This window comes from Kribbella yunnanensis, from assembly GCF_039529655.1.
Lineage (GTDB): Bacteria > Actinomycetota > Actinomycetes > Propionibacteriales > Kribbellaceae > Kribbella > Kribbella yunnanensis.
This window is the reverse complement of the sequence record NZ_BAAANF010000020.1, coordinates 1-114,232: the sequence shown is the minus strand read 5'-3', so window position 1 is coordinate 114,232 and position 114,232 is coordinate 1. Positions and strand designations below refer to the sequence as shown.

Sequence of the window (114,232 nt, the reverse complement as noted above, 5' to 3'; positions counted from 1 at the left end):
GCTGCTGCCGCGGTTCGTGCAGGTAGCCGAGGGCCGGTTCGTTCCGCTGGAGGACGTGATCGCGACCCACCTGGGCCAGCTGTTCCCGGGCATGGAGGTCACTCAGCACCACACCTTCCGGGTGACGCGTAACGAGGACCTCGAGGTCGAGGAGGACGACGCGGAGAACCTGCTGGCCGCGCTCGAGAAGGAGCTGCTGCGCCGCCGGTTCGGTCCGCCGGTCCGGCTCGAGGTCGAGGAGTCGATCGACCCGCAGGTGAAGGCGCTGCTGTTGTCCGAGCTGGGTGTCACCGAGGCCGAGGTGTTCGAGCTGCCCGGCCCGCTGGACCTGCGTGGCCTGTTCACGATCGCCGGTCTGGACCGCGCCGAGCTGAAGTATCCGGCGTTCGTTCCGTCCACCCACCCGCATCTGGCGGAGGTTGAGACCTCCAACCCGGCGGACATGTTCTACGCGCTCAAGCAGCGCGACGTACTGGTCCACCACCCGTACGACTCCTTCTCGACCAGCGTGCAGCGCTTCATCGAGCAGGCGGCCGCCGACCCGCACGTGCTGGCGATCAAGCAGACGCTGTACCGCACCTCCGGTGACTCGCCCATCGTCGACGCCCTGATCGACGCGGCCGAGGCCGGCAAGCAGGTGCTGGTGCTGGTGGAGATCCAGGCCAGGTTCGACGAGCAGGCGAACATCAAGTGGGCCCGACAGCTCGAGCACGCCGGCTGCCACGTCGTGTACGGCGTGATCGGCCTGAAGACGCACTCCAAACTCTCCATGGTGGTCCGGGACGAGCCGGACGGCCTGCGCCGCTATGTCCACATCGGCACCGGCAACTACCACCCCAAGACCGCCCGGCTGTATGAGGACCTCGGCCTGCTGACCAGCGACAAGGTGGTCACCGAGGACGTGGCCCACCTGTTCAACCACCTCTCCGGTTTCGCCCGCAACGCGGGCTACCGCCGGATCCTGGTGGCGCCGCAATCAGTACGGCGTGGTCTGATCGAGCGCATCAACCGCGAGGTCCAGCACCACCTGGCCGGTCGTCCGGCCCGAGTGCGGATCAAGGTCAACAGCCTGGTCGACGAGGCCCTGTGTGACGCGCTCTACCGAGCCTCGCAGGCCGGCGTACCGGTCGAGCTGTGGATCCGTGGCATCTGCACCATCCGGCCGGGGATCGAGGGCCTGTCGGAGAACATCCGCGTCCGCAGCATCCTGGGCCGGTTCCTCGAGCACAGCCGGGTGTTCTGGTTCGAGAACGGCGATGAGCCCGAGGCGTGGATCGGATCGGCAGACCTGATGCACCGCAACCTGGACCGCCGGGTCGAGGTGCTCGTACAGCTCAAGGAGCCCGACCACATCGGTGAGGTCCGGGAGATGTTCGACATGGCTCTCGACGACGAGACCCAGTCCTGGTGGTTGCAGCCGGACAACACCTGGGAAGCCAGACTGACCCGACCAGATGGTGAGCCACTGCGTGACCTGCAGGAAAAGCTGATCGCCACGCGTGGCCGCCGCAGAACTGCCGACCCGATTACTTAGGCTTCCACTATGAGCAACCCGGCGACGGTTATCGCCGCGGGTGGTGTCGTCTGGCGTGAGCGCCGCGGCATCCGTGAGGTGCTGCTCGTGCACCGCCCTCGGTACGACGACTGGTCCCTGCCGAAGGGCAAGCTGTCCCAGCACGAGCACGTCCTGCTCGCGGCACGACGCGAGATCGAGGAAGAGACCGGCGTACAGGTAGTGCTCGGTGCGCCACTCGGTGTGCAGCGCTATCTGGTTCGCAAGAACGGCGGTACGGCGCAGAAACTGGTGCACTACTGGTCTGCCGTCGCCACCGGAGGCGGTGACTTCCAGCCGAACGACGAGGTCGACGAGATCGAGTGGCTTCCGGTGGACAAGGCCCGGTCGCGGCTCAGCTACCCGCGTGACGTGGACATCCTGGACGCCCTGAATCGTGTGGCGTCCGTCGACGCGACTCTGATCCTGGTGCGGCACGCGGAGGCGGTGAAACGCAAGGACTGGGACAGCAAGGACACACTCCGCCCGCTCAACCCGACCGGTACGGCGGTGGCCGAGCGACTGAGCGACGTACTGGCTGCTCTCGGTGCGAACCGGCTCATCAGCAGCGACGCCGAGCGCTGCACCGCCACAGTGCTGCCGTACGCCGATTCGATCGACCGGCACGTGCACCTCTGGCCAGAAATCTCAGAGCGCGGGTACGACGCCGATCCGGACCGCCTGCGCGGTTCGGGCGACCGGGCGTGGAAGTCGGACCGCGTGACCGTGGTGTGCTCGCACCGGCCGGTACTGCCCGCACTGCAACGCGAACTCGGCCTCAAGGTCGGGAAGTTCTCCCCCGGCGCCTTCCTGGTCGCACACCGTCTGGCCGACGGCCGGCTCGTGTACGAACGGTTCAGCGCACCGTAGAGACACGGCTCGGTGTCGATCCTGGCACACCCGCAGGGGCTTCCGGGTGACACTGGGAGTGGCGGGTATGTTCCTACCGAGGAACCGGCGCCCCACCGGGTGCCGGTCTGAGGAGAGGTCGCACCATGACGATGATGCGAGAACTGACACTGATCGGGATCCGGATGGAATCGCCCAACCGGGCACCGGTGATGATGCTGCGCGAGACCGAGGGCTACCGCTACCTGCCGATCTCGATCGGCTCGGTCGAAGCGACCGCCATCGCCTACGAGGAACAGGGCCTGCGCCCGTCCCGTCCGCTCACCCACGACCTGATGCGCGACCTGATCGAGGCCTGGGGCGTGCGGCTGGAGGCAGTCGAGATCGTCGAACTGCGAGATGCGGTGTTCTACGCGGAGTTACTGCTCGACAACGGAGCGCGAGTGTCAGCGCGACCGAGCGATTCGGTCGCGCTCGCCGTACGACTGAACACCCCGATCCGTTGTACAGAAGAGGTTCTCCGCGAGGCGGGCGTGGCCACGCCCGAGGAGGAACAGGCCGAGTTGGAGCGGTTCCGCCAGTTCCTGGACGGCGTCGCGCCGGAGGACTTCTCCAGCTGAGTGAGCTTTTGCACGTTGGTGCAAAAGTTTTCCGGTCTGCACCGTTGACCTGTTAGGGTCCGAGCCACGCGCTGGCGGCAGGGGTGATCGCCAGGCGAATCTCCCCTGGGGTTACACACATGCGTAAATTTGCCCTTGCGGCGACGGCTGTCGCTGCCCTCTCCGTCGGTCTCCAGACGCCCGCCTTCGCCGCGGCCCCGGACGCACCGACCGACCTGACCGTCGACTGGCAGGCGGGCAAGGTCCACCTGACCTGGAAGGACAACGGCGAGGCCAACTACATCCTCGCCGAGTACGACGGCGGCACGCCCGGCACCGTCCTCCAGACCACCGCCGCCGAAGGAAACGACGTGACGCTGTCGGTTCCGCTGCGGCAGGCGGAGCGTGTGCGGCTGCTCGTCCGGTCCGAGAACGCCGACGGCGTCAGCGCGGATGCGGCGACGCCCGCGTTCGACACCCTGCGTCCCTCCGCTCCGGGTCTGAAGGACGCCAACCTGGCAACGAACCTGACGACCAACCTGAGCTGGGTGCCGGGCTCGATCATCTCGGACAACACGCCGAACGACCCGCTGGACCTCCCGGGTAACGGAACCGTCCAGGCGACCGTCACCGGCCCCGGCGGCACCAAGAGCTACCCCTTCGCCGCTGACGCGACCTCCGGCTCGGTGCCCGCACAGGCCCGGCCCGCAGCGATCAAGCTGAGCCAGGTCAACGAGTGGGGCACGAGCCCGCAGGACGTCAAGACCGTCAAGCTGGGCACGCTCGGCGCCTCGACCACCGTCCCGGCCTCGGCGCTGTTCTCGAACCGGCTCGCGATCAAGAGCACCCTGGACCTGTTCACCAGCGCCGGCCGCGAGGAGCGGGCCAGCGGGATCCCCGTCCAGCTGCAGGCGCGCGCCAAGACCACGGACGCCTGGAAGACCTACGGCCGCTACAGCGGTAACACCACCGCGGCCTTCGACACCGGCATCGCCTCGCTGGGCAACCGTCAGTACCGGCTCTGGGTCCCGGCCCGCAAGGTCGTCAGCGGCAACATCATCGCGCTGACCCCGGCCGCCTCGACCGGCGCGAAGTCCTCGAAGACCTACGTCAAGTTCGGCCCCGGCGGCTTCAACCCGTCGACGGTCCGGGTCGGCGGTCGCTCGACCCTGTCGGTGAAGATCCTGCCGGCCGTGACCGTCAAGGCCCGTCCGCAGGGCTGGGACGGCCGCCACTGGATCGACCTCGGCATCGACGTACCGATCACCAAGGGTTCGTACGTCGAGCGCGGTGACATCGAGACCGAGCGCTACACGCTGCGGCTGCGCTTCGTCGTACCGACCGTCGTCGTCAACGGCCTGACCGTCCTGGCGAACACGAGCCCGGCGTACAACCTCACCGTCAAGTAGTAGTCAGTCACCGCATGTTCACCGCCACGGCAGCTCCTGCCGTGGCGGTGAGTGCGTTTTCGAAAGGTTCCCCCATGCGTAAGTTTGCCCTCGCGGCGACCGCGGTCGCCGCTCTCTCCGTCGGTCTCCAGACCCCCGCGTTCGCGGCGGCACCGGACGCCCCGACCGAGCTCACCGTCGGCTGGGCCGACAAGTCGGTCCACCTGACCTGGAAGGACAACGGCGAGGCCAACACGGTCCACCTCGAGGACCTGGACACCAACCAGTCGCGGCTCGTCGCCGAGGTGTTGTCGACCAGCGCGAACGACGTCGTACTGCCGCCCACCTTCGGCCAGAACGCCCGGGTCCGGCTGGTCGTCAAGGCCGTTGCCGGTAGCGAGGTCAGCACGGGGACCGCGACGCCGGAGTTCGACACCCAGACGCCGGGTCAGCCGGTGCTGCAGGATGCGAACCTAGCCACGAACCTGACCACCACGCTCAAGTACTCGCAGGCCGCCGTGGTCGACAAGAACCCGGGCGACCCGCTCGACCTGCCGGCCACGGACAAGGCCCTCACCGCGTTCGTCGACCTCCCCGGCACCGCCACGAACAGCTACCCCCTCGACCCGGGCGCGACGTCGGCCACCATCCCGGCCCAGGCTCGGCCGGCATCGATCCAGCTGATCGCCGCCAACGAGTGGGGCTCGTTCCGGGCCACCAAGAGCGTTCGGCTCGGCACTCTCGGCGCCGGCATCTCGGTGCCCGCATCAGCGGTGTACACCAGCCGGCTCGCGATCAAGAGCACGATCGACCTGTTCACCAGCGAAGGCCGCGAAGAGCGGGCCAGCGGGATCCCGGTCGAGCTGCAGGCCCGCGCCGGGACCACCGACGCCTGGAAGACCTACGGCAAGTACGCCGGTAACACCACGACCGCCTTCGACACCGGCATCGCGTCGCTCGGCAACCGTCAGTACCGGCTCTGGGTCCCGGCCCGCAAGATCGTCAGCACCAACGTCATCGCGCTGACCCCGGCCACCTCGACCTCCGCCAAGTCCTCCAAGACGCTGATCAAGTTCATCTCCGCCGGCTTCACCCCCGCCGTCGCCCGCCGCGGCGCCAACGTGGACCTGTCCGCGCGGATCTCCCCCGCCTCGACCGTCAAGGCCCGCCTGCAGTTCTGGGACGGCCAGCGCTGGTTCGACGCCGGCCCCCTGCAGTTCACCAAGGGCTATGCCCTCCAGCACGGCGGCGCCGGCGACGAGCCCGGCTCAGCCCGCTTCCGCATCACCGTGCCCGCGGTCGTAGTCAACGGCCTGACCGTCAGCGCCACCACAAGCTCCGCCTTCACACTGACCGTTCGCTAAGTACAGCTCCACAAATCCCCGCTCCGGCCCGACGGGTCGGCAGCGGGGATTTTGCTGACCACCCCCTGAGGAATCCTTCATGCGCAAACTCGCCGCTGTCGCGGCCTCCGCCGTACTGCTGACCGTCGGCCTGCAGGCGCCTGCCTGGGCAGCCGATCCGGCCACCGACTTCGAGCTCTCCTGGCTCAACGCCAAGCTCCACCTGACCTGGAAGGACAACGGCGAGCAGAACATCGTCCTCGCCGAGTACGACGGCCAGCAGGAGCCCGTTCTCTTCGCCAACCTCGCCGCCGGCGAACCGAACGACATCCAGGGCTTCTCCAACCTGCAGCCGGCGGACAAGGTCCGGTTCATCCTCCGCACGGTGGCCGCCGACGGTTCCAGCGTGGACACACTTTCGCCTTGGTTCGACACGCGCGGCCCGGCCGCACCGGCTCTCCAGGACGCCAACCTGCTCACGAACCTGAGCACCACGCTCAAGTGGACCCAGGGCGCCGTCGAGGACAAGACCCCGGGCGACCCCCTCGACGTACCAGGCAATGGCACCGTCAAGGCTGTCGTCGACCTCCCTGGCACCGCCACGAAGAGCTACCCCTTCGCCGCCGGTACGACGACCGGCACGATCCCCGCGCAGGCCCGCCCCGCGGCGATCAAGCTGATCGCGGTCAACGAGTGGACCGAGACCGCCGACACCAAGACCGTCCGCCTCGGCACCCTCGGCGCCGGGATCACAGTTCCCGCATCGGCGGCGTACGGGAACCGTCTTGGTATCAAGAGCACCCTCGACCTGTTCACCAGCGAGGGCCGCGAAGAGCGCGCCAGCAGCATCAAGGTCGAACTCCAGGCCCGCACCAAAACCACCGACGCCTGGAAGACCTACGGCCGCTACACCGGCAACACCACCACCGCCTTCGACACCGGCATCGCCTCCCTCGGCAACCGCCAGTACCGGCTCTGGGTCCCGGCCCGCAAGGTTGTCAGCGGCAACGTCATCGCCCTGACCCCGGCGTCTTCGACCTCGGCCAAGTCCTCCAAGACCCTGGTCAAGTTCCTCAGCAAGGGTTTCACTCCCGCCCACCCGGCCCGCCACGCCAACGTCGACGTCTGGGCCAAGATCCAGCCCGCCGCAACGGTCCGCGGCACCCTCCAGGTCCTGCTCAACAACAAGTGGAGCAACGTCTTCCCGGTCCAGTTCCGCAACGGCTCCATGCTCACCCACGCCAACGTAGGCAACGACCGCGGCCACTTCCTCTACCGCATTGCCCTCCCCGCCACCACCATCAACGGCCTCCCCCTCAGCCCCACCACCAGCTCCGCCTTCCCCATCACCATCGGCTAATTGCACGAACCTGCAACCGATTCGACTTGCCTCACCCGCCAGTCCGTGCGCTACTTTTTCCTGCACGCACTGGCGGCAGGGGTGACCACCAGGCGTACTCACCTGGGGATCCCATGCAAAAACTCGCAGCAACGACAGCTGCCGCCGTACTCCTGACTGCCGGTCTGTCGACCCCGGCTCAGGCTGCCGACCCGCCGGCACCACCCACCGACGTACAAGTCTCATGGGCCGGCGACAAGGTTCGTGTCACCTGGGAGGACACCGGCCAGGCGAACATGGTTTACCTGACATCCCCGGGTTATGCGTACCTCGCGGCCGAGCCGCCCGCGGATGCGCCCAACGAGGTCCTGCTCGACCCCAGGAACATCCGGGACCAGGCCGAGATGCGGATCGCGGTCCGCACGATTGTGGACCGGCAGGAGAGCACATCGGCCCACACTCCACTGTTCGACACCCATAGGGTGCCGAAGCCTACGATCCTCAGCGCCGCGTCATCGTCCGGCAGCTCGGTGCGGATGTGGCTGCGGCAGGACGAGGTCACGGACAAGAACCCGAACGATCCACTGGATCACCCGGCCGGCGCGTGGCTGCGAGCCACCATCAGCGGGCCGGCCGCCGGCGAACAGCGGGAGTTCCTGATTCCTAGCGGCACGCAGCACGCCGACGTGCCGGTTCGTCCGGGCGCGGTGACGATCAAACTCTCCGCGAGCAACGAGTGGGGAAGCTTTCCGGTCTACGGGACTGTGCAGGTTGGAACCATGCGCGTGTCCGCCGCGCTACCCGCGCGAGCGAGCTGGCAGATGTTCACCATCACCGGCCGGGTGCACATGTCCGAGCCCACAGCCGGCGAAGCGATCGCAGTCGCAATTCAGGCCCGCCCGAATGCTGCATCTCCTTGGAAGTTCGTCACCGGCACCAGCGCCCAAACGGGCAGCACGATCATCCCGGCCACACTCGGCGCCGCCGGCGGCCAGGAATACCGGCTGTGGGTCTCCGAGACCTCGGTCTTGCGGGACAACACCTTCCTGCTGACCCCAGCTGCCTCTACGACCGGAAAGTTCGTACGGCGAAACGCACTCATCGACCGCGCGGAGTTCTTCCCGACGAGAGCTCCGGCGAGCACCACAGTGACGCTCTATGTCCACGTAGGTCCGGAGTTGCCCATGAAGGCAGCCCTGCAGAAGTGGGACGGCAAGCAGTGGCGTTACCTGCGCGCAGTCCAACTGGATGCCAAGGGCAACGCCAAGATCCCGATGCGCACCCCACTCCGGGGGACGGCGAAGTACCGGATCGCCACTCCTCCGGTGAAGTACAAAGGTCTGCCGGTCGACGCCACTACCAGCCTCCCCTTCACTCTCACCGTCCGCTAGGAACTCAGCACATGCGCAAAACACTGGCCACGACGGCCGCCGTCGCCCTCCTCACCGCCGGCCTGTCCGGCACCGCCTGGGCCGCTGCCCCTGAGGCGCCGACCGACGTACAGGTCTCTTGGACCGCCGAAGGCAAGGTCCGCGTCACCTGGAAGGACAACGGCGAGGCCAACACGGTCGCAGCCGTCTTCCCGGACACGGGGTACGGCCTCGACCAGCCGACGGCCGATGCGCCCAACGAGCTCGTGTTCGAACCCAGGGTGCTCGAAGAGGCGCCCAAGGTCCGCATCTCGGTCCGGACGGTCGGAGCAGACAAGGAGATGAGCGAGCCGGTCCGCAGCCCGCTGTTCGACACTCACCGCGTGCCCCAACTGCACATCAACAAAGCCCAGTCGCTGTCCACCACCTCGGTGCGCGTGTGGTGGCAGCGAGACACCTTCGTGGACGAGACCCCGAATGATCCGCTCGACCAGCCGGCCGGCATCTGGGTGAAGGCGACCGTGACCGGTCCTGCCGCGGGCCAGCAGACGGAGTTCGTGGTGCGAGGTGGCGTGTCGACGGCTGACATCCCAGTACGCCGGGGTCCGCTGACGATCAAGATCTCCACCGGCGACCAGTGGGGACAGGCACCAGTTGGCGAGTATCAGACCGTGCGCGTCGGAACGATGAGCGTGACCTCGACGCTCTCCGGGCCGGGCCATTGGTTCCAGACCAGCTGGAACACCAAACTGCTGGCCAACTTCCCCGAGATCATCCGCAACGAGGCGTTCGAGGTCGAGGTCCAGGCACGGCCGAACAGCTCCAGCCCCTGGAAGAAAGCCGGGCGGAACGCCGGGCTGATCGACGGCAAGGTCTTCTACCCGTCCGCCGGTGCGGCCGGCGGTCAGGAGTACCGGCTGTGGGTCCCCGCGGGCCAGCTCTTCCGCAACGACGTCATCCTGCTCACACCGCCGGTCTCGACCGCGGCGCAGTACGTGCGGAAGTACGCCGACATTGGCACCGGACACGCACCGGACACGGCACGGGTGGGTGTGACGGTGCATCACAAGATCATCGTTTCGCCCGGTCTTCCGCTGAAGGCCGCGCTGCAGAGGTGGGACGGCAAGCAGTGGCGCTACTTGCGTGCTGTTCAGCTCGACAGCAAGGGCAAGGCCGACGTGGCGATCCGCGCCGCCGGCCGTGGGACGACCCAGAAGTACCGCATCGCGACCCCGCCGGTGAAGGTCAACGGCCTGCCGGTCGAGTTCAGCACCAGCCTTCCCTTCACCCTGAAGGTCGTCTGACATGCGCAAGTACGCCGTACTCGCGACTTCCGCCGTACTGCTGACTGCGGGTCTGGCTACGCCTGCGTGGGCAGCCGCGGAGGCGCCTACCGATGTGCGGCTCGCGTGGGACGACGGGAAGATTCGTGTCACCTGGAACGACGACGGTTCGGCCAACAGCATTCGTGCCGTGTACCCGCGAACTGGTGCGAGTGTGATCATCGGTGGCCGGATCGAAGGCGAGACGAACGAGCTCGTGTTCTCTCCAGGCAAGCTGACCATCGACGAGGACCAGGTGCAGATCACTGTTGCGAGCGGCACGAGCAGCAGCTGGGGGACGCCGACTGCGTCCGCGTCCTTCGACACCCGGCGGCCGGTTTCGCCGGATGTGTACGACGCCGAACTGCTTGCCGATCGGTCGGTTCGGGTGCGGTGGCGGCCGACGGTGGGCGCGGACAAGACGCCTGGCGATCCGCTGGATCGTCCGGCGGCCGAGGACTGGTTCGAGGCGCGGGTCGAGAAGCGGTACGGCGGGGATCCCCTCGGCACGTACCCGGTCGCTGCAGGGGTCACCTCGGTGACCGTTCCGGCGCAGTCCCAGTTGACCACGGTCGACATCTTGACCGGCAACGGTTGGGGGCAGCTCTACCCGACTGGACGCGCGGTGTACGCCGGGACGCTGCGGGCCGGCATCGCGGTACCCGCGCAAGGGACCTTCAGTGAGCGCCTGAAGATCGAGAGCACGCTCGTCGGCACGAGTGAGAACACCGAATTCCCCGTGCAACTGCAGGCACGAGCTACCAGCAGCGCCGCCTGGAAGACGGTTGGCCGCTACACCGCGAACACGCAGGTCCCCTTCGACACAGGGATCGCGTCGCTGGGTGGTCGTCAGTACCGGCTATGGGTGCCTGCTCTGAAGAAGATCGGCCGTGGCGCGATCCAGCTCGTACCGGCCGGGTCGACGTCAGCCAAGTCGTCACAGACCATGACGCGGTTCGCGGTGGCCGGGTTCACCCGCTCGACGGTCCAGGTCGGCGTGACGGTGAACCTGTCGGTGAAGATCCAGCCCGGTCTGACAGTGCGCGGCACGCTGCAGCGCTGGGCCAACGGCGCCTGGCGCACAGGTCCCGCCGTACAGATCAAGAACGGTACGGCGCTTGTCCCGTTCAAGGCGGCCGGTCGTGGCACCACCACCCGCTATCGCGTCACGGTGCCGAAGTTGAGCTACAACGGACTGCCGTTGGCACCCTCCGTCTCCAAGACCTTCACCCTCACTGTTCGCTGATCGAGCAAGGAACCCTCTGATGCGCAAGCTCCTCGCCACCGCGACCACCGCGGCCCTGCTCACCGCAGGTCTTTCCCCGTCGGCCTGGGCAGCTGCCCCGGACGCGCCCACCGACGTACAGGTGGCTTGGGACGGCAACACGATTCGCGTGACCTGGAAGGACAACGGCGAAGCGAACGTGATCCAGGAGGAGTACGTGGACGACGGCCTGGTCTACCGGATCGCCACGACCACCGCCGACCAGGCCAATGAGCTCGTGATGGCGGCCCGATTCCTCGACCGCGATCGGATTCGTATCAAGGTCACCTCGCGAGGTGCCGGTCAGGAGCTCAGCGCGGCCGGGGCCAGCCCGTTGTTCGACGCGCGCATTCCGGTGTACCCGTTCGTCGAGGACGCGGACCTGCTGGCCGACGGCTCGGTGCGGCTGAAGTGGCGGCAGCCCGCGGTCGAGGACCTGACTCCGAACGACCCGCTGGACCGGCCGGCCTCCGAGGAGTACCTCGGCGTCAAGGTCGGCCCGGCCGGATCACCGACGAAGGAGCAGATCTCGATCCCGGTCGGCTCGACAAGCTTCGTCGTACCGGCTCGGCCCCGGCCGTGGACGATCTCGATGTACGCCGGCAACGAATGGCGTGCGTCGTTCCTGCATCAGGACGGCAACGGCCCCTGGCACGAACGCGTCGTGAACGTCGGTACGGCGCAGACCGGGATCTCCGGCGTAGCGGCGCAGGTGCCGTACGGGGACGATCTGCTGATCGAGGCCTCGTTGACCAGCAGCCTGGGCGTCAACTACTTCTACTCGGTGCAGTTGCAGGCCCGGCCGACCAGCAGTGCGGCCTGGAAGACCTACGGCAGGTTCGCCGGGTACTCCAACGACGACCCGATCAACACCCCGATCGGATCGCTGGGCGGCCGCCAGTACCGGATCTGGGTGCCTGGACTGAAGCGGGTCGAGCAGATGTACATCAACCTCACCCCGGCCGCGTCCAGCTCGACGAAGTCCTCACGGACGATCTCGAACATGATCATCACCCGATTCGAGTCGTCGCGGCCGAAGCTCGGGCAGATCACCAAGCTGAACGTCCATGTGCTGCCGGAGATCGCGATGAACGCCGCCCTGCAGCAGTGGAACGGGAAGCAGTGGCGGTATGTTCGGGCCGTACCACTGAAGAAGGGGGCCGCGATCGTCCCGATCAAGGCCACCCGGCGCGGGACCACGACGTGGCGGATCGCAACCCCGCCGTTGACCGTCAGCGGGCTGCCGGTGCTGCTGACGACGAGTAAGCCCTTCACCTTGACGGTGCGCTGAGTGTTACCGAAACGTGAGCAAATGATCGTTTTGATGCACGGAGAGTGACGGGCGCTAACTCAGTTCACCTGATGGCTGCCTGGTGGCACGCCGGGCGTCGTTTACGGTGCTGGAACCGTTCACCGGTCGTTTACCGGCGACGGGCCGTTCAGTCACGTGGTCTCCCTACCGTCTGTGGAAGTTCAGAAGTCTGATTCCCGCAGAAGGGCAACACTCTCGTGTCCGTGAATCGCCTGCTCCGCGTCGGCTCCGTCGCCGTGGCATCCCTCGGTGTGCTCGCTCTGAGCGCCTGTGGCAGTGACCCGGAGCCGTCCGGCTCCTCGAGCCCGAGCACGGGTTCCTCCTCGACCGGTGCGGAGTGCCCGCAGGGCACCCTGAACGCCGAGGGCTCTTCGGCGCAGAAGAACGCGATCGAAGAGGTCATCAGCAAGTACAACGAGACGTGCGACAAGGTCACGGTGAACTACAACGCGACCGGGTCCGGCGCGGGTATCAAGCAGTTCAACGCCAGCCAGGTCGACTTCGCCGGTTCGGACTCGGCGCTGAAGACCGAGTCCAAGGACGGCGGCGAGCCGGAGGCCGCGCAGGCTGCGAAGCGGTGCGCGAACAACCCGGCGCTGAACCTGCCGATGGTCATCGGCCCGGTCGCGATCGCCTACAACCTGGACGGCGTGCAGAAGCTGGTCCTGGACGGCGCGACCGCCGCCAAGATCTTCCAGGGTGACATCAAGACCTGGAACGACCCGGCGATCGCCAAGCTGAACGCGGGCGTCACGCTGCCGTCGGCGCCGATCTCGGTGTTCTTCCGTTCGGACGAGTCCGGCACCACGGAGAACTTCACCAAGTACCTGAAGGCCGCCGGTGGTGGCGCATGGAAGGGTGAGCCGGCCAAGAAGTGGACCGGTACCGGCGCCGGCAAGGAGAAATCCGCGGGTGTCGCCGAGGGCGTCAAGAGCACCAAGAACGCGATCACGTACGTCGAGTGGTCGTACGCCGTCGACAACAAGCTCGGCGTCGCGCAGATCGACAACGGTTCGGGCACCCCGGTCGAGCTGACCGCCGAGTCCGCCGGTAAGGCGCTGGCCGCCGCGAAGCCGGCCGGCACCGGGTCCGACCTGGCGCTGAAGCTGGACTACGCGACCAAGGAGGCCGGGGCCTACCCGATCATCCTGGTCACCTACGAGATCGCCTGCAGCAAGGGCCTGCCGGCCGAGAAGACCGCGCTGGTGAAGAGCTTCCTGACCTACTTCGCCGGCAAGGACGGCCAGGGTGCGCTCACCGAGCTGAACTACGCGCCGCTCCCGGAGGAGATCCGGACCAAGGTCGACGCAGCCATCCAGACGATCAGCTGATCCAGCAGATCCGCTGATTACGACAAAGCAGTGAAGCGAGCCCCGGCCGGTCCCGAGTTCCTCGGACGACGGCCGGGGCTTCGCCTCGTCATCCCGCACCGCACACAGCCCGACGACGACCCCAGGCGCTTGGAGCACCATCAATGAGTAGTCCAGACGGCACGGAACCGCCCGACCGGCCGGCGGAACCGGCTGCCTCCGGAGCAGAACCACGGATCGAGGACCTGGTCGACACCACCGGCCCGGCGTCCGTGCACTTCGAGACGTTGACCGACGAGCATGACGGCGGCCGCCCCGCGGCCGCGCCAGCAGTCGACGGTACCGGCGAGCAGGGCAAGGAGAAGCTCGAGCTCGGCCCGGTCGCCCACCTCGGCGACCGGCTGTTCTCCGGGCTGGCCCGCGGATCCGGCGGCCTGGTCATCGCGATCGTCGCGTTCGTCGGCATCTTCCTGCTGGCCCTGGCGATTCCCGCGCTGGCCGACGACAAGAGCAGCTTCCTGTTCTCCCGGATCTGGGAGCCAGGCGGCGCCGAGCCGCGGTTCGGTATCGCGGCCCTGTTCTACACCACGGTCATCAGCTCGATCATCGCGATGCTGATCGCAGTCCCGGTCGCGATCGGGGTCGCGCTGTTCATCACGTACTACGCGCCGCAGCGACTCGCGGCGCCGGTCGCGCACGCGGTCGACCTGCTGGCCGCCGTGCCGTCGATCATTTACGGCCTGTGGGGTGCATTGTTCTTCGCACCGATCCTGCTGCCGGTGATCAATGGCATCTCGTCAGCCCTGGATTGGATCCCGCTGTTCAAGAAGCCGATCGGCGACAACGTCGGCGTGATCTTCACGGTGTCAGTGGTGCTGTCCATCATGATCCTGCCGGTGGTCACCGCGATCAGCCGGGAGATCTTCGCGCAGACGCCGATCTCGCACCGCGAGGGCGCGCTGGCACTGGGCTCCACCAAGTGGGAGATGATCCGGATGGCAGTCCTGCCGTACGGACGCTCAGGCGTCACCAGCGCCGCGATGCTCGGTCTCGGTCGGGCGCTCGGCGAGACCGTCGCCGTCATGATCATCCTGACCGTCCCCAACGGCAACGATCCGTGGAACCCCTCGATCTTCGCCGGTGGTGAGACGTTCGCGTCGAAGATCGCCAACAACGCCGCCGAGTTCGACTCACCGGAGAAGACCGGCGCATTCATCGCGGCCGGCTTGGTGCTGTTCGTAGTGACCTTCCTGGTCAACTCCGCGGCCCGCCTGATCGTCGCCCGCAGCGCGCCCGGCGCCAAGCGCCCGAAGCGCAACCGCCGCGCCGGTACGACGGCCGCCGCCGAAGGAGCCTCGTCATGACCGCAGTCGTCGAGAACAGGCCGGCGTACGACGGCAAGGAGCTGGACCTCACCGGGAAGTCGGGGGCCCGTGCATTCAAGAACACGCTGGCCACCGTGCTGATTGTCGCAGCCTTCGTGATCGCGATCATCCCGCTGGTGTGGATCCTCTGGACCGTTGTCAGCAAGGGCTACCACCTGTTGCTGAGCGCGGACTGGTGGAGCCAGTCCCAGCGCGGCGTCACCGTACGGCGTGAAGGTGGTGGCGCCTATCACGCGATCATGGGCACCCTGATCATGTCGCTGATCACCACGGTTATCGCGGTCCCGATCGCGATCATGGGCGCGGTGTACCTGGTCGAGTACGGCAAGGGCACCCGAACCGCGCGGGCGGTCAGCTTCATGATCGACATCCTGACCGGTGTCCCGTCGATCGTCGCCGCACTGTTCATCTACGCGGTCTGGATCACGATTCTTGGCTTCAACCGGGTCGGATTCGCTGTGTCGCTCGCGCTGGTGCTCTTGATGATGCCCGTCGTGCTGCGGTCCACCGAGGAGATGCTGAAGCTGGTACCGGACGAGCTCCGGGAGGCGTCGTACGCGCTCGGGGTGCCGAAGTGGAAGACGATCCTGAAAGTGGTCGTGCCGACCGCGTTCGGCGGCATCGTCACCGGCGTGATGCTCGGTCTGGCTCGCGTGATGGGTGAGACCGCGCCGCTGCTGATCCTGGTCGGCTACTCGAAGAACATCAACCTGAATCCGTTCGACGGGTTCCAGGGCGCGTTGCCGACGATGATCAACCAGGACCGCACCGAGCTGGCTTTGCAGCCGGCCGCGGATCGCGTCTGGGCGGCGGCGTTGACGCTGATTCTCCTGGTCCTTGCCCTCAACCTGCTGGCCCGGCTGGTTGCCCGGTTCAGCACCATCAAGTCGAAATAGTCAGAGAGGTTCTGAGTCGATATGGCTAAGCGCATCGAGGTCAGCGGCCTCAACGTCTACTACGGCGATTTCAAGGCCGTCGAGGATGTGTCGATGACGATCGAGCCCCGCTCGGTCACCGCGTTCATCGGCCCGTCCGGCTGCGGCAAGTCCACCTACCTGCGGACCCTGAACCGGATGCACGAGGTGATCCCGGGGGCCCGCGTCGAGGGCAAGGTGCTGCTGGACCAGCAGGACCTGTACGCCAACGGCGTCGACCCGGTCGCCGTACGGCGGGTTGTCGGCATGGTGTTCCAGCGGCCGAACCCGTTCCCGACGATGTCGATCTTCGACAACGTCGCGAGCGGCCTGAAGCTCAACGGGGTCAAGGACAAGAAGAAGCTCGCCGAGGTGGTCGAGTCGTCGCTGAAGGGCGCGAACCTCTGGAACGAGGTCAAGGACCGCCTGGACAAGCCGGGTGCCGGTCTGTCCGGCGGTCAGCAGCAGCGGCTGTGCATCGCCCGGGCGATCGCGGTCGAGCCCGAGGTGATCCTGATGGACGAGCCCTGCTCGGCCCTGGACCCGATCTCCACGCTGGCGATCGAGGACCTGATCGAGAAGCTCAAGGACCGGTTCACCGTGGTGATCGTCACGCACAACATGCAGCAGGCGGCCCGGGTCTCGGACCAGACGGCCTTCTTCAACCTGGCCGCGACCGGTAAGCCGGGCCGGCTGATCGAGATGGCGGCCACCAAGCAGATCTTCTCGAATCCGACCGAGAAGGCCACCGAGGACTACATCACCGGCCGCTTCGGCTGATCACAGAGAATCACGGACCCGCGCCCGGCGGCGCGGGTACGTGACCCTGAACCCGTGGCCCAGATAGTCTGCGGGGATTCTTCGATGTCTCAGAAGGGACTGTGGTGAGCACTCCGACGCCTCCCGGCGATGATCAGAACGACCCCCAGGACACTCCTGGCCAGACTCCGGGCGGCCAGCCGGGGCAGTACGGCCAGCCTGGCTACGGCCAGCAGCAGCCTGGTTCCTACCCGGGTCAGCCCGGGCAGTACGGCCAGCCGCAGCAGCCCGACTATGGGCAGCAGCAGCCGGGCTACGGCCAGCAGCCCCCGCAGGCTCCGGGCTACGGCCAGCAGCAGCCGGGTGCCGGTGGCTACGGCCAGCAGCCGGGTCAGCCGGCAGCCGGTGGCTACGGCGCCTACCCGGGCGGCCAGAACCAGGGCTACGGCTACGGTGCACAGGCTGCCCCGAGCAACACCCCGATGATCCTGTCGATCATCGGCATCGTGTGCTGGTTCTGCTGCTCCCCGGCCGCCATCGGTCTGGGTCTGTTCGCGCAGAGCAAGTACCGCGAGCAGGGCCAGTCGGACACGCTGGCCAAGGTGACCTGGATCGGCGGTATCGCGTTCCTGGTCCTCGGCATCATCTCGTACGCCACCGGTCTCGTCGGCCGCTGACGTTCACGCTCGAATGGCGCCGGGTAGCAGTCGCTACCCGGCGCTCTTCAGTTCAGGTTGCGAGCGACGCCGTACACGATCATCAAGGCGATCACGGCCTTGGTGAGCCAGTCCACGACCCGCGGGCTCATGCTGATCCGGGGCAGCTTCACCAGCCGCAGCGCCTCCAGGGCCCACGCCAGCACCTGATAGCCGACGGCAAGGCCGATCAGCGGTCCCAGGACCAGTACGACGGGGTTGAAGTGCCAGGCGGCGTTCAGATCGCCACGGAGTAAGGCGGCAGCCATCCGGGTCGATCCGCAGAGTGGACAGTTCAGACCGGTGGTGGCGTGCAGGATGCACGGGATGCCGAGCCCGGTCAGCTGGTAGACCCCGGCGAGCGCGAAGCCGCCGACCCCTACCAGCGCGAGACCCTGCACCCGTCGGTCCACCGGCACGACCGGTCCCGTAGGGCGGATTACGACGCCATCGCTCACCGCACCACAGTAACCTGCCTTGCAGCCCGCAGCAGTGCACCAGAGAGGAACCCCAGGTGACCACCCCTCCGTACGGCGGCCCAACGCCGCCCGGTCAGCCGAATCAGTACCCGCCTGGTCAGCCCAACCAGTACCCGCCGGGCCAGCCTGGTGGCGGGTTCCAGCCGGGTGGGCAGATCCAGCCGGGCTACAACCCTTATGGGCAAGGCCCTTCGGGACAGGGCAACTTCCGCTACGCGCTCCCCGGTGATCCGGTCGGCTTCACAACGCGCGTCGGCGCATCCCTGATCGACGGTTTCGTGCAGGGGATTCCGGCCGGGATCGGGCTGATCGTCACCATCGCGATGCACACCTCGGATGCCGCCGGAGCTCCGCTGTCGCTGGGATTCCTGGGCAGTTTCGTGATCTGGTTCCTGAACCGGGTCATCCAGCAGGGCCGCACCGGCCAGTCGCTCGGCAAGAAAATCACCGGCAGCCGGGTGATCAGCATCGAGACCGGCGAACGGATCGGATTCGGCGCGAACCTCGGCCGCGAGATCTGCGCCTACTTCTTCAACTACCTCTGCTTCATCAACCTGCTCTGGCCGTTGTGGGACGAGAAGCAGCAGACCTGGCACGACAAAGTCGTCAACGACATCGTCGTCAGCACCTGAGACAGGACACACCAATGACTGCACCGTACTTTCAGCCGAACAACGAATGGGCTCCGCTGGCGGAGTGGGGGCCGCGGGTCGGGGCAGGGCTCGTCGACGGGCTGATCCAAAACCTCCCCGTTGCCATCGGCTACATCTTGTTCATCGTGAACGTCTTCTCCCGGGCAGACCTGGAGAACGACGCACCGGAGGCCTGGGCCGTGCTCGCGTTCCTGGCCGGTATGGCGATCAGCTTCGGTCTGTGGCTGTGGAACCGCGTGTTCCGCCAGGGCAACACCGGGCAGAGCATCGGAAAGAGCGTGCTGAAGATCCGTCTGATCGACGGTGTCTACAACCAGCCGGTCGGCCCGGGTAAGGCGCTCGGCCGCGAGCTCCTCAGCTGGGTCTTCGCCTACGCCCCGCTGATCGACGTACTGTGGCCGCTCTGGGACGAGAAGAAGCAGACCCTGCACGACAAGGTGCTCAACACGTACGTCGTGATCGACACCCAGCGCTAGCGGTCAGTGGGACAGCAGGAACCCGGCACAGGTCACCGCCCAGAGCACACTGGTGAAACTGCCGATGATGAAGCGCTCCGCGACCGCCTGCGGAGTGACGGAGGCGGGCTGGTCCGGACTGCGCAGCTCGGGATAGCGGGCCAGTCCCTTGATCGCCAGCACGATGGCCAGCCCCTCCGGCCAGCCGGCCACCAGGGCCGCGAAGATCGCACCACGCTCGAGTGAACCGATCAGAGCGCCGCCTCGCAGCACCTCACCGGCCTTCTGCGTCGACTGCGCCCGAGTGTTGCCCCGGTCCACCAGAGCGAGCACAGAGGTCGTCAGCGGGCCGCCACCGGTCACTGCGAGCCCGCCAGCCAGTAGAAGCAATACGTTCCACCAGCGCTCCGGCCAGGACGCCACACCGTCGCCGGAGAGCAGCACCAGACCGACCGCGACGCCACAGGCAAGCATGATGCCGCTGAGCACGATCTCCAGCGTGGCACCGGCCTTCGGCACCCAGGCCAGTACGGCGAACAGCAGCCCACCGGCCGTGAGCGCCAGGACAAGTGCCGTCACGCAGCGACCTCGGCGCGACTGAGCAGTTCGGACGCCAGCACCCGGCCACGCTGCTCCTCGGCCACTCCGGCCGCCTGAGCCCGTTGGGTTACCGCAGATTGGCTGATCCCCAGTTTCACGCCGATCTCCCGTCGTGTCAGTCCCTCGGCCAGCAGGTCGGCGACGGCCCACCCGCGGTCACTACGCCGGCGCAGTACCGACGCCATCAACCACAGCACCGTTTCCACCTGATCGGCAAGCTGGGCGTCGGATCCGCACACATTGACATGGTGCGGGCTGAACTTCGCCTTCGTCACCGCGTCCCGGGCATGGACAAACGCGTCCCCGTTACCCGCCCTGGTACTACGCGGGAGCGGCTCGATGACGTCGCCGATCCCAAGCCCGACGTACCAGGAGTCGCGGCGGAGCAGCTCGACGACCAGGTCGATGGTTGCCTTGGCCTCCGAAAGCACGCCCTGGACCTCGTCGCCGGCGGTCCGCTCGAACTTGCGGATCAGTCCGGGCACGCGGGGTCTGCGGTTCAGATTGATCAGTAGCTCGGGTACGAGATCGCCGCTGATTCTGCTGCCTCGCTGATCTACCGTGAGAACGAAGAGCACTGTCCCGCACCTCCTTCCAACGGAGTTAAGGCTACAGTCTTATTCACGCTGAGTGAAGGCGAAAACCTGAATCGGTTCACCCAATCACTCTCGGTGATCACCCCGCGGGACAGCTGATTCCCCAATTCTCCGCTCAAACCGGCCACTTCGGCATCTCGACGCGCGCGCCAATTTCACAGCGCGTAAGGCTGAAAAGGCCGGTTTTCGCGCCCGAGGGCCCTCCAAAACCGCTTCAGACCGCGGTTTCGGAGGGCCCGTTGCTCAGTCCGCCAGCGGCAGGTAGAGCTTGCTGTCCTTGGCCTTGAAGGTCTCGGACATCTCGGTGAAGCCGGCCTCGATCGCCTCGGTCGAGGTCAGGCCGTGCTCCTCGGCGTAGGCGCGGATATCAGCGGTGATCCGCATCGAGCAGAACTTCGGCCCGCACATCGAGCAGAAGTGTGCGGTCTTGGCCGGCTCGGCCGGCAGCGTCTCGTCGTGGTAGGACCGCGCGGTGTCGGGATCCAGCGAGAGGTTGAACTGATCCTCCCAGCGGAACTCGAACCTGGCCGTGGACAACGCGTCGTCCCAGGCCTGCGCTCCCGGATGCCCCTTGGCCAGATCGGCAGCGTGGGCGGCGATCTTGTAGGTGATCACACCGGTCTTCACGTCATCGCGGTCCGGCAGGCCGAGGTGCTCCTTCGGCGTGACGTAGCAGAGCATCGCCGTACCGAGCCAGCCGATCTGCGCCGCACCGATGGCACTGGTGATGTGGTCGTAGGCCGGCGCCACATCGGTTGCCAACGGCCCCAAGGTGTAGAACGGCGCCTCGCCGCAGAGCTCCTCCTCGAGCCGCACGTTCTCCGCGATCTTGTTCATCGGCACGTGTCCCGGGCCCTCGATCATCACCTGTACGTCGTGCTCCCAGGCGATCTTGGTGAGCTCCCCCAGCGTCCGCAGTTCGGCGAACTGGGCCTCGTCGTTCGCATCCGCGATACAGCCCGGGCGCAATCCGTCGCCGAGTGAGAACGTCACGTCGTACTCACGCAGGATCTCGCACAGCTCGGCGAAATGCGTGTACAGGAAGGACTCCTGGTGATGCGCGAGGCACCACGCGGCCATGATCGAGCCGCCGCGCGAGACGATGCCGGTGATCCGCCGGGCGGTCAGCGGCACGTACCGCAGCAGTACGCCGGCGTGCACGGTCATGTAGTCGACGCCCTGCTCGCACTGCTCGACCACCGTCTCGCGGTAGACCTCCCAGTTCAGCGCGGCCGGGTCGCCCTTCACCTTCTCCAGCGCCTGATAGAGCGGCACGGTGCCGATCGGGACCGGCGAGTTCCGCAGGATCCACTCACGGGTCTCGTGGATGTTCTTGCCGGTGGACAGGTCCATCACGGTGTCTGCGCCCCAGCGGGTGGCCCAGACGAGCTTCTCGACCTCGTCCTCGATCGAGCTGCTGACGGCGGAGTTGCCGATGTTCGCGTTCACCTTCACCAGGAACTTCTTGCCGATGATCGCCGGCTCGACCTCCGGGTGCCGCCGGTTCACCGGGATGACGGCCCGGCCGCGGGCCACCTCGGACCGGACGAACTCCGGATCCATGTTCTCCCGCAAGGCGACGTACCGCATCTCCTCGGTGATCGTGCCGGCTCGCGCATGCGCCAGCTGGGTCAGGTTCGCCCGGCCGGCGATCCACTCGCGCCGCAGCGCGGGCAGACCGGTCTGTACGTCGATCTGCGCGGTCGCGTCCGTGTACGGCCCGGACGTGTCGTACAGATCGAAGTGCTCGCCGTTGGTGAGGTGGACACGACGCGCCGGGACTCCCAGCTCGCCGCGGTAGATCTTCTCGGAGCCCGAGATCGGGCCGGTGGTGACAGTCGGTCGTACGGTGCCGATGGTTGTCACTTGCTGCTCCCTACGCCGGAATTACCCGGACAGGTTCGGCGGTCGGCGGCGCCGGAATCCTCCAGCCGCCCTCTCAGCCCACTACGGTGCGAGCTCCCGCGATCTCTAGTTATCACCGGCAGCTTAGTAGCATTCGTGGATGCGCGACTTTGTGTACCCACCGGTGGTCGGCTTCGCCCGTACGGCGTTCAAGGTGCTGGACGTGAACTTCCAGCTCTCCGGGACCGAGAACGTGCCCCGGACCGGCGGTGCGGTGATCGCGCTGAACCACATCAGCTACGTCGACTTCATCCTGGGCGGGTACGGCGCTCTGCCGAGCAAGCGGCTGGTCCGGTTCATGGCCAAGGAGGTGCTGTTCCGCAACCGCTGGTCCGGTCCGCTGATGCGTGGGATGCACCACATCCCGGTGGACCGCGGTGCGGGAGCGGCGTCGTACGAGCATGCTTTGCGGCACCTGCGCGCCGGTGAGGTGGTCGGCGTGTTCCCGGAGGCGACGATCAGCCGGTCGTTCGAGCTCAAGGAGTTCAAGTCCGGCACGGTCCGGATGGCCGCGGAGGCCGGCGTACCGGTGATTCCGCTGATCCTGTGGGGCACCCAGCGGATGCTCACCAAGGACCACCCGAAGGACTTCTCCCGGCACCGCACGATCGCGATCACCGTCGGTACGCCGATGTCCGTGACCACGGACGACGATCCGGTCGCGGCGACCGCCGTACTGCGCTCGAAGATGGCCGAGATGCTCGACGACACCATCCGCGCCTACCCGGAGCAGCCGCCGGGCGCGTGGTGGTTGCCGGCGGCCTATGGCGGGTCTGCGCCGACGCCTGAAGAGGCGGATCGGCTGGACCGCGAGGAGCTCGCGCGGCGCGCGGAGCGGCGGTAGTAACTCCGGACAAGGCCTTGACCCTCGGCGGTCGATGAGGGTACGAAGGGCACTTGTTATTGACAAGGCAGGAATCTGGGGGATTTCTGTGCTGCTTGCCTTGTGCTGGGCGGGGGAAGGTTTTTGTTCGAATCACCGGAAGAACTGCGCCTGTTCGATCCCGGGACGCTGCAGATCGCGCCACACGTGGCGGAGCACCTCCCGGACGCTGGGGGCTACTTCATCGACTGGTCCAGCCAGGGCCTGGATGCAGAGCGGGCGCGCGAGGTCGAGGCTGCGGTCAACGGGCGGCGCTGCGCGAACGGCTGGTTCCCGCTGGAGAGCCTGGACAGCATCGGCCACCGCGGCTACTGGCGTGGTCCGCTGACCTATCTGGCTCAGATGACTGCCGATGACGCAGCCATCCTGCAGGAGTGGGCCGGTCGCGGCCTGACCGGTGAGAACCGGCAGCGCATCGAGGCCACGGTCAACCACCTGCTGCACCAGCAGGGTCATGCTGCCGCAGCGACGTGGGCCGTGGCGGTCCGTCCCCAGGCTGGTCTGGACGCGGGCGAGCTGGGCGACCGGCTCTTTGCAGCCTGGGAGCAGAACCTCGACGCGGTGCGCACCAAGGACGTGGCCAAGGCAGTGCGTCGGTGGAACCGCTAGTGACTGTGCCCTTTTAATGAAATTGCGGGATTATCAGGTAGAGGCCGTAGAGCACCGCAGCTAGGCACGCTGCGAAGCACAGCGACGCCACTGCGGTGTCCAGCATCGCCGGCGGCCGCTTCTCGTCGATTGCCACCGCGCGCCGACCCATAGCTGTCACTCCGAAGGCGAACAGCACCGCCAGCCCCACTCCGAAGAGCAGGCTGACCAGCGCCACTTCACCAAGACCGGTCCAGTTGATGTGCATCGCCCTACTCCTCTCAGACCGCCGCGGTCGCCGAGGAGGCGGCCCGGGTGCTCGGGTACTCGTTCACGTTGGACGAAGTCACCGGCTTGCGCCGAGAGGCGACGTACAGGCCGCCACCGGCACCCACAGCCAGTACGGCGATCAGCGCGACCCCGAGGTTGCCGGAGTTCGCCACGCGGCCGGCCAGCGCGCCAACGATCGCGGCGGCGGGCAGCGTGAACAGCCAGGCCAGTGCCATCCGGCCGGCCACTGTCCAGCGCACCTCGGCCAGCCGCTTACCTAGACCGGCGCCCAGGATGCTGCCGGAGCAGACCTGCGTGGTGGAGAGCGGGAAGCCCAGGTGCGACGACGCCAGCAGCACTGCGGTCGAGCTGGTCTCCGCGGCGAAGCCCTGCGGCGACTCGATCTCAGCCAGCCCCTTGCCCATCGTGCGGATGATCCGCCAGCCGCCCAGGTACGTGCCGAGGGCGATCGCCATACCGGCCGCGAAGATCACCCACAGCGGTGGCCGGGAGCCCTGCGCCAGGCTGCCGGAGGTGATCAGGACCAGCGTGATGATGCCCATCGTCTTCTGCGCGTCACCGGTGCCGTGCGCCAGTGAGACCAGCGAGGCGGAGGCGATCTGACCGGCGCGGAAGCCGTCGTTGACGCTCTTCTTCCGGGCGCGCGCAGTGATCTTGTACGCGAGGTAGGTGCCCAGCAGGGCGACCACTCCGGCCACGATCGGTGCGGCGACGGCCGGGACGATGATCTTCTGCACCACGGTGCCGAAGTTGACCGCGCCGCTACCGGCCGCGATCCAGGTCGCCCCGATCAGACCACCGAAGAGCGCGTGCGACGACGAGCTCGGCAGACCGAGGTACCAGGTCAGCAGGTTCCACAGGATCGCTCCGACCAGGCCGCCGAAGATGATCGGGACGGTGACGAGGGTGTCGTCGACCAGTCCGCTCGAGATCGTCTTGGCCACCTCGGTGGAGATGAACGCCCCGACCAGGTTCAGTACGGCGGACAGTCCGACCGCGACCTTGGGTCTGAGCGCGCCGGTGGCGATCGACGTCGCCATCGCGTTGGCGGTGTCGTGGAAGCCGTTGGTGAAGTCGAACACCAGCGCGGTGATGATCACCACGACGACGAGAAACGACAGATCCATCTCGATCACATCCCTCGGCGGACGAGTTGTGGCCTCGTCCGACCGTAGGGGTGGTGGATGAATTCGAAATGAATGGGATTGCTGGGTTACTCGAGGATCAGGTGGGCGATGCCGTAGCAGCCGGCGGCGACCAGGCCGGCCGCCGGGATGGTCAGCACCCAGGCGGTGATGATGCCCTTCGCGACGCCCCAGCGGACGGCGGACAGGCGCTTGGTGGCGCCGGCGCCCATCACCGCACTGGTGATCGTGTGGGTCGTGGAGACCGGCGCGTGCAGGCCGATCGCCATCACGTACAGCACCGAGGCCGCGACCGCCTCGGAGGCGAAGCCGCGGGCCGGGTCGAGGTGGATGATCCGGCGGCCGAGGGTCCGCATGATCCGCCAGCCGCCGGAGTACGTGCCGAGCGAGATCGCGGTCGCGGCGGACAGCTTGACCCACAGCGGGATGCCGTCGCCCTTGGACACGTGACCGGTGGTCAGCAGCGCCAGGAAGATGACGCCCATCGTCTTCTGGGCGTCCTGGAGGCCGTGCCCGAGCGCCATCGCGGCCGCCGAGAGCGATTGCGCCAGCCGGAAGCCCCGTGTGGTCCTGCCAGGGTTCTTGCGCCGGAAGATCCACAGGATCGCGGTCATCAGCACGAAGGCGCCGAGGAAGCCGATGGCCGGTGACAGCACCATCGGGATGACGACCTTGTCGACGATTCCAGTCCACAGGACCACGCTCGACGAGGCCAGACCGGCGCCCACCAGACCGCCGATCAGAGCGTGCGACGACGAGCTGGGAAGACCGAAGTACCAGGTGATCAGGTTCCAGGTGATCGCGCCGATCAGGGCGGCGATGACGACCACCAGGCCGTGCTGTCCGGCCGGAGTGTTGATGATCCCCTTGCCGACGGTCTCGGCCACCTCGGTGCCCAGCAGCGCGCCGAGGAAGTTGCAGACCGCGGCCATCACCAGGGCGACCCGAGGAGTCAGCGCCCGGGTCGAGACCGAGGTCGCGATCGCGTTCGCCGCGTCGTGGAAGCCGTTGGTGTAGTCGAAGGCCAGCGCGATCACGACGACCGCGATGACGAGCGCGAACTCCACGCTCAGCTCTCCTTGACGGCGATCTGCTCGACCGTGTTGGCGACGTGCTCGAACGCGTCGATCGCAGCCTCCAGCAGGTCGACCACGGTCTTCAGCTTCAGCACGGTGAGCGTCTCGTACTCACCGCTGAACAGCTTGGCGATGATCCGGCGGTGCACCGCGTCACCGGTGTTCTCCAGCCGGTTGATCTCGATCCAGTACTCGGCCAGGTCCTTCATGGTGCGCAGCCGCGGCATCGTCTCCGCGGTCAACTGCGCGGCCCGCTGCAGGACCTCGATCTGCTCGGCGACCTCCTCCGGCAGCTTCTCCAGGTTGAAGAGGTGGACGGTGTCCACCGCCTCCTCCATGAAGTCCATGACGTCGTCGAGGTCGGAGGCCAGCCGGTAGATGTCCTCGCGGTCGAACGGGGTCACGAACGTCGAGTTCACCCTGCGGATGATCGAGTGCGTGGTCTCGTCCGCCGCGTGTTCGGCGTCCTTCATCTGGACGGCGATCTGATGACTGGCCGACAGGCCGGTGCCCGCCGTACTGCCGAGCAGTTCGGCGAGGATGCGAGCTCCGTCCACGAGGTGGTTGGCGGACTCGGTGAAAAGGTCGTAGAACGTCGGGTCGTTCGGACGCAGACGTAACGGCACTTCAAGCTCCGGGTGAACGAGGGACAAACCGTTGATCATGCTAGGGGGAACAGCCCGCGGTTCTTGCATCCGCGGGGTCAACGTAGCGCGTCGGGGTGAACTAGTTCACTAGGAGATGACTAGCGAGTAATCAATTGGTATCAGCGTGTGACCACGGCATACAGGTCGAAGAGACCGACCACCAGGACCAGTCCGGCGGCGATCCGGAGCACCCGGTCCTGGCCCAGGGCCGGGACCGCGGCACCCTTCGCATGCCGGTAAACAGCGCTCACCGCCGCCCAGCAGCCCAGTGAAAGCACCAGTACGACGATGCCCAGGCCGGTGCGGACGTCGGACGAACCGTGGCCGGAGGCAAGCAGCAGGATGCCGTTGGCGATCAGGCCGAGCGAGGTCCGGCGCCAGGCGAGCAGGGTGCGCTCAGGCTGCAGTCCGGGGTCCGGTGTGCTCATCGCCACATTGCGAAGATCAGGCCCACCACACCGGCCACAGCGATGGTTGCCGCCAGCATCAGGGGCAGCCTGGTCACCGGCAACGGCTCACCGCGCCGCATGGCGACCACGTTCTGTTGCCAGCGGCGCAGTGCGCCGAAGGTCGTGACCAGTCCGGCGCTGACCAGGATCAGTCCGATGATGCGGGCCGGCCAGCGGTCCAGTCCGAGGTCGAGGAACTGCACAGCCGAGAGTCCACCGGCATAACAGGCCAGTGATGTCCGCAGGTACGCCAGATAGGTCCGCTCGTTGGCCAGAGTGAACCGGTAATCAGGCTCCTGCTCCTCCGGCATCAGCAGGTCACCAGACCGTGCTTCTGCTTGAGCGCGAGCACCCGCCGTACGCTCTGGTCGAGCTGTGCGGCGAACGCCTTGTCCTGCTGGGCCTTCGCGACCAGTGCGTTCACCATGGCGGCCGTGAGGTTCGCTGCGCCATTGATGACGATGTCGCCACCAGCTGCGATGACCCGGGTCGCACGCTGACCGGCCGGCACGCTCGCCACGTTCGCCGCCGCGCCGACATCGTCGGTGATCACAACGCCGCCGTACCCGAGGTCGCCGCGGATCATGCCCTGGATGACGGTCTTGGAGAACGCTGCGCGATTGTCGGGGTCGATCTTGTTGTACGTGACTGTGGAGACCATCAGCATCTCGCTGCCGGCCTCGATCCCGTCCGCGAACGGCTGCAGGTCGTCGTCGCCGCGGACGGTGACGTTGTCGAACACGTTCGCCGAGAAGTCGGTATTGCCTTTGACCTTGCCGATGCCGGGGAAGTGCTTCACCGAGGTGATCACACCGCTCTCGGCCATCCCCCGGACGAACGCCTGCACCGGCGGCCCGACCTCTGCCGCCGTGTTACCGAACTCGCGGTCCAGACTGCCGATCGGCGCGTTCTGCTTCTTCAGAGACGCCGGTACGACGTCGGCCACCGGTGTGAGGTTGGTGTTCACCCCGGCCTGCTTGAGCTGGCCGGCCCACTGCGTCGCCCGGGCGGTGAGCTTGTCACTCGTCCACGTGCCTTGCACCGTCGCCGATGGGATGCGGGTGAAGCCAGAGCCCTTCAGACGCTGGACCTGACCGCCTTCCTGATCCGCTGCCACCAGCGGCCGGATACCGTCGACCGTGGCGGCAGTCGTCGCGGCGGCGGTCGCCGTACGGGTGTGTGCCAGGCTGCCGCCCGGACCGAGCAGCAGGACGCCGCCGGGCTTCTGCTTCTGGATGATCGACCGCTGCGCCGAGGTCATGCCGTTGGCGCCCATGCCGGTCATGATCAGCTGGGCCGCGCGCTGGCGCAGTGTGAGGCTCTCCAGCTTCGCGTCGAGACAGCTGGGTGCCGACGGTGTCTCGGTCGGGGTCGTCGTTGGCTGCGCTGTGGTCTTCGGTGGCAGCGGTACCGACGACGACGGGACTGTGCTGGGGCCGGCGGTCGGCGGGGACTGGCTGTCGTTGCATCCGGCCAGCAACAGCGCGGACAGTACGACGAGGGCTGTCGCGCGTGCCCGCGTCATCAGCGGTCCTGGCCGGTGTTCTCAGCCAGTGCCGTGCAGATGTCGAACAGCTGCTCCACCTGCTCCGGACTCAGCGCGTCGAAGATCGCACTGCGGACCTCCTCGACATGACCGGGCGCGGAGTCCACCAGCTTCTGCCGACCAACGTCGGTGAGGATCGCCACCTGACCCCGGCGGTCGGACTCGATCCCTTCGCGACGCACCCAGCCGTACTGCTCCAGGCGGTTGACCGCGTGCGAGAGGCGGCTCCGGGAACCGAGCGTCGCGATCGCGAGCTCACTCATCCGCAACCGGCCGTCTGCTGCGTCGGACAGCCGCACCAGGATCTCGTAGTACGTGTGTGGAATCCCGGCGTCACGCTGTAGCTGCTGCTCGATCCGGCTGTTCACCACGCGTTGGGCAGCGATGAACGCTCGCCACGCACGCGCCTCTTTCTCGTTCAGCCATCGGGGTTCCGCCATGCCCGCAGCGTAATCAGCAGGACTGCAACCGCACAGACCAACATGCCGAGCACAGCAAGCGCTCCGATGCTCTCGTCCAGCACAAAGTAGGCCAGCAGCATCGTGGTCGGGGGCACCAGATAGAGCAGGCCGCTGACCCGCGTAGCTCCGGAAAGCTTCAAATTGACCAAGAACAAGCCCCAGCCGCCGCCTGTTGCCAACAGCACCAGCCACAGCACAGCGCCATAGAACCCTGGCTGCTGCGGAACGCTGAGCTGGTGAGTCGACGCAGCCAACGTGACGAACAGCACTGCCGACACCATGCTCTGAACACAGACGGCATCGAGTGAACTGACGGCTGATTGACGGCGACGATCCAGAACGGTGCCGGCCACCAGACCGAGCAGGCCGAGCAGCGGGATCAGGAACAGCAGCAGCGAGCCGTGGCCGGCATTCAGATCATCTGCGACCACCAGAGCGACACCGCCGAGCCCGATGACCAGTCCGGCCCATTGACGTCGGCTGACCGGCTCGCCCAACAGCGGACCGGCGACAGTCGCGATCAGTAGCGGTTGCAGCGAGCCGATCAACGCCGTCGCTCCGGCGGTGATGCCGTGGTCGATGCCGGTGAAGATCGCACCGAGGTAGACGAACTGGGTCAGGACTGCCATCCACACCTGCGTGACGAGGTCGCGGCGGGTCATCCGGGGTCGGCGGATGCTCAGGATCACTGCGCCGAGTGCTGCGGCGACCAGGTAGCGCCAAGCCAGCAGGTCGAACGCGTTCGTGTACCGCGTCCCCCAGCCGGCGCCGATGAACCCGGAACTCCAGAACACGACGAACCCGGCACCCGCGGCGAGCGTGATCAGGCGCAGATCCGGCGTACGTCGTACTGCCTGGGTTGTCATTCCCCGACAGTAACCACACCGGTCGGTATACTGTCAGTATGCCTGTTCAGCAGATGAGACTGCTCGTCGACCGCGAAGTGCCGGTGGCGGACCGGCTGACCCCGGCCGGGACGCGCATCCTGGCGGCGGCTTCGACCCTGTTCTACGAGCAGGGCATCCGGACGGTCGGAGTGGACACGATCGCGGCGGCGGCCGACGTGACGAAGAAGACCCTGTACGACCGGTTCGGTTCGAAGGATCGGCTGATTGCGGCGTATCTGGAGCATCGGAACCGCGTGTGGCACGAGTTCCTGGATGAGCAGCTCGCGGAGCGCGCACCGCAGACGCCGGAGGACGTCGTACTGGCTCTGTTCGCGGCGCTGACGGACTGGGTTGCGGGGTCGCGCAACGGGTGTGGGTTCATCAACGCGAGTGTCGAGCTCGCGGCGCCTGACCATCCGGCGATGCCGGTGATCGTGGGGCAGAAGCAGTGGATGCGGTCCGAGTTCGAAGCGCAGGCACGGCTGGCCGGGATGGCGGATCCCGGCGAGCTGGCTGATCGGCTGCTGCTGCTCCACGAGGGTGCGTTGGTCAGTTTCCGGGTTGCAGCGATGGCGAATGCGACCGAGGTCGCCGGCCGCGCTGCCGCCGACATGCTTGCCGGGTGGCCACGCCTTCAGGCTTAAGCGTTGCGGCGCGAGATCGTCAGGCCGACCAGGCGGGACACGACCATGGCGACGTACCCGAGACCTGCCAGTTGCTCGAGCATCACGACCGAGCGACCCCAGTTGGTGATCGGTACGACGTCACTCAGGCCGGTGCTGGACAGGGTGGTGAAGCTCAGGAAGAGCAGCTCCATCCAGGTCCGGTCGTTGCCGGGGGCAACCGCTGCGATGAAGCTGCCGGGGACGAGGACCTGGACGAAGACGTACAGGTAGGCGAAACCCCAGGCCACCAAGGTGAATGTGGCACCGGTCGCGTAGAGCTCGTCGGTGCTGACGTCATGGTCGGACAGCATGTAGCGCAGCAGGCTGTAGGCCGCGTAGAAGTAGAAGGCCGCGTGCAACACGGCGGAGACGGCCACCACCGTGTCGCTGGAGTTGTACACGTCGATGAGCGAGAGGACGACAGCTGGAATGCCGAGGCCGATGCTGATCCAGGTGAGACCCGGTGTGGCGCGCACGGAGAAGACCGCGAGCACCAGTACGACGATGCCGATGATCTCGAAGCCGACGCGGCCCGCCTGGGAGTCCTGGGTCAGCGGGTAGATCACCACACCCAGCAACTGGACGATGAGCAGGACGGCAGACGGATGCCGCCGGGCGCCCGAGAACCAGCTCATCCCGCGGCCTCGTCGCCTGCCGCCTGCGCTTGCGCTTGATCCTGCTCGCGCGAGGCGATGATCGCCTGCCGTTTGGCCAGCCGGTGACTGCGGCGGATCTCCGCCTCCCGCATCCGGCGCTGCTCCTCGTCGGTCTCCGGCACGACCTGCGGCACCTCACGCGGCTTGCCATCCGCGTCGACCGCCACGAACACCAGGTATGCCGACGCCACGTGCACCTCGGGTCCGACCGCGTCCCACCGGTCGGCGGTGATCCGCACCCCGACCTCCATCGAACTCCGGCCGGTCCAGTTCACCTGGCTGGTGAAATGCACGACGTCCCCGACCCGGACCGGCACCAGGAACGTCATCTCGTCCATGGACGCGGTCACCGCGGGCCCACCGGAATGCCGCGCCGCGACCACCCCCGCGACCGAGTCGACCAGCGTCATGATCACGCCGCCGTGCACAGTACCGAGCAGGTTCGTCTCGTTCTGCGCCGTGATGTGCGACAACGACAGCCGAGTCACCGAGGTCGGCCGCGACGCCGGGATGCTGGACATCTGGTCTCTCCTTCACTCCGGACCGGGTTCGGTCCCGGGACCGGTTCGGTCCCGGCCGCAGAGTACCGACCAAGTTGTCCACAGGTTCGGATTGGGCGGTTGGGGCGGGGGCGAATCCTCGTACTTTCTCTGTCGAGGAGGTGCCCATGACAACCACCGAAACCCCCACCGACGCCTACCTGAGCCCCCTGACCGCCGCCCAGGTCGACCGTCTGGTCACGCTAGCCCTGTCCACCTGCCGCCGACTCGGCTTCGACCTGCTCTATGAGGCCGGCGCCCTGTTCTCCCCTGGCCCCGGCCCGATCCTCGGCCTCACCAACCTGGCCCGAGCCATCGCCCACCAGGATCCGGACGACTGGCCACAGTTCATCGACATCCACTTCACCGACCTACTCCGCCGCCTCGACCAAGGCGTCCCCGATCCCCCCGACAACCCCGCCGCCCAACTCATCCAGCGCCTGGTCCCCCGCACCTCTCTCCCACCCAACTGGGTCGGCAGCCGCCCCGACGTACTCCCCGGCCTCCTCTCCGTCCCCGCCACCCAGCAAGACGAAACCGTCACCATGTACCTCGACCCAACAGACCTAGGCCTCACCTGGTCAGCCGCCGAAGCCCTAGGCCTAGCCAACCTCCGCCGCCGCCCCGACCACCTAGAACTCCTAGCAGAAGACGACGTCCAGATCGCCCGCCTAACCGGCGACTCCTTCACCGCCTCCCGAGCCCTGGTCCTGGACACAGTCCTCCACGAAACCCTCAACCTCCCCACCCTCCCCTCCGCCGTCCTAGCCGCCGTCCCCTCCCGAGACCTCCTCCTGATCCACATCGTGAAGGACCTCTCCGTCCTCCCAGCCCTAGGCCACCTCCTCCACCTAGCCGCCCGAGCCCACTCCCATGCCCCCGGCCCCCTCTCCCCCGACATCCACCTAGTCACCTTCACCCCCACCGGCCACCCCACCTGGCACCCAGCCACCACCCATTCCACCCCCACCACCCTCGCCCTCTCCCCCCAACTAACCACCCTCGTAAGCTCCCTCCCCGCCGAAGCCACCTGAGACCGCAACACATCCTCAGCCGACCGACACCCGTGCCTACGCGTCCTTTGTGGAACATCACCGCCAGCCCCTTGACTGCGGCTGGCTACCAACGGGACGGCGAGGCAGACCTGTGGCTGAGTTGCATCGCGAGCTCGGCGACCAAAGCGTGCGTTGCCCAGGCTGACGGGCTGTGGTCGCCGCAGCCGGCAACGGAGTCCTAGAAGCTAGACACGCCCCCGTGGCTGCCGCGGAACAAATTCCCCCGTCGTGGCCGCCGCACCGAACAGCAGTCCCGCGCGGCTGCCACTGTCCAGCAGTCGCCCGGCGCGGTGACGGCTCTTCAGGTCGTCCGAGGTGCAGCGGGCGTGGTTGTTGGCTAAATGGGCTGAGGAACAGCGGGGGTGGTGGTTGACTGAGCGAGCCGAGGAGCAGGGGGCTGGTAGTCGTCTGCGTGGGCTGAGGAGCAGCCGGGGTGGTGATGGGCTGCATGGGCTGAGGAGCAGGACGACGCCGTCGGCTCACCACCCACAGCCCGCCGTCTTGAAGCGACGGGTAGCCCCCAAACTCCTGCATCGGTCAGCTGTCAGACGACGTATCTCGCCGACGGCAACCGAAGCCCGTTAGCCACGGGCAATCGGCACACGATCGCCGACCTCGCCATGCAGCTCAGCCACAGCCCCGCTCCGCCACCCCTCCTCTGCAAGCCGGCCGCAGCGGCGAACACCCACCGCCGTACGTCTCCGGCTGCATCCGAGCGTGCCTGCTCACGCGATCTGCGCAACGACAGGACGTATAGACCTACTAGTCGCCATCGGCACGCTCAGCAAAGGCGGCGACCAGCCCAATTCGGCGTACACATCCTGTCGATCGGATGATGCGAACGCTGGTCGCCTGTGGTTTCCGCCTGAAGCTGGGTAGGCGAACTGCCGTCGCCCGACAAGTGGGCGATCGCGGGCGCCCAGACCGCCGGGACGTCCGCCCGGCTGGCAAACCGGGGTCGATATTCGCCCTATCCGGCTCAACAATCTCCCCCAAGCCGGTTCGGGCAGGACGTGCACCACCCACGAGGAGACCGGGATCGCGGGGCGGATCCGCTCCCGCAGTAGTACAAGCGGGTCAACGAGCCTAAGCCCCGAATCCGCGAGACCGAGCAACCCACCGAGCAGTACGACCCGCACTACCTGATCGCCGATCGCCGGTCCTGGCGAGGTCCACCCGCACTCGCCAGGACCCGAGCGCGGCAACCGCAGATCCAGATCCCCCAACCCATCGCCTAAGCCCGCCCACGCGAGAGGACCGCAGAAGCCAGCCCACACGACAGATTGACGGCAAGGAGCCACCTCCCCCAACGCGTCGTCCCGGATCCTCGCCACATCGAGGCGACCTTCGTTGATCGGAAACTTTTGGGCGCCATTTGCCCATTTATTACCGACTAGCGAACGGGCACGGCGTGGAGACAATCTGCCCCCGAATCGGCTTGGCATTCATCCCGATCCGGACCAGCACAGGCCCGGCTCCACCCCAATCGCCCCGTTGGCCCTCGTTCGGCCTCGTTCGGCCTCGTTCGGCCCCGGTCGGCCCCGGTCGGCCCCGGTCGGCTCCATCGGCCCCGGTCGGCCCCGGTCGGCGGCTCGCCCGGTCGGCTCGGCTCGGCTCGGCTCGGCTCGGCTCGGCTCGGCTCGGCTCGGCTCGGCTCCCAGCAGGCCCCTTCCCGCACGCCAACCACAACCCGGCAACCCCAGGCGACGGGGAGCCGCGGTCACCGGGCCTCGCCATCCACCTCAGCCACCGCGGCGCCCCGCCACGCTTTCTTTTTGGTCGGCCGGAAGCGGCGATCAGCCACCGCGGACGTCCCCGGCCGAGTCCTTTCGGACCTGCACCCCGACTCGACCACCAAAGGCGGCCGACAGAAACCAGAGGGCGGGCCACGCGGGTGGCTGGGCTGGTTGGCGTGGCCCGGCGACCGCGGCTCCACCTCGTCTGGGGCTGACGGGCTGTGGCTGAGGTGAGTGAGGCTCGAGTCTTGCGTTAGCCGGAAGATTTCGGGTCCAGACGCCGCCGATTTCGTTCCCACTAACGCGCCAGACACCCCCGAGGTCTCGGGCGACGCGGTCGCACCCGTTGTCGGCCGGCTGACCGCACGCAACCGGGCCCAGCTGCGGCGGTTAGTTGTCAGATGACGTATTTCACCGGCGGCAACCGGAGCCCGTTAGCCGGAGGCATCGCGTGCAGCGGACGTGCGTCGGCGGTGTCGATGGGCATGCGGTCGCCGGCCTCGCCAAGCAGCTCCGCCACAGGGCCGGGCCCGCCACCTCCTGTGCAGCCGGGCCGCGGCGGCGGGCGAGCGTCGGCGTGGGGGCCGGCCGCATTTGAGTGGCGGGGGGATGTGCGCAGCGACAGGACGTGTAGGGGTGGCAGGCGGCCTGGGACGTTTGGCGGGGGTGGGGGGCAGGGGCGATTTGGCGTGTACGTCCTGTTGGTCGGGTGGTGATGTGTTCCGGGGGACCTGCGGTCGGCTGGCATGTGACCGAGGGCGGGGTTAGGTGAGGGTGGGCCAGGGGTGGGGTGGGGTGGTGGTGAAGAAGGCTAGGAGGTTTAGGAGGCGGCTGGTGGGTGGGGCGGTCCAGTGGCGTTGGGCGGGCCAGGGGGCGGCGGTTAGTTTGCCTAGGGCCCAGGAGAGGTGGAGGTAGAGGATGCCGGCGGCTAGTTCGTCGTCGGAGACAGGATTGGCTGTTGCGGTGAGGTATTTGGGGAGTAGGTGGGCGACTTCGGTCAGGCGGAGTTTGGCGAAGTCGTAGGCGCGGGGTCCCCAGGCGGCGTCGCCCCAGTCGATGAGGGCTTCGAAGCTGCCAGTGGCAGGGTTGACGAGAAGGTTGTGGGGGGCAACGTCTCCGTGGAGTAGGACAAGTGGTGCCGAGCGGTCGAAGCGTTGTTCTAGGCGATCGAACCAACCCAATAACCAGTCGGCTGTGCCGGTGTCCAGATATCCACGCACGGCAAGGTCTTCGACGGTCGTGCGTGGTTCGCCCCAGCCGTCCGTGGGGACTCCGGGCAGCGAAAGGCGTTCGGTGGAATGCAGGCGGGCCAGGTCGACGACGACCTCGGAGGGTGTGGTGACTGGCTCGGTGCCGTGGATTCGTTCCATCACGACCAGCGCGCGGCTCTCGGAGTACTCGAGGATGGCTGGGGTTCGGACGCCGGCCTTGCGGGCCAGCGGTACGACGAGGGTTTCCTTCCGGAGGTCGTCTTCGAAGCCAACCCTCGCCACCCGGACGAACAGTCGCGGCCCGACAACGAAACCGCGGTTCGCAACACCACCGGGGACTTCGGCCACGTCAGCCGAAGAGACGCCGTACCGGACTGCCAGTTGGCGTACGTCGGCCAGGATTCGATCCATCTCGGTGATCTTCGACGGGGGGAGCGGATGGTGTCCAACGGTTTGATGTACTGCGGGTGTGCGAGTTGAGCTGGATCCGGAGCAGGTCGGGTCGCGGGAGATCTATGCGACGTTGAACTCGGTGGTGGTGCCGCGGCCGATCGCGTGGGTGTCGAGCCGGTCGGCGGATGGGGTGCTGAATCTGGCGCCGCACTCGTTCTTCACGGTGTCGTGTGTGCGGCCGCCGATGGTGCAGTTCACGTCGGTGGGGCGGAAGGACAGTTTGAACAATGTCGAGGCGACCGGGGAGTTCGTGGTGAACTTCGCGGCCGAGGGGTTGTTCGAGCAGGTGAACGCGTCGGGGACGAACTTCCCGCCGGAGGTGTCGGAGTTCGAGGCGATCGGGGTCACGCCGGAGCCGTCGCGAACCGTCGAAGCCCCACGCGTGGCCGAGTCGCCGGTGGCGATCGAGTGCACGTTGCACACGACGTTGGAGCTCGGAGACTGCACGGTCGTGATCGGGCAGGTGCGGGCGATCGCGGTCGACGAGGCGGTGCTGGCCGATGGCCGGCCGGAGGTTCGGTTGTTGCGGCCGCTGGCCCGGCTCGGTAAGGACGAGTGGTCGACGCTGGGTGAGATCCGGGAGATCAGCCGGATCCGGTACGCCGATTGGCCCGGGCACTTCGACCTATCAAGAAGACCGGGTTCTGGGTCTCAGAGCTGACGTTTCTCGCGCAAAACAAGGGGTTTTGCGCTTGTTACGACATGGTGCAGACTGAGGCTCGTGACTGACTATGTGGCTGCCCAGGAGCGGTACGACGACCGGATGGTGTATCGGCGGACGGGCCGCAGTGGCCTGCAGCTGCCGGCGATCTCGCTGGGGTTGTGGCACAACTTCGGTGACGACAAGCCGTTCGAGACGCAGCGCGACATTCTGCGTCGTGCGTTCGATCTCGGTGTGACGCACTTCGACCTGGCGAACAACTACGGCCCGCCGTACGGCGCGGCCGAGACGAACTTCGGCACGCACTTCCAGCGGGACTTCAAGAAGTACCGTGACGAGCTGATCCTGTCGAGCAAGGCCGGGTACGACATGTGGCCGGGTCCCTACGGTCAGGGTGGTGGCTCGCGGAAGTACGTGCTGGCGAGCCTCGACCAGTCGCTGGAGCGGATGGGCGTCGACTACGTCGACATCTTCTACTCGCACCGGTTCGACCCGGACACCCCGCTCGAGGAGACGATGGGTGCCCTCGACACCGCGGTGCGTTCCGGCAAGGCCCTGTACGCCGGCATCTCGTCGTACAGCGCGGAGAAGACTCGCCAGGCCGCGCAGATCCTGCAGGAGCTCGGTACGCCGCTCCTGATCCACCAGCCGTCGTACTCAATGCTGAACCGGTGGATCGAGGAGGACCTGCTCGACGCCGTCGGTGAGCTCGGGGTCGGCGTGATCGCGTTCTCGCCGCTGGCGCAGGGTGTGCTGACCGACCGCTACCTGGACGGCATCCCCGAGGGCTCGCGGGCCTCCCAGGGCAAGTCGCTGAACCCGGACTCGTTGACCGAGGACACGCTCAAGCACGTCCGTGCGCTGAACGAGATCGCCAAGCAGCGCGGCCAGTCCGTCGCCCAGCTCGCTCTGGCCTGGACGCTGCGCGACGACCGCGTTACCAGCGCTCTGATCGGCGCCTCCAGCGTTGCCCAGCTGGAAGGCAACCTCGAGGCCGTCCGCAACCTCAAGTTCACTGCGGAGGAGCTCGAAGCCATCGACGCCGACGCGGTCGAGGCCGGGATCAACCTGTGGAAGAAGAGCTCCGACCACTGAGTTGAGGGCAGCGAGCAAGAGACCACCCCGGGCAACCGTTACCTGACGGAAAGTCCCGGGGTGGTTGCGTTGTGCAGCAGGTGGGCACACGCTGGAGGGAGACCCTGGAGGTGGTTGCTGTGACCGCTTCGACGCTGGAAATGGCGCTGAGCTACGAACACGCGAACATCCGGGAGCTGGCCGAACCGGCCCATCATCCGGCCGCGGCCCACCCGGAACGCAGGCATCGGACCGACTGGTTCTACGCGATCACCGCGCAGCACCTGGCCGCCGCTGAAGACGTACTGCTGCCCCAAGTACGACGCCTGCCCGATGGCGCCGAGCTGGTCGCACGGTACGTCGTGAACGCCAAGGACCTGGAGCGAAACCTGCGGTACCTCAAAGGACGCCAGTACGGCGACAGCCGCGTCCAGCACCTGGATCCGTACGACGTCCTCCGCACGATCGACCGCCTACTCACCGAGCACGAGCGGCTCGAGACCGACTACGGCCATCAGCTGAGTGAGCAGCTCGACGCGGCCGAGGTCAACGAGCTGACCAAGGAACTCCTCGAGGCCGAGGAGATCGCCCCGACCCGAGCACACCCGAACTCACCGCACACCGGTCGCGCCGGCCGGCTGGCACACCGGTGGTGGCGGCTGGCCGACACCGCGTGGGACAGCGCCGAAGGGCGCGTCGTACCGGCGAAGTATCACGTGCATCCCAAGCGCAACTCGGCGCTGTCCCACTACCTGTACGGGACCGCGATGCCGGAGACGGACACACCGGCCGCAGAAAAGTGACCGGGCCCGGGTCCCCTCGGATGCCTCCGAAGGGCCGGGCCCGGCCGACCGGCTCTCACTGCGCCTGGTTGTGGGAGCCGATCTGACGTCCTCCCCCGCTGCGCCTGGTGTGCGAGGGAGGACGGTTCAGGGGATTACTTCAAGGCGTCCAGCGCCTTCTGGGCACCCGGGTGCAGCGGCACCGGGTCGGTCTTGGCGGCGTTCTCCTTGGTGATGCCCTTGGCGGCCGCGTTGACCGCGACCAGGGCGTCGAGGTTCTCGTACAGGGTCTTGGTGAGCTGCTCGGCCAGTTCGTCCTTCATGTCCTTGCGGACGAGCAGCACGTTCGGTACGACGATCGTCGCGACGTCGGCCGGTTGCTTGTACGTCGCGGCCGGGATCGGCGCCTCGGCGTAGACCGAGCCGTACTTCTCCGTCATTTTGGGCAGCAGATCGACGATCGGCAACAGCTTGACGCCCTTGCCGAGGCTCGTGGTCAGGTCGGTGATGCCACCGGTCGGCAGTCCGCCGGACCAGACCAAGGCGTCGATCGAGCCCGACTTCATCGCGTCCACCGACTCCGGCAGGCCGAGCCGCTGGGCGGTGACGTCCTTGGCCGGGTCCAGGCCGGCGGCCTCGAGCAGGCGCCGGGCGATCACCTCGGTACCCGAGTTCGGTGAGCCGGTGGAGACGCGCTTGCCCTTCAGGTCGGCGATCGAGTTGATGTTGGCCGAGGTGCGGACCGCTACCTGCGTGTAGTTGTTGTAGAGCCGGGTCAGCGCGACCACGTCCTGCTTGGACTGGAAGCTGTTCTCGCCCTTGACCGCATCGGCGGCGGTGTCACCGAGGGAGAAGGCGATGTCGTAGTTGCCGCCGGCCAGACCCTGGATGTTCTGCACCGAGGCGCCGGTCTCGCTCGCGGTGGCCCGGTAGCCGGTCATCTTCTGCGAGATCACCGAGGCCAGCGCGCCACCGAGCTGGTAGTAGACGCCGGTGGTGTTGCCGGTGGCAATGGTCAGCCGGCCACCGGCCGCCGTACCGTTTCCGGAGGGCTTCTGCTGGCCACCGCAGGCAACCAACGACACGGTGGCAGCGAGCGCCACCACAACGGTGGGGAGGCGACGGAGTCTCATGATCTGGCGGATCCTTCCGTGGGTGCGGCCAGGCGTTGCCGCCGGACCACATTGATGACGACGGCAACAAGTAGCAAACAGATTCCGGCGCTGATGGTTACGGGCGCGAGGTAAAGCAGCAACAGCGCGGCCGGTACGCACAACGCGCGCTCGATCCAGGTCGTCGCGACCACGATCCAACCGCCTGTCACGACAGCTAGAGCGGCGACCGCGAGCATCGACACCGCGAGCGTCCACACCATGCCGACAAAGGATCCCTGACCGAGCAGGTGGGCGCCGTTGTCGGTGAGCACGAACGCGAACGGGACCAGGAACGCAGGCAGGGTGTACTTCCAGGCCTGCCACATCGTCGGCATCACTTTGCCGCCGGTGATCGCGGACGTCGCGACCGCGGCGAGCGCGGTCGGCGGCGACACCTCGGAAAGCACCGCGTAGTAGAAGATGAACATGTAGGCCTCGGCCTGCGTCACGCCGAGCTGGACGAGCGCCGGCGCGATGATGACGGCCGCGATGATGAACGACGCGGTGACCGGAACCGCAAGCCCCAGCACCAGTACGGCGAATGCTGACAACACGACGGTCAGAATCAGGATCACGGTCTGGTTGTCGGTGAGCCCACGCGCCGCGCCGACGATGATCTCGGCCAGGTTCAGTCCGAGCCCGGTCTGCGTGGTGACCGCGACAATCACGCCGGCCGTCGCACAAGTCGCCGCGACCGGCAGGATCGAACGGGTGCCTTGGGCAAGCGCTTTGAAAAGCGGTCGCCCGGTCAGCCGGTGTTCCTTGTCCAGGAACGACAGCCCGAACTGGATGATCACCGCGTAGACGACAGCCTTGAACGGCGGTACGTCGACCGCCATGAAGCCGATGATCACGAACAGCGAGAGGAAGTGGTACCCGAAGCGGAACAGCAGCTTCCGCGCGGACTGCGTCGACGTCTCGGCCGACGTCGTACCGTGCCGGCGGGCGTCGATCTCGATCGCGAGCAGGATGCCCAGGTAGTACAGGATCGTCGGGATCACGGCGAAGCCGAGCACGGTCAGGTACGAGACCTGCAGAAACTCGGCGATGATGAACGCCGCCGCGCCCAGCGTCGGCGGCGAGAGGATCGCGCCGATACCGGAGGCCGCGAGCATTCCACCAGCCGGTTCGGGCGGATACCCGGCCCGGCGCAGGATCGGCCACGACACCGTCCCCAGCGATACGGCGGTCGCCGTACCGGAGCCGGAGACGCTGCCGAGCAGGAAGCCGGCCAGGGTGACGGTTCGGCCCGGGGCGGTGCGGCTGCGCTTGAAGGCTGCGAAGGACAGGTCGATGAAGAACTTGCCGGCACCGGAGTAGTCGAGCACCGCGCCGTAGATGGTGAACAGCACGATGTACGACGCCGCGACACTCAACGGCGTCCCGTAGAAGCCGGCCGTGCCCATCGTGAGCTGACCGATGATCGCGTCGAAGTTGAAGCCCTGGTGCGCCAGCGACCACTTGTAGGGCAAGAAACCGCCGTAGTACGCGTAGGCGAAGAACAGCAGGCTCACCAGCGGCAGCACCCACCCCGTCGTACGACGGCAGGCTTCCAGCAGCAGCACGAGCAGTACGGCGCCAGCCAGTACGTCGAGACCGGTCGGAGCCTGACGCCGTTCCAGGTAGCCGTCGAAGTCGAGCAGGGGGTAGATGCAGGCCGCGAGCGCGATCAGCGCCAGCAACCAGTCGGTCAGGCCGGGGTCGTCATGCGAGCGCGGCTTGAACGGGTTGAGCACCGCGGGGACCTTCCAGCCCCGGTAACACAGCAACGTGATCGGCAGAATGGCTGCGAGAAAGATCACCAGGTAAAACTGGGTCCCCTGTGGTAATGGGAAGAACACCTGGACGAGCACGCCGACACTGACGACCGCGCACCAGACCGAGATCACCAGGTCCAGAGCAGGACGAAGCCGCCGACCGGGCCGCTCCTGCTCGTACTCGGCCAACTCCTGGTCGGAGGGCGTGCTCACGCCACCCCCCGGTCCGATACCGACAGTCATCTAGCGGTTCCCTCCTGTGTGCGGAAGGCTAATGTTGCCGAACACTGCGTGGAGTCGCGTGATTACGTCTTTACCAAGATCTGACACATCCACGCGCCACCTGGCCTACGATCACCGCATGAGTGGCGCCGTCAGGATTCTTTTGGTCGAAGACGATCTCGATATCGCCAATGCGCTGATACCCGCGTTGCGGCGTTACGGCCTGATGGTGACCCATGTACGGACGGCGGCGGATGCCCTCGCGGCGGACCCCGGCGACCTGGTCCTGCTGGACCTCGGGCTGCCCGACGGAGACGGGATCAACGTCTGCCGGCAGATCCGTTCGGTCTCCGATGTGCCGGTGATCGCGGTCACCGCGCGGGGTGAAGCGGCCGACCGGGTTCGCGGGCTGCGCAGCGGCGCCGACGACTACGTGGTGAAACCCTTCGCGATCTCCGAGCTCCTGGCCCGGATCGATGCTGTACTACGTCGTACCGGCCTGCTGCAGCCCCGCCCCCGGGTAACAGTCGGCGACCTCACCGTGGACATCGAGGCCCGAACCGTCCAGGTCGCTGACAAGCCCATCAGCCTGACCCGCAAGGAGTTCGACGTGCTCGCTGTGCTGGCCGCGCACCACGGCCGGGTCGTCCCCCGCGAACAGGTCGCCCTGTACGCCTGGCAGTCCGTCTTCGAGGCCTCCTCGCGGACCATGGACGTGCACGTGGCCAGCCTGCGGGCCAAGCTCGGCCGTCCGGAGCTCGTGCAGACGATCCGGGGCGTCGGTTACCGACTGGGTTCGGACTGACCGTTGCGCCGTCGACTGCTGCAGTCTCTCGTCCCCATGGTGGTTCTGCTTGCCATCATCGCCACCGTCCCGCTGGCGAACTTCATCGCGACCGGCGCCTCCCGCACCCTGTTCCTGTCCCGCAGCAACGACGCGGACTGGTTCGCCACCATGGCCGAAGCTCCGCTGCAGTCCGGTGACATCGCCAACCTGCGCGAGATGGCCGTCCGGTACGACGAGCTCTACAACACGCCGGTCTTCATCGTCGACGACAACAACAAGGTCGTGGCCACGTCGAAGTCCGGCGTGGACCTGACGGAGCCGGATATCGCCACTGCCCTCGGAAGCACGCTGGCCGGTCGGCTACCGGCCGAGCCGCCGGCGCTGTGGCCGTGGGAGGGCGGCGAGATGGTTGTCGCCCGTCCGGTCGCCAACAACGGCCGCATCCTCGGCGCCGCCGTACTGCGGGTGCCCACTGACGACCCGCGGCTCGAGGTCCGGCGCAGCCTGATCCTGCTGCTGATCGGCCTGCTGATCAGCATCGGCGCGATCATCGCCGGCATCGTCCGGCCGATCAGCCGCTGGGTGATCAACCCGGTCAAGGACCTGGACAACGCGACCCACCAGATCACCCGCGGCGCCCTCGACACCAGAGTCTCCACCGACGGCCGTGCGCCCGAGCTGCGCCGCCTTGGCGACAGCTTCAACTCGATGGCGCTCAGCCTGCACCAGGCCCGGCAGCGCGAGCGGGAGTTCGTCGCAGACGCCTCGCACCAGCTCCGGACACCGCTGACCTCGGCCCGGATCCACATCGAGGGCCTGTCCCGGCTGTCCCCGACCGCGCGCTTCGCGCTCAGTGACATCGACCGGCTCGGCCGGATCGTCCAGCGGCTGTCCCGGCTGGCCGGTTCGGACCGCCCCGGCGCCGAGGCCGAGGGCAGCAGCGAAGAGCCGCTGGACCTCGCGCAGGCGGTCAAGGAACGGCTGGTCGGCTGGAAGGCCGTGTACGCCGCCGACGACCTCGAGCTGATCATCGGCGACATGGTCCCCGGCGGGGTCGCGCCCGAGCTCGAGGTGGACGACATCCTCGACGTACTGCTCGACAACGCCTCCAAGTACGGCGCTCCGCCGGTCGAGGTCTCGGTCACCCGCGACGGCACCGAGGTCGTGCTCTCGGTCCGCGACCACGGTCTCGGTCTCGGCTCACGCGACCTGAAGAAGGTCGGCGAGCGGTTCTGGCGCAGTGCCCACCACCGCGAGATGCCGGGCACCGGTCTCGGACTCGCGATCGTCCGCTCCGAAGCGGCCCGGGTCGGCGGCCGCGTGGTCGCCCGCCCGCCGATCGGCGGCGGCCTGGTGATCGAGGTCCGCGTCCCCCTGATCGACGACTACGAGCTCTGAGGTACGGCGTTCGTCGTACCTCAGATGTGGTTGTTGCGGTACCAGCGTTCGGCGGCCGGATGCAGTGGGACCGGCATGGTCGCGATCGCCGATCGCGGGTCCAGCGCGCTGGCCTCCGGGTGGTAGTGCTCCTTGTCGTTCGGGTTGCCGATCAGGTCCTTCTGGCGGCGGAACAGCGTGTTCACGATCCACCAGGCCCAGGAGTCGGACAGGTTCGGCCGGGCGATCAGGTAGTTCGGGATGGTCAGGGTCGGCACCGCGCTGGCCAGCCCGTAGGTCTTCGGCGGGATCGAGGAGACGATGTAGCCGCCGAACTGCTTGAGCGCGATGGTTTGCGCGACCGAGCCGATGTCGACCAGCCGGAAGCCGATCGTCTGCTGCATCGCCGCGATCGGTCCGGTGGGCAGACCGCCGCTCCAGATCATCGCGTCGATCCCCCTGGCGGCGGGGTTCTCGGCCTTGGCGGTCAGCTGCTTGACCGCGTCCTCGAGTGACAGCGCCCGCTTCCTGACCTGGCTCCCGAGGCTCTCCCCGGTCTTCTCGATCTTGGCCGTGTCGAGGATCATTTCGGCGACCAGCTGAGTCCCGGATCCTTCCGGACCGACACTGACGTCCCTGTTCGCCAGGTCCTCGAGAGTCTTGACCGTCGAGGCCATCGGCACCACGACGTGCACGTAGTTGTCGTAGGTCCGGCCGAGTGAGGAGAACTCCAGCGCCCCGGACTTGAAGGCCCCGAGCCCCTCATAGGCGGCGTACGCGGAGTCCGACGTGGTGAAACCGACATCAACACTCCCCTTCGCCACCTGGCGGAGGTTGTCGATCGACCCGGCGCTCTCGACCGCGCTCAGCGTCATCCCCGTCACCTCGCTGACCAGCAAGGCCAGCCCGGTGCCGAACTTGTTGTAGACACCGCCGACGTTCCCGGTCGCGAGTTTGGCCGGAGCCGACGGCGCGGGCTCGTCGGAGCGGCCGCGCGAGCACCCGGGCACCGCAAAGGCCGCCGCGGCGGCCGCGCCGAGGCCGAGCACGCGGCGCCGGCTCATCGAATCCGGGACGATCAGGCGGGGACGATCCATACGGGACAACCTATGTGGCAACCGGGCCCGATCGGTAGCTGCGCGTGCCCGCCGCTACCGAACCGCTACCCGGAGCGTTCGTCTCATAGTTCTCACAAACTACGTCTGGACGGGCCCCCGGTCGGTGTGACAGCGTTGTCATCGCGCGCCCGCGTGGGTTGCGTGACTGAACCCCCGTCACAAGGCCCCGGAGGCTGATTTCGTGCACGACGACCGTCAACTCATCGAGGAGCGGCTCAAGCGCGCCCTGCGGGAGCGGATCCGCCCCGCGATCTACGGCGCGGCGGTCCCGCTGGACATCAAGGTGTGGCACGCGCCTGGTGAGCCGGTGTCCCCCGCCGAGGCACTCGCTGCCACCTACGAGCCCGCCGAGATCGGCCTCCCCTGGGGCGCCCCGTGGGGCACCGCCTGGTTCCACTTCAGCGGCCAGGTTCCGGCCGAGTGGGCCGGCTCCGAGATCGAGGCCGTCATCGACCTCGGCTTCAGCGGCGGCCCCGGCTTCTCCGCCGAGGGCCTCGTGCACACCACCAAGGGCGTCCCGCTGAAGGGCCTGCACCCGCGCCAGACCTACGCGCCGCTCTCCATCCTCGGCCCGGACGGTACGGCGGCCTCGCCCGGCGACAGCATTGAGTTCTACGTCGAGGCAGCCGCGAACCCCGAAGTACTGGGCTGGAACGCGTTCGCTCCGGTGTCCGCGGACCTCGGCTCCAAGCCGGAGCCCGGCGGCAAGCCGATCTACGAGCTGACCCGCGCCGACCTGGCCGTCTTCAACGCCGACGTCTGGGACCTGATCCTCGACCTCGAGGCGCTGGACGGCCTGCAGCGCGAGCTGACCCCGCAGGAGCCGCGCAGTCGCGAGATTCTCCGGGCCCTGAGCCGTGCGCTCGACGTACTGGACTACGAGGACGTCGCCGGTACGGCGGCCGACGCCCGCGCCCAGTTGACCGACGTACTGAGCCGGCCGGCGCACGCTTCGGCACACCAGCTGTCCGCTGTCGGCCATGCACACATCGACTCCGCATGGCTGTGGCCGCTGCGCGAGACCCGCCGCAAGGTGGCCCGCACGGTCTCCAACGTCGCGACGCTGGCCGAGGAGTACCCGGAGCTCGTCTTCGCGTTCTCCCAGGCCCAGCAGCACGCGTGGGTGAAGGAGAACTACCCCGAGGTCTGGGAGCGGCTGAAGAAGGCCGTTGCCGAGGGCACCATCGTTCCGGTCGGTGGCATGTGGGTCGAGTCCGACACCAACCTGCCCGGCGGCGAGGCGCTGGCCCGGCAGTTCGTGCACGGCAAGCGCTTCTTCCTCGACGAGTACGGGATCGACACCCAGGAGGTCTGGCTGCCGGACTCGTTCGGCTACACCGCGGCCCTGCCGCAGCTGGTGAAGCTGTCGGGCTCGAAGTGGTTCCTGACCCAGAAGATCTCCTGGAACCAGAAGAACAAGTTCCCGCACCACACCTTCTGGTGGGAGGGCCTCGACGGGACCCAGATCTTCACCCACTTCCCGCCGATCGACACCTACAACTCGAACCTGTCCGGCCACGAACTGGCCAAGGCCCAGCGCAACTTCGCCGAGAACGGCTCCGCGACCCGCTCGCTGGCTCCGTTCGGGTACGGCGACGGCGGTGGCGGCCCCACCCGTGAGTTCATCGCGACCGCCCGCCGGGTGGCCAACCTGGAGTCCTCGCCGCGGGTGACCATCGAGTCCCCGACCGAGTTCTTCACCGCCGCCCAGGACGAGTACGCCGACCAGGCCCCGGTGTGGTCCGGCGAGCTCTACCTCGAGATCCACCGCGCGACGTACACCTCCCAGGCCAAGACCAAGCAGGGCAACCGGCGCAGCGAGCACCTGCTCCGCGAGGCCGAGCTCTGGTCGGCGGCCGCGGTGGTCGCGGGCAAGCTGGACAGCTACCCGTACGACGAGCTGGACCGGATCTGGAAGGCCGTGCTGCTGAACCAGTTCCACGACATCCTGCCCGGCAGCTCGATCGCCTGGGTGCACCGCGAGGCCGAGGCGACGTACGCGCGCCTGGCCGAGGAGCTCGAAGCGATCATCGCCAAGGCCCAGCAGGCCCTGGCCGGCAACGGTTCCTCGTCGATCGTGTTCAACGGTGCACCGCACACCCGCAACGGCGTCGCCGGTCTGGGCTCGGCAGTCGCCGCCCCGGCCGGAACCGCGGTCTCGGTGGCGGACGGCGTACTGGACAACGGAGTCATCCGGGTCACCATCGACGAGCGTGGCCTGATCACCTCCCTGTACGACGTCGAGGCCGACCGCGAGGTCATCGCACCAGGTGCCGTCGGCAACCTTCTCCAGCTGCACGTGGACACCCCGAACCAGTGGGACGCCTGGGACGTCGACTCGTTCTACAAGAACAACGTCCGCGACATCACCGAGGTCGACAGCGTCGACTTCAGCGTGGTCGACGGCGTGGCTGTGGTCGTCGTCAAGCGTTCCTTCAACCGTTCGACCGTCACCCAGACGCTGCGGGTGCGCCCCGGCGCCAAGCGGGTCGACATCGAGACCGAGATGGACTGGCACGAGGCCGAGAAGTTCCTCAAGGCCGCGTACCCCGTCGACGTCCACGCCGACCGCTCCGCCTCCGAAACCCAGTTCGGCCACATCTTCCGCCCGACCCACCAGAACACCTCATGGGACGCGGCCAAGTTCGAGATCGCCGCCCACCGCTGGGTCCACGTAGCCGAACCCGGCTACGGCGTAGCCGTCGTCAACGACTCCACCTACGGCCACGACATCAACCGCACCGCCCGCCCCGACGGCGGCACCACAACCACCATCCGCACGTCGCTGATCCGCGCCCCCCGGTTCCCCGACCCCGAGACCGACCAGGGTCTCCACACCGTCAACCACGCCCTGGTAGTAGGCGCCGCCATCGGCGACGCCATCACCGAGGGCTACAACATCAACCTGCCCGAACGCACCGTCACCGGCGCCGAAGGCACCGCCCCCCTGGTCACCATCGACAACCCGAACCTCGTCGTAGAAGCCCTGAAACTCGCCGACGACCAGTCCGGCGACGTCATAGTCCGCCTCTACGAATCCACCGGCGGCCGCTCCCGCGGGGTCATCACCCCGAGCTTCGAGGCAACGTCGGTCACCGAGGTAGACCTCCTCGAGCGCCACCTGGCGGACCGGGCCCTGGATGGCGGAGCGGTCGCCCTCGACCTGCGTCCGTTCCAGATCCTGACGCTGCGCTTCAAGCGTTCCTAACCCCGGAGCGGCACCACCCACCCCCACCCTGGTGCCGCCCACTCCCCGCGCCCGGTGCCGCTCAGGCACCGGGCGCGGCGCCTGTTCCCCTCGCACCACCTCGCTACCGCCCACCCTTTGCGCGGCTACCGCCGCTTCCTTGCGACAACCTTCCGCCGACCGTCCATTCGCAACCGCCGCCGCTAAGCCCGCTCCTCCGTCGCGTGCAAGCGGCTTGCTGCACTGGGATTGGGTGCTTGGTGGTACGCGCCGCGTGTGATTCGAGGGCTTGCTGAAGTGGCTGTTTCGTGGCGGGTGCTGCGTTGGTCGGAAACTTTTGGGCGCCATATGCCCATTTCTTACCGACTAGCGCATGTCCGACGCCACCACGGCTGTCGTTCGACTGACTGTGACTTTGAAAGTAACGACTGGCTGTGACTTTTGAAGTCATCGGCGGGCGGCGAGTGCACTGCGCGCAGTGGATGTCCTCGAGGGTCAAGTCCTGTGGGGTGGTGTACGAAGGTTTGTGATTCGTCGTTGTGTGGTTAGGCGTTGATGGCGGTGGTCTCCTCGGGGTTGGGGTTGAGGGTGAGTCGGCTGCGGTGGAGTACTTCGAGGCCGAGGTAGCGGCGGCCGTCGGCCCATTCGTCGTGTTGCTCGGCCAGGACGGCGCCGACGAGGCGGATGATCGAGGCGCGGTCGGGGAAGATGCCGACGACGTCGGTGCGGCGCCGGATCTCGCGGTTGAGGCGTTCGTTGGGGTTGTTCGACCAGATCTGTCGCCAGACATCGCGCGGGAACGCGGTGAAGGCGAGTACTTCGTCGCGGGCGTCGTCGAGGTGGGCATGCACGGCCGGTAGCGTGGTCTGGATCTGATCGAGGAGTTTGTCGTACTGGGCGTGCACGGCTGCCGCGTCGATCTGGTCGAAGACCGAGTGGAGCATGGCTTTGACGCCGCCCCAGGCGTGCTTGGGGCAGGTGGCCATGAGGTTGGCGGTGTAGTGGGTGCGGCAGCGCTGCCACGACGCTCCGGGCAGGTTGGCGCCGATCGCGTCGACCAGCCCGGCGTGGGCATCGGAGGTGACCAGTGCGACGCCGCCCAGGCCGCGGGCGACGAGGTCTTTGAAGAAGCTGTTCCAGCCGGCGCCGGACTCGGCCGTGGAGGTGGCGACGCCGAGGATTTCACGGAACCCGTCGGCGTTGACGCCGGTCGCGACCATGACCGCGATCTTGATCACCCGGCCGCCTTCGCGGACCTTCATCGTCAACGCGTCAGCGGCCAGGAATGTGTAAGGGCCTTCGTTGAGCGGCCGTTCGCGGAAGTCGCGGACCAGTTCGTCGAGATCCCTGGCCATCACACTGACCTGCGAACGGGACAGGCCGGTAATCCCTAGCGACTGCACGAGGCGATCCATGCGCCGGGTCGAGACACCGAGCAGGTAACACGTCGCGACCACCGAGGTGAGCGCTGCCTCGGCACGGCGGCGACGCTCCAACAACCAGTCGGGAAAGTAGGTTCCTTCACGCAGTTTCGGGACCGCGACATCCAGTGTCCCGACCCGGGTGTCGAGCTCGCGGTGGCGGTATCCGTTGCGGGAGTTCACCCGGTCGGGGTCGCGTGTCCCGAACGCCGCGCCGCACACGCTGTCAGCATCAGCAGACAGCAGTTTGTTGATGAACCCTTCCATCAGTTCGCGCAGCAGGTCAGGGCTGGCCTGCTCGAGATGCTCGTGCAGAAACTCGGCAGGGTCGATACTGGGTGATGCGGTCATCGCAGTGCTCTTCTCTTCGAGTGGGTTGTGAGAGATTCCTCGAAGAATCACGCGGTGACCGCACCCACGTCCACGACCCGGGCCGGCCACCACCTCGCCGTACACCACTCTGCTGGACGCAACTGTCCTCGAGTCGTTAGAGCTTCTTGGTTGCAGTCAATGGGTGTTGGTGACCATAGCTCAGGCGCTGCGAGCGGGCGTGTCCAAGATGTCGCGCCTTGCCGTGCGTGGCACTGTGCAGCGCGTGCCACGGGGTCTATCCGCTCCCGTCATCCGGCAGCGGCAGACGGAACTGGGATCCACCTAGGCACTCATGGCGGTGAGGAGCTCCGTCGGCCACAACCCCAGCACAGCAAGCCGCGTGGACGTGAGGCAGGAGCGCGCGCCCCGGAGCGAGCGGCAACCAGCTCGCCACAAGCCCCGGAATCACACCCTGCGCCCGCACCACCCCACCCAATCCCAGTACAGCAAGCCGCGTGCACGCGACGAAGGAGCGGGCTTAGTGGCTGCGGCGGCGGCTGCGGCTGCGGCTGCGAAATGTACGGTCGCCGGAACTGCTCTCGAGATGAAGCGGCGGTAGCCGCGTGGGAAGGGTGGGTGGGGCACCGGCGGGCCGAGCGGTAGCGAGGCGGGAGCCGGTGCGGGGGGCTAACTCGCGGCGGCCGCCACCAGCTCCCCGAAAGCGGCCATTCCTCGGCGGCTGGGGTGGAGGGGCGCGGCGTCGGAGGTGGGGATGAGGCCTTCTAGCCAGCGTTGGGTGATGGGGGCGCAGGCGTCGTGGCCGATGGAGGGGGTGCGGAGGTCTACGTAGGTTGCGCCGTGCTGCGCCGATTGGGTGGCGAGCATGTGGTTGAGGCGGTCGACGGTGGCCTGGAGGTAGTTGGCGTCGACGGGCCAGACGGGGATCTGGGGGTAGCAGCCGTTGGGGCGGATGTAGGTGCCGTAGCCGGTGACGAGGATGCGTGCGTTGGGTGCCAACGTGCGGATGCGGTCGAGGGCTTGGCCGAAGGCGGGGGCGGTGGCGGTGATGCGGGCGGCCAACTGGTCTTTGCCTCCGGCGGTGTAGCGCTCTTTGCAGGAGGCGCCGGCTGGGGCGGGGAGCAGGTTGATGCAACTCAGGGCTGCGGCCACTAGGCCGGTGTCGTTGCCGCCGATGGCGACCGTTACCAGGTCGGTCGCTGGGCTGAGGGAGTTGTACTGCGGGGGCACGAACCCGAACTGTTTCCCGCTGAAGTCCGGGATGACGGCTCCCGAACAGGTCACGTCGGTCAGGTCGGCACCGAGCTTGGCGGCGGCAACGTGCGGGTAGTTGACCGCGGACCGCAGGCAGGGGAGGTCGATCTGCGGCAGGATCAGCGGTCCGGCGGCGGACGAGTCGCCGAGAGCGACGTACTCAAGAGGGTCGGCCGCACGCGCCACACTGGGGCTGACCAGGCCGGCCAGCATCACGCCTACTGCCAGCAGTACCCGTCGTTTCATGGTCATCACCCTTTGCGGTCGGTCGAGCACTACTTCTGGGTAGTAATGTTCGACCCCAAAGCGCCTGCCGGTCGCTGGGGCCACGCCCAGAGTTCGAGGGGTGATCGTTGTGACGGATCACAAGGAGCTGCGTTCCGGTGGTGTGCCGGTGCATGAGCTTGTGCGGTCTCGGCTGCCGCGGCTGGTCGACGACGTACTGACGCGGTTGGTCGCGGAGATCCCGCTGTACGCGCAGTTGCCGGCCGAGGAGTTGCAGGGCGATATCCGCCGGATCACCGACCAGTCGTTGCGGGCATTCATCGAGACGTTCCGGACCGGCGTCGTACCGACCGGGGAGGTACTCGCGCCCCTCCGGGAGTCGGCGCGGCGGCGGGCGGAGGAGGGCGTGCCGCTGGAGGCGTTGCTGGCGGCCTACCACCTGGGCGGGAAGGTCTGCGCCGATGACGTCGCCGCCGGGTTCCGGCCCGAGGAACTGGCGGACGCGATCGGGCTCAACCGGCTGATCCTCGACTTCCTGCAGCAGGTGACGGCGATCGTTTCGGCGAGCTACTTCGAGGAGCGGCAGTCGATCGCGGGCGAGGACCAGGCCTCCCGGCAGGCGGTACTCGCGGCGCTGCTCGACGGGCGCGCGGTTGACGAGGCTGCGGTGCGGACCGGCGTACGGCTGCCGGCCGAGTATCTCGTGGCCGGCCTCACGTTCGGTACCCATCCCGACGAGCTCCAGCCGGGTGTCGACCCGCAGATCGTTGCCCGGCGCAAGCTTCGGCGGGTGCGGGTCGAGCTTGATCGATTGGCCGGCAGTATGGCGAGTTTGTCGGTCGACGGCGGGATCGCGCTGCTCCCGTGTACCCGTGGCGAGGTCGACAACCTCCGCACCAAGTTGAGCCGGGTCGCGGGTGTCGACGTCACGCTGGCGATCACCACCAGCGCGCCATCCGACGTACCGGCTGCTGTTGCGTTGGTCCGGGACCTGCTCGACGTCATCCGCATCCATCGCCATCCGGCGGGCGTCTACGAGCTCGACGATCTCGTCCTGGAGTTCCAGCTGAGCCGGCCGAGTCCGGCGCGCGACCGGTTGGCGCAGCTCCTCGAACCGCTCGGAGACCGCCCCGACCTGCTCTCCACGCTGCGGTGTTATCTCGACAACGCACGCAGCCGCCGCCAGACCGCGGCCGACCTGCACGTCCATGCGAACACCGTCGACTACCGGCTCAAACAGGTCGCCAAACTGACCGGTCTCGATCCGGGCAGCGACGATCAGTTGCCCAGGATCGTTGCTGCGCTTGTCGCATTCGACTCTCAGCGTTCACCCGTGTGACGTAACGTCGAAGGATGGCTCCGACTCCACTGCTCGGTTCCCGCACTCTCGATCGGCAGACCGCCCGCACACTGCCGCCCGGCCCGCGTCTGCCGACGGTGGTGCAGAGCGTGCTGTTCGCGAACCACCGCAAGACGTTCTTCCCACGGATGCGCGAGAAGTACGGCGATGTGTTCACGATCCGCCTGGTTCCGTCGAGCCGCGTCTGTGTCGTGCTGAGCCGGCCGGATCACATCCGCGAGGTGTTCGGCAGCTCGCCTGCGGTCATGCATGCGGGCGAGGGCAACACCGCGCTCGAACCGGTGATGGGGTCGAGCTCGCTACTGCTACTCGACGACGAGGATCACGTGCGGATGCGGCGGCAGCTGATGCCGGCGTTCTCCGGGCAAGCACTGCGTGGGTACGCCGAAATGGTCCACGAGCTCGCGGTCGCCGAAGTCGCGACCTGGCCGATCGATACGCCGTTCCAGATGCACCAGCGGATGCGGAACCTGACGCTGGAAATCATCCTCCAGGTCATCTTCGGTGTGACCGACGTCGACCGCCTGAACACCCTGCGCCCATTGATGGACAAGATCGTGTCGGTGTCGCCGGTGATCATGCTCGGCGGTTTCTACCCACCGCTGCTCCGGATCCCACCGTGGCGGAGCTTCCTGCGAGCGCAGGAGCAGGTCGACGAGATCCTGTACGACGAGATCGCGCGCCGCCGCGGGAACCTTGCCGGACGCAACGATGTGCTGTCGCGTCTGCTCGCGGCCGGTGAGTGGACAGATGTGGAACTGCGCGACCAACTCGTGACGCTATTGCTGGCCGGCCACGAGACAACCGCGACCGCCCTCGCCTGGGCCTTCCACGAACTGGCCCGGAGGCCGGAAGACCTCGCCTTCGGCCAGCGCGCTGCCGATCACGCGGCGGACGGCGAGCTGGAGGCGATCGTCAAGGAGGCCATGCGGTTGCACCCTGTCGTCTATCAGGTCGGTCGCCGCCTGACCGAGACCACCGACCTGGCCGGCTACCGCCTCCCCCGCGGTACGACGATCATGGCCGCCATCGGCCTGGTTCACCGGGACGCCGAACACTTCCCCGCGCCGACCGAATTCCGCCCGCAGCGCTTCCTCTCGGACGACCCACCGGCCCCCGGCACCTGGATGCCGTTCGGCGGCGGCGCCCGGCGCTGCATCGGCGCCGGCTTCTCCCTGATGGAAGGCACCGAGATCCTCCGCGCCACCCTCGCCGCCTACAACCTCCAGGCGCCCGACCCCGCTCCCGAACCCGCCCAGGCGAAGAACGTGACCCTCGTCCCCAAACACGGCACGAAGGTCACTGTCACCCGCCGCTAATGGACGTTCAGTTCTCGGGGTCGGTGATGTCGCCCAGGTCTACGTTTTCGTAGGACGACAGGTCGGTGTCGTCGTCTTCGTCGAGTTCGAAGTTTTCTTCGTCGTCGACCACGTGGACGGCGGCTTCTTCGGCTGAGGCGGCGGCGCCGTCGAAGCCGATGTCTTCGGCGACCAGGTCGGAGTCGGTGTCGGAGTGGGCGCCTTCGTCGGGGGCGACCAGGCGGCCGGACCGGCGGGTGCCTACTTCGGGGCCGCCGACGTCTTCGGGGTCTTCGGCGTAGGGGTCCACGTCGGGCTCTTCCTGGGCGATGCGCTGGTCGAGGGTCTCGCCCTGGAGCGCTTCGTCGGCGGTGGTGCCGAAGCCTTCACCGGCGGACCACTTCTCGGGCGGGGAGTAGCCCTCGTCGAGCAGATCGTCCACCCCACGGTCGTTCAGGGTGTCCTCCGCCTGCAGCTGGTCCTCGTCGTCGACGCTGTAGCTGCCGTAGTCCTCACGGTTGTTCTCGGTCATGAACACACAGTGTCCCGTCGAGGCCAGATGAATCAAGCCGGGCACAATGAGCGGATGGATCCGGTCAGGCTGACGTTGGACCAGCTGCGGGAGTTGCGGGACGACATCGCGCCGCAGGCTGCGCGGCGATCGCGTGCTTCGGTCCGCCGCCGGCTGGAGCGGTGGCGGGATCGGATCTTCTTCATCGCGCAGTGTGCGCTCGCCGCGGGCGTCGCCTGGGCGTTGGCCCGGTACGTCGCAGGCCACCATCAACCGTTCTTCGCGCCGGTGGCCGCGATGGTCTGCCTGGGGTTCAGCTTCGGCCAGCGACTACGCCGGGTCGCCGAGGTGATGGTCGGAGTGGCCGTGGGAGTCGGGGTCGGCGACCTGTTCGTGCGGTTCTTCGGCACCGGGGTACCGCAGATCATCTTCGTGGTCGCACTGGCCATGAGCATCGCCGTACTGCTCGGTGCCGGCACCCTGATGACCACCCAGGCCGGCGTCCAGGCCGCGATCGTCACCACCCTGCTGCCCAACCCCGGCGCGGGCTTCAGCCGCTGGCTGGATGCGGTCCTGGGCGGCGTGGTCGCGCTCGCCGCCGCGACGATCGCACCGGCTGCGGCGATCAGGCGCCCACGGCAACAAGCTTCCGAGGTACTCAACGAGCTCTCCGCGATCCTCGTCGAGACCGCCGAGGGCCTCCGCGACAAGAACGACCAAGAAGCGCACGCCGAGCAGCGCGACGAGCGGGAGCTGACCGACGCCCTGCGCAGGGCACGCGCAAGCGAGGCCATGCTCGACGACCTCCGCAGCGCCGCCGCGGAGGGTGTCGCGGTCGTCCGACTCTCCCCCTTCCGCCGGAGGCATCGCGGCCGGGTCCAGCAGATCGCCGACCTCGTCGTCCCGCTCGACCGCGCGATCCGCAACATCCGGGTCCTGGTACGGCGGTGCGCGGTCTCGGTCTGGCGTGATGAGCGGATGCCCGACGAGTACCCGATGCTCCTGGATCGGCTCGCCGACGGCACCCGCCTGATCGCGGAATCCCTGTTCGAGCCCGCCGCCAAGGTCGCCGCTCACCGCGTCCTGGGCGAGCTAGGCCGCCGTACGGCGGAATTGCCGCTCCCCGCCGGCCTGTCCGCAGTCGTGGTACTCGGCCAGATCCGCTCGACCGTCGTCGACCTGCTCGAGCTGACCGGAACGTCGTACGACGAGGCGCGCAAACTCGTCCCCCTGCGGCTCGACGGCCTGGACGAGAAATAGAGCGAGAAGTAGTGGCCTAGGTCACATCGAGAAATTTCGGGGTTTTCTCGTCATACCCCGGTCCGCCGTGCGTCTCACTGGCATGACGATCCACCGAATGATGACGGCACTGGCCACGGAACTCGGCCGGACCGAAACGGACCCCACCACAGACGACCGGAGCGACGCCGCCGCTGAGCAGTAACTGGCGCGAACCGGACGAACGGAAACCGGCGGCGCACCCGAACGGTCCTACCCACCGAGTTGGACCGCTCGGATGACGCACACGAAACGCAGAGGCGCCCATGTGCAGCGCCGCCGGATCCGTCCGGTGCATCACCACAGAGATGCACCCAAAACCACCCACCGACTGTCCTGACGCCGCTTGCGCGAGGCTCAGGCCAGACCCGGTGGGTGGTTTTTGTTGCCCGAAGCTACTGAACGACCGTGATCTCGGTGGTCACCGAGTTCGCGATGAAACACTCCTGATGCGCCAGGTGATGCAGCCGATCCAGTACGGCGGCATCCGGCGAAGGCCCGCCCCAGACGATCTTCGGGTGCAGCGTCACCGCGGTGACCGCCACCCGCCCGGCCGCGTTCTTCGACATCACGCCGACCGCGTGGTCGTCGTACGAGTCGACCACCAGTCGCTTGCGGGCCGCGATGGCGAGGAAGGTGAGCATGTGGCAGGACGAGATCGCCGCCACGAACGCCTCCTCGGGATCGACCGGTCCGGGACTGCCCAGGTACGCCGGATTGGCGGACCCGGGCACGGTGATCCCGCCGTCGAAGCGCCACTCGTGGTCGCGGCTGTAGGTGTCGTAGGTGAACTCGTGCTCACCACGGCTCCAGCTGACGTCGACCACGTGCTCCGACATGTTCAGATCACCTCTCCGCTACGCGCGCACCCGGCTTGCCGGTGACGGGGTTCAAGCGTACGGGAGTGTTCCCGGGCAGCTTGGCGACGAAGTCGCTGTCGTACCGCGACGCCATCCCGGCCACCGGGAAGTCCGTGCTGACGAACTGCGCACCACTGCCCAGCGCGATGTCGACCCGGCTGAAGTCCTTGTTCCGGATCGTCGACAGCGGCTCGTCGGACCGGGTCCGGACCAGGTAGCCCTTCTTCACCAGGCGCTGGATCTCGGCCGAGCCCTCGCCGCGCGGGTCGTTCACCTGCGTGATCGCGGCGTCGGCCTCACCCTCGGCACCGCGGGTGAAGACCGCCCGGCCTTCCAGGTTCGGCTTGCCCTCGCGGTAGATGTTGCGGATCTCGGTGCCCGGTCCGGCGTTGTCGAAGTAGAACAGCACCTTGCCGGCCGCGTTCTTGAGCGTCGGCCAGCCCTTGGTCGTCACCGACTGCTCCAGCGTCAGGCCCGACTTCCGTACGTCGTCCGGCGACAGCAACTGCTGCTCGCTGAAGACCGAGCGGATCTCGGCGTCGATGCTGTTCAGGTTGCCGGCGTCCCACGGCGGAGCCTTCACGCCGCCCTGGGCGACGATCGCCGGGTCGGACTGCTTCAGCTCGAGACTGATCGCGATCGGCGCCGCGTGCGGGTGCGCGTCGGACCAGGTCTTCACCTGCTGCAGGCACTGCGTGAAGCTGCGGCAGACGGTGTTGTAGTCGACGTCGACGATGTGCATCACCTTGATCCCGGGCTTGGCCAGCTCCGGGTCGGTGAGCGCCGGGAGTCCGGCGATCTTGCGGATCAGCGGGTAGGTGTAGAGGCCGCCATTCGGGTCCGGGAACAGGTCCAGCTCGAGCTGGCGGACGTTCTGGTCCTGAAGCTGCTGACCGATTGGGGCGTGCGAGTAGAAGAGGTCGACCGCGCCGGGGTTCTGCCCGACCTGGATCTTCTTCTCGGCGTCGCTGAGCTCACGGTGGTACGAGTTGTGCGACCCGATCACCTGGATCTGGTTCATCTTGAGCCCGGCCGACGTACTGGCCTGCGACGTGGTCAGAGCCGAACCGGCCAGCCCGGACGCGGCGACTGCGGTGGTCGCGATTCCGGCGACCACCGATTTGCTGATGCGCATCGTGCGTTCCCTCCCATGAGTCATGACGCAGATCTGACGGCAATCTGTCATACGAGAGTGGCAACGTTGTCGACGTTTCGGTGCACAATGGCCGAATGGTGACATCGTCGGCGTATCCGCTGCGCCGTACACCGACCCAGGATCGGGCCAGCCGCCAGGTCGAGCGGATTCTGGACGCGGCCTGTGCCGAGGTGGTCGAGCGCGGGTACGACGCGGCCTCGACGAGCGGGATCGCGAAACGGGCCGAGATCGCGGTCGGCAGCGTCTATCGCTACTTCCCCGACAAGCGCAGCCTGATCCAGGCGATCGAACGGCGGAACCAGGCCCGCTACACCGAGGCGGTGAGCAGCCGGCTGGCAGAGGTGACCAGCTGGCGGCAGGCCGTCGACGTCACGATGGTGACGTTCCGCGAGATGCACCGCACCGACCCGGGTTTCCGCGCGGTCGTGCTGAGCGGTCTCGGCGACCCGGACCTGGAGACCCAGCCGGGCGAGTACGACGATCAGCACGCCGGCGAGTTCTCGGAGCTGCTGGTGGCGCGCTTCGGCGCCGTCGACAGCCGCAACTTCCGGCTGGCGGTCACCCTCAGCATCGCCATGGGCGAGGCGCTCGCGCACCTCGCCGACCGACTACCGGAGGCAGAAGCCGAGTACGTCCTGTCCCAAGGGATGCCCGCCCTCTACAGCACGCTCGCCCCGCACTTCCCGGCCTGAATCACAAAACCCTCACCTGGAAAATCAGGTGAGGGACTCCAGGGTGTTCAAGTATCAACCGTGTGGCACAGGCTCCTCTGGCACCGGCTGCCCGGACCTCGGTCCCAGCTGCGGCCAGTGCGTGACGCGGCCGGCGATCCGGCCCCGCCGCGGGCTGCGCACGTCGTACGCGACGATCACGCGATCGCCCTTGCTGTACGACGTCCTGCTGCCCACCGGCAGTTTGCGAGCGACCTCGAACGGCCCCTCACCCCGACGGGTGTAGTACTCGACGACGACCTCGGTGTACGTCGCCGGTGTTCCGTCCTGCAGGCGCCCGTGGACCGGGCCACGGACCCGGAGCACCCGTCCTGCGGTTTTCTCCTCACTCCCCGAAGCGTTCGCCTCATGCCGGGAACCACTGATCACATCCGCCACGATGCAGGCGGTGACCAGCAGCACCAGGCCGAACCCGCCGAGAACGACGATCGTCAACATGGCACTCACCTCCCCGAAACAGACTGCGCGGCCTTTGCCGCACGTCGGTGAGACGCCGGTTACACCTACTCGGTTCCAGGTCCGAACAAAGAATTTCCGACCGGGGTGGTGGGGCGGGGAAGGTATCGAGCAGAGTCAGCTTCCGGACATCCCGAACTGATACTCAGGCGGCACCGGACGCCCAGTCCCCAGCGCTTCCTCAGCAGCCACCCAGTAGTCAGTCAGCGGATTCGCCCCCTCACGCACAGTCGCAAGCTGAATCCCCTCCGCCAGCAACTCATGCGCCCGCTGCGCATCCCCGGTGGCAAGAGCCTGCTGGACCCGGAGAGCCTGAATTCGCGGATCGTCCGCTGCGGACGCGAGGTACTGCGTGGCACGAATCGGATCGACAGCGATGGCGAGTGCAATGGCCTCGACCTGCAACTCGACGAGGTCGGGACAAAGTTCGAGAGCCCTCTCATATGCCGTGAGGTCTTGCTGGACGAAACCTATGTTCCGTAGCGCCCAGGGGTTGTCTCCGGACTCTCGCCAGGCGTCCAGCGCGCCGGCCTCGTCTCCGGCGTAGTACCGCGCGACCCCGCGGTGGTACCAGACCAGCCAGTTGTCCGCCGCCTTCTCCAGCAACTCCCGCCACCCCACCAGCGTCCCGTCCGGTACGCCGTCCGTCGCCGGCAACTGTCCATCCAGCAACGGCAACCACGCCCGCTCCCGATCAGTCATCGTGTCCGCGTCAAACGGCGTCCCCGCCGACACCGACCATCCAGTCCGCGCGAGCTCCAACGCACCCCAGCCCGACCCGACCGCCACCCGCTCCACCGGCGCCGCATCGACCACGGTCGACCACTCCGCCTCGCGCGCCGGCAGCCCGTCGAGAACCGCGTTCAGCGCCGCAGCACCCGCCGTACGCGCGACCTGCCAGTCATCCGCATGAGCCGCGTCCGCATCCACCGACACCGGCCCATACGCCTCCAGCCACTGCCACGAAGTTGCCCCCGGCAACTTCAAATGCTCCATCTGCGTCCGCGCCAACCCCGCCTGGATCTCCGCATAACCCGGCCCCTCAAGACCCGGCGCCAACCACTCCTGCCACCGTCGTCCACCCGGAGCCTCGCCCCACACGAACAACTTCCGCCCGCGCAAACGAGCAGTCGACACCTGCGCCAACCCGTTGCCCTCAGCATCGATCGACGCGATCCACGGCCGCTCACCGGCCAGCGGTTCGAAGAAGTAGTCGACCGCCTTGTCGTGCCAAGTCGGATACGTCAGCTCACTCGACACATCGACCAGATCCAGCCGAGCGCCGTACCCGTACCGCCACGCCTGATCCGCCGGCACCAGCACCCGCGTGCGCTCCGACTGATCGACCGCGATGTTCGACCACCAGTACGCCGGTACGTCGTGGTCCGCGGGATTCTGCAGCCGCACCCCGACGTACAGGAACTCGGAGTCGGCGGGCAGCCAGAAGTCGAGTTGCGTAACGAGATTCCGAGTCCGCTCCAACTCCCAGAGCCGCAGAATCGGCGTACCGTCCGGCCCTTCGACCCGAGCCGCATGCATCGGTGAACACGTGCCAGTCCAGTGACCCGTGCTACCGACATTCCACTCGACACCACCGGCGAACCAAGCGTTGCGCAGGGCAAGGTTCGCAGGCTGGAAGACGGGGTTGCGGTAGAGCAGTTCGCGCCCAGTCGACTTGTGCACGAGCGAGTAGAGCCGACCACCGAGACTCGGCAGCACAACCGCCCGCACAAAGTCGTTCTCCAGCACGAGTGACCCCAGCGTGGTCTCGACGAGCGTGCGGTCGTACCCGTCCTGGTCCAGACACGGCAGGGTGCTGCGCAGGCCGCCGTACGTGATGTTCGCCTGCAGGTCGGCCGGGAGCTCGGCGAGGTTGCGGACCTCGTGCACCTCCTGGTGACTGCGGAGCGGCGGCAACGGGTTCTCCCCGCCGAGAGCAGCGGCAGGCAGGACAAGATCTTGCACGGAAAGGATCGTCACGGCCGATATTCTTGCAACTACGCGCACCAGAGTCCATGCCTGACTACTGTCCGGTATACATGTCCCCATGGACGCCGATGTGATCGTCGTGGGGGCGGGACTGGCCGGGCTGGCAGCGACCGCGGAGCTTGCGGATGCGGGCAAGAAGGTGCTGCTGCTGGACCAGGAGCCGGAGGCATCGCTCGGCGGACAGGCCTTCTGGTCGTTCGGCGGCCTGATGTTCGTCGACTCCCCCGAGCAGCGCCGGATGGGGATCAAGGACTCCCGCGATCTCGCCCTGCAGGACTGGCTCGGCTCGGCCGGGTTCGACCGGCTGGACGACGAGGACAAGTGGGCCCGTCAGTGGGCCGAGGCGTACGTCGACTTCGCGTCCGGCGAGAAGCGGCCGTGGCTGCATGCTCAGGGCGTGCGGTTCTTCCCCGTGGTCGGCTGGGCCGAGCGCGGTGGGTACAACGCCGACGGGCACGGCAACTCGGTCCCGCGCTTCCACATCACCTGGGGCACCGGCCCGGGCCTGGTCGCGCCGTTCGAACGCCGCGTCCGTGAGGCAGTGGCCAAGGGGCTGGTGGAGTTCCGCTTCCGGCATCGCGTCGACGAGCTGACCGTCACCGGTGGTGTCGTCGACGGCGTCTCCGGCAAGGTGCTGGAGCCCAGCAGCGTGCTGCGTGGCCAGGCGAGTTCGCGGACCGAGGTCAGCGACTTCGAGCTCAAGGCTCAGGCGGTCATCGTCACGTCGGGTGGGATCGGCGGCAACCACGATCTCGTCCGCGCGCAATGGCCGAAGCGGATGGGCGAACCGCCGCGGCGGATGATCAGCGGCGTACCGGCGCATGTCGACGGCCGGATGCTCGCGATCACCGAACAGGCCGGCGGCCGGTACGTGAACCGCGACCGGATGTGGCACTACACCGAAGGCATCCAGAACTGGGACCCGATCTGGCCGATGCACGGCATCCGAATCCTGCCCGGCCCGTCGTCACTGTGGTTCGACGCCACCGGCAAGCGACTCCCGGTCCCGCTCTTTCCCGGCTTCGACACCCTCGGCACGCTCGAGCACATCATGACCACCGGCTACGACTACACGTGGTTCGTGCTGACCCAGAAGATCATCGAGAAGGAGTTCGCCCTCTCCGGCCAGGAGCAGAACCCCGACCTGACCGGTAAGGACATCAAGGCCGTCCTCGGCCGCGCCCGCGGTGGCGCGACTCCGCCGGTCCGCGCCTTCATGGACAAGGGCGCCGACTTCGTAGTCCGGGACAACCTGCCCGACCTCGTCCGCGGCATGAACGACCTGTCCGGCGACAACTTGATCGACCTGACTGACCTCGAGCGCCAGATCGTCGCCCGCGACCGCGAGATCACCAACACCTTCACCAAGGACCTGCAGATCACCGCGCTGCGCGGCGCCCGCAACTACCGCGGCGACAAGCTGATCCGGGTCGCGCCACCGCACCGGATCCTGGACCCGAAGGCCGGCCCGCTGATCGCCGTACGGCTGAACATCCTGACCCGCAAGTCCCTGGGCGGTCTGCAGACCGACCTGGAGTCCCGCGTCCTGCGCACCGACGGTACGCCGTTGCCTGGTGTCTACGCGGCCGGCGAAGTCGCCGGATTCGGTGGCGGCGGCGTCCACGGCTACCGCTCACTCGAAGGCACCTTCGTCGGCGGTTGCCTGTTCACCGGACGCACCGCCGGCCGCGCAGCTGCAAAAGCAGTCTCTTAGAACACCATACTGAGGAGATCGGCGAACAACTCCTGTTCGTCGATTTCCAAGCCCCTGCTGGTGAAATAGGCCGCCATGTTGTGGCAGTCCCGGAGGAGGAACTCCATCCCCTTCGGGTTGCCGACGACGTCGATCACCTGCGGCAGATCGATCATCACGATCCGCTCGCCCTGGGCCAGCACGTTGTACGGCGAGAGGTCGCCGTGCGCGAGACCGGCGCGAGCCAGCTCCCGCATGGCACCTCGCAACTGCTCGAAGTACTCGCCGAGCAGGTCCTTCGACGGACGGACCTGGGCCAGCCGTGGCGCGGCTCCGCCCTCGCCGTCGTCGATGAACTCCATCAACAGTTCGGTCCCGTCGATCTGGACCGGGTACGGCACTGGCACCCCGGCCTTCCACAGCTGGTTCAGCGCGGCCCATTCCGCGTAGGCCCATTGCCCGGACGCGACACTGCGCCCGTGCTGGGTCTTCTTGGCCATGGCCCGGCTGTCGCGGCTGTTGCGAGTACGGCGGCCTTCGACGTACGCCGTACTGCGGTGGAAGGACCGGTGCTCCTCGGTGCGGTACCGCTTGGCGGCGAGCAGCGAGGACTGTGCGGGCGCGTCGCCGATGGCTTCGACGGCGCGCTCGATCAGGAAGACATCAGCTTCCTTACCGGTTTTGAGGACGCCGAGCTCGGTATCGATCGCGGCCTGTGCCGTCACCACCCACGAGGGGCGGGGCTCAGGCCCGCGAGAACCGCGCTCGACGTCCAGCCAGGTGGTCCAGCGCTGGTTCGGCGCCAGAGTTTCGTCGACCTGCTGGAAATCAAAAGAGTATTGATCAGCAGAGGTGAATGAGTCAGATTCGGTACGAAAGACGTCGGAAGACATCGGGAGTGCTCCTGAGGCTTGAGGTGAGACTGACGCGGACATGCCGCAGCACAGTGATTGCCATCCGTCAGCCCTCCTTAGGCCCAGGCAGCGCTCGTCGCCGCTCAAGTCGATTCAGGATGCCCGGCGCCGCGCGGGCGCGCAAACTATTTAACGCAGCTGAGAACGCGAGGTCGGCCGAAGCCGCAACTCCTGTCCCTCCCAGGCACGCAGTACCTCCCGCGCCTGCTCATCCACACCCCGCGCGAGCCACACCAGGACCACGTCGTCCCGCAACGGCAACTGCGGAAAGTTGTTCTCCACAACCAGCGACCGGAAGACCGCCAAAGGCGAAGCCCCCACCTCAGCAAGAGCGGGAAGCATCTCGCGCTGGAACTGCTCGACGAACCCAGGGCCGGCCGGATGGACGAACCCTGTGATGAGCGACTCCGCGGGTTCGGTAGGACGTGGGGAGTTGGGGCTTGGGTAGTCCGGTCCTAGGTGAATTGGTTCCAGGAGTAGGGCGTTGTCGGAGTCGATCATGGTGGCGTTGGCGACTGCGGCGTGCTCACGCCAGACCGGGCCGTAGTAGAAGGATTTGAGGGCTTCGGCGCGGGCGTCCAGGGTGTTGAAGCCGCGGAGCCAGACGAAGCGGTCTGGGTCGTCGAGGTCGCGGAACTGGCCGACGATGTGCATTCCGCACACCTCCTGGCCTTCCACGAAGTGTTCGTCGAAGACGTCGATGAGGGTGTCGCGGGCGCCTGGGTGCAGCGTGTACTGACGGAGGTCGACCACGGAGCAGCATTCGTTCACCGCGCGAGTCAAGCAGCTCAACCTGCCAGAACATGTCAGCTTTCGGGTAGCGTCGGGCGGGTGGACTTCGAGGAGGCGGCGGACCGGCTGTACGCGATTCCGGCGGCTGACTTCATTCCGACGCGCAACGAGCTGGCCAAGCAGCTGAAGGCTGATGGCGACCAGCTCGGTTCGACACGGCTGAAGGCGCTCCGGAAGCCGACTGTCGCCGCCTGGGTGGCGAACCTGGTGGCCCACAACGCGGCCGACGACCTCGACGATCTCATTGCGCTGGGCGACGAGTTCCGCGAGGCGACCGCCGATATGGACGGCGACCGGCTGCGTGAGCTGACCCCGAAACGCCATCAACTGCTGGACAAGCTGGTCAAAGAGGCCGGGCGGCTCGCAAAGGACGCCAACCAGAAGGTCAGTGCGGACGTTACGCAGAAGCTCCGCGAGACGCTCGACGCTGCGCTGGTCGACCCCGCCGCAGGCGACGCCGTACGGGAAGGGCGGCTGAGCAGCGCGCTGCGGCACGTCGGCTTCGGCGTCGTGGACGAGAACGGCGAGCCCACCAATGTCACGCCGCTGACCGACGAACGCCGGGAGGCGGCTCGCGCCCGGCGGAAGACTCAGCAGGCCTCGGAAGCGGCCGATGCCAAGGCCGACGCCGAGAAGGACCGGGCGCAGCGGGAGGCCGAGGAGCAGGAGGCCGCGGCTCGTGCGGAGGCCAAGAAGGCCTTCGAGGACGCCGTCGCCACGGCCCAGGCCGCTGAAGCGCGAGTCGAGGATCTCGACAAGCAGCTCGACGACGCCCGCGAGGCGCTCGCCGAGGCACAGCAACTTGTGCACAACCTGGGAGCGGAGCTCGACGAAGCCCGCCGTACCGCTCGTGACGCTCAGAAGGAGAGTCGCGAGGCTCGGAAGCGCTACAACCGCATGTGACCTGGGTACCGGGCGCGCATGGCGCGATCGATCTGGAGCGGTTACATCACTTTCGGGCTCGTCTCGGTGCCGGTCGGGCTGTACAGCGCGACCGAGGAGCACGAGCTGGACTTCCACCAGTTCCAGCGCGGGACGTCGGACCGGATCCGCTACAAGCGGGTCAACGAACGCACCGGCCGCGAGGTCGCCTACGACAAGATCGTGAAGGGCCATGACCTCGGCAACGGCAAGTACGTCGTCGTCGAACCGTCCGAGCTGGACGACATCGCGCCCGGCAAGTCGCGGTCGCTGGAGATCGACACCTTCGTCGACCTGGACGATATCGATCCGATCCACTTCCAGAAGACCTACTACCTGGGTCCGAAACAGGGTGACAACGCCTCGTCGTACGGGCTGTTGCGGGACGCGCTGGTGAAGACGAACCGGGCCGGGATCGCGAAGTTCGTGATGCGTGGCAAGGAGTACCTGGCCGCGATCCGCGCGCAGGACAAGGTGCTGGTGCTGGAGACCATGTACTTCGCCGACGAGATCCGGGATCCGGTCGCCGAGCTGGACGATCTGCCGGCGAAGTCGCGGTCCGGGAAGCAGCTGACGATGGCGGCGGACCTGGTCGAGGCGATGAGCGGTGAGTGGAAGCCGTCGGCGTACAAGGACACCTATACCGAGCGGGTGAAGAAGCTCGTGGAGACCAAGCGCAAGGGGAAGGAGGTCGTCTACTCCGAGGAGGAGCCGGAGGCGACCACGCCGACCGACCTGGTCAGCGCCCTCCGCGCCAGCGTCGAGGCCGCCCGCAAGTCGCGCACAACCAAGCGCACCACGAAGAAGCCGGCCGCGAAGAAGACCGCTGCCAAGAAGACGGCGCGGAAGAAGGCCTCGTAAGGGCTATTCGCCGTGGGCCATCAGGTACGTCGTGGGGTTCGGCGGCGCACCGGCGTCGAGCCAGCGCTGGAATCCCACCGGGTTGCGGCGCTCGAACTCGTCCAGGCAGATCCGCCGCACCTCGGCGACCGCCTGACGGTCGCGCATATCGGCACCCTGAGCCAGTTGTCCCGCGGTCTCGACCCAGACGTCGCACAGCTCGCTGATACTCAACGGGCACTGCAGGGACGCGATCAGCGCCTCGTCCTCGAGGAACTGCTCCTCGGTCAACCGCCGGATCCGGCGCTGCCGGCGCGACGACGGCCGGTCCCGACGATCCGGTACGACGAGATCGATCAGCACGAACACCACCGCACCCACCAGCAGAGTCGCGACCCCGAACGCGCCGTCCGCGACAAGCCGAACCAGACCGGGCAGGCACAGCACACCAGTGGCGGCCAGCGCTGCGACCGTGGTGGCCGAATAATCCGGGGTGTCGACGACGACCTGCCGGATCACCGCGGCCAGCGGCCAGACGATCAGGAAGACGACTGCGAGCAGGAGCGACGCCCCCAACGGCCCAAGCAGCAGCACGCCGGTGAGTGCGCCGACCGTCCCGGCACCCAAACCGGCAGCAATCACCACCCGCTGCACACTCACAGTCACGCCCACCTCACGTCAGAGCACCCCACTACCCGATAGAACGAGCGGCCTCTTCCCACCGTTCCCCAAACAGAGACGTCTGGAACCTGGCGAAAGGTTGTCATCGCGAGAAGCCTCGGGTCGGACGCGGTCAGGCGTTGACGGGTTCCGCCGTGGTGTCGAGCGGGTTGGCGAGCTCGTCGGACGGCATCCGCCCGAAGTAGACGACCAGCAGGCAGACCAGGGCAGGTCCGACACCGGCGATGATGAAGACGGCGGGGACTCCGAGAAGCGCACCGGCCGGGCCGGCCAGCGCCATCGAGACCGGCATCAGCAGCAGCGAGACGAAGAAGTCGAGACTGGAGATCCGGCCGCGCAACTGGTCAGGGACCCGGCGCTGGAGCAACGTGCCCCAGATGACCATCGCCGCCGAACCGGTCGCGCCGACCACGGCCGCGCCGAGCGCCATCACCCAGAGATCCCGGGCGACACCGAGAACCACGATCGGCACCGCACCGAATCCCCACATCAACGTCATCACGGTCAGGTAGCGCCGCGGCAGGCTGCGGGACGAGATCGCCAGCGCGCCGACCGCGCCGCCGATGCCGAAGGCCGCGAGGACCAGGCCGAAGTCCTTCGGCCCACCACCCAACTGATCCTTGACGGCGAACGGCAGCAGCACCTCCAGCGGTCCGAGAATCAGCAGCACGAACGCGGTGCCGAACAGCAACGACGCGAGCAGCCACCGAGTCCGCCGTACATAGCTCCAGCCTTCTCGGAGGTCCGCGAACATCGCCCGTACGCCGGTCGCGCGCTCCTCGTCGACCTCGGCGGACTCATCGGCCGGTATCCGCATCGCGAGCACGCACGCCGCCGAGAAGAAGTAGGTCAGCGCGGTGATCAGGATCGCCAGCCCCGGCGACATCGCAGCGATCACCAGACCGCCCAGCGCAGGCCCGGTCGCCTGCTGTGCCAACGGCCGCAGCGTCCCCTCGAGCCCGTTCGCCGCGAGCAGCTCATCGGCAGGCAGCAGCCTCGGCACCAACGCCGTGTACGCCGGGATCAGGAACGCCTCGCCGGCGCCGATCAGCACGGCCGCCCCGGCCAGATGCCAGACCTCCAGCAGCTCGGTCAACGCGAGACCGGCGACCACCAGCAGCACCACACCACGGACCACATCGGCCGCGACGATGACTGAGCGCTGCGACAACCGGTCAGCGGCGACTCCGCCGAACAGCACGCAGACAACGAGCCCGATGCTGTACGCCGTCGTCACCACGGACAGCTGGACCGGCCCGCCACCGAGCTCGATCACCTGCCAGGCGAGCGCGACCAGCCAGAGCCCGCTGCCGAGCAGGGCCACCGCCAATCCGGTCCAGAGCAGCCGGTAGTTGCGGTGCTTCAGCGGCCGAACCGCCTTCCACCCCGCGCCACTCTCGCTCACGATCGCCTCCTCCTGCTCACACTTTCACCCGGAGCCGACAGAATACCCACGCGAACTGTTCACGTGTCAACTGTTTTATCGTGCACCGAACGGCGTAGACTGAGCCCATGCCGCCGGAGATGAGTCCCACCCAGCTCCAGGCCTGGCGAGCGCTGTACCGCGCGGACACGCTGCTGTTCACGCATATCGAGAACACGCTCCGGACCAGGCTGAAGATGAGCTACTTCGAGCACGAGGTGCTGCGCGCCCTGGACGGCGCCGGCGGCCGGATGCGGATGGCCCCGCTGGCGGCGGAGCTGATGATCTCCCGCAGCGGCGCCACCCGCCTGATCGGCAAACTCGAGGACAAGGACGGCTGGGTCGTCCGCCGGAACACCCCGGAGGACCGCCGCGCCACCTGGGCCGAGCTCACCGACGACGGCCGCAAGGCCCTCGACGCCGCCCGACCCGTGGTCGAAGCTGTGGTCGCGACGTTCTTCGCGGATCATGTATCGAATGCGGACCTGCACGCGTCGAGCCGGATCCTGGAAGTCCTCGCCGACGCCAACCCGAACGACGAAGGCTTCGACTGCGGCCTTTGAGATAGTCGTTCCATGACCGCAGTCGACGAGCGGTTCGCGGAGCGTGTCCGCGCCCTCGAACCCGCCCCCTGTGACTACTCCGCCGATCTGCTGCGCAGCCTGTACGACGCTCAACTCGGCAGCCGGCACGCGGATCTCGCGGCCCGGTGGATGCAGTCCCAGGGGCATGGCTTCTACACGATCGGATCAGCGGGACACGAGGGCAACGCGGCCGTCGCCGCCGCGCTCAGACCGACCGATCCTGCGCTGCTGCACTACCGCTCGGGCGCGTTCTACCTGGCGCGCGCGGACCAGTGCGGTGTGAAGGACGGGCTGCGCGACATCCTGCTCGGCGTCGCGGCGGCGACCACCGAGCCGATTTCGGGCGGTCGACACAAGGTCTTCGGGCGGCACGACCTGGCGATCATTCCGCAGACCTCGACGATCGCGTCGCACCTGCCACGGGCGATGGGGGTCGCGTTCTCGATGGCCCGGGCCGCGAAGCTCGGCGTACCGTCGCCGTGGCCCGCGGACGCGATCGTGGTGACCAGCTTCGGCGATGCCTCGGCGAACCACTCCACGGCCACCGGTGCGATCAACGCCGCCCTGCACACGTCGTACCAGGGCATCCCAATGCCACTGCTGCTGGTCTGCGAGGACAACGGCCTCGGGATCAGCGTGCGGACGCCGGACGGCTGGATCAAGCAGGCCTACGGCCAACGCCCCGGCCTCCGCTACTTCGACGCCGACGGCACTGACCTGGCGGCGACCCTGACCATGGCGACGGAAGCGGCAACCTTCGTACGGCGGAATCGGCGGCCGGCGTTCCTCCGGTTGCGAACCGTCCGGCTGCTCGGTCATGCCGGTTCCGACGTCGAGGCGGCGTACCGGAGTACGGCGGAAGTGGCGGCCGACGAGGTGCTCGACCCACTACTGGGGACCGCGCGCCGACTGCTCGGCGCAGGACTCAGCGCGGACGAGGTGATCGACCTCTACGAGGACAAGCGCGCCGAGGCGATGCGGATCGCGGCCGAGGTATCCGGTCTGCCGCAACTGTCATCACCCGAGGCCGTCGCCGCCCCACTCCGCTTCCCCGAACCGGCAACCGTCGCACAAGCGCTCCCCCAGCGGACGCCGACCACGGAACGCCTGACACTGAGCCAATCCATCAACCGCGCACTGAGCGACGTACTGGGGTCATACCCCGAGGCCGTGCTGTTCGGCGAGGACGTCAGTCGCAAGGGCGGCGTGTACGGCGTGACCCGCGGACTGCAGAAAACGCACGGCGCAGCCCGGGTCTTCGACACCCTGCTGGATGAGCAGTCCATCCTCGGACTCGCACTCGGTGCCGGTGTCTCCGGGCTGCTGCCGCTTCCAGAAATCCAGTACCTGGCCTATCTGCACAACGCCGAGGACCAGCTCCGCGGTGAGGCCGCGTCGCTGAAGTTCTTCTCGCAGGAGCAATACGCGAACCCGATGGTCCTGCGGATCGCCGGCTACGGATACCAGAAGGGCTTCGGCGGTCACTTCCACAACGACGACGCGATCGGTGTCCTGCGCGACATCCCCGGGATCGTGATCGCATCGCCGTCGCGACCGGACGACGCCGCGGCGATGCTGCACGCCTGCGCCGCCGCGGCCCGATCCTCAGGCACGGTCTGCGTCTTCCTGGAGCCGATCGCGCTCTACCACCGCCGCGATCTGTACGACGAGGCCGACGACGCGTGGTTGGCGCCGTACCCGACCGAGCCGGTACCGATCGGCCGCGGCCGCACGTACGGCGGGGGTACCGAGCTGACCCTGGTGAGCTTCGGCAACGGGGTGCCGATGAGCTTACGGGTCGCGGCGCGGGTTCCCGGCGTACGGGTTCTCGACCTGCGCTGGCTGGCGCCGCTGCCGATCGAGGATTTATTGCGTGAGGCAACGGCCACCGGCCGGGTGCTAGTCGTGGACGAGACCCGGCGATCCGGTGGTGTGTCGGAGGGCGTGCTGGCCGCACTGGTCGACCACGGCTACACCGGTCGAATGGCTCGCGTCACGTCAGAGGACTCGTTCGTCCCGCTCGGCGACGCGGCCCGTCAGGTGCTGCTCAGTGAGGAGACGATCGAGACCGCCGCCCGCGCGCTGATCAGCTGAAGAGCCGCTGCCAGAACGATTTCTTCGCCGGTACGGCGTCCGCCGCGTCCGCCCGCGCGGCGGCACGGCGACGCTCTTCCAGCCACTCCTCGCGGTCCACGCGCCACTGCTCGAGCGCCGCCGCGGCGTCGATCTTCCCGACCGGAATCACCGGGCCGGTGGTGTCGCGGATGGCGAGCACGATCCGCTTGTTCAGGTCCTCGAGATAGTCGCGGACCTCGGACTCGCGGCGCATCTTCGCGACCTTCTCGCGGACCTGCGCCTTCTCCTTGCGCAGCAGCATCGGCGGCGGTAGCAACGCCTCGGTGTCGATGTTCTCCCGGCGGATGAAGTCCTTCACCCACCAGTCCGGATCATGCTGGTCGGCAAGCTTCAACGGCTTGCCCGCACCCGACAGATCGTCGAACTTGCCTTCCTTCTCGGCCTGGCGGACCTGGAGATCGACCCAGTCCTCCATCGACATGGACGGCGGCTTGCGGCTCGTCATCATGGCACCTCGCTGTCAGATCGACAGTTGCTCCGGACGTTCATCCTACGCGCTTGTGAATGCAATCACAAGAGATGCTGGACCTCGCCTCGATACTGGAAGGGTGACCCTGACCGACGAACAGATCGCTGCGCTGACCCCGGCGGAGCGGCGCGACCTGATCCTGCGGCTGGTACCGCGCCCGGACGGGTTGCCGTCGGCGCGCACGATCAACCGGATCCGCAAGTGGCGAACCGTGCTGATCCTGCTCTGTGCACTCGCCCTGATCCCGTGGACCGTCTACCTGGCCGTCACCCTGCCCAACCACTACGTCGCCCGGAACTGGGTCGCCACCTGGGTCGGCTTCGACATCCTGCTGCTGTCGACCCTCACCCTCACCGCGATCGCCGGCTGGAAGCGCCGGGTGATGGTCTTCCCGACCGCCGTGGTCTCCGGCGTACTGCTGCTCTGCGACGCCTGGTTCGACATCCTCACCAGCCAACGCACCGACCTGATGCAAGCCCTCCTCAGCGCTGTCCTCCTGGAGATCCCCCTGGCCCTGATCCTCATCGGCGGCCCCCTGAAGCTGATGCGCTACCTGGCCGTCCGCTACGGCATGGTCACCTCCCGCACCCACTTCTGGAGCCTCCCCATCCCCGTCCCCGACCTCTACCCGGACCGCAAAGTCCCCACCTGACGATCCCCATTTGATGGGTTCCCCCATCCGCTTGTGGGTTCTGCACTCGCATGCGGGTCCAGAACCCACAACCTCGTGGGTAGACCCAGCAGATGGGTCACGGGGCGGGCCACCTGGCGGGTTGGGGTGGCGAGGGGCGGCGGGGTGGGTGAGGGTGGGGGTGATCAACTAGCTGGAGGGAACGGGATGGGCGTCGAGGTGTTGTCGGTTGTGGGCGGCGAGCGGGTTACGGAGTCGGTACGGCGTACCGAGTCGACGAACCCGGCGCGGTTGAGCGATGTCGTCGGGACGGTGGGTAGCGCCGGGCCGGAGGTGTTCGTGCGAGCGGCCGAGGCGGCTCGGGCGGCGCAGGGCGCGTGGGCCGCGACACCGGCACCGCAGCGCGGTCAGGTGATCGCGAACGTCGGCCGGCTGATGACCGCCAACAAGGAGCGGCTGGCTCAGCTCGTCACACGGGAGATCGGCAAGCCGATCGCGGAGGCGCGTGGTGAGGTCCAGGAGATCATTGACACCTGCGACTTCTTCATCGGCGAGGGCCGTCGGCTGTACGGACAGACCGTTCCGTCGGAGATGCCGGACAAGCAGCTGTTCACCTTCCGCCGCCCGATCGGCACGGTCGCGGTGATCACCGCCGGGAACTTCCCGGTCGCGGTCCCGTCCTGGTACATCGTTCCGGCGCTGCTCTGCGGCAACACAGTCGTCTGGAAGCCTGCGGAGTACTCGGCAGTCATGTCCGACGCGTTCTACGAGCTGTTCGCGCATGCCGGCGTACCGGCTGGGGTCTTCAACGTCGTGTACGCCGATGGTCCGGACACGTTCGCGGGCTTGGAACAGTCGCTGCAGGCCGGTCTGATCGACAAGGTCGGTTTCACCGGATCGAGTGCGGTCGGTACCCAGATCGGCGAACTGTGCGGCCGCCACCTGCAGACGCCGTGTCTCGAGCTCGGCGGCAAGAACCCGATGGTGATCAGTGCGAGCGCCGACCTCGACCTAGCCGTCGAAGGCGCACTGTTCTCCGGTTTCGGCACCGCCGGACAGCGCTGTACGTCGCTCGGCACGGTCATCGTGCACGAGTCGATCCACGACGCGTTCGTCGAGCGATTCGCCGCCGCGGTCGCGGGTGCGGCGATGGGCGACCCGACCCAGGATGTGCTGTTCGGGCCGTTGCTGGACGAGAAATTCGCAGCCGGGTTCGAGAAGTCGCTGGGCTGGATCGCTGCGCACCACAAGGTGATCGGCGCGACCGGCCGGGTCGGCGCGGACAACCCGCGAGCCGGGTTCGTAGGTGATCCCGCGGATGGCCTGTTCTATCACCCGGTGATCGTCGACGGCGTGCGGTCCGACGACGAGATCTTCCTCAACGAGACCTTCGGCCCGGTGGTCGGCATCACGACGTACACGACTCTCGACGAGGCGATTGCCTTGGGCAACAAGCCGGGGTACGGGCTGTCCAGCTCGATCTACACCACCGACCCGAACGAGGCGTTCCGGTTCGCGCAGGGCATCTCGGCCGGCATGGTCAGCGTCAACAACTCGACCTCGGGCGCCGAGGCGCACCTGCCGTTCGGCGGGAACGGCAAGTCGGGTAACGGTTCGCGACAGAGCGGGATCTGGGTGCTCGACCAGTTCACCCGTTGGCAGTCGATGAACTGGGACTACTCCGGCAAGCTGCAGAAGGCCCAGATGGATACTGAGACAGTGCAAGCCGACTTGGACTTCTTGCTGCCATGAGCAGCGCTCTACCGGAGGCCGCCGACGTGGTGATCGTCGGCGGCGGGGTGATGGGGACGAGCATCGCGTTCCACCTGGCCGAGGCCGGGGTCGAACGCGTGCTGCTGCTGGAGCGGGACGCACTCGGTTCCGGTTCGACGTCGAAGGCGGCCGGTGGGGTCCGGGCGAACTTCTCCGACGACCTGAATATCGCGCTCGGCGCCCGCAGCCTGGAGGCGTTCGCGAACTTCGGCAAGCGCCCCGGCCAGGAGATCGACCTGCACCGGGTCGGCTACCTGTTCCTGCTGGAGAACGACGACCAGCTCGAACTGTTCCGCGAAAGCACGATCCGGCAGCGTGCGGTCGGTCTGCCGACCCGGATGATCGGCGTCGACGAAACCCTTTCCCTGGCACCGATCCTGGCCCCGGACGGCCTGGCCGGCGCCTGCTTCTCCCCCACGGACGGTCACTGCTCACCGGAGTCCGTCGTCCTCGGCTACGCGACCGCGGCCCGACGCCTGGGCGCCACCCTGCTCACCGGCTGCGATGTCCTCGGAATCGATGCCGTTGGCAACAACATCAGCTCGGTCCGGACCAGCCTCGGCACCGTCCGCACCAGCACGGTCATCTGCGCGGCCGGCGCCTGGTCCGCCGCGCTCGCCGCGCCCCTCGGCATCAACCTGCCGGTCACCCCACTGCGCCGCCAGATCGTCGTCACCGAAGCGATCCCCGACCTGCCGCCGACGATGCCGATGACCATCGACTTCACCAGCACCCTTTACTTCCACCACGAGGGCCCCGGCCTGCTGATCGGTATGTCCGACCCTGACGAACTGCCGGGCTTCCACCTGGACCGCACCGATGCCTGGCTCCCCCGCCTCACTTCAGCGATGGAACGCCGAGCCCCGTCTCTCCTCGACGTCGGCCTCACCGGCGGCTGGGCCGGCCTCTACGAGGTGACGCCCGATCACGACGCCCTGATCGGCGAAGCCGGCGGTCTCTCCCGGTTCCTCTACGCCACCGGCTTCTCCGGCCACGGCTTCCTGCAAGGACCGGCCGTCGGCGAGATCATCCGCGACCTCTACCTCGGCCGCGAACCGTTCGTCGACATCAGCCCCATGCACGCCGACCGCTTCGGCGCGGACATCCGCCGTACCGAGCGCAACGTCGTCTGATCAGCGCTCGGGGTCGTCGTCGGGGACGCACCACTCCGGCGGCCAGCCGCGATCGATGCAGTACTGCCGGAGGATCTCTTCGCGGGTCGGCGGCTTGCTCGTGCTCGGCCGAGTCGGCTGCACCGTCTTTGTCGTCTTCGGAGTGGTCGACGGCTTAACGGTTTCCGGCCTCTTGGTGGTCCTCGTCTTGGTCGGTCGCACGGACGGCTCGACGAGAATCTTGGTCGGCGTCGCCGTTGGTGTCGGGCGCCGACTCGGCTTCACCGACGGCACCCGCGGCGGTACGACGGGAGTTTCGGTCACCGACGGCGTCCCGGACGTCTGGGCGAGGCGCGCGGCACCGGCGTCCTCACCACCACCGCCGAACAGACCGACCGCGGACAACGCCCAGAAGACGACCGCAAGCGCCGTCACCATCGCGCCGACCCCGGCGAACACCTTGCCGCGCGCAGGACCGGCGTACCGGCCGATCGGCCCACGGACCGGCTCACCCTTGCCGTCGACCCAGAACTGCCAGTCGTCGGGCGCCGGGGGCCAGGAGGGATCAGGACGCCAGGTCTTCGGAGGAACCCAACTGCGGCGCGGCGGCGACGGCCAGTCCGGTGGGACCACGAACCGCTTCAACGACTTCCTCCATATCCGCCACACGCGCGTCAGGCTACTGGATACAACCAGTGACCTGATACCCCCGTCGGGTCAGCTTTACCTTCTGAACGACACAACAGGGCCGCGAGCTACTTGCAACTCGTGCGCAACCCGCGTGTCGCGCTGGATTTTACGTTCAACCCCTGACATGACTCCTGACGCGTCAGGAGAGCACGGTCTCCAGCAGTCGCGTCAGGTCTTTCCCGAAGGGCCGGTCGGAGGAGATCGGCGGTACGACGTCCGCCACCATCTGCAGGCTGGTCGGCAGTGGACGCTTGGCCAGCGTGAAGGCCTGATAGACCGCGAGGAGTTCGCAGGCGGTGACCTCGCGGGTCAGGCGAATGGCCTCGCCGAGGTTGCCGACCGCCTCCCACGAGAAGGTCTGCACATCCTCCTGCCCGTTCGACGTCTCCGCCGTACCGATTGCCGCGGGCAACGTCAGCCGCCGCAGCCGATGCGTCGTCGCCACCGCCCGCTTGTGCACCGCCACCAACCCCGCCTGCGGCCCCGGTTCGTGGGTGAGCTGGGCCGGCAACCCGGTCACATTGGGATCCAGCAGCCGATGCAACCGCGCCGCCGAAACCTCCGCCGCATGAGCCAATGCGGCGGTGAGGTGATCGCAGTACGCCGTCAGGTCGATCCCATGAAAGCCCGCCGTACCCACGAACTCACCACCTAAGTACGCCGGCGAATCCGTCACCCCGTCGAACGCTCGCCCGACCGCACGGTCGAGGTCGTCGATCGACCGCCGTACGTGCGCAATCACCTGCCCCGCCACCCTGAACGACACCGGCGCCTGCAAACTCCGTGGCTCCTCCTCAGGCCCGGCCAGCTCGAGCAGCCGCGCCAGTTCCCCAGCCAGTACGTCATCCCCGCGCCCCGCCAACGGCTGGTACGGCGCCCGGTTCGCCCCCACCACCGCGATCGCCCCAGCTGCAACCACCGTCAAGTGCTCAGCCAACCCCCGAGCCCGCACCACCTGCAGAGCCGCCCGACCAGTGGCCCCAGGAATCCCGGCAAGCAACGCGATCCCCTCCTTGGGCCCAAGCTCAAAGCCCGACACGTGTCCACCCACCAACGACCCGAAGGCGTGTGCGAGCGGGATGATCTCGCCGGCCGACCCTGCCCCCTCGGCCGGGATCTGCGGCACCACGTTGCTGTTGATCAGGGCAACCAATTGCTGGATCAGCTCGACCGACACACCCGCGTCGCCGTTCAGGAACGTCCTGAGCCGACCGAGCAACACCGCCCGAGCCTCATCGGCCGGCAACCACGGAGGCCCGCCGACCGCTCGCCCGAGCAGCAGGTTCCGTTGGTGAATGCGCTGTTCGGACTCGCTCAACCGAACCTTGCTCATCGCCCCCATCCCGGTGTTGACGCCGTACACAGGCTCATCCGACGCCAACGCCTGCAGCACTTCACGGCGGATGGCGGCGAGATGATCAAGCAATGGTTGAGCGATCTCCACCGGCTCAGCACTGCTGGGCTCGACGTCCGCTGCCTGGTTGATCAGCATGTCAGTGGAACCGCAGCATCGTGCCGACATCCGCCGCTTCGGCCTTCTGCAGAATCAGGTACGCGATCGCCACATCCAGCAGCGACAACCCCCGATGCCAGAAAAGGTTGCGCTCGGCATCATTCTCCCGCCCCGGCTTATCTCCAGCGACGATCTGCCCAAGCTCGGCGTACAAAGTCTCCGGCGACAGCCGACCGCTATCCACATGCCGCCGCAGCGAACCGAATTTCCCCGACTGCGCCTCACGCCAGTCGTCCACGACGACCTTGTCCATCACATCCAGCAGATCCAGCTCCACCGCACTGACCGTCCCATAAGGCACCACGAACGCCCCCGGCCGCACGGCAGCCGTCCGCAGCAACGGCTCGGGTTCCATCAACCGCGTCGCCTCCACGATCACATCAGCCCCGTCGAACGCCTCCTCAGCCGTCGCCACCACCCGCACCGGCGTCGACAGCTCCGCCGACAACTCAGCCGCAAACTTCTCCCGCGATTCGGCCCGCCGAGACGTCACCCGGATCTCGTCCAGGTCGAACAGATCGTCAAGCATCGTCACGTTCCACCACGCGGTCCCACGAGCACCGGCATGCGCCAGGATCTTGCTGTCCCGCCGCGCCAGGTACCGCGCCCCGACCGTCGTCATCGCCCCGGTCCGCGCCGCGGTGATGAACGTCGCGTCCAGCACAGCCAGCGGTACGCCGGTGGTCGGATCGAACAACGTGGCCATCGCCAACTCACTCGGCAGACCAACCTGATAATTCGGCACGAAGTCACCGACCACCTTCACCCCGCTGATGCCGTGCGCACCCAACCCGTCCAGATGACCGCGAAGCACATTGAAATGACCGATCCCGCCGTTCGACGGCATCAGGTGCACCCGCGGCTCGAAGCTCGTCCGCCCGAGCCCGTGCTCGCGGACCGCCACCTCGACAGCGTCCACGATCTCGGTCCGGGTCAGCCCCAGCGAATCGATCTCGGGCCCGCTCAGGAAGCGCAACCAGATGCCCTCGGTCACCAAGTCTCCTTCGGTCGTCGTGTTTCGATACTAAAGTTCTCTTCCCGACCGCTAGTTTCGAAGCATGCAGGTGACGACCGGGAAGACGGTGATCGGGCACTCGCTCGCCGACAAGCTGATCTTGTACGGCGGGCTGCCGCTGGTCGGCGTAGTACTCGGCTTCTTCCTCCCCCGAATCGCCGACTGGGCAGTCGGCCTACGCTGGGTCCCCTGGCGCCGGCTGCTCGAGGTACTCGCAACCTGGGACGCACTCTGGGTAGGCGTCGGCGGCATGGTCGCCGGCCTCCTCGGCGGACTACTGCTGGGCGCAATGGCCCTCGCCGACACGCTCAAGGTGACGATCACCAACGAGTCGGTCGAGTTCCTGAAGAACGACAAGACGGTGACCGTCCCGCGGAACAAGGTCACTACCGCGTTCTTGGATGGCAAGGAAATCGTCCTGCTGGACTCGACCACACGTGAGTTGGCGCGGGAGAAGCACGATCAGCTGAAGGGCGAGGCCCACAAGATCCCTCAGGCCTTCCGCACGCACGGCTATCCGTGGACCGACAGCGGCGATCCATACGAAGACCGCTTCCGCCGGTGGGTCGAGGACGAACCCGAGCTGCCTCCGGGGGCGAACGCCGTACTGAAAGCTCGCGCGAAGGGTTTCGACGACGGCGACAAAGGCAAGGCCGACCTGCGTGAGCTCCGCGACGAGGTAGCCAAACTCGGCTACACCGTGAAGGACAAAGACAAGAAGCAGTACTGGCGATCCAACAACCCGCGGTAGCCCTCTCACTCCGGGCACGCCCACTGCTTCCTCGAGCCCGCCATCAACTTTCCACGGGTACCCGAGCAGTTCCTCAGCATCCGTACCGCGATCGCGGACCTGTCCCACTCACCAACCCCCGTTCAGGCCGTCCACAACCGACGCGCTGAGCGTGAACCACCCGACCACCCCCAAGTTAGTGAGTGGGGGCGGTCCGCCCCACGCGATCCCCTTGCTCCCAACACGCCCACTCCTACGTCGCGCGCTCCGCCCGTGCGCCCCACCCACCCCCTCACGCGGCTACCGCCGCTTCCCCTCAAACACATCTCGCCCCACCGTCCATTCGCAAGCAGCCGCCGCTCCAGCCCGCTCCTACGTCGCGCGCACCGCGGCTAGCTGACAGGTGGTTGTGGGGAGGGACGACGCCGGGAGCCCGCTCGACTGGGCTGGGGTGGTCGCCTGGGTCGGGCTGGCGTCGTCGCCGGGGCGGAGCTGAGGTGTTCGCCGAGGCGGAGCTGAGGTGTTCGCCGGGGCGGAGCTGGGGTGGTCGCCGGGGTGGGCTGGCGTGGTTATCAGGTGGGAGATGGTCACCGGGCATGGCTGGCGTGGTGGGTCGCCGTTCGGCCTTCCTGGACGGCCGGGCGTCGGTAAGAACACGTAGTGGTGCCGCAACACCGGTCGCCCCACGCTCACCCACGCCTGACCGGAGCCTCCGGAGGCGACTACTACGTGTCCTTCCCGACACCCGTCACCCCTCGCTCCAGGCACGCGCGCTCCTACGTCGCGTGCTCCGCCCGTGCGCCCCACCCACCCCCTCACGCGGCTACCGCCGCTTCCCCTCAAACACATCTCGCCCCACCGTCCATTCGCAAGCAGCCGCCGCTCCAGCCCGCTCCTACGTCGCGCGCACCGCGGCTAGCTGACAGGTGGTTGTGGGAATGGGCGCGCGCCGGAGCCTGGTCAACGAGGCCGGGGTGGCTCGCCCGGGGCTGGGGCGGGGGCCGGGTGGTCAAGCCCGGGGGTGGTTAGCCCGCGGATAGGGGCGGTTCGTTCGGGGCGCGCGATCCGCTCAGGTGGCGATCACCGCTACCGACGTCCTGCTCCCGTGCCGCGATCGCGGGCCTGGGGAATCAGGCGGCTAGCAAATGGAGTACTGCGTCGGCGTAGGCCTGTTCGGCGTCTGGGGAGCTGTGTGTGGAACTCGTCAGCTCGACGGCGAAGCCGTCGGGGACGGCTTCCAGGCGGCGGAAGTGGGGGCCTAGCAGGGCTCGTAGTTGTTCCTCGCGAGGGAGCCAGATCACCTCGCGTTGTTCGATGCTGTCCAGGGCCCATTCGGTGGTTCCGTTGAAGCCGATCACCTTGCTGCCTTGGTAGTCGTGGACCTCGACGGTCATGTCGCTCACGACGAAGACGTCTTCGTCCATTTCGCGGTCGGGGACGACGAACCGATCGCCGGCCGCGGGTGTCCACAGGACACCCGCCTTGCGTAACCGTGCGGCCTGCTCAAGGGTGATCACACTTCAAGTGTTACCGCTCCAGGGCTGTACGCAACTCCGCGGCGCGGTGGGCGATGCGGTCGCGGCACTCGGTGGTGAGCGGGAGGTCGACCAGGGCGGTTGCCTGCAGGTGGCTCAGCGCCAACTCCTGACGCAACCGGCGTACTGCTGTGTCGCGGTCACCGGCGGCGGACAGCACGGCGGCGACCTCGTCGCGGCGCTCGAAGGCGGCGAGTACGCCGTCGTAGATCTCCAGCTGCGTGTACGCCGAACGGTCCGGCTCCGGCATGGTCTTCTCGCTGCCCTTCGCTGTGTCGGTGCCACGGATCACCTGGCGCCACAGGGCGGGGACGGTCAGCCGGGCGCGGGTGTAGCGCGTGGGCAACGGGTGTGCGTAGGTCATCGTCATGATCTGCTCCTGGCAAGCATCGGGATGGACTATTTCTTGGCCACTGAGTGGGGTTCACGCGGTGGGCATTTGGTTCCTGGCGCTGTCAGTGCCTCGAAGTGCCAGGGTTCGTTGTCGTAGCGGCGGCAGACGCCGAAGCGCCAGCCGTTCTTGTCCAGCCACTGCATGGCGGCGGCCGGCTTGATGTCGACGGCCTTGCCTTGCACGTGGGCGGAGTACTTGGGCGGCAGCACCCAGCGGCTGGCTGCCTTCGCGGAGCCGTACTTCTTGACCGCGTCGTCGAACAGCCGTTGCTGCTTGGCGGTACTGCGCCGGCCGGAGTTGATCTGGATCCGGACGCCGTCGGCGCGGGCCGCGACGATCGCCTTCTTCAACCGGGCGCGCAGCTTCGGCGACAGCGCGTTGATGTTCTGCTCGCCGAACTCCGCGGTGGGCGTCGACTTGGGGCTCTTGGTGGGCGCGGGCTTGGTGGGCGCCGGCGTCGTGGGCTTGGTAGACCCGGGCTTGGTGGGCGCGGAGCTAGGGCCACGCGTGGGCTGGTTCGCCGGGCTGCCGGTGGCCAGCTTCGTGGGAGGAGGCGGCGCGCCGACGCCTGGCGCGTTCAGACCGGAGACGACCGGCTCCTTGTCGGCTTCCGGCGACAGGAACTCGCCCAGTTGCGTGTGCCAGATCAGGACCGACCCGACCACGGTCACCAGCACAGCCGCTCCGGTCACGGACAGCAACCGGGACCGCAAGGTACGGCGCGGCCGCTGCGGTAGCTGTTCGGTCATGGGGTACAGCCTCTCGGATTGCCACGGAACACACATCGGTCCCAGGGACCGTCCTCCGAGTCCACCAGTAGGCCCTGAGTATCAGTTCGGACGTCCGGACTCGTCCGAAAGTTGGAGACTTCCCGACCGCTGTGACGAAGCGTTACTCAGAACCGGATGACTACGCTGGGCGACATGACCGGATGGCGACGCCTCACCCAGTTCCAGCAGGACCTGCTGGTGGCTGCCTTCGTGGGCGTCGTCTGGTTCGTGGCCCTCGGAGTGATCGACGACAGCTGGCTGCGGCCGCGGAACCCGATGGTCTCCGCGGTGACCGGTGTCTTCCTGATCGCCACCGTCGCCTTCGGCCGCCGAAGCCCCCGGACGACCCTGATCACCGTCGCCATCCTCTACCCGCTCGTGTACGCGACCGTCGGCACCGGCCTCGCTGCCCAGCTCGGGCTGACCATGTTCGGGCAGCCCGAGATCGCCGATGCAGCCTTGCAGTCCGAGATTCATCTGGTCCCGCTGCTGGTGGCCGGCTACATAGCAGCCTCGAACGGCGTCCGTCGCCTGGTCAGCGGATTCTTCGCGATGGGCAGCCTGGCCGCCTTGATGATCGGGCTGCCGACCGTGGTCGCGATCGTGCTCGGTCACTCCAACCGCGCGATCATGTACGGCCGCCGGTACGAGAACCTGCCGAGCGACCTGCAGAGCCTCTACAGCTACATCAACGTGTCGCTGTTCGTCTTCGCCGAGGCCCTGATCTGCGGCATGGTGCTGCTCGGCGCCGATGCCCGCCGACGCCGCAAGAGCGTCGCGGTCCTCGAGCAGCGCAACGCCGAACTGGTCCGGCTGCGCGCGGTCGAGGCCGAGCGCGCCGCAGTCGCCGAGCGCACCAGGATCGCCCGCGACCTGCACGACGTGATCTCGCACCACGTCAGCGCGGTGGTGATCCGCGCCCAGGCCGCCGACCGCGTGGCCGACCAGCGCCCCGAGGTACTGCGGGAGGCGATCCGCTGGATCATTGCCAGCGGCAAGGAAGCGCTGACCGCGATGCGCGAGACGGTCCGGGTGCTCAACGCCGCCCCGGGAACTGAGCCGACCGACTCCGGTGGCGGTACCGCCCCGGTCCCCGACCTGGGTGACGTGGCCCGGATGGGCGAGCGGCTGAAGGCGGTCGGGATCGACGTCGCGATGTTCCTGCCGACCCGGCAGCAGCAGCTCACCACGGCCACCGACCTGACCGCCGTACGGATCATCCAGGAGGCTTTGACCAACGTGATGGTGCATGCGAAGGCCACCGCGGCTCGGGTGACCTGGCAGAGTAGTCCGCAGGGCGAGCTCCTCACCATCGACGACAACGGCAGCGGTGGGCCACCACCGGTGAACGTGTTGGAGACCGCCCGGCGGAGCGAGAGCGGCCGCGGGAACGGGCTGATCGGGATGCGTGAACGGGCCACAGCGGTCGGCGGCACACTGGCCGTCGCGGCGGGCCCCTTGGGTGGATGGAGAGTGCAGGCATGGCTGCCGCCGCAGAACTGAGCGAGCCGAAGATCCGGATCCTGGTCGCCGACGACCAGGGCGTGATCCGGATGGGGCTGGCGATGATCCTCGACCACGAGCCCGACCTGACCACGGTCGCGCAGGCCGGTGACGGCGAAGAGGCGCTGCGGCTGATCGACCAGTACGACCCGGACGTCGTACTGATGGACATCCGGATGCCGGTGATGGACGGTCTGGTCGCGACCGAGCGCATCACCGCGGCCAACAAGGCCGCCGGGCGCTCGAAGCCCGCCGTACTGGTGCTGACGACGTTCGACGACGAGGCCTATGTACTGAGTGCCGTCCGCGCCGGGGCTTCCGGATTCCTGCTCAAGGACACCGACCCGGACCTGCTGGTGTCAGCCGTCCGCGCCGTGCACCGCGGTGACTCACTGGTCGACCCGGCGTCGACGCGCGTCCTGCTGGAGCGATGCGTCGAGCTCGAGCGCCAAATCGGCGGTACGACGGCCGCAGCGCCCGCGCAGCCGGATGCGCGCTGGGCCGGGATGCTCGGTCAGCTGAGCGAGCGTGAGCGGGAGATCCTGGTCTGGATGGCCCGCGGTCTCTCGAACCGCGACCTGGCCAGCAAACTGTTCGTCAGCGAGACGACGGTGAAAACCCACGTCAGCAGTGTGCTGTCCAAGCTCGGTCTGTCCAGTCGCGTGCAGGCGGTCGTCGTCGCCTACGAGGCCGGCGTGGTCCGGCCCGGCGAAGCGGAAGTGCGCTGGGACGCCTAAAGCACCAGCCAGGCAACTACGGCGACCGCAGCGAGTAGTAAGACGGTCAATGTCTGGCTGAGCGCTGAAGCCTTACGGCGTTCAGGTAAGAAGTCCCCGGTCATACCTTCAAGAATGCGTGCCGAATCGCCGCCACCCATCGGCCGCCAGGATGGTCTTTCCCTCATCCCGAAGGACTAGTCAGCCGGGCACCACGCCGGCGACTCGGACCGCGAACCGCAGACAATCGTTGCCTTCGGCACCGGCTTACCCCGCTGGAAGGTGACGATCGCGACCGGCTTGTTCACCGGCACCCGCCGCGAGACGGTCCCGCCGAAGTCGATCCGCCCGGTCACGCCCTGGTAGCCGCGCTTGGCGCCGTCGGCGTCGGTCATCGACTGCAGTGCGGACCAGACCGTCCCGCCGTTCACGGCGATGTTGTCCCGGCGCAGAAAGCTGGTCGCCAGCACCACGGCGTACGCCGCGTCGAAGCTCAGCGCGGCATGACCGTCCAGACTGCGGCCACGATCGGTCTTCTCGTACGGGAACAACTCCTCCAGCCGGCTGTAGAAATCGGCCGACTCCGAGGTCGCGTTCTCCAGCAGATCGGGTGCCAGCGAGAGCGCGAGGTACTGGAACGGGACCGACTGGTTCAGGCCACTGACTTCGCGATCGGCGACGTACTTGGTCGTGTCGTCACCACCGATCAGGTACGGCGGCCTGGTCCGGCAGCGGTCCTGGAGGCCACCGAGGAACGCCTGGAAGTCGACCTGGCCGCGGCCGGCGAAGAACACCACCTCACCCTGGTGATCGCAGGCCTCGCGGCCGGCGGCGGCCGGATCCGTCGCTCCGCCCTGGGAACTGTAGGAGGACGAGGTACCGGAGACCCCCACCGCCGCGAACGCCTGCACGACGTCCTTGGCCAGGTTCTGGCTGTAGGTGTCGGACGGATCGTCGGACTTGTACACGATGAGCTTGTTGGTCAGCGGGTTGCCGAACGGGTCCTTCCCGGTCGCGAGCTGGTTCCGGACGTGTGCGGCGGCGACCGCCGCCTCGCGCCGGTTCTGCGGGCTGATCTGCAGATACATCCGGCTGACGTCGATCATCTGGTCGGCCGTCAGGGTCGCCGCGACGGTCGGCAGCCCGACCGCGGCGAGCTTGCGGATCATGTCCTGCGTCGACTGCCGGCTCTCGACCATGCCGACCACAGCCACCACCGAGGGATCCTTCGCCGCCAAGGCACCGAGCTGCGCCGCCACCCGGTCCGCATGCCGGTACCGCGGCCCGGCGTTCGCGATCAGCACGCGCAGGATCGGCTCGTAGCGCTGGGACGGCTTCCCGAGCTGGACAGCTTGCGCGACCGCCAGCCCGGCCAACTGCTCGCGCTCCGCGGTGAAGCCGCCCGGACTCGACCCGCCGTCGCTCGCGGAGGTCAGGGAGGCCAGCGTGATCACCGGCCGCTCCGGATCCCGCTTGCTCAACTCGGCGGCCTGCCGGTTCTGCTCGAGAATCTTGTCCCCCACCGGACCGAACGACTCGCTCGGGTAGAGCAAGGCGTTGGTACCGTCGGTCAGACCGACGCAGTCACCGTCCACCCTGGCCACCGAGTCGTCCACGGCCTCGAAGAACAGCCACCGGAACCCGTCGCCACCACAGTGCCGCCGATCATCGAGTACGCCGAACCCGGCGTACGTCGCCGCCAGCACCACCAGCACCGTCACGATGATCGACCAGCCACCGGACCGCCGCCGCCACATCGGCCCGCGAACCCGCTCGAACGACTGGGGTATCTCCTCCTCCAGCTTCGGCGGCTTGGGTGCCGGGGGCGGTCCGAAGCGCTTGCGCGGAGGCGGCGGTTCGTCGACGGTGTCGCTGATCGGGAACTTCAGCAACCAGGCTCCGACAGAGCGCCGGAGGCTCTCCTCCAGATGCTTCGTCCGCCAAACGTCCATACTCACGTCGTTCTCGGCGGGCTCCTCCGCGAGCGGTGGAACCTTGCGGCCGATGGTCACCAGCACCAGCGGGTCGAACCGCAGGGTGTCGTTGCGGACCGTCTCGACCATCCGGACCAGCAGGTACCCGCCGTTGATCCTGCTGATCGGCCCGACCAGCAGGATGGGGTGCATGGTCCGGTGCTTGTGGATCCACTCGACCGACCGGAACCCGGCCCGCAGATCCTCCAGGAACGCGTTCACCAGCAGTCCGGCGAATCGTTCGGGGTCGAGGTTGTGCCGCTTGTCCTCGGTGAGTCGGAGGGCCAGCTCGAACAGGTTGTCGTCGTCACCGCGGGCGAGGTAGGCCTGATTGCGCAGCCAGCGGTACTCACCGGACAGCACCGGCACCCTGCCGCTGTGCCGCAACCAGAAGAACGCGGGCAGCAGCCAGAGCGTCAGCACCTGGAGCCACCCCGGCAACTGAAGCTGGATGCGCCCCCAGACACTGTCAGCCGAGCCAGCCCCGCCGACAGCCCGCCGGTACATTGCCTGGCGAACCTGCCCGTCCTTGAAGGACGGCGGCGGCGGGGGCGGATCCTCCTGCCTGGGCGGTGCACCGGCGTACCCCTTCATGAGCCAGCGGACCAAGTCGTACCGGGGGAAGTCGTAGCCGCCCGCGTGGTTGTCCTTCAGCCCTGCCGTCGCGCGATCGAGGAGTGCGACCAGTTCGTCGACCTCCTCCGTCGACACCGGCTGGAGATTCTCGTTCGGCCCGACCGAAGGCGAGACGTCCTCGAGGCCGACGAGAACGTGCGGTACCTGCTTCTCCGGCGCCTGCCGCCCACCGAGCTGCAGCCGGGTCGCCAGCATCCGCAACACGACCGGAGTGGCGGGCTCACCCGCCCGGGCCGGCTCCAGATCGAGTGGATCCTGGCTGCACGCGAAGATCGGCTGCGACTCGTCGCTCTCGCGCCGCAGGCTCCCGCGCCGGTACGCCTGGTACAACGATGTGGCAAGGCGATTGAACCCCACCGGAACCTCGGCCATGTCTCCCCCAGAATTCTCACGGTCGAGGGGACAACGTACCCATTCCATTGCGCTCCGTCACCGGGAGCAGTGTCAGAGGTTTGCCAAGAACTCGGTGCGCACCTTTTTCGGGACGCACAGGGACCAGGCGTCGATGACGAGTTCGCGGAGTTCGTCGTACTCGATGGCTGCGAGTCGTACGACGATCCACTGGAACCGCTCGTCGGACTTGCTCGGCGGGAGGAACTTGTCCGGCTCGGCGGCCAGTGCGGCGGCGCGTTCCTCGCGGGGGAAGCCGATACCGATCGTTTCCTCGTCCGGTGACACGGCCAGGTAGACGATGCTGCCGACCCGGAACTTGATCCGGTCTCGCACCAGCACCTCGTAGCTGCGCGGCAGATCGGCTGTCGCTGCCCGAATATCCGTGAGATCGACCACCTCCTCACGATAAGCCTCCATCACTGACAGGTGTTGTCAGTGTTTCTGCCAGTACCGTGTTCGGATGCCCAGTGTGGTCAGTGCGGTCGAAGGGGCCGAGGTGGTGTTCCGCCTCGGCGATCCGTCGCATGCGTTCACGGGGGTGCGGCTGTGGCAGGAGCTGGGGCTGGCGGCTGAGCTGCTGGAGTTCAAACCGGTGGACTACGGCTGGGAGCTGCGGTTGCCGCGGCCGTCGGTGCACCGGATGGAGTACCTGTTCGACATCGCCGACCTGGGGATGCGGACCGATCCGACCAACCCGCGGGTGGTTGGCGGCGCGTTCGGCGATCACTCGTGGCTGCCGCTGCCCGGGTACGTCGAGCCTGCGTGGATCGGCGTTGCGCCAGTGGCGTCGACGCTGACACCGCTCACGGTGGACTCGCCGGTCGGGCCGATCGACGTACAGGTGTGGGCGCCGGAGGGGATCACCCCCGCGTTCGAACTGCCGTTGCTGTTGTCGCATGACGGGCCTGAGTTCGCCATGTACGCCGGTCTGACGCACTACGCCGGCGCGATGATCGCTTCCGCGGACCTCCCGCCGTTCCGGCTCGCCCTGATCCGGCCGACCACGCGGAACCTCTGGTACGCCGCCAATCCGCAGTACGCCGAGGCTCTGACACAGCTCGTGCTTCCGACGATCGAGGCGCAGTACAAGAGTCGTCAGCCGGTGCTCATGGGTGCGAGCCTGGGCGCACTGGCAGCGCTGTACGCCGAGTGGCACCACCCGGGGACGTTCGACGGGCTGTTCCTGCAGTCCGGATCGTTCTTCACGCCGGACACCGACCCGCAGGAGTCACGGTTCGAGTTCTACGCGCAGGTGACCGGTTTCGTCCGCGAGGTGCTGGCCGCGACGGCTGCCCCGAGCACACCGGCGGTTGCGATGACTGCGGGTGCCACGGAAGAGAACGTGCACAACAACCGGGTGATGGCGGCGCAGCTGGCCGAGCTCGGGCTCGCGGTCGAGTTCGACGAGACACCTGACATGCACAACTTCACCGCCTGGCGGGACGTCTTGGATCCTGATCTGACCGGATTGCTGAACCGCGTCTGGAGTTAGGGTCGAGCGGGTGGTTAAAACACTCGCTGGGTTCGGTGCGTTCGGTCTGTTCTGGGGTGCGTGGGGTGCTGCGCTACCTGCTGTGAAGGCCGAGGCTGGTGTCACCGATGCCCAGCTGGGCGGTGCGCTGCTGATGGTCGGACTGGGCGCGCTGTGCTCGATGCGGTTCACCGGCTACCTGATCGACCGCTTCGGCGGAGTTGTACTCCCGGTAGCCGTCCTGCTGTTCGGAGCGTGCGGTGTGCTGCCCGCACTGGCCGGATCGGCCGTCGCACTGGGCGGTGCGCTGTTCCTGCTCGGCGTCACCTCGGGAGCCACGGATGTGGCAGTCAACGCGACCGGCTCCGCGGCTGAGGCTGAGACCGGCCGACCGCTGATGAACCTGGCCCACGGCCTGTTCTCGATCGCAGTAGTCGTCGCCAGCCTCGGTACGGCGGCGCTCCGCGCGTCCGGCGCCGGTGCGTTGCCAGTGCTGAGCGGTGTTTTCGCACTGATCGCCGTACTGGTCCTTGTGGCTCTCGCACCGGGCTCCACGCACATCAAGCCAGTAGTCGCCGAGAAGGCACCCCGACGACTCGAACCCGCGCTACTGGTCTTCGGCGGGCTCTGCGCACTCGCCTTCGTCGTCGAGAACGCCTGGCAGAGCTGGAGCGCCGTACACCTCGACACCACGCTCGGCGCCGCCCCGGCCCTGGCCTCCAGCGCACCGGCTGTCTTTGCCGCCGCCGCGGCCACCGGCCGAATCAGCGGCAACGCGCTCCTCCGCCGCCTCAAGCCTGCACAGCTTCTGGTTGCCGGCGGCGTCATCGCAGCGGTCGGCAGCGCCCTGGCCGCCGTGGCCGGTAACGCCTGGCTCGCTCTGGTCGGCATAGCCATCGCAGGCCTCGGTACGTCGGTCTGTGCGCCGACCATCATCAGCATGGCCGGCGCCTGGGCCGGTCCGGAGCGCCGCGCGAGCGCAATCTCCACTGTCACCACCATCGCCTACCTGGGCTTCCTGCTCGGCCCCGCGATGGTCGGCGCCGCATCCAGCGTCTGGTCGTTGCCGACGGCACTCGGTGGAGTCGCAGTACTGGCTGTAGTCGTCGCAGCCCTCGGTCCGGTCGCAGGACGCGCTGAGACAAAGCAGCCGAGGTAAAGACATGGCAAGGTGGCTGGCGGGACACTACTGCGGGGGTGAGGCGGATGGAGCGAGAGCAGGTCGAACTCGACGCGCCGGGGCTTGACCGGCGCGGGACCGTGATCCGGTACGGGCACTACGGCCGGCCGGTGCTGGTGTTCCCGAGTGAGCAGGGTCGTGCCTGGGACTACGAGAACAACGGCATGGTGGACGCAGTCGCCGACCTGATCGAGGCCGGCCGGGTGAAGCTGTACTGCGTCGACTCCTACGACCACCTGAGCTGGTCGGACCGCAGCATCCAGCTGGAGGACCGCGCGCGCCGGCACGGCGGGTACGAGTCCTGGATCCTGAACCAGGTGGTCCCGGCGATCGGCGCGGACTCACCAGGCACCACCGACATGATCACCACCGGCTGCAGCCTGGGCGCCTTCCACGCGCTCAACTTCGCGTTCAAACGAGCAGACCTGTTCCCGGTCGCGATCTGCCAGTCCGGCAATTACGACGCGGCCAGCTGGCACGCCTGGGGCGAGCGCGGCGAGGCGACGTACTTCAACAACCCGGCCGACTACCTGCCGAACCTCGAGGGCGACCACCTGGACTGGCTGCGCCGGCGACTGTTCGTCGTGCTCACCGTCGGTCAGGGCGACTGGGAGACCCACCCGACCGGTTCGTTGCCGTCGGCCCGCGCGATCGACGCCGTACTGAATGCCAAGGGCATCCCGCATGAGCTGGACCAATGGGGGTACGACGTAGCCCACGACTGGCCGTGGTGGCGGCAGCAGATCGCCCACCACCTGCCCCGATTCGTCTGATTCGTGAGGAGAACCCGTGGCTGACAACTCTCGCCATCTGATCGGGCTGCTGCTGGGTGCCGAGGAGGACTGGCCACAGGCCTTCGAGGCCCTGCTGCGGCAGGTCGGCCCGGTCAAGACCGCCTCGGGCACCCACGAGTTCGACGCCGAGCGGCTGACCATCGAACCGTTCGACCTGAACGACCCGGTCAAGGTCGGCCTGGTGATCGACCGGCTCGCCTACTGGTACTACCACCCGCGCGAATGGCTGAAGAAGGCCGCGCTGATGAACGGCACCTACCTGCTGAACTCGCCGTTCACCTTCCAGTCGATGGAGAAGCACTCGGCGTACTGCGCGATGCTCCGGCTCGGGCTGAAGATCCCGAAGACCGTGCTGGTGCCGTACAAGAACCCGGTCGACAACGTCCGCTGGGCCTACACCTCGGCGAAGTACAACAAGACCTTCGACCTGGACGCGATCGCCGAGGACCTCGGCTACCCGCTGTACATGAAGCCGTTCGACGGCGGCGGCTGGCGCGGCGTCTCGCGAATCAACAACAAGGTCGACCTGCATCACGCCTACGACCAGTCCGGCGAGATGCTGATGCATCTGCAGGCGACCATCGACTACGACAAGTTCGCCCGCGCGCTCTCGATCGGCGCCGAGACGATGGTGATGGACTTCCGCCCCGACGAGCCGATGCACAACCGGTACGCCGTCTCGCACGGATTCCTCTCGCAGTCCGCCGGACACCAGGCGGTGGCGATCAGCCGGATCGTGAACGCCTTCTTCGGCTGGGAGTTCAACTCCTGCGAGATGCTCGTCCGCGGCGATTCGGTCCACCCGATCGACTACGCCAACGCCTGCCCCGATGTCGCGGTGACCTCGCTGCACTACTACTTCCCGTGGGCGATCAGCGCGCTGGTGAAGTGGTCGGTGTTCAGCCTGGCCACCGGCCGCCGCAGCTCGGTCGACCTCCAGACCGACAAGTACTTCGCCATCGCCGACAACCCTGATCTGGACTACGACGCCAAAATCGAGGCCTATCTCGCGCTGGCCGATGAACACTTCGACACCGTTCGGTACCACGAATGGTGTGCGGAGAATCTGCCCGACTTCGACGCTCGGGTCCGGGACTGGTTCAGCGGTTCGGAGTTCTCCGACATTCTGCGTGAGACGGTTGTGGCGACGTACCCGGCTGATGAGCAGGAGCAGTTCCAGGCGCACTTCCAGGGACTGATCAATCTGTGGCTGGCGGACCAGGCTGAGACACACTGACTGCATGCAGGATTCTGAGGTACCGGCGTGGTGGGCCGGGCTGGGATTGGACGGCTTGGTCGACATCCACGTCCACTTCCTGCCCGACCAGGTGATGAACGCGGTCTGGGCGTACTTCGACCAGGCGTCGACGCACTATGGAACCGCCTGGCCGATCACGTATCGGACGTCGGTCGAGGAACGGCTGAAAACCCTTGAATTGCTGGGGGTTCGAGCCTTTCCGGCCTTGGTCTACCCACACAAGCCAGATATGGCTGAGTGGCTCAACACGTGGGCGCTTTCGTTTGCCTCTCGGACGCCTGGCTGCGTGCCGAGCGGGACGTTTTATCCCGAGCCGTCTGCCTCGCGATACGTGCGGGAGGCGCTCGACCTTGGGACCCGGGTCTTCAAGGTGCACCTGCAGGTGGGTGACTACGATCCGCGCGACCCGGTCCTCGACGACGTCTGGGGTCAGCTGGCCGAAGCCGGTACGCCGGTTGTCGCGCACTGCGGTTCGGGCCCGATTCCGGGTCGCCATACGGGCCCCGGTCCGATCGGCGAGGTCCTTCGCCGACACCCCCGGCTGACGGTGGTCGTCGCTCACTTGGGCATGCCCGAATACGCCGAGCACCTGGACCTGACGTCGTACCCGAACGTTCACCTGGACACGACAATGGCGCTCACGCCGTTCACCGAGGCGATGATGCCGTTCCCCCGTGACCTGGTCCCGCGCCTAGGCGACCTGGCCGATCGGATCGTCCTCGGCACCGACTTCCCCAACATCCCGTACTCCTACGCCACCCAACTCCAGGTCCTCGCCGACCTGGACCTAGGCGACAACTGGCTCCGCGCCGTCTGCCACGACAACGGCGCCCGCCTGCTCGGCGTCTAGCCGTGCGACTCTCGGGCTCGGGCCTAGCCGCGTAGCTCTCTCGCGAAGGCTCGGGCTTCCGCCTCGCGTTCGGCGCGGTTGGTGGCGAGGTCGTGGCGGAAGTCGTGCTCGGCGCGGTAGGCGCGCCCCTCGGCCGTGTCCGGCCCGGTCTCCTCCTCGTCCATCTCCAGATGAGCGAGGAAACTGCGAAGAACCTGCCGTGTGGTCGGCGCAAGTTGCTCACGGACCGACGGCGGATAACCGGCCGAGTAGCGAGCACCGTGGTACTCATCGACCACGCCGAGGAAGATCGCGTCCAGGTTGGGAAAGTACGCCGGATCCTCGATCACCGGCGGCAGCGATTCGTCGTACGGGCGTCGGTCGAGCTTCCAGCAGTCCTGCTCAAGGTCCAGCTCAAGCAGGCAGGTAGCTGCCCGACCGAGCTCGGCAAGACTGTCGTCATCGAGGTGACTGTCGTGCAGGTTGAGCTCCCACAACCCCGGTACGACGGACCACGCGGCCAACGCCTTCGCCGAACCGAAGTTGTTGTACGCCAGGTTGAGACTGTCGAGCTCGGCAGTCGCGGCCGTGAGCGCGGTGAGGTCGTCATCGCTCAGGTTGCACGCCTCAAGGTCGAGGCGACGCCCGGGCAGTCGCTCGACGATCGGCCAACCACTGAGCTGGTTGTAGGACAGGTCGAGAGTCTCAAGCCGGCCGGTGTTCAGGAGTTCGGGGACACTCGCCGGGGTGAGGCCGGTCGCGGCCAGGCGGAGTTCGGTCAGGTTGATCGCGTTGTGCGACGAGGCCCAGGCGACAGCGCCGGCATCCCCGATCGGCTGGATCTCCGAACGGCCGTAGTACGGCGAACCGCCCGGATCACCCGACAGGTCGAGCCGCTCCAACGCCGGGAGATCGACATCGTGCGCCAGGTGCTGAGCACCGGATTCGCTCAGGAAGTTGTGGCTGAGATCGAGGTTCCGAAGAGCCGAGTAGGTACCCGCGAAAGCCTCGGCCGTCAGATCGGTGACGACAACCCCATGCAGGCTCAGGCTCTCGATCTGCTCGTGGTCGAGCGCCTCGACCACCCGGATCACCGGCGCATCACACAACGGAAGGAACTTGAGGCTGAGCGCGGTCAACCGGCTCACCACACCACTCGCAACCACGGCGTCGAGCCCATCGGCACCGAGGCCGTGATAACCGCGCACCAACGAGGCGCCGACGATGGTGAGCTCGCGCATGTCCGTCAATTCGGCGTTCCCGAAGAAGGCCGCACAGGCGGCATCGTCCTCGGGGATGACGTTGCCGATGCTCAGGTCCCACGAATGCATCCCGTTACGACCGCAGCGGAAGGCGATCGCCAACCGCTCGAGCTGCGCAAGCTCCGAGCACGCAGCGAGTTCCCGCGCCTCCTCGAGGCTCTCGACCCGGACCGCGACCGACCGCAGTTCCGGCACAATCCCCGACCGCACCAGGTGCACGAGGTCGGAAGCACGCAACCCCGCATGCCGGAGCTGCAGCGATCGACCGACCGGTGGGCGGAACGGCGGCGGTTCGAAGTGAACCAGATCCTCGCTCACGTCGATCAGGTCGAGTGATTCGAGCTGCGTGAGTCCGGGGTTCGCGGCGAGCCCGGCCACCGCCTCCGCATCCCTTTCGGTCAGCATCTGCGTGGCAAGAGACCGCAGATTCGGCCAGGACGGCAGCGCCTCCGACACGGCCGCGAGTTGATCGCCGGCCAACCACCCCAGGTCGAGCCTCGTGATCTGCGCATGCGGCTCCATCGGCACATCCGCCGTACCGATGCGTTCCGACTTCAGCTTGAGCGAACGAACCAGCGACCACCCCGGTACGGCGTACCCGTCGTCGAGGGCGGCGAGCCAGGACCACGGCGCTTCGCGGGCCTCGTCGGGCCAATCCGCGAGCCCTTGCTCACAAAGAACAACGAGCTCATCCGGACTGCCCGCTCGGCCCAACGCGGCGCAGAGTGCACGGAACGCCAACTGACTCGGCGGTCCGGCCAACACCCGCTCGATCTGCCCCACAGCATCGATCACTGCGCCACCTTACGGTGCACAGCAGCCGTCGTCGCACGTGGTCGCAGTGGGTGAGCAACAGTTGTCACCGCGCCACGACTGGATGCCTTCCCGGGTGGCGACGGCCGCGATGATCAGACCGGCGATCGGGTCGGCCCAGGTCCAGCCGAGCGTGGCGTTCAGGACCAGGCCGATCAGCAGTACCGCGGACAGGTAGGTACAGAGCAAGGTCTGCGTCGAGTCGGCCACAACCGCGTTGGAATTAAGGGCTTTGCCAGTACGACGCTGGGCCCACGACAGGAACGGCATCACGATCAGGGACGCGATCGCGAGCCCGATTCCGACCGGAGAGACGTCCGGTGTCGCCTGCGTGATCAGGCTGCGGACCGACTCGAACGTCACGTACGCCGCGAGCGCGAAGAAGGAAACCGCCAGCATGCGCAAGGCTCGACGTTCCCGCGTCTCGGGAAGCGGATGGCGGAACTGCCAGAGAATGATCAGGCCACTCGACACCTCGACCACCGAGTCAAGCCCGAAGCCCACGAGTGCGACCGACCCCGCGACCAGACCGGCCGAGATCGCGACGATCGCCTCGATCACGTTGTACGTGACGGAGGCGCCGGCGAGCAGCCGCGCCCGGCGGCCGAGGCGTTGGCGATCGACCGTCCGGGTGGCGCCGAGCTGCAGTGGCTCAGCCATTGTTCAGTCCGTAGTTCGGGCAGAGCGCGACCGCGTCGCCGGTCAGGCCGAGGAGCTTCTCGGCCGCGGCCAGCAACTCCAGGGTCGCCTCCGGATGCGCGAGGCGGAAGACCGATGCCCGGCCCTCCGCCCGCGACTCGACCAACCCGCAGTCCCTCAAGCAGGCAAGGTGTTTCGACACCGTCGACTGCGCCAGCCCGAGGTGCGCGGTCAGGTCAACCACCCGATGCTCACCGACCGCCAGGTGCCGCACGATCGCCAACCGCGACGCATCGCTGAACCCGTGGAACAGACACCCAGCCACCGCCAGCGCGGACGCCTCATCAACCATCGCCATCTGGCGATGTTATCGCCAAACGGCACTCAGCGGCTAGTTCGGGCTGATCTGGATGTAGAGATCCGACCCGTAGCTTTCCAGGTTGCACTTGTAGTCGTACCACTCGCCGTTCCGGATGCCCTGATTTCCGCGCTGCACGCACTGGGAATAGGTGTCACCGGTGTAGAAGGTGGTGTAGTAACGCAGCGGCGAGGCCGACGCGACCGGCGCCGTGACAACAGCTCCACCGACGACAACCGCAGCGGCCGCGACGGCCATGAATAGCTTCTTCATTGTCACTCCGAATCTGTTTCGCCCAACAGAAGAGCCTCGATTCTTGGCGATCCTCCGGTGGCCGCGGGAAACCTGCGGATGAACGCGTCCGCAAGTTCTTTCGCCGTATCACTGCGATCGAATTGCCACCGTGTTCAACGTTCTGTTCCCTGGAGTTCTAGGCCCCGTGGCCACGGCGGAAGGTTTCTCGGCTGGTCGAAAGGATTGAACGTCCGCTCGTCGACCCCTTTCACTTCAGACATGCTGACCCGCCGTACCGTCCTCCAAGCCGCCGCCCTCGCGCCCAGCCTTGGCCTGTTCCGCCCCGCCGACCTGCCGCGGGACCGCCTGCTGAACTGGCTGCGTTCCCTGCAGACCCGGTCGACCGATCGGCTCCTGATCGGCCAGGAGATTTCGGCGTGGAGCGCCGCGACGTACGGCGAATTCGTCGACGGCCTGGAACGCAAGACCGGCAAGCGACCCGCAATGGTCGGCGTCAGCCTGCTCGAACGCGGCGACTACGACACCCGGACCATCGACAAACTCCTTGACCACAAAGGCCGCGGCGGCCTGGTCACCATCAGCACCCACTGGACACATCCCTGGGGCGACTACCCCAGCGAGGGCAAGTACTACGTCCGCAATTCCGAAGCGCCGAAACCGGATCTCCGCCAACTCCTCAGCACGGCACCGGACTCTTCGCCGAAACGGGCTTATTGGGCGCAGGTGGCCGACTTGGTCGCCGTACTGAACAGGTTCAGCGACACCGTCGTACTGCTGCGGCCATTCCATGAGATGAACGGGCCATGGTTCTGGTGGGGCCACGACGTCACCGTTCCGCGCACTGCGCTCGTCGAACTCTGGCGCGACCTGCACCAGTACCTGTCGGCCCGCTTCACCAACCTGCTCTGGCTCTACTCCCCAGCCACCAGCTGGAACGCCGCGATCCGCCACTACTACCCAGGCGCCGCCTACGTCGACCTAGCCGGCTTCGACCTCTACGACGACGAACTCCGCCCCTACCAACCCGGCCACCGCCCAGACGCCGACGACTGGACCGAAACCCGCAACCTCACCCACCCCGCCGGCCTAGCCGAATTCGGCCCCTCCGGCGACGCCTACCCCCGAGGCGCCCAAACCCTCATCGACCGCTCCCTGGACACCTACACCACAGCCATCTTCGCCCACTCCTGGTACAGCTGGACCGACACCCAATCCCGAGCCCTGGTACAACAACCCGACATCACCGCCGCCCTCAACCAACCCCAAATCCTCACCCTCGAAGGCGTCACCTGGTAACCCGGTTTGGTAGAACTGGGCGGTGTCAGACACCTCACGCCTCCACACTGTCGACCAGCTCCTCGAGACCCTCGACCACCTGATTGAGCGCAGCGAACGCGGTGATCGATCAGCCCCCGGCGCAGCCGCCTTCTGGACCGAAATCCTCACCCGCGAAGGCCACCCCCTAGCAACCGACCTGCCCGACGAACCCTTGGTCGACTGGCACACCCGCGGCCTACTGGGCGACCTGTCAGGCGCCCGCGTCCTAGACATCGGCTGCGGCGCCGGGCGCAACACCCGCTGGTTCGCAACCCAAGGCGCCACCGTCCACGGCGTAGACCTAGCCGCCGACCTCCTGGACCGCATCCGCCCAGACCTCCCACCCTCCGCAACCGTCAGCGCCCTGGACATCCTCCGAGACCCGCTCCCCAGCGCCCAGTACGACGTCATCTACGACTCCGGCTGCTTCCACCCCATAGCACCCCACCGCCGAATGACCTATCTAGACCGCGTCCTCCCCGCCCTATCCCCCGGCGCCCACTACGCCATCATCACCTTCGCCGCCGGCCAAGTAGAAACCCCCACCGACCTACAAATCCTCACGACCGGCGACACCGCCGGCGGCATGTCCTTCTCCCTAGAAGACCTCCGAACCACCTTCAACTCCCTAACCCCCATAGACCTCCGCCCAGTCCGACCCGACGTCCCCCACACCTTCGGCACCCCCTTCCTAAACGCCGCCCTCTTCACCAACTGACCCACCGTCGGCAAGAACACGTAGTAGGTGTCTACGCACACCCCCGTCCCCGCCTACCCCGCCCCTCGGAACCGCGTTCTCGCCGACCACTACGTGTCCTTCCCGACGCATCACCCCACCCGAACCGCAGAATCATGTTGCGCTCGACAACCCCGGGCCGGCTTACGCACGATCGTTGCCCCAGGCCCCGATATGCCCACGAACCGATGCCGAGGGGTTCGCCCACCGATCCCGGAGAGCCGCTGCAGCATCCACCAGCCCAACCGCGGTGCGCTACGGACAGGAGGTATCGGTGGATCGCCAAGCCGAACTGGGATCCGCAGGCGTGAACCGGACCACACGTAGACATATACGTCCTGTCCGTGCGCCGATTCCACACCGCTGGGCGGGCCCCGCTGAGTCGCGACTGACGAGGCGCCGCGAGGGGCGAGCGACCTGCAGTCACCCGGCACCCCTCCTCCATCAGCGCACCCGGTTCCGTCGACCCCACTGCGTCAAGCAACCTCTCCCCGGGCGAACCCATCGCACCAACGCAGCCGTCGAGCTGCGGTTGCGGACCGCCCACACTCACCAACCGCGACACGACCGCGGTGTTGAGCGTGCAGCGGCCGCCGATATGCCCGCCAACGAGGTTTGGTGAGTGGCGGCGGTCCGGCAATCCCCTCCCGCCCGCCCCCTCCACATCACCCCGGTCGCCCCGGGCGGACCTCCACATCAGCCGGGCAACCCTCCACCTCAGCGCATCCACTCCGGGCGCCCCCACACCCATCGGCAAAGCCACTCCCACCCGAACCCTCCACGTCACCGCGGCCACCCACGAGCCGCCACCTCATCAAAGGCGTCTCGCCTGAACCTCACATCACCGCAGCCGCCGCCGCGCGGACCTCCACATCACTCGGCAAACCCTCCACGTCAGCACATCCACCCGGGCGCCCACCACATCGGCGGAGCCCCTCCGCCCGAACTCTCCACATCACCACGGTTGCTCCCGGGCGAACCTTCGCCGGGAGGCGATAGCTCTGGGGCGCGCGGGCAGGGCGAGGGCGGAGGAGCGCGGCAGCGCGTGAGGGAAGCGCGGCAGCGCGTGAGGGAAGCGCGGCAGCGCGGAGGCGAAGGCGGAGGCCGGCAGGGGTGGGGTAAGCGCGCAACGCGGAGGGAAGCGCGGCAGGGCGGGAGGCGGACGAGCGCGGTAGCGCGTGGAGGAAGCGCGGTAGCGCGTGGTGGGGTGGGCGGGGCGCCGGCGGGGCGAGCGGTAGCGAGGCGGGAGCCGGTGCGGGGGTTGGGGGCGGGGTGCGGGGGCGGGGGTGCGGGTGAACACCCCGTTGCTTGCTCAATTCCAACGTTGTACTGTCTTCTGGATCGCCGCCTTCTCTTGCTTTCGGGAGCTACTGATGACACAGCCTCGTGCCGAGTACCCGCGTCCGCAGTTCGTGCGGGCGGAGTGGGTGAACTTGAACGGCGAGTGGCAGTTCGAGATCGATCGGTCGGACAGTGGGCTGGAGCGGGGGGTGCGGGAGCGGGAGCTGGAACAACGGATCACGGTGCCGTTCGCCCCCGAGAGTGAACTGTCGGGCATCGAGGATGTCGACTTCTTGGAGGTGGTTTGGTACCGGACCACCGTGACCATCCCGCAGGAGTGGGCCGGCAAGGAGGCCGTCCTGCACTTCCAGGCGGTTGATCATGACGCGACAGTCTGGGTTAACGGCACCGAGGTCGTCCGGCATCGGGGTGGGTTCACGCCGTTCAGCGCCAACCTGAGCAAGGTCGCGCAGCCGGGTGAAGAGGCGACGATTGTGGTCCGCGCGAGGGACACGCACAAGGGCCCGCAGGCGCGCGGCAAGCAGAGTCAGCGGTACGCGAACTACGGCTGCCTCTACACGCGCACGACCGGGATCTGGCAGACCGTCTGGCTCGAGGCGGTGCCGACCGTGCACCTCAAGCGACCGCGGATCACCCCGGACGTCGCCGGCTCCAGCTTCCATCTCGCCGTACCGGTGTCGGCCAACAAGCCGGGCCACAAGATTCGCGCGACCCTCAAGGACGCCGACGGTGAGGTGACGACGGCCGAGGTGCGTGCCGATCTCGATCTCGCGCCGCGGTTGACGCTGCAGGTGCCGACCGAGCGCGTCAGGTTGTGGGACACCACCGACCCACACCTGTACGACGTTCTCCTCGAACTGATCGATGCCGACGGCAACGTAATCGACAAGGCCGACAGTTACGCCGGACTTCGGTCGGTATCGGTCAACGGCCAGGCGATCCTCATCAACGGCAAGCACGTGTTCCAGCGACTCGTGCTGGACCAGGGGTACTGGCCGGAGAGCCTGATGACGGCGCCGTCCGAGGAAGCGCTCGTCAAGGACATCGAGTTGAGTATCGCGGCCGGGTTCAACGGCGCTCGGTTGCACCAGAAGGTGTTCGAAGAGCGGTTCCTCTACCACGCGGACCGGCTCGGCTACCTCGTTTGGGGCGAGTTCGGCGACTGGGGTTCCGGGGTCGGACACACCGGGGACGACAACCAGCAGCCGACGGCCTCGTACGTCGGGCAATGGCTGGAGGCGGTCGAGCGTGACTACAGCCACCCCAGCATCATCGGTTGGTGCCCACTGAACGAGACGCACCAACTGCTGCACGACCGGATCACCCAACTGGACGACGTAACCCGCGCGATGTTCCTTGCCACCAAGGCGGCTGACTCGACTCGTCCGGTACTCGACTCGTCGGGGTACTCACACCGCGTGCCCGAGACCGACGTCTGGGATTCGCACAACTACACGCAGGACCCGGCCGAGTTCGCGCAGGAAATGGCCGGCCTGAAAGACGGCACGCCGTACGGAAACCTCGGCGGCCCCGAGGGCAGGCCGATCTCCCAGCCGTACGCCGGTCAGCCGTACTTCTGTAGTGAGTTCGGCGGCATCTGGTGGAACGCGGAGAAGGCGGCCGCCGGCAAGACCGGCAACTCCGAGGACTCGTGGGGTTACGGCCAGCGGGTCGCCGACGAGGAGGACTTCTATGTCCGCTTCACCGGCCTGGTCGATGTGCTGCTCGACGACCCGTTGATGTTCGGCTACTGCTACACGCAGCTCACCGACGTCTTCCAGGAAGAGAACGGGATCTACAACTTCGACCGCAGCACCAAGCTCGACGTACCGCGGATCCAGGCGACGCAGACTCGCCCGGCCGCCTACGAGAAGAAGGACTGAAGCACCAGCGAACCGACCGCGACCAGGACCCAGAGAATCGCCCCGAGCAGGAGCGGCCTGGGTCCTGCGTCGCGTAGCTCGCGCGGTCGCAGGGACAGGCCGATCGCGGTCAGCGCGGCGGTGATCAGGCAGGTCCCGATCAGGCTCAGCGTCGGCAGCCACGCATCCGGTACGGCGCCGGCCGTCCGCAGTCCGGCGGCGGCGATGAATCCGATCAGGAAGAGCGGAACGAGCTTCCGCCACGGCAGCGGACCCCGCGTCGATGCGGTGGAGCCTTCATAGGAAGCACCCTGTACGTCGAGCGCCCGCGCCGCGCGGTTCTCCCGGCGAACCTTCAACGCGACCAGCGTCAGCACGATCGGGATCAAGGTCAGTGAGCGGATGAGCTTCACGACGATCGCCTGATCACCGGCACTCTGGCTGTAGGCATACCCGGCCGCGACCACCGACGACGTGTCGTTGATCGCCGTCCCGGCCCACAGCCCGAAGGCCTCCGGGCTCATCCCGAGCAGATGCCCGAGCGGCGGGAACGTCAGCACCGCCACCACATTGAAGGTGAAGATCGTCGCGAGCGCATAGGCCACCGACGACCGCCGGGCCCCGATCGCCGCCGTCGCGGCCGCGATGGCCGAACCGCCGCAGATCGCCGTACCGACGCCGATCAGGATCTGGGTGTCGTCCCGCACGCCGAGCAGCCGCCCGAACAACCAGGCCCCGCCCAGCGCGAGCGCCAGCGTGCCGAGCATGACCGGCAGCGAGGACATCCCCACGCGCGCAACCTGTTGCAGAGACAGCCCGGTCCCCAGAACGACGATCGACAGCTGCAGCAGGTTTTTCGACGCGAAGTCGATGCCTGGTCGCAGGACGTCGGAGCGCAGCGCGGGGATGAACAAGCCCGCCAGGACGCCGAGCACGATGCCGAACACCGGGCCGCCGACCACCGGCACCAATCGGCCCAAGGGCACGGCGATCGCCACCAGCCCACCGACCACCACCAACCCTCGCAGCCGCCACACGGCGGAGCCGACGCGACGGCGCAATGGGGCCACGACAGAGGATGCGGAGTCGGGCGCGGTCGCGAGATCCGGGGAGGGGGCGGTCGTGGGATGGGGGGACGAGTCGTCGGGTGACCTAATCTCGACCTGCACCATCAGCCCGGTCCCTCCTCGCGAAGATGTACGTACATTTAAGCTAAGAGATGACCGGACATTTGGCAAACCGGAGGCTCGAAGGATGACCGCGCTTGACCGCTCCGGCGGGGAGCCGTTGTGGAAACAACTGCAGGCCGACCTGATCCGGCGGCTGCAGTCCGGCGCGTTCGATGCCGCGTTCCCCGGCGAGCTGGCGCTGGTCGAGCAGTACGCGGTCAGCCGCCACACCGTCCGCCAGGCGCTCGGCCAGCTGCGGGCCGATGGCCTGATCGTGGCGGAGCGCGGCCGCCAGCCCAGGGTCGCGACAGTCCCGGAGATCCGGCAGCCGATGGGCGCGCTCTACAGCCTGTTCTCGTCCGTGGAGGCCTCGGGCCTTGCGCAGCACAGCGTGGTCCGCGCCCTCGACATCCGCGCCGACGGCGTCATCGCCGCCCGCCTCGAGCTCGAGGCGTCCATCCCCCTGCTCTACCTGGAACGCCTCCGGTACGCCGGTGACGAGCCGCTCGCGCTGGACCGAGTCTGGCTGCCCGCAGCGATGGCGGAACCGCTGCTGGACGCGGACTTCACCCACACCAGCCTGTACAACGAGCTCGCCGAGCGCACCGGCCTCCGCCTGGACCACGGCCGCGAGGACATCCGCGCAGTGATGCCAGCGCCGGCCGAGCGCGCGTTGCTGCACTGCCCAGCCGAGGCCGCGGTCTTCTCGATCATCAGACAAGGCACCGCTCAGAACCGCCCAGTCGAGTGGCGTCACACCATCGTCCGCGGCGACCGCTTCGCCCTCTCAGCCGAGTTCTCCGAGAACACCGGCTACCGACTAACCCCAGCCACCGCCCAAGCTCACGGCTGGTAGGTCAAAGCCCCCGGCCGAAACGGGTCGTCGCCAGGCAGCCAGTACGGCGAGGGCCCGAGCTCCACCACCACATCCCGCGTCAACGCCTCCACTGCCGCCAGTACGGCGGGATCGGACTCGGAAGAGCGCGACACCAACGCCCAGGTCCACAGTGGTACCGGATCAACCACCAGCCGCCGAGTGAACCCACTGGGCAACGGCGTCGCATCCCGTTTCGGCGAACTCAGCACCGGCCGCCCCAGCCGCCGTACATGGTCGTAGAACGCCGCCCCGGTGATCCCGTGGTCGTCGATCCGCTCGACCCATGCGCCGACCGAGCGGGCGTACTCGAGCGCGTAGATGTTCCACGAGGCCCAGGTCTCCGCGTCGGCGTCGACGAGCACCACCGTGTCGCGAGCCGCGACGGGCGACTCGTCGCCGATCGAGACGGCGTACAGGCGGTCGACGCCAAGCAACCAACCGGTTAGTTGTTGCTCGGCGAGGTCGGTCGCGCGTACCCAAGTGATCGCCAGGTCGAGGCTCCCGTCCGCGACCCGCGCTGCCTGCTTGTGCGACGGCATCACCCACGCGTCGACCCGCAACCGCGCGACCCCGGAGACCCGCTCCTCGAGATCCGCCGGCCGCCAGCTCACGTAGCCCAGCCGCACCGGCTCACTCGCCGCGAACCCACGCGCCGTACGGCGTAAGTCGTCGGCCTGCTCGAGTAGCGCCCGCGTCCGCGGCAGCAACGTCTCGCCGAACGCGGTCAGCGTGACCGTCCGCCGATCGCGTTCGAACAACCGGACCCCGAGATCCCGCTCGAGCGACTTGATCTGCTGCGACAGCGACGGACCGGCGATGTGCAACCGCGCCGCGGCCCGCCCGAAGTTCAGTTCCTCGGCGACCGCCACGAAGTACCGCAACTGCCGAAGCTCCACCCTCCGAACAGTAGTAGGCGCAGCCTCCCAGCTGGGAGCAAACCGGTCGTGGAAAAGCTCACAAGGTTCGACAACTATCGAATTACCTCAACCAGAAAGCAGGAACCATGACCACCCAGAAAGTCGCCGTGATCACCGGAGCCTCCCAGGGCATCGGGGCCGGCCTGGTCACGGCGTACCGCAAGCTCGGGTACGCCGTCGTCGCGAACTCCCGGTCGATCACCCGCTCCGACGACCCGTTCATCCTGGCCATCCCCGGCGACATCGCCGAGACCGGCGTCGGCACTCGAGTGATTGAGCAGGGCCTGGACGCCTTCGGCCGGATCGACGCGCTGGTCAACAATGCCGGCATCTTCGTCGCCAAGCCGTTCACCGAGTACACCGACGAGGAGTTCGATCAGGTCAGCGGCATCAACCTCCGCGGCTTCTTCGAGACCACCCGCCGGGCCGTCACCGCCATGCTCGAGACCGAGACAGGCGGGCACGTCGTCAACATCACCACGACCTTCGCCGAGCACGCACTCAGCGAAGTCCCGGCCGCGCTCGCCGCACTCACGAAGGGCGGCCTCAACTCGGTCACCCGCTCGCTGGCCATCGAATACGCCGCGCGCAACATCCGCTTCAACGCTGTCTCCCCCGGCGTCATCCGGACCCCGATGCATCCCGAGGAGACGCACGAGTTCCTCGCGGCCCTGCACCCGGTCGGCCGGCTCGGCGAGATCGAGGAGATCGTCGACGCGGTCACCTACTTGGAGAGTGCGAAGTTCGTCACCGGCGAGATCCTGCACGTCGACGGCGGCCAGCAGGCGGGTCACTGACATGAACACAACACTTGACCAGTGGGCAGCAGGCATCGCCGCCCACGACCCGAAGGCCATCGCCGAACTCTTCACCGAGGACGCGATCTTCCAAGGCCTCCACCCGTACGGCGTCGGCCGCGACGCCGTGGCCGAGTACTACGACTCGCAACCGCTCGGCCTGACCGCGAAGTACGACGTACTGGAGACCCGCAACCTCGCCGACGGTCTACAACTCCTCTATCTGAGAGTGGATTTCAGCTTCACCGACCGACCAACGATCACCGTCAACCTCAGCGTCCTACTCAATAAGGGCTTGATCGCGCACTATCAGGTCTCTCGCCTGTAGATACTGGCTGCATGGGAGTCAAAGAGCTGCGGTTGGTGGTTACGGCGGACGACTACGACGAGGCGGTGACGTTCTACCGCGACGTGCTCGGCCTGCCCGAGCGGGAATCGTACGAGTCGGAGGACGGGCGGGTGATGATCCTCGAGGTCGAGCGCGCGACACTCGAGATCGCCGATCCGGCGCAGGCCGACTTCATCGATCGCGTCGAGGTCGGCCGCCGGGTCGCCGGGAAGTACCGGGTCGCGTTCGAGGTCGACGATGCGGCGGCGATGACCCAAACGCTTGCGCAGGCAGGAGCAACAGTGATCGCTGAGCCGACGAGGACGCCGTGGGACTCACTGAACGCTCGCCTGGAGACCCCCGGCGGCATCCAGCTCACCCTGTTCACCGAGCTTGACCTCAAGTGATGTTGAAGTGTTGAGGTAATCGCCATGTGGAACATCGAGACTCTCGACCTGCCCGCCTATCTCGACCGGATCGGCCATCCGCACGTCACCCCGTCCACCGAGAGTCTGAACAGCCTCCATCGCGCACACGTGCTCAAGATCCCGTTCGAGAACATCGACGTCATCCTCGGCACCCATCCCGGCATCGCGCTGGAAGCCGTTCAGAACAAGCTGGTACGACGGCAGCGCGGCGGCTACTGCTATGAGCACGCACTGCTGTTCGGGGCGGCGCTTGAGCGACTCGGCTTCGAGGTCAGTCGTCGGGTCGCGAGAGTCCAACCGCACAAGGCGGGACCGCGAACCCACGCCCTCCTCAAAGTCGGCGTGGACGGCCAGGAATTCCTTGCCGATGTGGGATTCGGCGCCGGCCAGCTGTATCCGACACCACTCAAGGACGGCATCGTCATCGACCAAGGCGGTTGGGATCATCAACTGACGCGCGACGGCGATGTGTGGACACTGGCGAAGCAGACAAGCGAGGGCTGGATTCCGCAGCACGCGTCGAACGACGAGCCGGTGCGCCCGATCGACTACGAGGTCTATCACCACTACGTTTCCACGCATCCCAACTCGCCGTTCACCGGCCGCCCGGTGGTGATGCGGGTCGCGGACGGCGTCGTACGGCGGCTGGTCGGTTCCGAGCTCACCACCGAGTACGCCGATGGTCGGTCGACGACGCGCGCCGTACCGGCTGATGACCTGCCGGAAGTCCTTGCAGGACTGGATGTTCTGCTCAGCGACGAAGAGATCGATCGCTTGAAACTTGTCTGAGAAGGTTGTGAGAAGACACGCTTCGAGAGGCGGTAGCCGCGAAAAGCGCTTATTCTACGGCCATGAGTGAGTTCGAACCCGGTGCCGACCTGGTGTCCCGTCTCCCTCTGCCTGGTCACGTGGTCGTCCTCGCGGACGGCCAGTGGCGTCGCGGCTGGTTGATCGGCCGCGAGCATGAGGAATCGGGATGGACCGGTCTGGTGCAGTACGAGGACGACGAGGGCCTGGAGCGGACGGAACGCCTGCCGGCGGACCGGATCGCGCTGGCCGCGCCGCCCGCGCCGAATGAGCAGGCCTCGTAGGAGGGCCAAGCAGCACATGAGAAAGCCCCCGGGATGCGAGTCAACCGGGGGCTTTCTGCTGTAACGCCGGGCCGGGGCGCCTAGCGGCGGACGAGAACCCCGTCCCAGGCCCTTCGGGCGGTTGACCTGGGACGGGATCCTCAGTGGCGTTACACACGGTGTATCGCTGGTGACGGCGCGAGTGTTACACGAATCAGGGAAATTTCTTCCGGACGTTCTCCGGATCAGGGCAGAGGGCGGCCCCGGTGCACTCATCCCTGAACACCGGGGCCTGGGTCGTCGGCCTCGCGCGCGACCGGCGGCTCGTGCCCCCCAGGTGCCCGCAGAGTGATGCGTTATGCACGCATTCGCTCAAAAGTGGACAGCGAGCAGGATGCGGCCGCTCTCCGAACTGCGGATGTCCAGCCCGCGGATCTCGTTCCGCTTCAACTTCGTGGTTGCGGCCGGCTTCACCGTCGTACCGGGCGAGGAGGTCCAGGTCGCCAGCAACTGCGCCTTCCCCGACGCATCGGTCAGGTACAGCTCGTATCCCCGGGCGCGCTCACTCGGGGTCGCAAGTTCGTCGTACCGGCAGCTGATCTCGATGGTCGTCCCCCAGCGCTCCGGCACCAGCCGGGCGTCTGCGGACAGCTTGCTCTCCACGGTCTGCGCGAGTACGACGTAGTCGCCCTGCGGCTCGTCCTGAACCAGGGGGACCGCGAGCACCGCGCCGATCCCGATCGACACCGCCGCCACGGCCGCGACCAACCCACCCACGCGGAACCGTCGGCGCTTGCGATCCTCGTCGACCCTGCGAGCCAGCCCCGGCAGCAGGTTCGGCGTACTGATCGAGACCGACACCATCGCCTGCTCACTCGGCAACGCAGCCAACGCGGCCGGTACGGCGGTCAGCGACGCCACCGCGGCCGAACACTCGGCACAGGTGGTCAGATGCTCCTCGTACTCCCGGCGCTCGGACGCGGCCAGCGCACCCAGCAGGTACGCCGCGTCCCACTCCCGGTACTTGTCACTCACTGGCTTGTCACCCCCTTCTCCTGCAGCGCGAGCTTCATCGCCCGCAACCCGTAGTGCAGCCGCGACTTCACGGTGCCCGACGGAATGTCCAGCTCCTCGGCGATATCGGTGACCGTCCGGCGCCCGTAGTACGCACGGACGATCACCTGCCGATGCTCCTCCGACAACTGGGCCAGCGACTCGGCCACCAGCCAGGCATCCAGTACGGCGTTCGCGTGATCCGTACTGGGCTTTTCCGGCAGGTCGCCGCTGGCCACCTCGCGGTTGACCCGGGCACTGCGCCGGTCGTCGATGACGAGATTGCGCGCCACCGTGAACAGCCAGGCCCGGGCCCCCGCTTCGTCCTCGGTCAGGATCTGCGGCCTTCGCCATGCCCGGAGCAGGGTTTCCTGGACGACGTCCTCGGCCAGTCGGTCGTCGCCGGTCAGCCGCACCACGAACCGCCACAGTGCGGGAGCGTGCACATCGTGCAGCTCGCGCAGCATCGCGGCCCGGTCGTCGGCCATCGGGGCTCCTGCTCTGTCGGGCATGGGCTAAACGCTCACTCGGTCGCGACGGCTGCCGTCTGCCGCTGCGTGGCCGCGGTCCCCCGCTCCAGCGCCCAGGCGCCGTTCCCGAGGAATGCGATCAGCAGAAAGGCGAAGCAGAACAGCGCCGCTTTCTCGCCACCATTCTGCACGGGCAGCAAAGCATCCACCTGGTGAACCGTGAAGTAGGCGAACGCCATCGACCCGGAACACAGCAGTGCGGCGTACCGGGTGCCGAACCCGATCGCCACCAGCGCGCCGCCGACCATCTGGATCACGGCGGCCCACCACGACGGCCACACGAACGCCTCGGCCTGCTTGGATCCGAGGACACCGAACAACGACGCAGCACCGTGGGTGGCGAACAGGAATCCGACCACGATCCTGAAGACACCGATCACCTGCGACTGATAACGCTCCAGTACCTGCATGAGAGCCTCACTCCTCAAGGGGCGGTTTGGGGACTTGCCCATGCGAACGGATCCCCGGCTCATCTGGTTCAACCGAAAGTGACCTTTACGTCACACGCCGAATCGGTTGCACTGAAACGGTCTACTGCTGTAATGCCCGCAACGACCGCAAAAACGCGGTCCGGTCGGCCGCCGGCAGCGTGCCGAGCAGCTCGTCCTCGTAGGCCCGGATGCTTTTGCGGACAGTACGACGTACGCGGCGCCCCTTGGCCGTGATGGACAGCAACCGGACGCGGCGGTCGTCGGGATCCGGCGAGCGCTCGATCAGGTCGGCGGCTTGCAGCTCGTCGAGTGTCCCGATGATCCGCGACTTGTCCGCGCCGATCGCCTCAGCCAGCGCCGCCTGGGTGCGGACCGGAGTCTCGTCGAGCGCGGTCAGCACCGAGTAACCCCACATCGAGAGGTCGTGAGCGGCGAGGATCGGCGTCTCGGCGGCGATCAGCACCCGCACCAGCGGGTACAGCAGCGCGGCCAGATCGGGGCGCTCTTCCATGCCCGAAAAGATAACACTGGCGCAATCATATGCAGGTGCCTATGATCTACACATGCCTACTATCGATTTCGTCTTCCTCGACCGCCAGGCCGTCAACGCCAGCATCGAGGTCGCCGCCGGCGTCACCGACGCCGACCTCAACCGACCGACACCCTGCCGAGCCTGGACGGTCTACGGCCTGCTCGCGCACATGACCACGCAGCACTACGGATTCGCCGCCGCCTCCCGCGGCGAGTCCGACCCCGACCTCTGGAAGCTGCGCGACCTCGGCGACGATCCCGCGCAGGCCTACATCGAGTCCGCCGAGCACGTCCTGGAGGCGTTCGCGGAGGACGGCGTGACCGAGCGAATCTTCGCGCTGCCAGAGTTCGGTCCGGACGTGAAAGCGCCCGGGCACCAGGCGGTCAGCTTCCACTTCATCGACTACGTGGTCCACAGCTGGGATCTGGCCAAGTCGCTCGGCACCACCGTCGACTTCACCCAGGACGTCCTGGTCACGGCGTGGGCCGTCACGCAGATGGTTCCGCAGGGCCCCGGCCGGCTCGACCCGGGTGCGCCATTCGGTCCGGAGGTCGACTGGTCGGGGCCGGGTCGCCTCGACCAAATCGTCGCGCGCCTCGGCCGCAACCCGCTGTGGCCGCTATCCAGCTAGGGCCTTCACGGTTGTCTCGGCGGTCAGCTGGGCGGACTGTGGGTTCTGGCCGGTGACGAGCCGACCGTCGGCCACAGTCTGTACGGCGAAGTTGTCCGCCGGGTGGTGGATCGCGCCGCGCGCGGTGAGCTCGTCGGCGAGCAGGAACGGTACGACGTCGGTCAGGCCGACGGCCGCCTCCTCGGCGTTGGTGAAGCCGGCCACGTTCTTGCCGTCGATCAGGTACGCGCCGTCGGACAGTTTGAGGTTCACCAGCGCCGACGGCCCGTGGCAGACGGCCGCAACCACACCGCCGCGCTCGTAGATGTCGGCAGCCAGCTTCAGGAGATCATCGGCGCTGGGGAAGTCCCACATCGTCCCGTGCCCACCGGCGAAGAAGATCGCGTCGTACGCCGTCGCGTCCAGCTCGGCGGCGACCGGAGTGTGCTCGAGGTCCACAGCAGCGAGGAACTTCTGCTGAACCGGGTCGTTCTCGTCAAGCCCGTCAACCGGCGGCCGCCCACCCGCGACGGAAACCAGGCCCACCTCATAGCCGGCCTCGGTGAACACCGCCCACGGCTCAGCGGCCTCGGAAACATAGAAGCCGGTCTTCCGCCCGGTGTCGCCGAGCTCGGAGTGGCTGGTCAAAGCAATCAGTACGCGTGTCATGCCTCCATCATGCGTCGGTGGTGCTATCGGAATCCAATAGGTCCACCTGGGTCGAGGCATAAGATTCCTGATATGTCACTCGATCTTCTCCGGACCTTCCTCGCCGTCCACCGAGCCGGATCGATCACCGGCGGCGCCCAGACCCTCGGCCTGTCCCAACCAACAGTCACCGCCCAACTGAAAACCCTCGAACGCAACCTCGGCCGCCCACTCTTCGACCGCCTCCCCCGCGGCGTCCGCCCCACCAGCGCCGGCAACGAACTAGCCCGCCGCATCGCGGAACCGGTCGACGTACTCCAATCTCTCCTGAGCAACGAACTAGACCACCCGGCTCCAACCACCCTGCACCTAGGCGGCCCATCAGACTTCCTCTGCCACCAGGTCCTCCCAGCCCTGGCCCCACGCATAGCCAGCGGCCTCCAAGTCCGCACCACCTTCGGTCTCCCCGACGACCTCCTGGACCGCCTCCAAGACCGCAGCCTCGACCTGGTCATCAGCTCCACCCGCCCCCGCCGAGCCGGCCTCCGCGCAACCCCCTGCTACGACGAAACCTTCACCCTCGTAGCCGCACCAAACTGGGCACCAGCGTCACCAGTCACCACCCCCGACCAACTCCGCGCCATCCCCCTCATCGCGTACGCCGAAGAGGCCCCCATCCTCCGCCGCTACTGGCGAACCGTCTTCAACACCCGCCTGACCCGAACCCCAGACCTGGTAGTCCCCGACCTCCGCGGCGCCCTCACCACCACCCTCGCCGGCGCAGGCCTAACCGTCCTCCCCACCTACCTCTGCCACCCCCACCTAACCAACGGCACGCTAGTTCCCCTGACCACCCCCGAAGTCCCACCCCTCAACACCCTCTACGTCACAACCCGTACCGACAGCACTCCGGCGACAACCGCCGCACAAGAGCACCTGCTCGCCGTACTGCGCGCATCCTGAGGCCCGGTCTACACGGATTCGCGGTTGATGCAGGTGTGATGTTTTCCCTTGTGGACAAGGGATTCTGACTCTGCGGCGATTTGCGTGTGCTGCTTTGACTGCCTAAACTAGAACACATGTTCGATGATGATCTGACGTTGCTCTCGACGGCCGACCTACTGGAGTCGTCCGCCGAGCACCGCGCCATCGCAAACCGGGCCGATGCCCGGGTGCTCGAACATGCCCAGGTCTACGCCGACCGTTTCCACCCCGACGCCTGCACCCCACGCCCCGGCCGCCGCTCCTGCGGCGGTCGCGAACGTGCCGTGGTCCTCGGTGGTGAGGGCTGCCCGGAGATCGCCGAGTTCGCGATCGCCGAGTACGCGGCCGTGCTCGGCGTCTCGCACCGGATCGGCGCCAAGATCATCGGCGACGCGTTGGCGTTGCGGCACCGGTTCCCGTTCACCTGGGCGCGGGTCCTGTCCGGCGACGCAACTCCGTGGAAGGCCTGCCGCCTCGTCCGCGACTGCGTAGATCTGTCCGAGGAAGCCGCCCGCTACGTCGACCAGCGGGTCGCCGCCCTGATCGACACGATCACCCCGTACCGCCTGGACAAGATCGTCAAAGCAGCCAAGATGCACATCGACCCCGAAGGAGCCCGCGCCGAGGCCGCCGCGAAGGTCCGCGAACGCGGCGTGTTCATCGGCCGCTCCGACGAACACGGCACCAAAACCATCTACATCCGCACCTCCTCGGGTGCGGCCACCCGCTTCGACGCCACCATCCACGCCCTCAGCGACGCCCAGCAAACCCTCGGCGACACCCGCCCAACCCAGATCCGCCGCGCCGAATCAGTCGGCATCATCGCCGACCCGATCTTCGCCCAAGAACTCCTCACCCAAGCCCACCACCACCCCACCCCCTCCCCGGCACCGCACGACGCCACGCCCGCTCCCGGCGACTCCACCGCCGACACCTCCGCTGCGGAATCACCGGTACCGGACGCGACTGAACCCACCACGAACCCGCCAGCGGACACCGGTGCCTCCCGTGCTGCAGTTCAAAGCGCCGCGACGCCGGACGCTCCCGGGGGCGATGGATGGGTGAGTGGTGACGAGCCTGGACCGGACGAGCCTGGACTGGACGACGAAGCAGATCGAGACGCACCACACCCGAGCAGCAGCGACCAGCCCGATCCGCTCGACCACACAGACCGCCGGACCGGCCACCTCGCGGAACCCTTCCCCGCAGGCACAGACCACGAACCCGACGACGGCGAGCCCATGGACGCAGCAGCACAACGCGCGCTCGCCAGCCGACTCGCGCAGATCAAACACGACGCCTACGCCCGACTAGCCTCCATCCAGCCCCCAGACACCCCCACGCGCCCAGGCACTCCCGCACGCCCCGGGAAGACCGAGATCTACGTCCACCTCACCGACCACACACTCGCATCCGGCGACGGCGTGCTGCGCGCCGAAGAAATCGGCCCCCTACTGGCAACCCAGCTGAGCGAGCTGATCGGATACAGCCCCTACACCGTCAAGCCGGTCATCGACCTCAACCACGCAGTCTCAGTCAACTGCTACGAAGCCACCGAACGCATCCGGGAACGCGTCAAACTCACCCACCCGGTCGAGCTGTTCCCCTACGGCACCCGCGAAACCAACCACAGCATCGACCTGGACCACCTCGAGCCCTACGACCCACTCGGACCACCAGGCCAAACCTGTACCACCAACCTCGCCCCACTCGGCCGCTACGCCCACCGAGTGAAAACCCACGCACGCGGCTGGAACGTCCGCCGCATCAACCCCACCACCCTCGAATGGACCACACCCCACGGCTTCGTCTTCCACGTCAACCCGACCGGCACCCACCGCGTCATCACGGAAGGTCAGGACTAGAAGGGCGAGCCCCCAACCCCGGTTACTCACGGCCCGCCGGTGCAGCATCCCGCAAGCTCGCTGCCACAACGTCCGAAGAACCCGCAGACCTGATCTCCTGGCCTGGTCTCCGGATCATCGGACGTTACGGCGGCTGATGCGTGTGCGATGAAGAGGCTAGGCAGCCGTTGGCCGGTCGCGAGTGATGAGGACTACTCGGTGGGAGCGGGAACGGGTCAGCCGGCCTTGTCCCGCACGGCAACCACAACCCGGCAACCCCAAGCAACCTGCAGCCGCGGTCACCAACCGCACCATCCACCTCAGCCACCGCGTCGCCCACCCATGCTGTCTTTGTAGTCGGCCGGAAGCCGCGATCAGCCACAGCGAACGCCCCCGGCCGAGTCCTTTCGCGCCTGAACCCCCGGACTCGACCGCCACAGGCGGCCGACAGAAACCACACGCCGGGCCACGCAGCTGGCTGGGCTGGTTGGCGAGGCCCGGCGACCACGGCTCCACGTCGCCAGTGGGCTGACGGGCTGTGGCTGAGGCGCGTGATGCTCGAGTCTTGCGTTGGTCGGTTTTCGGGTCCAGCGACGACTTCTTTCCGACCAACGCGCCAGACATCCCCCGGGAGCCGAGACCGCGGGCCGGCAGACACCTTGAGCACAGTGATGATGGTTGTGGCTCTTGGCGGATGACTCGCTTGAGCACTGACGACGCTGTCTTTGATGGGATC

Annotated in this window: 109 protein-coding genes (1 of these 109 cut by a window edge); 59 read left to right on the top strand and 50 right to left on the bottom strand. The window is 67.4% G+C overall.

From position 1 onward, the window contains the following. The 15 genes from ABD231_RS30515 to ABD231_RS30445 form a co-directional block, all read left to right on the top strand. Window positions 1–1,534 carry the 3' portion of an RNA degradosome polyphosphate kinase gene (locus tag ABD231_RS30515; RefSeq protein ID WP_344159469.1) on the top strand. Its footprint begins 626 nt before the window's first position, so the window shows 1,534 of its 2,160 coding nt (coding positions 627–2,160); its start codon lies beyond the left edge, outside the window; it ends in the stop codon at window positions 1,532–1,534. 9 nt (window positions 1,535–1,543) lie between these two features. Further along, entirely contained in the window at window positions 1,544–2,422 is an 879-nt protein-coding gene (locus ABD231_RS30510) for an NUDIX hydrolase (protein WP_344159466.1), read from the top strand. A gap of 125 nt (window positions 2,423–2,547) precedes the next feature. Then, window positions 2,548–3,021, top strand: a complete 474-nt coding sequence (locus tag ABD231_RS30505; protein ID WP_132406695.1) for a bifunctional nuclease family protein — start codon at window positions 2,548–2,550, stop codon at window positions 3,019–3,021. Between the two features lie 119 nt (window positions 3,022–3,140). Then, complete coding sequence (locus tag ABD231_RS30500) at window positions 3,141–4,409, top strand: hypothetical protein (RefSeq protein ID WP_344159463.1); 1,269 nt, start codon at window positions 3,141–3,143, stop codon at window positions 4,407–4,409. A 74-nt stretch (window positions 4,410–4,483) separates the two neighbouring features. Next, window positions 4,484–5,752: a hypothetical protein gene (locus ABD231_RS30495; protein WP_344159460.1), complete on the top strand. Its 1,269-nt coding sequence runs from the start codon at window positions 4,484–4,486 to the stop codon at window positions 5,750–5,752. A 79-nt stretch (window positions 5,753–5,831) separates the two neighbouring features. Beyond that, window positions 5,832–7,091, top strand: a complete 1,260-nt coding sequence (locus tag ABD231_RS30490) for a hypothetical protein (RefSeq protein WP_344159458.1) — start codon at window positions 5,832–5,834, stop codon at window positions 7,089–7,091. 113 nt (window positions 7,092–7,204) lie between these two features. After that, on the top strand, window positions 7,205–8,461 hold the full coding sequence (locus tag ABD231_RS30485; RefSeq protein WP_344159456.1) for a hypothetical protein: 1,257 nt from the start codon (window positions 7,205–7,207) through the stop codon (window positions 8,459–8,461). Window positions 8,462–8,472: 11 nt separating this feature from the next. Beyond that, window positions 8,473–9,744, top strand: coding sequence for a hypothetical protein (locus ABD231_RS30480; RefSeq protein WP_344159453.1), 1,272 nt, complete (start codon window positions 8,473–8,475; stop codon window positions 9,742–9,744). A 1-nt stretch (window position 9,745) separates the two neighbouring features. Beyond that, on the top strand, window positions 9,746–11,008 hold the full coding sequence (locus ABD231_RS30475; protein ID WP_344159450.1) for a hypothetical protein: 1,263 nt from the start codon (window positions 9,746–9,748) through the stop codon (window positions 11,006–11,008). Window positions 11,009–11,027: 19 nt separating this feature from the next. Then, entirely contained in the window at window positions 11,028–12,317 is a 1,290-nt protein-coding gene (locus ABD231_RS30470) for a hypothetical protein (RefSeq protein ID WP_344159448.1), read from the top strand. A gap of 224 nt (window positions 12,318–12,541) precedes the next feature. Next, a complete protein-coding gene (pstS, locus tag ABD231_RS30465; RefSeq protein ID WP_344159446.1) occupies window positions 12,542–13,669 on the top strand; it encodes a phosphate ABC transporter substrate-binding protein PstS in 1,128 nt (375 codons plus the stop codon). A 143-nt stretch (window positions 13,670–13,812) separates the two neighbouring features. Continuing rightward, window positions 13,813–15,012 (top strand): phosphate ABC transporter permease subunit PstC, encoded by a 1,200-nt coding sequence (gene pstC / locus ABD231_RS30460; protein ID WP_344159443.1) that lies wholly within the window; start codon window positions 13,813–13,815, stop codon window positions 15,010–15,012. Further along, window positions 15,009–15,929: a phosphate ABC transporter permease PstA gene (gene pstA, locus ABD231_RS30455; protein ID WP_344159440.1), complete on the top strand. Its 921-nt coding sequence runs from the start codon at window positions 15,009–15,011 to the stop codon at window positions 15,927–15,929. Before pstC ends, pstA begins: the two co-directional genes overlap by 4 nt. 21 nt (window positions 15,930–15,950) lie before the next feature. Continuing rightward, window positions 15,951–16,727: a phosphate ABC transporter ATP-binding protein PstB gene (pstB, locus tag ABD231_RS30450; protein ID WP_344159437.1), complete on the top strand. Its 777-nt coding sequence runs from the start codon at window positions 15,951–15,953 to the stop codon at window positions 16,725–16,727. 104 nt (window positions 16,728–16,831) lie between these two features. After that, the gene (locus ABD231_RS30445) at window positions 16,832–17,383 is read left to right on the top strand and encodes a hypothetical protein (RefSeq protein WP_344159434.1); all 552 of its coding nucleotides are present in this window, start codon (window positions 16,832–16,834) and stop codon (window positions 17,381–17,383) included. Between the two features lie 47 nt (window positions 17,384–17,430). On the opposite strand, the gene ABD231_RS30440 is transcribed toward ABD231_RS30445, so the two are convergent. Continuing rightward, a complete protein-coding gene (locus ABD231_RS30440; RefSeq protein WP_344159431.1) occupies window positions 17,431–17,820 on the bottom strand; it encodes a DUF2752 domain-containing protein in 390 nt (129 codons plus the stop codon). Window positions 17,821–17,915: 95 nt separating this feature from the next. Here ABD231_RS30440 and ABD231_RS30435 point away from each other — a divergent pair, with 95 nt between their 5' ends. After that, window positions 17,916–18,512, top strand: a complete 597-nt coding sequence (locus ABD231_RS30435; protein ID WP_344159428.1) for an RDD family protein — start codon at window positions 17,916–17,918, stop codon at window positions 18,510–18,512. A 14-nt stretch (window positions 18,513–18,526) separates the two neighbouring features. After that, window positions 18,527–19,009: an RDD family protein gene (locus tag ABD231_RS30430; protein ID WP_344159425.1), complete on the top strand. Its 483-nt coding sequence runs from the start codon at window positions 18,527–18,529 to the stop codon at window positions 19,007–19,009. Window positions 19,010–19,012: 3 nt separating this feature from the next. Here the strand turns inward: ABD231_RS30430 and ABD231_RS30425 are convergent, their stop codons facing one another. From ABD231_RS30425 to thiC, 3 genes are all read right to left on the bottom strand, one after another. Further along, entirely contained in the window at window positions 19,013–19,567 is a 555-nt protein-coding gene (locus ABD231_RS30425; RefSeq protein WP_344159422.1) for a hypothetical protein, read from the bottom strand. Next, complete coding sequence (locus ABD231_RS30420; protein ID WP_344159419.1) at window positions 19,564–20,073, bottom strand: SatD family protein; 510 nt, start codon at window positions 20,071–20,073, stop codon at window positions 19,564–19,566. The genes ABD231_RS30425 and ABD231_RS30420 overlap by 4 nt, the downstream gene beginning before the upstream one ends. A 354-nt stretch (window positions 20,074–20,427) precedes the next feature. Continuing rightward, window positions 20,428–22,050 carry a phosphomethylpyrimidine synthase ThiC gene (thiC, locus tag ABD231_RS30415; RefSeq protein WP_425554223.1) on the bottom strand — a complete coding sequence of 541 codons (1,623 nt, stop codon included), beginning with the start codon at window positions 22,048–22,050 and terminating at the stop codon, window positions 20,428–20,430. Window positions 22,051–22,189: 139 nt separating this feature from the next. On the opposite strand from thiC, the gene ABD231_RS30410 reads away from it, so the two are divergent. Together ABD231_RS30410 and ABD231_RS30405 are read left to right on the top strand one after the other, a co-directional pair. Next, the gene (locus ABD231_RS30410) at window positions 22,190–22,933 is read left to right on the top strand and encodes a lysophospholipid acyltransferase family protein (protein ID WP_344159417.1); all 744 of its coding nucleotides are present in this window, start codon (window positions 22,190–22,192) and stop codon (window positions 22,931–22,933) included. A 123-nt stretch (window positions 22,934–23,056) separates the two neighbouring features. Then, entirely contained in the window at window positions 23,057–23,581 is a 525-nt protein-coding gene (locus tag ABD231_RS30405) for a hypothetical protein (protein WP_344159414.1), read from the top strand. Between the two features lie 13 nt (window positions 23,582–23,594). On the opposite strand, the gene ABD231_RS30400 is transcribed toward ABD231_RS30405, so the two are convergent. The 9 genes from ABD231_RS30400 to ABD231_RS30360 all read right to left on the bottom strand — a co-directional run bounded on the left by ABD231_RS30400 (window position 23,595) and on the right by ABD231_RS30360 (window position 30,041). Beyond that, a complete protein-coding gene (locus tag ABD231_RS30400; RefSeq protein ID WP_344159412.1) occupies window positions 23,595–23,828 on the bottom strand; it encodes a hypothetical protein in 234 nt (77 codons plus the stop codon). A gap of 13 nt (window positions 23,829–23,841) precedes the next feature. Next, on the bottom strand, window positions 23,842–24,978 hold the full coding sequence (locus ABD231_RS30395) for an inorganic phosphate transporter (protein ID WP_344159410.1): 1,137 nt from the start codon (window positions 24,976–24,978) through the stop codon (window positions 23,842–23,844). A gap of 86 nt (window positions 24,979–25,064) precedes the next feature. Beyond that, on the bottom strand, window positions 25,065–26,063 hold the full coding sequence (locus tag ABD231_RS30390; RefSeq protein ID WP_344159406.1) for an inorganic phosphate transporter: 999 nt from the start codon (window positions 26,061–26,063) through the stop codon (window positions 25,065–25,067). A gap of 2 nt (window positions 26,064–26,065) precedes the next feature. Then, entirely contained in the window at window positions 26,066–26,698 is a 633-nt protein-coding gene (locus ABD231_RS30385; protein WP_344159403.1) for a DUF47 domain-containing protein, read from the bottom strand. Between the two features lie 140 nt (window positions 26,699–26,838). Further along, the gene (locus ABD231_RS30380) at window positions 26,839–27,147 is read right to left on the bottom strand and encodes a DUF202 domain-containing protein (protein ID WP_344159400.1); all 309 of its coding nucleotides are present in this window, start codon (window positions 27,145–27,147) and stop codon (window positions 26,839–26,841) included. Beyond that, window positions 27,144–27,479 (bottom strand): YidH family protein, encoded by a 336-nt coding sequence (locus ABD231_RS30375; RefSeq protein ID WP_344159397.1) that lies wholly within the window; start codon window positions 27,477–27,479, stop codon window positions 27,144–27,146. Before ABD231_RS30375 ends, ABD231_RS30380 begins: the two co-directional genes overlap by 4 nt. Next, window positions 27,479–28,693 carry a glycoside hydrolase family 3 N-terminal domain-containing protein gene (locus ABD231_RS30370; protein WP_344159394.1) on the bottom strand — a complete coding sequence of 405 codons (1,215 nt, stop codon included), beginning with the start codon at window positions 28,691–28,693 and terminating at the stop codon, window positions 27,479–27,481. The genes ABD231_RS30375 and ABD231_RS30370 overlap by 1 nt, the downstream gene beginning before the upstream one ends. Further along, complete coding sequence (locus ABD231_RS30365; protein ID WP_344159391.1) at window positions 28,693–29,154, bottom strand: MarR family winged helix-turn-helix transcriptional regulator; 462 nt, start codon at window positions 29,152–29,154, stop codon at window positions 28,693–28,695. The genes ABD231_RS30370 and ABD231_RS30365 overlap by 1 nt, the downstream gene beginning before the upstream one ends. Further along, window positions 29,133–30,041 (bottom strand): DMT family transporter, encoded by a 909-nt coding sequence (locus tag ABD231_RS30360; RefSeq protein WP_344159388.1) that lies wholly within the window; start codon window positions 30,039–30,041, stop codon window positions 29,133–29,135. The genes ABD231_RS30365 and ABD231_RS30360 overlap by 22 nt, the downstream gene beginning before the upstream one ends. Window positions 30,042–30,079: 38 nt before the next feature. On the opposite strand from ABD231_RS30360, the gene ABD231_RS30355 reads away from it, so the two are divergent. Further along, window positions 30,080–30,706 carry a TetR/AcrR family transcriptional regulator gene (locus ABD231_RS30355; protein WP_344159385.1) on the top strand — a complete coding sequence of 209 codons (627 nt, stop codon included), beginning with the start codon at window positions 30,080–30,082 and terminating at the stop codon, window positions 30,704–30,706. On the opposite strand, the gene ABD231_RS30350 is transcribed toward ABD231_RS30355, so the two are convergent. Next, window positions 30,703–31,362 (bottom strand): potassium channel family protein, encoded by a 660-nt coding sequence (locus ABD231_RS30350; RefSeq protein ID WP_344159382.1) that lies wholly within the window; start codon window positions 31,360–31,362, stop codon window positions 30,703–30,705. The two genes, ABD231_RS30355 and ABD231_RS30350, sit on opposite strands and share 4 nt — an antisense overlap. Next, complete coding sequence (locus ABD231_RS30345) at window positions 31,359–31,904, bottom strand: acyl-CoA thioesterase (RefSeq protein ID WP_344159379.1); 546 nt, start codon at window positions 31,902–31,904, stop codon at window positions 31,359–31,361. The genes ABD231_RS30350 and ABD231_RS30345 overlap by 4 nt, the downstream gene beginning before the upstream one ends. Window positions 31,905–32,050: 146 nt before the next feature. Here ABD231_RS30345 and ABD231_RS30340 point away from each other — a divergent pair, with 146 nt between their 5' ends. Next, window positions 32,051–32,956 carry a DUF1444 domain-containing protein gene (locus ABD231_RS30340; protein ID WP_344159376.1) on the top strand — a complete coding sequence of 302 codons (906 nt, stop codon included), beginning with the start codon at window positions 32,051–32,053 and terminating at the stop codon, window positions 32,954–32,956. Between the two features lie 2,521 nt (window positions 32,957–35,477). Here ABD231_RS30340 and ABD231_RS30335 read toward each other — a convergent pair. Beyond that, complete coding sequence (locus ABD231_RS30335; protein WP_344159373.1) at window positions 35,478–36,335, bottom strand: phosphotransferase family protein; 858 nt, start codon at window positions 36,333–36,335, stop codon at window positions 35,478–35,480. 58 nt (window positions 36,336–36,393) lie between these two features. On the opposite strand from ABD231_RS30335, the gene ABD231_RS30330 reads away from it, so the two are divergent. The 3 genes from ABD231_RS30330 to ABD231_RS30320 all read left to right on the top strand — a co-directional run bounded on the left by ABD231_RS30330 (window position 36,394) and on the right by ABD231_RS30320 (window position 38,915). Further along, window positions 36,394–37,038 (top strand): flavin reductase family protein, encoded by a 645-nt coding sequence (locus ABD231_RS30330; protein ID WP_344159370.1) that lies wholly within the window; start codon window positions 36,394–36,396, stop codon window positions 37,036–37,038. 60 nt (window positions 37,039–37,098) lie between these two features. Then, entirely contained in the window at window positions 37,099–38,133 is a 1,035-nt protein-coding gene (gene mgrA, locus ABD231_RS30325) for an L-glyceraldehyde 3-phosphate reductase (protein WP_344159367.1), read from the top strand. Window positions 38,134–38,252: 119 nt separating this feature from the next. After that, entirely contained in the window at window positions 38,253–38,915 is a 663-nt protein-coding gene (locus tag ABD231_RS30320) for a hypothetical protein (RefSeq protein ID WP_344159365.1), read from the top strand. 134 nt (window positions 38,916–39,049) lie between these two features. Here ABD231_RS30320 and ABD231_RS30315 read toward each other — a convergent pair whose 3' ends face one another. After that, window positions 39,050–40,027 (bottom strand): TAXI family TRAP transporter solute-binding subunit, encoded by a 978-nt coding sequence (locus ABD231_RS30315; protein WP_344159363.1) that lies wholly within the window; start codon window positions 40,025–40,027, stop codon window positions 39,050–39,052. Next, on the bottom strand, window positions 40,024–42,018 hold the full coding sequence (locus ABD231_RS30310) for a TRAP transporter permease (protein ID WP_344159360.1): 1,995 nt from the start codon (window positions 42,016–42,018) through the stop codon (window positions 40,024–40,026). Before ABD231_RS30310 ends, ABD231_RS30315 begins: the two co-directional genes overlap by 4 nt. Window positions 42,019–42,166: 148 nt before the next feature. On the opposite strand from ABD231_RS30310, the gene ABD231_RS30305 reads away from it, so the two are divergent. Together ABD231_RS30305 and ABD231_RS30300 are read left to right on the top strand one after the other, a co-directional pair. Then, entirely contained in the window at window positions 42,167–42,832 is a 666-nt protein-coding gene (locus tag ABD231_RS30305) for a response regulator transcription factor (protein ID WP_132414253.1), read from the top strand. 36 nt (window positions 42,833–42,868) lie between these two features. After that, window positions 42,869–44,212: a sensor histidine kinase gene (locus ABD231_RS30300; protein WP_344159357.1), complete on the top strand. Its 1,344-nt coding sequence runs from the start codon at window positions 42,869–42,871 to the stop codon at window positions 44,210–44,212. 20 nt (window positions 44,213–44,232) lie between these two features. Here ABD231_RS30300 and ABD231_RS30295 read toward each other — a convergent pair whose 3' ends face one another. Further along, window positions 44,233–45,288 (bottom strand): TAXI family TRAP transporter solute-binding subunit, encoded by a 1,056-nt coding sequence (locus ABD231_RS30295; RefSeq protein WP_344159354.1) that lies wholly within the window; start codon window positions 45,286–45,288, stop codon window positions 44,233–44,235. A 202-nt stretch (window positions 45,289–45,490) separates the two neighbouring features. On the opposite strand from ABD231_RS30295, the gene ABD231_RS30290 reads away from it, so the two are divergent. After that, complete coding sequence (locus ABD231_RS30290; protein WP_344159351.1) at window positions 45,491–48,517, top strand: alpha-mannosidase; 3,027 nt, start codon at window positions 45,491–45,493, stop codon at window positions 48,515–48,517. 524 nt (window positions 48,518–49,041) lie between these two features. Here ABD231_RS30290 and ABD231_RS30285 read toward each other — a convergent pair. Then, entirely contained in the window at window positions 49,042–50,268 is a 1,227-nt protein-coding gene (locus ABD231_RS30285; protein ID WP_344159348.1) for an IS256 family transposase, read from the bottom strand. A 648-nt stretch (window positions 50,269–50,916) separates the two neighbouring features. Next, window positions 50,917–51,747, bottom strand: coding sequence for an SGNH/GDSL hydrolase family protein (locus ABD231_RS30280; RefSeq protein WP_344159345.1), 831 nt, complete (start codon window positions 51,745–51,747; stop codon window positions 50,917–50,919). 109 nt (window positions 51,748–51,856) lie between these two features. Between ABD231_RS30280 and ABD231_RS30275 the strand changes: the two genes are divergently transcribed. Both ABD231_RS30275 and ABD231_RS30270 read left to right on the top strand, forming a co-directional pair. Beyond that, window positions 51,857–53,065 (top strand): PucR family transcriptional regulator, encoded by a 1,209-nt coding sequence (locus ABD231_RS30275; protein WP_344159342.1) that lies wholly within the window; start codon window positions 51,857–51,859, stop codon window positions 53,063–53,065. A 14-nt stretch (window positions 53,066–53,079) separates the two neighbouring features. Continuing rightward, complete coding sequence (locus ABD231_RS30270) at window positions 53,080–54,405, top strand: cytochrome P450 (protein ID WP_344159340.1); 1,326 nt, start codon at window positions 53,080–53,082, stop codon at window positions 54,403–54,405. A gap of 7 nt (window positions 54,406–54,412) precedes the next feature. On the opposite strand, the gene ABD231_RS30265 is transcribed toward ABD231_RS30270, so the two are convergent. Beyond that, complete coding sequence (locus ABD231_RS30265; protein ID WP_344159337.1) at window positions 54,413–54,916, bottom strand: DUF5709 domain-containing protein; 504 nt, start codon at window positions 54,914–54,916, stop codon at window positions 54,413–54,415. 54 nt (window positions 54,917–54,970) lie between these two features. On the opposite strand from ABD231_RS30265, the gene ABD231_RS30260 reads away from it, so the two are divergent. Further along, entirely contained in the window at window positions 54,971–56,155 is a 1,185-nt protein-coding gene (locus ABD231_RS30260) for an FUSC family protein (protein ID WP_344159334.1), read from the top strand. A gap of 413 nt (window positions 56,156–56,568) precedes the next feature. Here ABD231_RS30260 and ABD231_RS30255 read toward each other — a convergent pair whose 3' ends face one another. Then, window positions 56,569–57,012 (bottom strand): OsmC family protein, encoded by a 444-nt coding sequence (locus tag ABD231_RS30255; RefSeq protein ID WP_344159331.1) that lies wholly within the window; start codon window positions 57,010–57,012, stop codon window positions 56,569–56,571. A gap of 7 nt (window positions 57,013–57,019) precedes the next feature. Then, window positions 57,020–58,168 carry a phosphatidylinositol-specific phospholipase C1-like protein gene (locus tag ABD231_RS30250; protein WP_344159328.1) on the bottom strand — a complete coding sequence of 383 codons (1,149 nt, stop codon included), beginning with the start codon at window positions 58,166–58,168 and terminating at the stop codon, window positions 57,020–57,022. A gap of 95 nt (window positions 58,169–58,263) precedes the next feature. Here ABD231_RS30250 and ABD231_RS30245 point away from each other — a divergent pair, with 95 nt between their 5' ends. Next, window positions 58,264–58,881, top strand: a complete 618-nt coding sequence (locus ABD231_RS30245) for a TetR/AcrR family transcriptional regulator (protein WP_344159325.1) — start codon at window positions 58,264–58,266, stop codon at window positions 58,879–58,881. A gap of 54 nt (window positions 58,882–58,935) precedes the next feature. Here the strand turns inward: ABD231_RS30245 and ABD231_RS30240 are convergent, their stop codons facing one another. Then, a complete protein-coding gene (locus ABD231_RS30240) occupies window positions 58,936–59,358 on the bottom strand; it encodes a DUF3592 domain-containing protein (RefSeq protein WP_344159322.1) in 423 nt (140 codons plus the stop codon). A gap of 135 nt (window positions 59,359–59,493) precedes the next feature. Then, window positions 59,494–61,341 (bottom strand): DUF5107 domain-containing protein, encoded by a 1,848-nt coding sequence (locus ABD231_RS30235; protein ID WP_344159320.1) that lies wholly within the window; start codon window positions 61,339–61,341, stop codon window positions 59,494–59,496. Window positions 61,342–61,423: 82 nt separating this feature from the next. Between ABD231_RS30235 and ABD231_RS30230 the strand changes: the two genes are divergently transcribed. Next, window positions 61,424–63,079 carry an FAD-binding dehydrogenase gene (locus tag ABD231_RS30230; protein ID WP_344159317.1) on the top strand — a complete coding sequence of 552 codons (1,656 nt, stop codon included), beginning with the start codon at window positions 61,424–61,426 and terminating at the stop codon, window positions 63,077–63,079. On the opposite strand, the gene ABD231_RS30225 is transcribed toward ABD231_RS30230, so the two are convergent. Both ABD231_RS30225 and ABD231_RS30220 read right to left on the bottom strand, forming a co-directional pair. Next, window positions 63,076–63,951: a serine protein kinase RIO gene (locus ABD231_RS30225; RefSeq protein WP_344159314.1), complete on the bottom strand. Its 876-nt coding sequence runs from the start codon at window positions 63,949–63,951 to the stop codon at window positions 63,076–63,078. The two genes, ABD231_RS30230 and ABD231_RS30225, sit on opposite strands and share 4 nt — an antisense overlap. Window positions 63,952–64,101: 150 nt before the next feature. Then, the gene (locus tag ABD231_RS30220; RefSeq protein WP_344159312.1) at window positions 64,102–64,743 is read right to left on the bottom strand and encodes an NIPSNAP family protein; all 642 of its coding nucleotides are present in this window, start codon (window positions 64,741–64,743) and stop codon (window positions 64,102–64,104) included. A 60-nt stretch (window positions 64,744–64,803) separates the two neighbouring features. Between ABD231_RS30220 and ABD231_RS30215 the strand changes: the two genes are divergently transcribed. Then, window positions 64,804–65,667, top strand: coding sequence for a hypothetical protein (locus ABD231_RS30215; protein ID WP_344159309.1), 864 nt, complete (start codon window positions 64,804–64,806; stop codon window positions 65,665–65,667). Window positions 65,668–65,685: 18 nt separating this feature from the next. Next, window positions 65,686–66,546, top strand: a complete 861-nt coding sequence (gene ku / locus ABD231_RS30210; RefSeq protein WP_344159307.1) for a non-homologous end joining protein Ku — start codon at window positions 65,686–65,688, stop codon at window positions 66,544–66,546. 3 nt (window positions 66,547–66,549) lie between these two features. On the opposite strand, the gene ABD231_RS30205 is transcribed toward ku, so the two are convergent. Then, window positions 66,550–67,191 (bottom strand): hypothetical protein, encoded by a 642-nt coding sequence (locus ABD231_RS30205; protein WP_344159304.1) that lies wholly within the window; start codon window positions 67,189–67,191, stop codon window positions 66,550–66,552. A 127-nt stretch (window positions 67,192–67,318) separates the two neighbouring features. Beyond that, window positions 67,319–68,611 carry an MFS transporter gene (locus ABD231_RS30200; RefSeq protein ID WP_344159301.1) on the bottom strand — a complete coding sequence of 431 codons (1,293 nt, stop codon included), beginning with the start codon at window positions 68,609–68,611 and terminating at the stop codon, window positions 67,319–67,321. 107 nt (window positions 68,612–68,718) lie between these two features. On the opposite strand from ABD231_RS30200, the gene ABD231_RS30195 reads away from it, so the two are divergent. Together ABD231_RS30195 and ABD231_RS30190 are read left to right on the top strand one after the other, a co-directional pair. After that, window positions 68,719–69,192, top strand: a complete 474-nt coding sequence (locus tag ABD231_RS30195; protein WP_344159298.1) for a MarR family winged helix-turn-helix transcriptional regulator — start codon at window positions 68,719–68,721, stop codon at window positions 69,190–69,192. Between the two features lie 12 nt (window positions 69,193–69,204). Beyond that, window positions 69,205–71,307: a thiamine pyrophosphate-dependent enzyme gene (locus ABD231_RS30190; protein ID WP_344159295.1), complete on the top strand. Its 2,103-nt coding sequence runs from the start codon at window positions 69,205–69,207 to the stop codon at window positions 71,305–71,307. On the opposite strand, the gene ABD231_RS30185 is transcribed toward ABD231_RS30190, so the two are convergent. After that, window positions 71,300–71,794, bottom strand: coding sequence for a DnaJ family domain-containing protein (locus ABD231_RS30185; protein WP_344159292.1), 495 nt, complete (start codon window positions 71,792–71,794; stop codon window positions 71,300–71,302). The genes ABD231_RS30190 and ABD231_RS30185 overlap by 8 nt on opposite strands. 103 nt (window positions 71,795–71,897) lie before the next feature. Here ABD231_RS30185 and ABD231_RS30180 point away from each other — a divergent pair, with 103 nt between their 5' ends. The 3 genes from ABD231_RS30180 to ABD231_RS30170 all read left to right on the top strand — a co-directional run bounded on the left by ABD231_RS30180 (window position 71,898) and on the right by ABD231_RS30170 (window position 75,355). Then, a complete protein-coding gene (locus ABD231_RS30180; protein ID WP_344159289.1) occupies window positions 71,898–72,470 on the top strand; it encodes a hypothetical protein in 573 nt (190 codons plus the stop codon). A gap of 186 nt (window positions 72,471–72,656) precedes the next feature. Continuing rightward, on the top strand, window positions 72,657–74,201 hold the full coding sequence (locus tag ABD231_RS30175) for an aldehyde dehydrogenase family protein (protein ID WP_344159286.1): 1,545 nt from the start codon (window positions 72,657–72,659) through the stop codon (window positions 74,199–74,201). Further along, window positions 74,198–75,355 carry an NAD(P)/FAD-dependent oxidoreductase gene (locus ABD231_RS30170; RefSeq protein ID WP_344159283.1) on the top strand — a complete coding sequence of 386 codons (1,158 nt, stop codon included), beginning with the start codon at window positions 74,198–74,200 and terminating at the stop codon, window positions 75,353–75,355. The genes ABD231_RS30175 and ABD231_RS30170 overlap by 4 nt, the downstream gene beginning before the upstream one ends. Here the strand turns inward: ABD231_RS30170 and ABD231_RS30165 are convergent, their stop codons facing one another. From ABD231_RS30165 to ABD231_RS30155, 3 genes are all read right to left on the bottom strand, one after another. Further along, the gene (locus tag ABD231_RS30165; protein ID WP_344159280.1) at window positions 75,356–75,979 is read right to left on the bottom strand and encodes a hypothetical protein; all 624 of its coding nucleotides are present in this window, start codon (window positions 75,977–75,979) and stop codon (window positions 75,356–75,358) included. It abuts the gene before it with no gap. A 184-nt stretch (window positions 75,980–76,163) separates the two neighbouring features. Further along, a complete protein-coding gene (locus tag ABD231_RS30160) occupies window positions 76,164–77,516 on the bottom strand; it encodes an aromatic amino acid lyase (RefSeq protein WP_344159278.1) in 1,353 nt (450 codons plus the stop codon). A 1-nt stretch (window position 77,517) separates the two neighbouring features. Continuing rightward, window positions 77,518–78,531: an ornithine cyclodeaminase family protein gene (locus ABD231_RS30155; protein WP_344159276.1), complete on the bottom strand. Its 1,014-nt coding sequence runs from the start codon at window positions 78,529–78,531 to the stop codon at window positions 77,518–77,520. A gap of 64 nt (window positions 78,532–78,595) precedes the next feature. Here ABD231_RS30155 and ABD231_RS30150 point away from each other — a divergent pair, with 64 nt between their 5' ends. Next, on the top strand, window positions 78,596–79,303 hold the full coding sequence (locus ABD231_RS30150; RefSeq protein ID WP_344159273.1) for a YqeB family protein: 708 nt from the start codon (window positions 78,596–78,598) through the stop codon (window positions 79,301–79,303). A 1,109-nt stretch (window positions 79,304–80,412) separates the two neighbouring features. Here the strand turns inward: ABD231_RS30150 and ABD231_RS30145 are convergent. The 3 genes from ABD231_RS30145 to ABD231_RS30135 are packed head-to-tail and all read right to left on the bottom strand — an operon-like array spanning window position 80,413 to window position 81,960. After that, complete coding sequence (locus ABD231_RS30145; protein ID WP_344159270.1) at window positions 80,413–80,799, bottom strand: pilus assembly protein CpaE; 387 nt, start codon at window positions 80,797–80,799, stop codon at window positions 80,413–80,415. 10 nt (window positions 80,800–80,809) lie between these two features. After that, window positions 80,810–81,187: a hypothetical protein gene (locus ABD231_RS30140; protein WP_344159267.1), complete on the bottom strand. Its 378-nt coding sequence runs from the start codon at window positions 81,185–81,187 to the stop codon at window positions 80,810–80,812. Window positions 81,188–81,216: 29 nt separating this feature from the next. Continuing rightward, on the bottom strand, window positions 81,217–81,960 hold the full coding sequence (locus ABD231_RS30135) for a M15 family metallopeptidase (protein ID WP_344159264.1): 744 nt from the start codon (window positions 81,958–81,960) through the stop codon (window positions 81,217–81,219). A gap of 174 nt (window positions 81,961–82,134) precedes the next feature. Here ABD231_RS30135 and ABD231_RS30130 point away from each other — a divergent pair, with 174 nt between their 5' ends. After that, window positions 82,135–83,484 carry a sensor histidine kinase gene (locus ABD231_RS30130; RefSeq protein ID WP_344159261.1) on the top strand — a complete coding sequence of 450 codons (1,350 nt, stop codon included), beginning with the start codon at window positions 82,135–82,137 and terminating at the stop codon, window positions 83,482–83,484. After that, complete coding sequence (locus ABD231_RS30125) at window positions 83,481–84,221, top strand: response regulator (RefSeq protein ID WP_344159949.1); 741 nt, start codon at window positions 83,481–83,483, stop codon at window positions 84,219–84,221. The genes ABD231_RS30130 and ABD231_RS30125 overlap by 4 nt, the downstream gene beginning before the upstream one ends. Before the next feature lie 176 nt (window positions 84,222–84,397). Here ABD231_RS30125 and ABD231_RS30120 read toward each other — a convergent pair whose 3' ends face one another. Beyond that, the gene (locus ABD231_RS30120; RefSeq protein ID WP_344159258.1) at window positions 84,398–87,181 is read right to left on the bottom strand and encodes a type 1 periplasmic-binding domain-containing protein; all 2,784 of its coding nucleotides are present in this window, start codon (window positions 87,179–87,181) and stop codon (window positions 84,398–84,400) included. A 72-nt stretch (window positions 87,182–87,253) separates the two neighbouring features. Next, window positions 87,254–87,598: an MmcQ/YjbR family DNA-binding protein gene (locus ABD231_RS30115; RefSeq protein ID WP_344159255.1), complete on the bottom strand. Its 345-nt coding sequence runs from the start codon at window positions 87,596–87,598 to the stop codon at window positions 87,254–87,256. A gap of 64 nt (window positions 87,599–87,662) precedes the next feature. Here ABD231_RS30115 and ABD231_RS30110 point away from each other — a divergent pair, with 64 nt between their 5' ends. The 5 genes from ABD231_RS30110 to ABD231_RS30090 are packed head-to-tail and all read left to right on the top strand — an operon-like array spanning window position 87,663 to window position 92,755. Then, window positions 87,663–88,694 carry an alpha/beta hydrolase gene (locus tag ABD231_RS30110; protein WP_344159252.1) on the top strand — a complete coding sequence of 344 codons (1,032 nt, stop codon included), beginning with the start codon at window positions 87,663–87,665 and terminating at the stop codon, window positions 88,692–88,694. 10 nt (window positions 88,695–88,704) lie between these two features. Continuing rightward, a complete protein-coding gene (locus tag ABD231_RS30105) occupies window positions 88,705–89,832 on the top strand; it encodes an MFS transporter (RefSeq protein WP_344159249.1) in 1,128 nt (375 codons plus the stop codon). A 47-nt stretch (window positions 89,833–89,879) separates the two neighbouring features. Next, the gene (locus ABD231_RS30100) at window positions 89,880–90,626 is read left to right on the top strand and encodes an esterase family protein (protein WP_344159246.1); all 747 of its coding nucleotides are present in this window, start codon (window positions 89,880–89,882) and stop codon (window positions 90,624–90,626) included. Window positions 90,627–90,642: 16 nt separating this feature from the next. Beyond that, complete coding sequence (locus ABD231_RS30095) at window positions 90,643–91,884, top strand: ATP-grasp domain-containing protein (protein WP_344159243.1); 1,242 nt, start codon at window positions 90,643–90,645, stop codon at window positions 91,882–91,884. A 4-nt stretch (window positions 91,885–91,888) separates the two neighbouring features. After that, window positions 91,889–92,755 (top strand): amidohydrolase family protein, encoded by an 867-nt coding sequence (locus ABD231_RS30090; RefSeq protein WP_344159240.1) that lies wholly within the window; start codon window positions 91,889–91,891, stop codon window positions 92,753–92,755. Between the two features lie 23 nt (window positions 92,756–92,778). Here the strand turns inward: ABD231_RS30090 and ABD231_RS30085 are convergent, their stop codons facing one another. From ABD231_RS30085 to ABD231_RS30070, 4 genes are read right to left on the bottom strand one after another with little or no spacing between them, the layout of a single operon-like run. Then, the gene (locus ABD231_RS30085) at window positions 92,779–94,791 is read right to left on the bottom strand and encodes a leucine-rich repeat domain-containing protein (protein ID WP_344159237.1); all 2,013 of its coding nucleotides are present in this window, start codon (window positions 94,789–94,791) and stop codon (window positions 92,779–92,781) included. A 9-nt stretch (window positions 94,792–94,800) separates the two neighbouring features. Further along, window positions 94,801–95,469, bottom strand: a complete 669-nt coding sequence (locus ABD231_RS30080) for a cation diffusion facilitator family transporter (RefSeq protein ID WP_344159234.1) — start codon at window positions 95,467–95,469, stop codon at window positions 94,801–94,803. Further along, complete coding sequence (locus ABD231_RS30075; protein WP_344159231.1) at window positions 95,462–95,806, bottom strand: ArsR/SmtB family transcription factor; 345 nt, start codon at window positions 95,804–95,806, stop codon at window positions 95,462–95,464. The genes ABD231_RS30080 and ABD231_RS30075 overlap by 8 nt, the downstream gene beginning before the upstream one ends. 33 nt (window positions 95,807–95,839) lie before the next feature. After that, the gene (locus ABD231_RS30070) at window positions 95,840–96,079 is read right to left on the bottom strand and encodes a hypothetical protein (RefSeq protein ID WP_344159228.1); all 240 of its coding nucleotides are present in this window, start codon (window positions 96,077–96,079) and stop codon (window positions 95,840–95,842) included. 240 nt (window positions 96,080–96,319) lie between these two features. On the opposite strand from ABD231_RS30070, the gene ABD231_RS30065 reads away from it, so the two are divergent. The 3 genes from ABD231_RS30065 to ABD231_RS30055 all read left to right on the top strand — a co-directional run bounded on the left by ABD231_RS30065 (window position 96,320) and on the right by ABD231_RS30055 (window position 101,299). Continuing rightward, window positions 96,320–97,357, top strand: coding sequence for a glycosyl hydrolase (locus ABD231_RS30065; RefSeq protein ID WP_344159225.1), 1,038 nt, complete (start codon window positions 96,320–96,322; stop codon window positions 97,355–97,357). A gap of 22 nt (window positions 97,358–97,379) precedes the next feature. Further along, window positions 97,380–98,096, top strand: a complete 717-nt coding sequence (locus ABD231_RS30060; RefSeq protein ID WP_344159222.1) for a class I SAM-dependent methyltransferase — start codon at window positions 97,380–97,382, stop codon at window positions 98,094–98,096. Window positions 98,097–99,487: 1,391 nt separating this feature from the next. After that, entirely contained in the window at window positions 99,488–101,299 is a 1,812-nt protein-coding gene (locus ABD231_RS30055) for a glycoside hydrolase family 2 protein (RefSeq protein ID WP_344159219.1), read from the top strand. Here the strand turns inward: ABD231_RS30055 and ABD231_RS30050 are convergent. After that, window positions 101,281–102,348, bottom strand: a complete 1,068-nt coding sequence (locus ABD231_RS30050; RefSeq protein ID WP_344159216.1) for a YeiH family protein — start codon at window positions 102,346–102,348, stop codon at window positions 101,281–101,283. The two genes, ABD231_RS30055 and ABD231_RS30050, sit on opposite strands and share 19 nt — an antisense overlap. Before the next feature lie 184 nt (window positions 102,349–102,532). Here ABD231_RS30050 and ABD231_RS30045 point away from each other — a divergent pair, with 184 nt between their 5' ends. Further along, window positions 102,533–103,303 carry a GntR family transcriptional regulator gene (locus ABD231_RS30045; RefSeq protein WP_344159213.1) on the top strand — a complete coding sequence of 257 codons (771 nt, stop codon included), beginning with the start codon at window positions 102,533–102,535 and terminating at the stop codon, window positions 103,301–103,303. Here the strand turns inward: ABD231_RS30045 and ABD231_RS30040 are convergent. After that, entirely contained in the window at window positions 103,291–104,220 is a 930-nt protein-coding gene (locus ABD231_RS30040) for a LysR family transcriptional regulator (protein ID WP_344159210.1), read from the bottom strand. The two genes, ABD231_RS30045 and ABD231_RS30040, sit on opposite strands and share 13 nt — an antisense overlap. Before the next feature lie 107 nt (window positions 104,221–104,327). Here ABD231_RS30040 and ABD231_RS30035 point away from each other — a divergent pair, with 107 nt between their 5' ends. The 5 genes from ABD231_RS30035 (at window position 104,328) to ABD231_RS30015 (ending at window position 106,885) form a co-directional block, all read left to right on the top strand. Then, a complete protein-coding gene (locus tag ABD231_RS30035) occupies window positions 104,328–105,038 on the top strand; it encodes an SDR family NAD(P)-dependent oxidoreductase (RefSeq protein WP_344159208.1) in 711 nt (236 codons plus the stop codon). 1 nt (window position 105,039) lies between these two features. Continuing rightward, window positions 105,040–105,366, top strand: a complete 327-nt coding sequence (locus ABD231_RS30030; protein ID WP_344159206.1) for a DUF4440 domain-containing protein — start codon at window positions 105,040–105,042, stop codon at window positions 105,364–105,366. 11 nt (window positions 105,367–105,377) lie between these two features. Beyond that, on the top strand, window positions 105,378–105,773 hold the full coding sequence (locus ABD231_RS30025; RefSeq protein WP_344159203.1) for a VOC family protein: 396 nt from the start codon (window positions 105,378–105,380) through the stop codon (window positions 105,771–105,773). 24 nt (window positions 105,774–105,797) lie between these two features. After that, window positions 105,798–106,583: an arylamine N-acetyltransferase family protein gene (locus tag ABD231_RS30020; RefSeq protein ID WP_344159200.1), complete on the top strand. Its 786-nt coding sequence runs from the start codon at window positions 105,798–105,800 to the stop codon at window positions 106,581–106,583. A gap of 62 nt (window positions 106,584–106,645) precedes the next feature. Continuing rightward, entirely contained in the window at window positions 106,646–106,885 is a 240-nt protein-coding gene (locus ABD231_RS30015; RefSeq protein ID WP_344159197.1) for a hypothetical protein, read from the top strand. A 351-nt stretch (window positions 106,886–107,236) separates the two neighbouring features. On the opposite strand, the gene ABD231_RS30010 is transcribed toward ABD231_RS30015, so the two are convergent. From ABD231_RS30010 to ABD231_RS29995, 4 genes are all read right to left on the bottom strand, one after another. Continuing rightward, the gene (locus ABD231_RS30010; RefSeq protein ID WP_344159194.1) at window positions 107,237–107,899 is read right to left on the bottom strand and encodes a zf-HC2 domain-containing protein; all 663 of its coding nucleotides are present in this window, start codon (window positions 107,897–107,899) and stop codon (window positions 107,237–107,239) included. Continuing rightward, the gene (locus ABD231_RS30005; protein WP_344159191.1) at window positions 107,896–108,405 is read right to left on the bottom strand and encodes a sigma-70 family RNA polymerase sigma factor; all 510 of its coding nucleotides are present in this window, start codon (window positions 108,403–108,405) and stop codon (window positions 107,896–107,898) included. Before ABD231_RS30005 ends, ABD231_RS30010 begins: the two co-directional genes overlap by 4 nt. A 35-nt stretch (window positions 108,406–108,440) precedes the next feature. Further along, a complete protein-coding gene (locus tag ABD231_RS30000) occupies window positions 108,441–108,857 on the bottom strand; it encodes a DoxX family protein (protein ID WP_344159188.1) in 417 nt (138 codons plus the stop codon). A 121-nt stretch (window positions 108,858–108,978) separates the two neighbouring features. After that, a complete protein-coding gene (locus ABD231_RS29995) occupies window positions 108,979–109,389 on the bottom strand; it encodes a MarR family winged helix-turn-helix transcriptional regulator (RefSeq protein WP_344159185.1) in 411 nt (136 codons plus the stop codon). A 52-nt stretch (window positions 109,390–109,441) separates the two neighbouring features. Between ABD231_RS29995 and ABD231_RS29990 the strand changes: the two genes are divergently transcribed. Beyond that, window positions 109,442–110,041, top strand: a complete 600-nt coding sequence (locus ABD231_RS29990; RefSeq protein ID WP_344159182.1) for a TIGR03086 family metal-binding protein — start codon at window positions 109,442–109,444, stop codon at window positions 110,039–110,041. On the opposite strand, the gene ABD231_RS29985 is transcribed toward ABD231_RS29990, so the two are convergent. After that, window positions 110,030–110,689: a type 1 glutamine amidotransferase domain-containing protein gene (locus ABD231_RS29985; RefSeq protein WP_344159179.1), complete on the bottom strand. Its 660-nt coding sequence runs from the start codon at window positions 110,687–110,689 to the stop codon at window positions 110,030–110,032. The genes ABD231_RS29990 and ABD231_RS29985 overlap by 12 nt on opposite strands. A gap of 72 nt (window positions 110,690–110,761) precedes the next feature. Here ABD231_RS29985 and ABD231_RS29980 point away from each other — a divergent pair, with 72 nt between their 5' ends. Then, entirely contained in the window at window positions 110,762–111,631 is an 870-nt protein-coding gene (locus ABD231_RS29980) for a LysR family transcriptional regulator (protein ID WP_344159176.1), read from the top strand. A 116-nt stretch (window positions 111,632–111,747) separates the two neighbouring features. Next, window positions 111,748–113,517, top strand: coding sequence for a hypothetical protein (locus tag ABD231_RS29975; protein ID WP_344159173.1), 1,770 nt, complete (start codon window positions 111,748–111,750; stop codon window positions 113,515–113,517). Window positions 113,518–114,232 lie beyond the last annotated feature (715 nt).

Bases quoted from the DNA above. Each gene is read 5' to 3' on its own strand.
- ABD231_RS30135 (WP_344159264.1), bottom strand. From the start codon at position 81,960: ATGACCGAACAGCTACCGCAGCGGCCGCGCCGTACCTTGCGGTCCCGG.
- ABD231_RS29985 (WP_344159179.1), bottom strand. From the start codon at position 110,689: ATGACACGCGTACTGATTGCTTTGACCAGCCACTCCGAGCTCGGCGAC.
- ABD231_RS30365 (WP_344159391.1), bottom strand. From the start codon at position 29,154: ATGGCGGAACCCCGATGGCTGAACGAGAAAGAGGCGCGTGCGTGGCGA.
- ABD231_RS30015 (WP_344159197.1), top strand. From the start codon at position 106,646: ATGAGTGAGTTCGAACCCGGTGCCGACCTGGTGTCCCGTCTCCCTCTG.
- ABD231_RS30315 (WP_344159363.1), bottom strand. From the start codon at position 40,027: ATGAGACTCCGTCGCCTCCCCACCGTTGTGGTGGCGCTCGCTGCCACC.
- ABD231_RS29995 (WP_344159185.1), bottom strand. From the start codon at position 109,389: ATGGAAGAGCGCCCCGATCTGGCCGCGCTGCTGTACCCGCTGGTGCGG.
- ABD231_RS30485 (WP_344159456.1), top strand. From the start codon at position 7,205: ATGCAAAAACTCGCAGCAACGACAGCTGCCGCCGTACTCCTGACTGCC.
- ABD231_RS30305 (WP_132414253.1), top strand. From the start codon at position 42,167: ATGAGTGGCGCCGTCAGGATTCTTTTGGTCGAAGACGATCTCGATATC.
- ABD231_RS30110 (WP_344159252.1), top strand. From the start codon at position 87,663: ATGCCCAGTGTGGTCAGTGCGGTCGAAGGGGCCGAGGTGGTGTTCCGC.
- ABD231_RS29990 (WP_344159182.1), top strand. From the start codon at position 109,442: ATGCCTACTATCGATTTCGTCTTCCTCGACCGCCAGGCCGTCAACGCC.
- ABD231_RS30240 (WP_344159322.1), bottom strand. From the start codon at position 59,358: ATGTTGACGATCGTCGTTCTCGGCGGGTTCGGCCTGGTGCTGCTGGTC.
- ABD231_RS29980 (WP_344159176.1), top strand. From the start codon at position 110,762: ATGTCACTCGATCTTCTCCGGACCTTCCTCGCCGTCCACCGAGCCGGA.
- ABD231_RS30065 (WP_344159225.1), top strand. From the start codon at position 96,320: ATGCTGACCCGCCGTACCGTCCTCCAAGCCGCCGCCCTCGCGCCCAGC.
- ABD231_RS30355 (WP_344159385.1), top strand. From the start codon at position 30,080: ATGCCTGTTCAGCAGATGAGACTGCTCGTCGACCGCGAAGTGCCGGTG.
- ABD231_RS30375 (WP_344159397.1), bottom strand. From the start codon at position 27,479: ATGCCGGAGGAGCAGGAGCCTGATTACCGGTTCACTCTGGCCAACGAG.
- ABD231_RS30005 (WP_344159191.1), bottom strand. From the start codon at position 108,405: ATGGCCGACGACCGGGCCGCGATGCTGCGCGAGCTGCACGATGTGCAC.
- pstB (WP_344159437.1), top strand. From the start codon at position 15,951: ATGGCTAAGCGCATCGAGGTCAGCGGCCTCAACGTCTACTACGGCGAT.
- ABD231_RS29975 (WP_344159173.1), top strand. From the start codon at position 111,748: ATGTTCGATGATGATCTGACGTTGCTCTCGACGGCCGACCTACTGGAG.
- ABD231_RS30030 (WP_344159206.1), top strand. From the start codon at position 105,040: ATGAACACAACACTTGACCAGTGGGCAGCAGGCATCGCCGCCCACGAC.
- ABD231_RS30495 (WP_344159460.1), top strand. From the start codon at position 4,484: ATGCGTAAGTTTGCCCTCGCGGCGACCGCGGTCGCCGCTCTCTCCGTC.
- ABD231_RS30300 (WP_344159357.1), top strand. From the start codon at position 42,869: ATGGTGGTTCTGCTTGCCATCATCGCCACCGTCCCGCTGGCGAACTTC.
- ABD231_RS30080 (WP_344159234.1), bottom strand. From the start codon at position 95,469: ATGGCTGAGCCACTGCAGCTCGGCGCCACCCGGACGGTCGATCGCCAA.
- ABD231_RS30045 (WP_344159213.1), top strand. From the start codon at position 102,533: ATGACCGCGCTTGACCGCTCCGGCGGGGAGCCGTTGTGGAAACAACTG.
- ABD231_RS30265 (WP_344159337.1), bottom strand. From the start codon at position 54,916: ATGACCGAGAACAACCGTGAGGACTACGGCAGCTACAGCGTCGACGAC.
- ABD231_RS30335 (WP_344159373.1), bottom strand. From the start codon at position 36,335: ATGGATCGAATCCTGGCCGACGTACGCCAACTGGCAGTCCGGTACGGC.
- ABD231_RS30195 (WP_344159298.1), top strand. From the start codon at position 68,719: ATGCCGCCGGAGATGAGTCCCACCCAGCTCCAGGCCTGGCGAGCGCTG.
- ABD231_RS30075 (WP_344159231.1), bottom strand. From the start codon at position 95,806: ATGGCGATGGTTGATGAGGCGTCCGCGCTGGCGGTGGCTGGGTGTCTG.
- ABD231_RS30430 (WP_344159425.1), top strand. From the start codon at position 18,527: ATGACTGCACCGTACTTTCAGCCGAACAACGAATGGGCTCCGCTGGCG.
- ABD231_RS30400 (WP_344159412.1), bottom strand. From the start codon at position 23,828: ATGCACATCAACTGGACCGGTCTTGGTGAAGTGGCGCTGGTCAGCCTG.
- ABD231_RS30150 (WP_344159273.1), top strand. From the start codon at position 78,596: ATGCAGGTGACGACCGGGAAGACGGTGATCGGGCACTCGCTCGCCGAC.
- ABD231_RS30285 (WP_344159348.1), bottom strand. From the start codon at position 50,268: ATGACCGCATCACCCAGTATCGACCCTGCCGAGTTTCTGCACGAGCAT.
- ABD231_RS30255 (WP_344159331.1), bottom strand. From the start codon at position 57,012: ATGTCGGAGCACGTGGTCGACGTCAGCTGGAGCCGTGGTGAGCACGAG.
- ABD231_RS30280 (WP_344159345.1), bottom strand. From the start codon at position 51,747: ATGAAACGACGGGTACTGCTGGCAGTAGGCGTGATGCTGGCCGGCCTG.
- ABD231_RS30160 (WP_344159278.1), bottom strand. From the start codon at position 77,516: ATGCTGATCAACCAGGCAGCGGACGTCGAGCCCAGCAGTGCTGAGCCG.
- ABD231_RS30100 (WP_344159246.1), top strand. From the start codon at position 89,880: ATGGAGCGAGAGCAGGTCGAACTCGACGCGCCGGGGCTTGACCGGCGC.
- ABD231_RS30360 (WP_344159388.1), bottom strand. From the start codon at position 30,041: ATGACAACCCAGGCAGTACGACGTACGCCGGATCTGCGCCTGATCACG.
- ABD231_RS30250 (WP_344159328.1), bottom strand. From the start codon at position 58,168: ATGCGCATCAGCAAATCGGTGGTCGCCGGAATCGCGACCACCGCAGTC.
- ABD231_RS30370 (WP_344159394.1), bottom strand. From the start codon at position 28,693: ATGACGCGGGCACGCGCGACAGCCCTCGTCGTACTGTCCGCGCTGTTG.
- ABD231_RS30175 (WP_344159286.1), top strand. From the start codon at position 72,657: ATGGGCGTCGAGGTGTTGTCGGTTGTGGGCGGCGAGCGGGTTACGGAG.
- ABD231_RS30130 (WP_344159261.1), top strand. From the start codon at position 82,135: ATGACCGGATGGCGACGCCTCACCCAGTTCCAGCAGGACCTGCTGGTG.
- ABD231_RS30000 (WP_344159188.1), bottom strand. From the start codon at position 108,857: ATGCAGGTACTGGAGCGTTATCAGTCGCAGGTGATCGGTGTCTTCAGG.
- ABD231_RS30500 (WP_344159463.1), top strand. From the start codon at position 3,141: ATGCGTAAATTTGCCCTTGCGGCGACGGCTGTCGCTGCCCTCTCCGTC.
- ABD231_RS30225 (WP_344159314.1), bottom strand. From the start codon at position 63,951: ATGTCTTCCGACGTCTTTCGTACCGAATCTGACTCATTCACCTCTGCT.
- ABD231_RS30170 (WP_344159283.1), top strand. From the start codon at position 74,198: ATGAGCAGCGCTCTACCGGAGGCCGCCGACGTGGTGATCGTCGGCGGC.
- ABD231_RS30350 (WP_344159382.1), bottom strand. From the start codon at position 31,362: ATGAGCTGGTTCTCGGGCGCCCGGCGGCATCCGTCTGCCGTCCTGCTC.
- ABD231_RS30475 (WP_344159450.1), top strand. From the start codon at position 9,746: ATGCGCAAGTACGCCGTACTCGCGACTTCCGCCGTACTGCTGACTGCG.
- ABD231_RS30470 (WP_344159448.1), top strand. From the start codon at position 11,028: ATGCGCAAGCTCCTCGCCACCGCGACCACCGCGGCCCTGCTCACCGCA.
- ABD231_RS30025 (WP_344159203.1), top strand. From the start codon at position 105,378: ATGGGAGTCAAAGAGCTGCGGTTGGTGGTTACGGCGGACGACTACGAC.
- ABD231_RS30380 (WP_344159400.1), bottom strand. From the start codon at position 27,147: ATGAGCACACCGGACCCCGGACTGCAGCCTGAGCGCACCCTGCTCGCC.
- ABD231_RS30260 (WP_344159334.1), top strand. From the start codon at position 54,971: ATGGATCCGGTCAGGCTGACGTTGGACCAGCTGCGGGAGTTGCGGGAC.
- ABD231_RS30245 (WP_344159325.1), top strand. From the start codon at position 58,264: ATGGTGACATCGTCGGCGTATCCGCTGCGCCGTACACCGACCCAGGAT.
- ABD231_RS30020 (WP_344159200.1), top strand. From the start codon at position 105,798: ATGTGGAACATCGAGACTCTCGACCTGCCCGCCTATCTCGACCGGATC.
- ABD231_RS30270 (WP_344159340.1), top strand. From the start codon at position 53,080: ATGGCTCCGACTCCACTGCTCGGTTCCCGCACTCTCGATCGGCAGACC.
- ABD231_RS30140 (WP_344159267.1), bottom strand. From the start codon at position 81,187: ATGACGATGACCTACGCACACCCGTTGCCCACGCGCTACACCCGCGCC.
- ABD231_RS30490 (WP_344159458.1), top strand. From the start codon at position 5,832: ATGCGCAAACTCGCCGCTGTCGCGGCCTCCGCCGTACTGCTGACCGTC.
- ABD231_RS30345 (WP_344159379.1), bottom strand. From the start codon at position 31,904: ATGTCCAGCATCCCGGCGTCGCGGCCGACCTCGGTGACTCGGCTGTCG.
- ABD231_RS30120 (WP_344159258.1), bottom strand. From the start codon at position 87,181: ATGGCCGAGGTTCCGGTGGGGTTCAATCGCCTTGCCACATCGTTGTAC.
- ABD231_RS30395 (WP_344159410.1), bottom strand. From the start codon at position 24,978: ATGGATCTGTCGTTTCTCGTCGTCGTGGTGATCATCACCGCGCTGGTG.
- ABD231_RS30035 (WP_344159208.1), top strand. From the start codon at position 104,328: ATGACCACCCAGAAAGTCGCCGTGATCACCGGAGCCTCCCAGGGCATC.
- ABD231_RS30340 (WP_344159376.1), top strand. From the start codon at position 32,051: ATGACAACCACCGAAACCCCCACCGACGCCTACCTGAGCCCCCTGACC.
- ABD231_RS30090 (WP_344159240.1), top strand. From the start codon at position 91,889: ATGCAGGATTCTGAGGTACCGGCGTGGTGGGCCGGGCTGGGATTGGAC.
- ABD231_RS30185 (WP_344159292.1), bottom strand. From the start codon at position 71,794: ATGACGAGCCGCAAGCCGCCGTCCATGTCGATGGAGGACTGGGTCGAT.
- ABD231_RS30505 (WP_132406695.1), top strand. From the start codon at position 2,548: ATGACGATGATGCGAGAACTGACACTGATCGGGATCCGGATGGAATCG.
- ABD231_RS30410 (WP_344159417.1), top strand. From the start codon at position 22,190: ATGCGCGACTTTGTGTACCCACCGGTGGTCGGCTTCGCCCGTACGGCG.
- ABD231_RS30230 (WP_344159317.1), top strand. From the start codon at position 61,424: ATGGACGCCGATGTGATCGTCGTGGGGGCGGGACTGGCCGGGCTGGCA.
- ABD231_RS30480 (WP_344159453.1), top strand. From the start codon at position 8,473: ATGCGCAAAACACTGGCCACGACGGCCGCCGTCGCCCTCCTCACCGCC.
- ABD231_RS30510 (WP_344159466.1), top strand. From the start codon at position 1,544: ATGAGCAACCCGGCGACGGTTATCGCCGCGGGTGGTGTCGTCTGGCGT.
- ABD231_RS30295 (WP_344159354.1), bottom strand. From the start codon at position 45,288: ATGGATCGTCCCCGCCTGATCGTCCCGGATTCGATGAGCCGGCGCCGC.
- pstC (WP_344159443.1), top strand. From the start codon at position 13,813: ATGAGTAGTCCAGACGGCACGGAACCGCCCGACCGGCCGGCGGAACCG.
- ku (WP_344159307.1), top strand. From the start codon at position 65,686: ATGGCGCGATCGATCTGGAGCGGTTACATCACTTTCGGGCTCGTCTCG.
- ABD231_RS30190 (WP_344159295.1), top strand. From the start codon at position 69,205: ATGACCGCAGTCGACGAGCGGTTCGCGGAGCGTGTCCGCGCCCTCGAA.
- pstA (WP_344159440.1), top strand. From the start codon at position 15,009: ATGACCGCAGTCGTCGAGAACAGGCCGGCGTACGACGGCAAGGAGCTG.
- ABD231_RS30055 (WP_344159219.1), top strand. From the start codon at position 99,488: ATGACACAGCCTCGTGCCGAGTACCCGCGTCCGCAGTTCGTGCGGGCG.
- ABD231_RS30070 (WP_344159228.1), bottom strand. From the start codon at position 96,079: ATGAAGAAGCTATTCATGGCCGTCGCGGCCGCTGCGGTTGTCGTCGGT.